This window comes from Alistipes sp. HGB5 (genome assembly GCF_000183485.2).
Lineage (GTDB): Bacteria > Bacteroidota > Bacteroidia > Bacteroidales > Rikenellaceae > Alistipes > Alistipes finegoldii.
The window spans coordinates 1-115,343 of the sequence record NZ_AENZ01000021.1 but is presented as its reverse complement, the minus strand read 5'-3'; the positions used below and the strand labels follow the sequence as shown (position 1 = coordinate 115,343).

Annotated in this window: 103 protein-coding genes and 1 pseudogene; 52 read left to right on the top strand and 52 right to left on the bottom strand. The window is 56.9% G+C overall.

From position 1 onward, the window contains the following. Positions 1–284 precede the first annotated feature (284 nt). Positions 285–2,276, bottom strand: a complete 1,992-nt coding sequence (locus HMPREF9720_RS03785) for a sensor histidine kinase (protein WP_009596911.1) — start codon at positions 2,274–2,276, stop codon at positions 285–287. Between the two features lie 11 nt (positions 2,277–2,287). Then, positions 2,288–2,680 (bottom strand): response regulator, encoded by a 393-nt coding sequence (locus HMPREF9720_RS03780; protein WP_009596922.1) that lies wholly within the window; start codon positions 2,678–2,680, stop codon positions 2,288–2,290. A 352-nt stretch (positions 2,681–3,032) separates the two neighbouring features. On the opposite strand from HMPREF9720_RS03780, the gene HMPREF9720_RS03775 reads away from it, so the two are divergent. Genes HMPREF9720_RS03775 through HMPREF9720_RS03740 form a run of 8 tightly spaced genes read left to right on the top strand, consistent with a single transcriptional unit; the run spans position 3,033 to position 12,334 of the window. Further along, positions 3,033–3,401, top strand: coding sequence for a response regulator (locus tag HMPREF9720_RS03775; protein ID WP_009596804.1), 369 nt, complete (start codon positions 3,033–3,035; stop codon positions 3,399–3,401). Further along, the gene (locus HMPREF9720_RS03770; RefSeq protein ID WP_009596870.1) at positions 3,398–4,564 is read left to right on the top strand and encodes a sugar transferase; all 1,167 of its coding nucleotides are present in this window, start codon (positions 3,398–3,400) and stop codon (positions 4,562–4,564) included. Before HMPREF9720_RS03775 ends, HMPREF9720_RS03770 begins: the two co-directional genes overlap by 4 nt. A gap of 11 nt (positions 4,565–4,575) precedes the next feature. Continuing rightward, a complete protein-coding gene (locus tag HMPREF9720_RS03765) occupies positions 4,576–5,376 on the top strand; it encodes a TolC family protein (protein WP_009596895.1) in 801 nt (266 codons plus the stop codon). A gap of 3 nt (positions 5,377–5,379) precedes the next feature. Next, positions 5,380–7,587 carry a GumC family protein gene (locus HMPREF9720_RS03760; RefSeq protein WP_009596915.1) on the top strand — a complete coding sequence of 736 codons (2,208 nt, stop codon included), beginning with the start codon at positions 5,380–5,382 and terminating at the stop codon, positions 7,585–7,587. 37 nt (positions 7,588–7,624) lie between these two features. After that, positions 7,625–9,130: an O-antigen ligase family protein gene (locus HMPREF9720_RS03755; protein WP_009596791.1), complete on the top strand. Its 1,506-nt coding sequence runs from the start codon at positions 7,625–7,627 to the stop codon at positions 9,128–9,130. Next, a complete protein-coding gene (locus HMPREF9720_RS03750; protein WP_009596914.1) occupies positions 9,127–10,020 on the top strand; it encodes a glycosyltransferase family 2 protein in 894 nt (297 codons plus the stop codon). The genes HMPREF9720_RS03755 and HMPREF9720_RS03750 overlap by 4 nt, the downstream gene beginning before the upstream one ends. Further along, on the top strand, positions 10,017–11,219 hold the full coding sequence (locus tag HMPREF9720_RS03745; protein WP_009596888.1) for a glycosyltransferase: 1,203 nt from the start codon (positions 10,017–10,019) through the stop codon (positions 11,217–11,219). Before HMPREF9720_RS03750 ends, HMPREF9720_RS03745 begins: the two co-directional genes overlap by 4 nt. Continuing rightward, positions 11,216–12,334, top strand: coding sequence for a glycosyltransferase family 4 protein (locus HMPREF9720_RS03740; RefSeq protein WP_009596817.1), 1,119 nt, complete (start codon positions 11,216–11,218; stop codon positions 12,332–12,334). Before HMPREF9720_RS03745 ends, HMPREF9720_RS03740 begins: the two co-directional genes overlap by 4 nt. 116 nt (positions 12,335–12,450) lie before the next feature. Here the strand turns inward: HMPREF9720_RS03740 and HMPREF9720_RS03735 are convergent, their stop codons facing one another. After that, on the bottom strand, positions 12,451–13,707 hold the full coding sequence (locus HMPREF9720_RS03735; protein WP_009596824.1) for an LruC domain-containing protein: 1,257 nt from the start codon (positions 13,705–13,707) through the stop codon (positions 12,451–12,453). A 189-nt stretch (positions 13,708–13,896) separates the two neighbouring features. Here HMPREF9720_RS03735 and HMPREF9720_RS03730 point away from each other — a divergent pair, with 189 nt between their 5' ends. Genes HMPREF9720_RS03730 through HMPREF9720_RS03705 form a run of 6 tightly spaced genes read left to right on the top strand, consistent with a single transcriptional unit; the run spans position 13,897 to position 20,604 of the window. Next, entirely contained in the window at positions 13,897–14,505 is a 609-nt protein-coding gene (locus tag HMPREF9720_RS03730; RefSeq protein WP_009596901.1) for an acyltransferase, read from the top strand. Between the two features lie 7 nt (positions 14,506–14,512). Then, a complete protein-coding gene (locus tag HMPREF9720_RS03725; protein ID WP_009596793.1) occupies positions 14,513–15,604 on the top strand; it encodes a hypothetical protein in 1,092 nt (363 codons plus the stop codon). Then, entirely contained in the window at positions 15,585–17,066 is a 1,482-nt protein-coding gene (locus HMPREF9720_RS03720; RefSeq protein ID WP_009596856.1) for a lipopolysaccharide biosynthesis protein, read from the top strand. Before HMPREF9720_RS03725 ends, HMPREF9720_RS03720 begins: the two co-directional genes overlap by 20 nt. 4 nt (positions 17,067–17,070) lie before the next feature. Beyond that, the gene (locus HMPREF9720_RS03715; RefSeq protein WP_009596781.1) at positions 17,071–18,198 is read left to right on the top strand and encodes a glycosyltransferase family 4 protein; all 1,128 of its coding nucleotides are present in this window, start codon (positions 17,071–17,073) and stop codon (positions 18,196–18,198) included. Then, entirely contained in the window at positions 18,195–19,367 is a 1,173-nt protein-coding gene (locus HMPREF9720_RS03710; protein ID WP_009596854.1) for a glycosyltransferase family 2 protein, read from the top strand. The genes HMPREF9720_RS03715 and HMPREF9720_RS03710 overlap by 4 nt, the downstream gene beginning before the upstream one ends. A gap of 58 nt (positions 19,368–19,425) precedes the next feature. Beyond that, on the top strand, positions 19,426–20,604 hold the full coding sequence (locus HMPREF9720_RS03705; RefSeq protein ID WP_009596917.1) for a hybrid sensor histidine kinase/response regulator: 1,179 nt from the start codon (positions 19,426–19,428) through the stop codon (positions 20,602–20,604). 225 nt (positions 20,605–20,829) lie between these two features. Here HMPREF9720_RS03705 and HMPREF9720_RS03700 read toward each other — a convergent pair whose 3' ends face one another. Next, on the bottom strand, positions 20,830–21,876 hold the full coding sequence (locus HMPREF9720_RS03700; RefSeq protein WP_009596834.1) for an endonuclease/exonuclease/phosphatase family protein: 1,047 nt from the start codon (positions 21,874–21,876) through the stop codon (positions 20,830–20,832). 96 nt (positions 21,877–21,972) lie between these two features. Between HMPREF9720_RS03700 and HMPREF9720_RS03695 the strand changes: the two genes are divergently transcribed. Next, entirely contained in the window at positions 21,973–22,932 is a 960-nt protein-coding gene (locus HMPREF9720_RS03695; protein ID WP_009596861.1) for a UDP-glucuronic acid decarboxylase family protein, read from the top strand. Positions 22,933–23,124: 192 nt separating this feature from the next. Here HMPREF9720_RS03695 and HMPREF9720_RS03690 read toward each other — a convergent pair whose 3' ends face one another. Together HMPREF9720_RS03690 and HMPREF9720_RS03685 are read right to left on the bottom strand one after the other, a co-directional pair. Beyond that, positions 23,125–24,111 carry an alpha/beta hydrolase gene (locus HMPREF9720_RS03690; RefSeq protein WP_009596783.1) on the bottom strand — a complete coding sequence of 329 codons (987 nt, stop codon included), beginning with the start codon at positions 24,109–24,111 and terminating at the stop codon, positions 23,125–23,127. A 108-nt stretch (positions 24,112–24,219) separates the two neighbouring features. Then, entirely contained in the window at positions 24,220–25,617 is a 1,398-nt protein-coding gene (locus HMPREF9720_RS03685; RefSeq protein ID WP_009596889.1) for a Gfo/Idh/MocA family protein, read from the bottom strand. A gap of 94 nt (positions 25,618–25,711) precedes the next feature. Between HMPREF9720_RS03685 and lnt the strand changes: the two genes are divergently transcribed. The 12 genes from lnt to HMPREF9720_RS03630 all read left to right on the top strand — a co-directional run bounded on the left by lnt (position 25,712) and on the right by HMPREF9720_RS03630 (position 43,496). Continuing rightward, positions 25,712–27,298, top strand: a complete 1,587-nt coding sequence (gene lnt, locus HMPREF9720_RS03680; protein ID WP_009596891.1) for an apolipoprotein N-acyltransferase — start codon at positions 25,712–25,714, stop codon at positions 27,296–27,298. Positions 27,299–27,313: 15 nt separating this feature from the next. After that, positions 27,314–28,603 (top strand): bifunctional folylpolyglutamate synthase/dihydrofolate synthase, encoded by a 1,290-nt coding sequence (locus tag HMPREF9720_RS03675; protein ID WP_009596799.1) that lies wholly within the window; start codon positions 27,314–27,316, stop codon positions 28,601–28,603. A 248-nt stretch (positions 28,604–28,851) separates the two neighbouring features. Continuing rightward, entirely contained in the window at positions 28,852–29,442 is a 591-nt protein-coding gene (locus HMPREF9720_RS03670) for an RNA polymerase sigma-70 factor (RefSeq protein WP_009596910.1), read from the top strand. A gap of 92 nt (positions 29,443–29,534) precedes the next feature. Beyond that, positions 29,535–30,479 carry a FecR family protein gene (locus HMPREF9720_RS03665; RefSeq protein WP_009596880.1) on the top strand — a complete coding sequence of 315 codons (945 nt, stop codon included), beginning with the start codon at positions 29,535–29,537 and terminating at the stop codon, positions 30,477–30,479. Between the two features lie 288 nt (positions 30,480–30,767). Continuing rightward, complete coding sequence (locus HMPREF9720_RS15800) at positions 30,768–31,826, top strand: SusC/RagA family TonB-linked outer membrane protein (protein ID WP_254654355.1); 1,059 nt, start codon at positions 30,768–30,770, stop codon at positions 31,824–31,826. 91 nt (positions 31,827–31,917) lie between these two features. After that, on the top strand, positions 31,918–33,948 hold the full coding sequence (locus tag HMPREF9720_RS15795; protein ID WP_009596828.1) for a TonB-dependent receptor: 2,031 nt from the start codon (positions 31,918–31,920) through the stop codon (positions 33,946–33,948). 30 nt (positions 33,949–33,978) lie between these two features. Then, positions 33,979–35,565: a SusD/RagB family nutrient-binding outer membrane lipoprotein gene (locus tag HMPREF9720_RS03655; protein ID WP_022044247.1), complete on the top strand. Its 1,587-nt coding sequence runs from the start codon at positions 33,979–33,981 to the stop codon at positions 35,563–35,565. A gap of 54 nt (positions 35,566–35,619) precedes the next feature. Next, complete coding sequence (locus HMPREF9720_RS03650; RefSeq protein WP_009596918.1) at positions 35,620–36,750, top strand: glycoside hydrolase family 18; 1,131 nt, start codon at positions 35,620–35,622, stop codon at positions 36,748–36,750. Between the two features lie 18 nt (positions 36,751–36,768). After that, positions 36,769–38,082: a BT_3987 domain-containing protein gene (locus tag HMPREF9720_RS03645; RefSeq protein ID WP_009596916.1), complete on the top strand. Its 1,314-nt coding sequence runs from the start codon at positions 36,769–36,771 to the stop codon at positions 38,080–38,082. An 84-nt stretch (positions 38,083–38,166) separates the two neighbouring features. Next, on the top strand, positions 38,167–40,473 hold the full coding sequence (locus HMPREF9720_RS03640; RefSeq protein ID WP_009596835.1) for a glycoside hydrolase family 20 protein: 2,307 nt from the start codon (positions 38,167–38,169) through the stop codon (positions 40,471–40,473). A 4-nt stretch (positions 40,474–40,477) separates the two neighbouring features. Next, positions 40,478–42,064: a sulfatase family protein gene (locus HMPREF9720_RS03635; protein WP_009596858.1), complete on the top strand. Its 1,587-nt coding sequence runs from the start codon at positions 40,478–40,480 to the stop codon at positions 42,062–42,064. A gap of 28 nt (positions 42,065–42,092) precedes the next feature. Further along, a complete protein-coding gene (locus HMPREF9720_RS03630; protein ID WP_009596795.1) occupies positions 42,093–43,496 on the top strand; it encodes a sulfatase family protein in 1,404 nt (467 codons plus the stop codon). A 259-nt stretch (positions 43,497–43,755) separates the two neighbouring features. Here HMPREF9720_RS03630 and HMPREF9720_RS03625 read toward each other — a convergent pair whose 3' ends face one another. Further along, positions 43,756–44,061 (bottom strand): DUF3467 domain-containing protein, encoded by a 306-nt coding sequence (locus tag HMPREF9720_RS03625; RefSeq protein WP_009596931.1) that lies wholly within the window; start codon positions 44,059–44,061, stop codon positions 43,756–43,758. A gap of 193 nt (positions 44,062–44,254) precedes the next feature. Between HMPREF9720_RS03625 and HMPREF9720_RS03620 the strand changes: the two genes are divergently transcribed. The 10 genes from HMPREF9720_RS03620 (at position 44,255) to yidD (ending at position 52,601) form a co-directional block, all read left to right on the top strand. Continuing rightward, positions 44,255–44,932: a LysE family translocator gene (locus tag HMPREF9720_RS03620; RefSeq protein WP_039939759.1), complete on the top strand. Its 678-nt coding sequence runs from the start codon at positions 44,255–44,257 to the stop codon at positions 44,930–44,932. Further along, complete coding sequence (cmk, locus tag HMPREF9720_RS03615; protein ID WP_009596886.1) at positions 44,919–45,617, top strand: (d)CMP kinase; 699 nt, start codon at positions 44,919–44,921, stop codon at positions 45,615–45,617. Before HMPREF9720_RS03620 ends, cmk begins: the two co-directional genes overlap by 14 nt. Before the next feature lie 30 nt (positions 45,618–45,647). Further along, positions 45,648–46,517 (top strand): 4-hydroxy-3-methylbut-2-enyl diphosphate reductase, encoded by an 870-nt coding sequence (locus HMPREF9720_RS03610; RefSeq protein ID WP_175282388.1) that lies wholly within the window; start codon positions 45,648–45,650, stop codon positions 46,515–46,517. Positions 46,518–46,647: 130 nt separating this feature from the next. Then, positions 46,648–47,118 (top strand): hypothetical protein, encoded by a 471-nt coding sequence (locus HMPREF9720_RS03605; protein ID WP_009596827.1) that lies wholly within the window; start codon positions 46,648–46,650, stop codon positions 47,116–47,118. Beyond that, positions 47,111–48,775, top strand: coding sequence for a S41 family peptidase (locus tag HMPREF9720_RS03600; RefSeq protein ID WP_009596920.1), 1,665 nt, complete (start codon positions 47,111–47,113; stop codon positions 48,773–48,775). The genes HMPREF9720_RS03605 and HMPREF9720_RS03600 overlap by 8 nt, the downstream gene beginning before the upstream one ends. A gap of 9 nt (positions 48,776–48,784) precedes the next feature. Further along, complete coding sequence (locus tag HMPREF9720_RS03595) at positions 48,785–49,963, top strand: sensor histidine kinase (protein ID WP_009596805.1); 1,179 nt, start codon at positions 48,785–48,787, stop codon at positions 49,961–49,963. Then, the gene (locus tag HMPREF9720_RS03590; RefSeq protein WP_009596884.1) at positions 49,960–51,111 is read left to right on the top strand and encodes a DUF4271 domain-containing protein; all 1,152 of its coding nucleotides are present in this window, start codon (positions 49,960–49,962) and stop codon (positions 51,109–51,111) included. Before HMPREF9720_RS03595 ends, HMPREF9720_RS03590 begins: the two co-directional genes overlap by 4 nt. A gap of 36 nt (positions 51,112–51,147) precedes the next feature. After that, positions 51,148–52,008: a uroporphyrinogen-III synthase gene (locus HMPREF9720_RS03585; RefSeq protein ID WP_009596924.1), complete on the top strand. Its 861-nt coding sequence runs from the start codon at positions 51,148–51,150 to the stop codon at positions 52,006–52,008. 7 nt (positions 52,009–52,015) lie between these two features. Further along, positions 52,016–52,384 carry a ribonuclease P protein component gene (locus tag HMPREF9720_RS03580; protein ID WP_009596868.1) on the top strand — a complete coding sequence of 123 codons (369 nt, stop codon included), beginning with the start codon at positions 52,016–52,018 and terminating at the stop codon, positions 52,382–52,384. Next, positions 52,341–52,601, top strand: a complete 261-nt coding sequence (gene yidD, locus HMPREF9720_RS03575; protein WP_009596801.1) for a membrane protein insertion efficiency factor YidD — start codon at positions 52,341–52,343, stop codon at positions 52,599–52,601. Before HMPREF9720_RS03580 ends, yidD begins: the two co-directional genes overlap by 44 nt. Before the next feature lie 204 nt (positions 52,602–52,805). Here yidD and HMPREF9720_RS03570 read toward each other — a convergent pair whose 3' ends face one another. From HMPREF9720_RS03570 to HMPREF9720_RS03540, 7 genes are all read right to left on the bottom strand, one after another. Next, positions 52,806–53,696, bottom strand: a complete 891-nt coding sequence (locus tag HMPREF9720_RS03570) for a cation diffusion facilitator family transporter (protein ID WP_009596811.1) — start codon at positions 53,694–53,696, stop codon at positions 52,806–52,808. Positions 53,697–53,702: 6 nt separating this feature from the next. Then, complete coding sequence (locus HMPREF9720_RS03565) at positions 53,703–54,308, bottom strand: response regulator transcription factor (RefSeq protein ID WP_009596839.1); 606 nt, start codon at positions 54,306–54,308, stop codon at positions 53,703–53,705. After that, entirely contained in the window at positions 54,305–55,054 is a 750-nt protein-coding gene (locus HMPREF9720_RS03560; protein WP_009596806.1) for a hemerythrin domain-containing protein, read from the bottom strand. Before HMPREF9720_RS03560 ends, HMPREF9720_RS03565 begins: the two co-directional genes overlap by 4 nt. A 76-nt stretch (positions 55,055–55,130) precedes the next feature. Next, positions 55,131–56,969 (bottom strand): LTA synthase family protein, encoded by a 1,839-nt coding sequence (locus HMPREF9720_RS03555; RefSeq protein WP_009596929.1) that lies wholly within the window; start codon positions 56,967–56,969, stop codon positions 55,131–55,133. A gap of 323 nt (positions 56,970–57,292) precedes the next feature. Next, entirely contained in the window at positions 57,293–57,949 is a 657-nt protein-coding gene (gene upp, locus HMPREF9720_RS03550; RefSeq protein WP_009596818.1) for a uracil phosphoribosyltransferase, read from the bottom strand. A 20-nt stretch (positions 57,950–57,969) separates the two neighbouring features. Then, complete coding sequence (gene hflX, locus HMPREF9720_RS03545; protein ID WP_009596893.1) at positions 57,970–59,187, bottom strand: GTPase HflX; 1,218 nt, start codon at positions 59,185–59,187, stop codon at positions 57,970–57,972. A 168-nt stretch (positions 59,188–59,355) separates the two neighbouring features. After that, on the bottom strand, positions 59,356–60,039 hold the full coding sequence (locus tag HMPREF9720_RS03540) for an energy transducer TonB (RefSeq protein ID WP_009596838.1): 684 nt from the start codon (positions 60,037–60,039) through the stop codon (positions 59,356–59,358). Positions 60,040–60,199: 160 nt separating this feature from the next. Between HMPREF9720_RS03540 and rlmN the strand changes: the two genes are divergently transcribed. Continuing rightward, entirely contained in the window at positions 60,200–61,231 is a 1,032-nt protein-coding gene (gene rlmN / locus HMPREF9720_RS03535) for a 23S rRNA (adenine(2503)-C(2))-methyltransferase RlmN (RefSeq protein WP_039939757.1), read from the top strand. 38 nt (positions 61,232–61,269) lie between these two features. Continuing rightward, a complete protein-coding gene (locus HMPREF9720_RS03530) occupies positions 61,270–61,686 on the top strand; it encodes a thioredoxin fold domain-containing protein (RefSeq protein WP_009596873.1) in 417 nt (138 codons plus the stop codon). Here the strand turns inward: HMPREF9720_RS03530 and HMPREF9720_RS03525 are convergent. After that, a complete protein-coding gene (locus tag HMPREF9720_RS03525) occupies positions 61,661–62,530 on the bottom strand; it encodes a class I SAM-dependent methyltransferase (protein ID WP_009596785.1) in 870 nt (289 codons plus the stop codon). The two genes, HMPREF9720_RS03530 and HMPREF9720_RS03525, sit on opposite strands and share 26 nt — an antisense overlap. An 892-nt stretch (positions 62,531–63,422) precedes the next feature. Here HMPREF9720_RS03525 and HMPREF9720_RS15985 point away from each other — a divergent pair. The 3 genes from HMPREF9720_RS15985 (at position 63,423) to HMPREF9720_RS03510 (ending at position 64,251) form a co-directional block, all read left to right on the top strand. Continuing rightward, positions 63,423–63,653, top strand: a complete 231-nt coding sequence (locus HMPREF9720_RS15985) for a helix-turn-helix domain-containing protein (RefSeq protein WP_039939755.1) — start codon at positions 63,423–63,425, stop codon at positions 63,651–63,653. A 30-nt stretch (positions 63,654–63,683) separates the two neighbouring features. Then, positions 63,684–63,929, top strand: a complete 246-nt coding sequence (locus HMPREF9720_RS03515) for a helix-turn-helix domain-containing protein (protein ID WP_009596902.1) — start codon at positions 63,684–63,686, stop codon at positions 63,927–63,929. 82 nt (positions 63,930–64,011) lie between these two features. Continuing rightward, positions 64,012–64,251: a helix-turn-helix domain-containing protein gene (locus HMPREF9720_RS03510; RefSeq protein WP_009596879.1), complete on the top strand. Its 240-nt coding sequence runs from the start codon at positions 64,012–64,014 to the stop codon at positions 64,249–64,251. A 25-nt stretch (positions 64,252–64,276) separates the two neighbouring features. Here HMPREF9720_RS03510 and rsmG read toward each other — a convergent pair whose 3' ends face one another. Genes rsmG through HMPREF9720_RS03495 form a run of 3 tightly spaced genes read right to left on the bottom strand, consistent with a single transcriptional unit; the run spans position 64,277 to position 66,636 of the window. After that, positions 64,277–64,900: a 16S rRNA (guanine(527)-N(7))-methyltransferase RsmG gene (rsmG, locus tag HMPREF9720_RS03505; protein ID WP_009596906.1), complete on the bottom strand. Its 624-nt coding sequence runs from the start codon at positions 64,898–64,900 to the stop codon at positions 64,277–64,279. Positions 64,901–64,927: 27 nt separating this feature from the next. Continuing rightward, entirely contained in the window at positions 64,928–65,491 is a 564-nt protein-coding gene (locus tag HMPREF9720_RS03500; protein WP_009596822.1) for an RNA polymerase sigma factor, read from the bottom strand. Further along, on the bottom strand, positions 65,482–66,636 hold the full coding sequence (locus tag HMPREF9720_RS03495; RefSeq protein WP_014775251.1) for a glycosyltransferase: 1,155 nt from the start codon (positions 66,634–66,636) through the stop codon (positions 65,482–65,484). The genes HMPREF9720_RS03500 and HMPREF9720_RS03495 overlap by 10 nt, the downstream gene beginning before the upstream one ends. 91 nt (positions 66,637–66,727) lie before the next feature. Between HMPREF9720_RS03495 and tgt the strand changes: the two genes are divergently transcribed. From tgt to HMPREF9720_RS03465, 6 genes are all read left to right on the top strand, one after another. Continuing rightward, the gene (gene tgt / locus HMPREF9720_RS03490; protein ID WP_009596865.1) at positions 66,728–67,858 is read left to right on the top strand and encodes a tRNA guanosine(34) transglycosylase Tgt; all 1,131 of its coding nucleotides are present in this window, start codon (positions 66,728–66,730) and stop codon (positions 67,856–67,858) included. A gap of 6 nt (positions 67,859–67,864) precedes the next feature. Continuing rightward, positions 67,865–68,968 (top strand): LptF/LptG family permease, encoded by a 1,104-nt coding sequence (locus tag HMPREF9720_RS03485; RefSeq protein ID WP_009596782.1) that lies wholly within the window; start codon positions 67,865–67,867, stop codon positions 68,966–68,968. Position 68,969: 1 nt separating this feature from the next. Next, a complete protein-coding gene (gene mqnE, locus HMPREF9720_RS03480; protein WP_009596928.1) occupies positions 68,970–70,052 on the top strand; it encodes an aminofutalosine synthase MqnE in 1,083 nt (360 codons plus the stop codon). Positions 70,053–70,109: 57 nt separating this feature from the next. Then, positions 70,110–71,075: a PASTA domain-containing protein gene (locus HMPREF9720_RS03475; RefSeq protein ID WP_022043957.1), complete on the top strand. Its 966-nt coding sequence runs from the start codon at positions 70,110–70,112 to the stop codon at positions 71,073–71,075. Next, on the top strand, positions 71,075–72,163 hold the full coding sequence (locus tag HMPREF9720_RS03470; RefSeq protein ID WP_009596907.1) for an RluA family pseudouridine synthase: 1,089 nt from the start codon (positions 71,075–71,077) through the stop codon (positions 72,161–72,163). The genes HMPREF9720_RS03475 and HMPREF9720_RS03470 overlap by 1 nt, the downstream gene beginning before the upstream one ends. 265 nt (positions 72,164–72,428) lie before the next feature. Next, positions 72,429–74,285 (top strand): YgiQ family radical SAM protein, encoded by a 1,857-nt coding sequence (locus HMPREF9720_RS03465; RefSeq protein WP_009596882.1) that lies wholly within the window; start codon positions 72,429–72,431, stop codon positions 74,283–74,285. A gap of 140 nt (positions 74,286–74,425) precedes the next feature. On the opposite strand, the gene HMPREF9720_RS15590 is transcribed toward HMPREF9720_RS03465, so the two are convergent. From HMPREF9720_RS15590 to prmA, 29 genes are all read right to left on the bottom strand, one after another. After that, positions 74,426–74,584: a hypothetical protein gene (locus HMPREF9720_RS15590; RefSeq protein ID WP_014775258.1), complete on the bottom strand. Its 159-nt coding sequence runs from the start codon at positions 74,582–74,584 to the stop codon at positions 74,426–74,428. A 38-nt stretch (positions 74,585–74,622) separates the two neighbouring features. After that, positions 74,623–75,699 carry a nucleotidyltransferase domain-containing protein gene (locus HMPREF9720_RS03460; RefSeq protein WP_009596869.1) on the bottom strand — a complete coding sequence of 359 codons (1,077 nt, stop codon included), beginning with the start codon at positions 75,697–75,699 and terminating at the stop codon, positions 74,623–74,625. A 33-nt stretch (positions 75,700–75,732) separates the two neighbouring features. Continuing rightward, complete coding sequence (locus HMPREF9720_RS03455; protein ID WP_009596788.1) at positions 75,733–76,806, bottom strand: DUF1972 domain-containing protein; 1,074 nt, start codon at positions 76,804–76,806, stop codon at positions 75,733–75,735. A gap of 1 nt (position 76,807) precedes the next feature. After that, positions 76,808–77,908, bottom strand: coding sequence for a glycosyltransferase (locus HMPREF9720_RS03450; protein ID WP_009596876.1), 1,101 nt, complete (start codon positions 77,906–77,908; stop codon positions 76,808–76,810). A 9-nt stretch (positions 77,909–77,917) separates the two neighbouring features. Further along, a complete protein-coding gene (locus HMPREF9720_RS03445; protein WP_262708612.1) occupies positions 77,918–78,904 on the bottom strand; it encodes an acyltransferase family protein in 987 nt (328 codons plus the stop codon). A 104-nt stretch (positions 78,905–79,008) separates the two neighbouring features. Further along, entirely contained in the window at positions 79,009–79,521 is a 513-nt protein-coding gene (locus tag HMPREF9720_RS03440; RefSeq protein WP_009596904.1) for an acyltransferase, read from the bottom strand. Positions 79,522–79,528: 7 nt separating this feature from the next. Continuing rightward, positions 79,529–80,422: a glycosyltransferase family 2 protein gene (locus HMPREF9720_RS03435; RefSeq protein ID WP_009596832.1), complete on the bottom strand. Its 894-nt coding sequence runs from the start codon at positions 80,420–80,422 to the stop codon at positions 79,529–79,531. Continuing rightward, a complete protein-coding gene (locus HMPREF9720_RS03430) occupies positions 80,423–81,640 on the bottom strand; it encodes a hypothetical protein (RefSeq protein ID WP_009596863.1) in 1,218 nt (405 codons plus the stop codon). Positions 81,641–81,789: 149 nt separating this feature from the next. Continuing rightward, positions 81,790–82,755: a nitroreductase family protein gene (locus HMPREF9720_RS14960; protein WP_009596796.1), complete on the bottom strand. Its 966-nt coding sequence runs from the start codon at positions 82,753–82,755 to the stop codon at positions 81,790–81,792. Continuing rightward, positions 82,752–83,960: a polysaccharide pyruvyl transferase family protein gene (locus tag HMPREF9720_RS03425; RefSeq protein ID WP_009596787.1), complete on the bottom strand. Its 1,209-nt coding sequence runs from the start codon at positions 83,958–83,960 to the stop codon at positions 82,752–82,754. The genes HMPREF9720_RS14960 and HMPREF9720_RS03425 overlap by 4 nt, the downstream gene beginning before the upstream one ends. After that, positions 83,957–84,916: a glycosyltransferase gene (locus HMPREF9720_RS03420; RefSeq protein ID WP_009596877.1), complete on the bottom strand. Its 960-nt coding sequence runs from the start codon at positions 84,914–84,916 to the stop codon at positions 83,957–83,959. Before HMPREF9720_RS03420 ends, HMPREF9720_RS03425 begins: the two co-directional genes overlap by 4 nt. Further along, the gene (locus HMPREF9720_RS03415; RefSeq protein ID WP_050805073.1) at positions 84,913–86,439 is read right to left on the bottom strand and encodes a lipopolysaccharide biosynthesis protein; all 1,527 of its coding nucleotides are present in this window, start codon (positions 86,437–86,439) and stop codon (positions 84,913–84,915) included. Before HMPREF9720_RS03415 ends, HMPREF9720_RS03420 begins: the two co-directional genes overlap by 4 nt. Before the next feature lie 144 nt (positions 86,440–86,583). Next, positions 86,584–87,690 carry a dTDP-glucose 4,6-dehydratase gene (rfbB, locus tag HMPREF9720_RS03410; protein WP_009596842.1) on the bottom strand — a complete coding sequence of 369 codons (1,107 nt, stop codon included), beginning with the start codon at positions 87,688–87,690 and terminating at the stop codon, positions 86,584–86,586. Positions 87,691–87,708: 18 nt separating this feature from the next. After that, positions 87,709–88,467, bottom strand: a complete 759-nt coding sequence (locus tag HMPREF9720_RS03405) for a glycosyltransferase family 32 protein (RefSeq protein WP_009596846.1) — start codon at positions 88,465–88,467, stop codon at positions 87,709–87,711. 6 nt (positions 88,468–88,473) lie between these two features. Further along, the gene (gene rfbD / locus HMPREF9720_RS03400) at positions 88,474–89,334 is read right to left on the bottom strand and encodes a dTDP-4-dehydrorhamnose reductase (RefSeq protein WP_009596786.1); all 861 of its coding nucleotides are present in this window, start codon (positions 89,332–89,334) and stop codon (positions 88,474–88,476) included. Positions 89,335–89,338: 4 nt separating this feature from the next. Then, positions 89,339–90,058, bottom strand: coding sequence for an acyltransferase (locus tag HMPREF9720_RS03395; protein WP_014775269.1), 720 nt, complete (start codon positions 90,056–90,058; stop codon positions 89,339–89,341). Continuing rightward, positions 90,055–90,630, bottom strand: a complete 576-nt coding sequence (gene rfbC / locus HMPREF9720_RS03390; protein ID WP_009596823.1) for a dTDP-4-dehydrorhamnose 3,5-epimerase — start codon at positions 90,628–90,630, stop codon at positions 90,055–90,057. Before rfbC ends, HMPREF9720_RS03395 begins: the two co-directional genes overlap by 4 nt. Continuing rightward, positions 90,627–91,091, bottom strand: coding sequence for a hypothetical protein (locus HMPREF9720_RS03385; protein ID WP_139022449.1), 465 nt, complete (start codon positions 91,089–91,091; stop codon positions 90,627–90,629). Before HMPREF9720_RS03385 ends, rfbC begins: the two co-directional genes overlap by 4 nt. A 112-nt stretch (positions 91,092–91,203) precedes the next feature. Then, positions 91,204–91,731 carry an acyltransferase family protein gene (locus tag HMPREF9720_RS03380; RefSeq protein ID WP_039939749.1) on the bottom strand — a complete coding sequence of 176 codons (528 nt, stop codon included), beginning with the start codon at positions 91,729–91,731 and terminating at the stop codon, positions 91,204–91,206. A gap of 3 nt (positions 91,732–91,734) precedes the next feature. Next, a complete protein-coding gene (gene rfbA / locus HMPREF9720_RS03375; protein WP_009596821.1) occupies positions 91,735–92,619 on the bottom strand; it encodes a glucose-1-phosphate thymidylyltransferase RfbA in 885 nt (294 codons plus the stop codon). 88 nt (positions 92,620–92,707) lie between these two features. After that, entirely contained in the window at positions 92,708–93,880 is a 1,173-nt protein-coding gene (locus HMPREF9720_RS03370) for a glycosyltransferase family 4 protein (protein WP_009596912.1), read from the bottom strand. 84 nt (positions 93,881–93,964) lie between these two features. Beyond that, complete coding sequence (locus tag HMPREF9720_RS03365; protein WP_009596816.1) at positions 93,965–94,885, bottom strand: hypothetical protein; 921 nt, start codon at positions 94,883–94,885, stop codon at positions 93,965–93,967. Positions 94,886–94,934: 49 nt separating this feature from the next. Beyond that, a complete protein-coding gene (locus tag HMPREF9720_RS03360; RefSeq protein WP_039939772.1) occupies positions 94,935–95,480 on the bottom strand; it encodes a UpxY family transcription antiterminator in 546 nt (181 codons plus the stop codon). Positions 95,481–95,945: 465 nt separating this feature from the next. Next, on the bottom strand, positions 95,946–97,157 hold the full coding sequence (locus HMPREF9720_RS03355; RefSeq protein ID WP_009596859.1) for a tyrosine-type recombinase/integrase: 1,212 nt from the start codon (positions 97,155–97,157) through the stop codon (positions 95,946–95,948). A 233-nt stretch (positions 97,158–97,390) separates the two neighbouring features. After that, on the bottom strand, positions 97,391–98,677 hold the full coding sequence (locus tag HMPREF9720_RS03350) for a YeiH family protein (protein ID WP_009596885.1): 1,287 nt from the start codon (positions 98,675–98,677) through the stop codon (positions 97,391–97,393). Between the two features lie 21 nt (positions 98,678–98,698). Then, positions 98,699–99,745, bottom strand: a complete 1,047-nt coding sequence (locus HMPREF9720_RS03345; protein ID WP_014775276.1) for a porin — start codon at positions 99,743–99,745, stop codon at positions 98,699–98,701. A 734-nt stretch (positions 99,746–100,479) separates the two neighbouring features. After that, on the bottom strand, positions 100,480–100,890 hold the full coding sequence (locus HMPREF9720_RS03340; RefSeq protein ID WP_237958576.1) for a hypothetical protein: 411 nt from the start codon (positions 100,888–100,890) through the stop codon (positions 100,480–100,482). A 31-nt stretch (positions 100,891–100,921) separates the two neighbouring features. After that, positions 100,922–101,650 carry a DNA repair protein RecO gene (gene recO / locus HMPREF9720_RS03335; RefSeq protein WP_009596800.1) on the bottom strand — a complete coding sequence of 243 codons (729 nt, stop codon included), beginning with the start codon at positions 101,648–101,650 and terminating at the stop codon, positions 100,922–100,924. A 1-nt stretch (position 101,651) separates the two neighbouring features. Next, positions 101,652–102,479, bottom strand: a complete 828-nt coding sequence (prmA, locus tag HMPREF9720_RS03330) for a 50S ribosomal protein L11 methyltransferase (protein ID WP_009596826.1) — start codon at positions 102,477–102,479, stop codon at positions 101,652–101,654. Between the two features lie 69 nt (positions 102,480–102,548). Between prmA and xerD the strand changes: the two genes are divergently transcribed. Further along, the gene (gene xerD / locus HMPREF9720_RS03325; protein WP_009596903.1) at positions 102,549–103,445 is read left to right on the top strand and encodes a site-specific tyrosine recombinase XerD; all 897 of its coding nucleotides are present in this window, start codon (positions 102,549–102,551) and stop codon (positions 103,443–103,445) included. A gap of 169 nt (positions 103,446–103,614) precedes the next feature. On the opposite strand, the gene HMPREF9720_RS03320 is transcribed toward xerD, so the two are convergent. Further along, complete coding sequence (locus tag HMPREF9720_RS03320; RefSeq protein WP_009596819.1) at positions 103,615–104,541, bottom strand: hypothetical protein; 927 nt, start codon at positions 104,539–104,541, stop codon at positions 103,615–103,617. A 285-nt stretch (positions 104,542–104,826) separates the two neighbouring features. Here HMPREF9720_RS03320 and HMPREF9720_RS03315 point away from each other — a divergent pair, with 285 nt between their 5' ends. Both HMPREF9720_RS03315 and HMPREF9720_RS15585 read left to right on the top strand, forming a co-directional pair. Continuing rightward, positions 104,827–106,098, top strand: coding sequence for a site-specific integrase (locus tag HMPREF9720_RS03315; RefSeq protein ID WP_009596809.1), 1,272 nt, complete (start codon positions 104,827–104,829; stop codon positions 106,096–106,098). 56 nt (positions 106,099–106,154) lie between these two features. Then, positions 106,155–106,307, top strand: a complete 153-nt coding sequence (locus HMPREF9720_RS15585; RefSeq protein WP_009596878.1) for a hypothetical protein — start codon at positions 106,155–106,157, stop codon at positions 106,305–106,307. Positions 106,308–106,327: 20 nt separating this feature from the next. Here the strand turns inward: HMPREF9720_RS15585 and HMPREF9720_RS03310 are convergent. From HMPREF9720_RS03310 to HMPREF9720_RS03295, 4 genes and pseudogenes are all read right to left on the bottom strand, one after another. Beyond that, positions 106,328–106,845 (bottom strand): annotated as a pseudogene (locus tag HMPREF9720_RS03310) (DUF3408 domain-containing protein). 537 nt (positions 106,846–107,382) lie between these two features. Next, the gene (locus HMPREF9720_RS03305; protein WP_039939746.1) at positions 107,383–109,104 is read right to left on the bottom strand and encodes a DUF4091 domain-containing protein; all 1,722 of its coding nucleotides are present in this window, start codon (positions 109,102–109,104) and stop codon (positions 107,383–107,385) included. Between the two features lie 20 nt (positions 109,105–109,124). Beyond that, positions 109,125–111,062, bottom strand: a complete 1,938-nt coding sequence (locus HMPREF9720_RS03300; RefSeq protein ID WP_009596812.1) for a beta-L-arabinofuranosidase domain-containing protein — start codon at positions 111,060–111,062, stop codon at positions 109,125–109,127. A 12-nt stretch (positions 111,063–111,074) separates the two neighbouring features. Continuing rightward, positions 111,075–113,309, bottom strand: coding sequence for a glycoside hydrolase family 3 protein (locus HMPREF9720_RS03295; protein ID WP_039939745.1), 2,235 nt, complete (start codon positions 113,307–113,309; stop codon positions 111,075–111,077). A gap of 443 nt (positions 113,310–113,752) precedes the next feature. Here HMPREF9720_RS03295 and HMPREF9720_RS03290 point away from each other — a divergent pair. Then, positions 113,753–115,343 (top strand): ligand-binding sensor domain-containing protein (locus HMPREF9720_RS03290; protein ID WP_302621230.1); only part of this gene is annotated, 1,591 nt, incomplete at its 3' end.

The following is a 115,343-nucleotide window of genomic DNA, read 5'->3' as shown; positions in this document are numbered from 1 at the left end:
AATACCGTCCAAATGCGGCTCAAAGATATGCAAAATTGTGTAGAATTATTCCACACGGCTGTGGAATAATTCCACAACGCCCGACCCGGAGAGCGGCCCGAAAATCCCTGCGCAGAGGCCCTGCCGGGCACATTCCGGCCGCGGCGGAACTTCGGCCGCACCTCCGGCGACAAAAAAAAGGACCCGCCGGGGGTCCTTTCAGATTACATTTCGGGAGGAAGAGACTGCCGCAGCAGCCCTTTTCACGGCTTACCGACGGGTTCGAACCAGACTGCCGTCATCGGCTACACGGAGGGTCTTTGACGTCTCCCGAAGGCTCCCCCCCCCTCACGGTGCTCCCGATCCTCTGGGAGCCGGAGTCCGATGGGATGGGCGAAGATAAAGCGGGCGCCGCCCGTATAGGTCGGATCGACCCAGATGCGGCCGCCGAAGATCATGGCGATCTGACGGCAGATGGCCAGTCCCAGTCCGGTACCCTTCTTCTTGTTGCCGTCGAGTTTCTCGAAGCGGTTGAAGATCATCTCCTGCTTGTCGAGCGGAATGCCGGGACCGGTGTCGGTCACCGAGAAGAGCACCTCGTTTTGTTCGGGACAGATCTCCACCCCGAGTACGATGCTGCCTTCGGAGGTGAACTTGGCCGCATTGGTCAGCAGGTTGATAAGTATCTGCGACAGGCGGTGGACGTCGGTAGTGAGCATGTACGAATCGACGGCGCATTCGAGACGCCCCTCGACCCCCGGCTGACAGGTATGGGCCGTGGTCATGAGGATATGCTGACAAATCTGCACGATCTCCTCCGCAGAGTAGTTGAACCTGATCTTGCCGCATTCGAGCGACGAGATATCGAGGATGTCGTTCAGCAGCGTCAACAGCATTTCGGAATTGTTGACCACGATGGCGCAGTATTCGGCGCGCTCCTCCTGCGAGAGTTCCTCGCCCTGCATGAGCGACGAGAAGCCGACGATGGCGTTCAGCGGAGTACGTATCTCATGGCTCATATTGGCCAGAAAGGCCGATTTGAGCATATCGGACTCCTCGGCTTTCTCGCGGGCGATCACCAGCTGGCCTTCGCGCTCTTCGAGCGTGCGCTTCAGACGCCGCGTACGCAGGAACAGGAAGGCCACGAAGATCAGCAGCAGCACCAACAGTACGATTCCGACCACGAGCAGCTCGATATAGTGCGAATATTTCGAGAGTTTGGCAGCCACCGTATCCTCGATAACGCTGCCTTTCGGCAAAGCGTACTCGGCGATCTTCAGCTCCTTGAGCTTGCGCGAGTCGAAGACGTACCCGCCGTCCGAAAGATGGAAATGCGCACCCTCCATGCTGCCGGTCTTATAATACTCCTTGATCTGGGCCGCGATGACGTTGGCGCCGTTCTCGTAGTTGGGGACGAAACCGCCCACGGCCACGTCGCCGATGCCCGTCTGGGTGATCGAGAAGACCGGGAGACGGGGATTGAGCTGCACCAGATCGTTGAGCGAACGCTGCATGAGGTATTCGCCGTCGCTGCCCACGCGCCACGTGCCGAGCATCACGGCCGACCGGGGCGGAAGCGACGCATAGGCCGCATGCGAAGCCTCGTCGCCGTCACGGCTGTCCACCAGCACCAGATTCAGGTCGGGATAATTCTCCATCTCCTCACGCACGAGCGCCTGCAGCGAGATGCCGCCGTAGGTGTTGTCCGAAATAAAGGCGATGTTCTCGACTTCGGGATAGAGCGTACGGATCAGCTCGATGTTGCGGCGCACGTCGTATTTGTTGAGCAGGCCGCCCACGTTGTGCAGGCTGTCCACCATATTCATATAGTTGATCGACGGGGGCATCCAGACGCCGGTGCTGTCGGCCGGCGGCGGCAGCACGATGCCGTTCGAGCTGACAAAGCAGCTGAAGCACATCACCTCCTTGGGAATGCGTCCCAGCGAGACGAACGACGCCCACGCCTCCTGCCCCAGCAGCACGATGGCCCGCAGGCCCCCTTTGGATTCGTAACGGGTTATCAGGTTGTCGGTCTGCGAAATCCAGAGGGGCGCGTCGTTGATGCTCTTGCATTCGAGCGTCTCGACGTAAATATCGCACGGCACGCCCGACGCCACGACCTGACGCTCGAATTCCGTGATGAAACTCGACATGCGGCGCGTGTCGGGATTGTAGGACGAAATGATCAGAATGCTCTCCCGTCCGCGGGCCTCCTCGGCCCGAAGCAGCGAGGGCAGCAGAATGCAGCAACTCAGGAGCAGCAGCGTCCAGTGTTTTATCGCTCGATTACCGGTCATAGTTTTTTCTTTTACCGCGAAAGCAGCGAAGCGATACGGCTGCGAAGCTCGTCCGCACGCAGCGGCTTGGCAAGGCATTCGTTGAATCCGGCCTGAAACATACGCTGACGATCGGTTTCGAAAGCATAGGCCGTAAGTGCGATGACGGGAATGTCGGGAGCACGCTCGCGGATAAGCCGCAGCGCGTCGTAACCGTCCATAACGGGCATGTTGATATCCATCAATACCAGATCGGGGTGTACTTCGGCGAACATATCGACGGCCTGCCGGCCGTCCCATGCATGCACCAGTTCGTAATCACGACGCAGCAGCACTTCTACCAGTTTGAAATTACTCGGATTATCCTCAGCAACGAGTAACCGGGGACGGCCGTCGTCGGAATTTACGCATTCGTTACACTCCATCGCTTCATCGGTTTAACAAAACCGTCCGGATGCGGAAAGTCCGGACAATTGCACAAAACTACCATTTTTTTTGATTAACACCATAGTATTTCCGGAAAAAATTAATATCATCGCAGTCCGGGAGCATGGAAATCCGGGCGTTTTTGCGTTATAAATTACCTCAAAAGTTCATAATGACAAATATTTTTCCGATATTTGCAACGGGAAAAAAGTGACTCATAGCGAATATTTACTACATTTACTGTCGAAACTCAGGCCAGACCCTCCGCAGGCGGCCCGCATGCCCCCTGCGGCACGCACCGGAAGCGGAGAGACATAGCTGCGACACACCCACGGCAACGAACGAACCGACATGAACAAGAAACAAATACTGATCGTAGACGACAAGGAGCAGATCGCCAAAATTCTTTACGCATACCTCCAAGCGGATTACGACTGCCATTACGTGCAGAATCCGCTGCACGCCATCAAACGGCTGCTCGCCGGCCACATGCCGGACCTGATCATCTCGGACATCCGCATGCCCGAAATGCGCGGCGACGAATTTCTGGAATACCTCAAACACAACGAATTGTTCAAGCAGATCCCGGTCGTGATGCTTTCGAGCGAGGACAGCACCTCGGAACGCATCCGCCTGCTGGAAGAGGGCGCGGAGGACTACATCGTCAAACCGTTCAACCCGCAGGAGCTCAAAATACGCATTAAAAAGATTCTCGATTGAAATACCCCGTCATCTACATCAAAGGCAAAGGCAGCCACACGGCCCGCTTCTCGGAAATGGTCGAAGGCAGGATGTACGTCGTGGGGGACATCGGCTCGGCGATGCGCACGCTGACGTCGCTCAGGACGGATCATGCGTTCATCCTCTACGAACAGCGCGACCCGGCCGCCGACCTCTCCGATATCCGGCTCCTCAATTCGTGGCCGGGCGGGGGCATCGTGCTCATCACCTCGCGGGAACTGACCGAAAGGGAACGCCGCGAATACCTGCGCGCAGGGGTGAACAGCGCCATTGCGGGAGACATGCCGCGGAAGGATTTCCTGCGCATGCTGCAATTCATGGGCGACTACGCCTTCACGCACAAGCCCGTCGCGCAGAACAGCCCCGAAGTGCAGATTTTCCGCATGCCGCTCTGGAAACGGACCTTCGACATCGCGGCATCGCTCTCGGCGATCCTCCTGCTCTCGCCGCTGCTGATCGTCGTGGCGGCAGCCATCATACTCGATAGCCCCGGACCGGTGGTCTACAAATCGAAGCGCGTCGGCAGCAACTACCGGATTTTCGACTTCCTGAAATTCCGCTCGATGCGCACCGACGCCGACCGGCGGCTCAAAGAGCTGGGCGAACTGAACCAGTACGCCGCCCAGCCGCAGGAGGCCGATTCGGGGAAAATGGTCCTCGGCGAAGAAGAGATGCGCAGACTGCTGGAAGACACCCAAAACGGGATGCTGTATGCGGACGACTTCGTGATCGCCGAAGAGACCCACCACCACAAGGTCGAGACCGAGCAGGAAAACGCCTTCGTGAAGATCGAGAACGATCCCCGCATCACCCGTCTGGGCCGCTTCCTGCGCAAATACAGCATCGACGAGCTGCCGCAGCTCTTCAACATCCTGCGGGGCGACATGTCGGTGGTGGGCAACCGCCCGCTGCCGCTCTACGAAGCCGAACGCCTCACGAGCGACGAATATATCGAACGTTTCATGTGCCCCTCTGGCCTCACGGGCCTGTGGCAGGTCGAGAAACGCGGACAGGCGGGCAAGCTCTCGCCCGAACAGCGCAAGCAGCTCGACATCGAGTACGCCCGCAAAATGTCGCCGTGGTTCGACCTGAAGATAATTCTGCGCACACTCACGGCGTTCATACAGAAAGAAAACGTATAAAAACAGCAACTATGAAAAGAGCGGTCTTCACACTATGGCTGCTGCTGGCTGCCGTCGCCGCGACGGCACAGGGCAACTCCCCCGACTTCGAATTCGAATACAGCGACCTGCAGCTTTCGCCTGACGACTACATCGGCCTGCAACTGCCGCCGCTGCACCAGCTGCTCGAAAACGCACGCAATACGCCGCAGGTGGAGTATTACAACAAAGCCGTCGAGATACAAGAGCGCGAACTGAAGAACGTGCGCCGCAACTGGCAGCACTACTTCAAGATCAACGCCAACTACAATTACGGCTCGTCGGACATCTACAACCAGAACTATCAGGACAACAGCAACCAGATCTGGACCACGACCACCACGGGCCGCGAGCAGAGCTGGTGGAACGTCGGAGCGTCGTTCTCGCTGCCGATCGACGAGATATTCAACCGCCGCAACAAGATCAAGCAGCAGAAACGGCGCATCGAACAGGTCGAGCTGGACACGGAACGCTGGCTCGAAGAGCAGCGCATCAAGGTCATCCAGCAATACACGCTGGCCGTCCAGCAGCTTTCGGTCCTGCGGAGCGCCGTCGAAGCCATGGTCACGGCGCAGGCGCAGTACCGCCTGAGCGAAGCCGACTTCATCAACGGCAAACTCGACGCCCAGACGCTGAGCCGCCAGAAAAACATCGAAAACGTGGCCATCCGCGAGTATGAAGAGGTCCGCCGGAGCCTGAACAACGCCCTGCTGACGCTCGAAGTGCTCACCCGAACGCCGATCATCAGCAAACCGGCGCCCGCAACCGCCCCCCAAGCCCCTAAAACCGAATAGTCCATGAATTACATCGCTTATACCGCCCGGTTTCTCTACCGCATCAAGTGGTGGCTGATCCTCGCTCCGACAGTCGTAGCGCTGGCCGTCTTCTTCAAAATGGGCGCCCAGCCCCGCAACTACAAATCCATGACGACCGTCTACACGGGCATCGTTTCGGGCTACGACATCACCACCACCGAAGGCACGCGTCAGGACTGGAACATCATCAACAACGCGATGGACAACCTGATCAACATCATCCTGTCGCAGAGCACGCTCAAGAACGTCTCGATGCGCCTTTACGCGCAGGGACTCACGCACCTCGATCCGGACAACGACAACCAGTACCTGACGGCCCGCACCTCCCGGTACCTGCTGAACCGGACCCCCAAGGAGGTCATGGACCTCGTGGACCGCACCTCCGAGGAGAAGACGCTCGAAAACCTGCGCAGATTTGAGGAGGCCGACCACGACAACCACGTATACGGCATGTTCCACTGGAACCCGCCCTACTACAGCTATCAGGCGCTGAGCCAGATCAAGGTCAAGCGCGTCACCAGCAGCGACATGCTCGAAATCAGCTACGAGAACGACGACCCGTACATCGTCTACAACACGCTGGTGATCCTCAACGACGAATTCGTCAAGCAGTACCGGGACCTGCGCTTCGGCGAGACGAACAACGTGATCGCCTACTTCGAGTCCGAACTGGCCCGCGTGGGCAAGAACCTGCGAGAGCTGGAGGATTCGCTGCGCGACTACAACGTCGAGCACAAGGTGATCAACTACGACGAGCAGACCAAGCATATCGCCGCCCTGTCGCGCGACTACGAACTGCGCTACGAGGAGATCCTGCTCAACTTCGAGAGCGCCGAGAAACTGCGCAAGTCGATCGAAGAGCAACTCGAAGGGTTGCAGACCTTCCACAACAATGCGCAGTTCATCGAGAAGCTCCATACGATCGGCAGTCTCTACTCGCGCATTTCGGCGGCCGAAGCTTTCCAGCCGGCGCCCACCGAGAGCGGCGAGACGCTCTCCGACCGTCCGAGCATAGCGGCCAGTCGCAGCAATACGGGCGACCTGCGCAGGAAACTGGCCGAGGAGACCCGCAACCTGCAGGAGATAACGACCAACATCGCCAGCCAGCAGTACACCAAAGAGGGGCTTTCGACCAACTCGATCGTGGCGGAGTGGCTCGCCGCCGTACTGCTCGCCGAGAAATCGCGGGCCGAGCTGGCGGTCATGAAACTGCGCAAGACCGAACTCGACGACAAGTACACCCACTTCTCGCCCGTGGGTTCGACGCTTAAGCGCAAAGGCCGCGAGATCAACTTCTCGGAGCAGTCTTACCTCTCGATCCTCACGGCCCTCAACACGGCCCGCCTGCGCCAGAAAAACCTGCAGATGACCTCGGCGACGCTCAAGATCATCAACCCGCCGGTGCTCCCGATCAACGCCGAGCCGAACAAGCGCAGGCTTGTCGTGGCCGCGGCGTTCCTCGCCACGTTCCTCTTCGTGCTGGGATTCTTCATCCTGCTGGAACTGCTCGACCGCACGCTGCGCGACAAGGTCCGCGCCGAGCGCATCACCGGCGGCAGGGTCATCGGAGCTTTCCCCGGCAAAGGACGCTTCGGACAGCGGCGCTACGCCAAGCAGTACCGCGAAATCGCGGCGCGCTATATCGGCAACGCGGCGATCAACTATTTCGAGCCGTCGCGCCGGCCCAACATACTCAACATACTGAGCACCGAGGCCGGCGACGGCAAGAGCACGATTTCGGAACAGGTGGCCGCCTATCTGCGCGAAGCCGACATGAAAGTCCGCGTGATCTCATGGAACAAGGACTTCGACGTCGAGCAGAAATCCTACCTGCTCGCCGGAAAACTCGAAGATTTCGTGCAGGACAGACCGGGTGACCTTCCGCTCTGCGAAGCCGACGTCGTACTGGTGGAATACCCGCCCTTCTCCGACAAATCGGTACCCAAGGAGCTGCTGCGGAACGCCGCGCTGAACATCGTCATTGCCCCAGCCAACCGCACGTGGAAGGATACGGACCAGCTGCTTTTCGAGAAAACCGAGAAACTCGCGGGCCGCACGCCCGTGACCCTCTGTCTCAACTGCGCGCGCCGCGACGTGGTGCAGTCCTTCACGGGGCTGATGCCGCCCTACACCCGCATGCGCAGACTGGGTTACCAGATCAGCCAGTTCGGATTCACGGCCGTCAAATAAAAGCGCAGCCCGTTATCCGTCTCAAAAAAAGCCCGCTATGGAACGCTACGGCAGCATAACCACACCCGTCAGCATCCCCCGGTTCATCATCGGGGGCATGCTCGTCGGCGGCGTGGCCGTGGTCGCCATGGCTTTCCTCAACTACGGACTGCTCGCCGGGACCGTCGTCGCCGCCATTCCCGCCGCACTCTGCATCCTGTGGGTCACGCTGCGCAATCCTGCGCTGGCGATGCTCGGACTGTTCGTGATCAATTACTTCATCATGGGGCTGACCCGTTACGCCCACGACCTGCCGTTCGGCATGATCCTCGATGCGCTGATATTCTACAACATCCTGATAATAAGCCTGCAGGCCATGATGCACCGCATCGAATGGAAACGCGCCAGCTCCGGGCTGACCGTCGTCGCGGCGATCTGGGTGGCGTACTGCGTGCTCGAAGTGGTCAACCCCGAATCGGTTTCGGTTTCGGGATGGTTCTCGTCCGTGAGGTCCGTGGCGTTCTACTTCTTCTTTATCGTGGTGCTCACCCAGCTCACGATGAACGAATACAAGTACCTGAAATACATGCTCGTCATCTGGTCCGTCCTGACGCTGATCGCCGTGGGCAAAGCCTGCATCCAGAAGTTCTTCGGCTTCAACGCCGCCGAAAACTACTGGCTGTTCGTTCTCGGCGGACGCTCGACGCACATCATCCACAGCGGGGTCCGGTATTTCTCGTTCTTCAGCGACGCCGCCAACTTCGGCGGCTCGATGGGACTTTCGATGGTCGTCTTTTCGATCTCGGCGCTCTATTACCGCAATCCGTGGATGAAGATATACCTGCTGCTGGTCGCCGCCGCGGCCTGCTACGGCATGCTGATTTCGGGCACGCGCAGCGCGCTGGCCGTGCCGTTCGTCGGCTACACGGCCTTCATCATGATGTCGCGCAACATCAAAGTCATCGTCATGGGCGTCCTGCTGGTCATCGCGGCGTTCGTCTTCCTGAAGTTCACCTCGATCGGGCAGGGCAACGCCTTGGTCCGGCGTGCGCGCAGCGCCTTCAACTCGGAAGATCCGTCTTTCAAGGTCCGTCTTGAAAATCAGGCCAAACTGCGCGAAATAATGGCGGACAAACCCTTCGGCGCAGGCTTGGGGCACGGCGGCGGCAAAGCCAAGACTTTCACCCCGACCGCGCCGCTGTCACAGATTCCGACCGACTCGTGGTTCGTGATGATCTGGGTCGAAACGGGCGTCGTGGGCATCCTGCTGCACATCGGCATCCTGCTCTACATACTGGCGCGGGGCGCCTATCTGGTGGTCTTCAAGCTGCGGAACACGCAGCTCAGGGGATTCACGGCGGCGCTCACGGCCGGAATTTCCGGCATCGTCGTCATGGCCTACGCCAACGAGATTCTGGGACAGATACCCACGGGCGCCATCCTCTACATGAGCATGGGCTTCATCTTCCTCGCGCCGCGCTTCGACCGCGAGCTATCGCGCAAGGAGATTCTCGACAAGGCGACCGCGGCACAACAGCCCCCTCTGCGGGAAAATTACGAATGATGGAGAGGCGGATATCGGTCATATCGGTCAATTACAACGGCTACGACCTCACCTGCGCGATGATCGACTCGCTGCGGCGGCATGTCACGACTCCGCTGGAGATCGTGATCGTGGACAACGGCTCAACGCGCGACGAAGCGGCCCCGCTGCGGGAACGCTACCCCGACGTCAAGGTGCTGCGCAGCGAACGCAACTTAGGGTTCGCCGGCGGCAACAACCTCGGATTCGCGGCGGCGACGGGCGATTATCTGCTGCTGCTGAACAACGACACCGAAGTCACCGAGGACACCCTGCACTACCTCCGCGAAACCCTCGACAACGACCGCTCGATCGGCGCGGTCTGTCCGAAAATCCGGTTTTTCGCTCCTCCGCAGCATATTCAGTTCGCGGGCTACACGCCCCTGACGCGCATCACGCTGCGCAACGCCCTGATCGGCTTCGGGGAACCCGACGACGGGCGGTACGACACCCCGCACGACACGCCCTATGCGCACGGCGCGGCGATGATGGTCCGGCGCGAAACGCTCGAAAAAGCCGGACCGATGCCGGAGATCTACTTCCTCTATTACGAGGAGCTGGACTGGTCGGTACGCATCCGCGAACAGGGCCGGCGCATCGTCTACGATCCCCGCTGCACGGTATTCCACAAGGAGAGCGCGACCACGGGCCAACAAAGCCCCCTGCGGAGCTACTGCCTGACCCGCAACCGGCTGCTCTTCGCATGGCGCAACCTCCGGGGCGGCGCGCGGCTGCTTTCGGTCGCCTACCAGCTCTGCATAGCGGCGCCCAAAAACGCCGTCTCGGCGCTCGCGCACCGGCGCGGCGACCTCGCGAAAGCCGTATGCCGGGGCGTACGCGACTTCTTCACCCTGAAAAACAAGCAGGCATGACGACTCTTCTGAACATAGCCGACTGGATTTTCATCTTCGTACTGGGACTTCCGGTGCTCTATCTTTTCGTCTTCGCGCTCTTCTCGACGCGCAAAAGCATGGACGACTATCCGCAGGCCAAACGCCGGCGGAAGTTCGTGACGCTGATTCCCGCCTACAAAAGCGATGCGGTGATCGTCCGCACGGCGCAGGCGGCCCTGCGGCAGGAGTATCCCGCACAGCTGCACGAGGTGGTCGTGATCGCCGACCGGCTGAAACCCCAAACGCTGGCCGAACTGCGCACGCTGCCGATCCGCGTGCTGGAGGTCTCCTTCGAAAACAGCTCCAAGGCCAAGGCGCTGAATTTCGCGGTCGAAGAGCTGGGACCCGAAGCCGCCGAAGCCGTCACGATCCTCGACGCCGACAATCTGGCCGGCGAAGATTTCATCGCCCGGCTCAACGACGTCTTCGACAGCGGCGTGCAAGCCGTACAGGCCCACCGCACGGCCAAGAACCGCGACACCGACACCGCCGTGCTGGATGCGGCGAGCGAAGAGATCAACAACGCCATATTCCGCCGCGGACACGTGGCGCTGGGACTCTCCTCGGCGCTCATCGGTTCGGGCATGGCCTTCGAATACAAGTGGTTCCGCGACAACATCGCCCGCTGCACCACGTCGGGCGAAGACAAGGAACTCGAAGCGCTGCTGCTCAGGCAGGGCATCTACATCGACTACATCGACGGCCTGCGCGTGCTGGACGAGAAGGTGCAGGGCGAAGGCGCCTACTACAACCAGCGGCGCAGATGGATCGCCGCGCAGTTCTACGCGCTGGGGTCGGCCGTCCGGCAGCTGCCGGGCGCAATCGCCGCGGGCAACCTCGACTACTGCGACAAACTCCTGCAATGGTGCCTGCCGCCGCGCATCCTGCTGATGGGGCTGGTGCCGCTTTGGACGGCCGCGATGACCGTATTCGATCCCCTCGGCTCGATAAAATGGTGGATCGTACTGCTCCTGCTGCTCTTCGCGCTGGCGCTGGCGCTCCCCGACGAGCAGACCGACCGGCAGCTGGGCCGCGCCTTGCGCCGCATGCCCGTACTGTTCCTGCTGACCGCAGCCAACCTTTTCCGCCTGCGGGGCACCAAAGACAAATTCATCCACACCGAACACACCGGGGCCGGCGGCAACGCTCCCGGTGCCAACACCCCGACCGAACCATGAAAATAGCAATCGAGGCACAGCGCATCTTCCGCCCCAACAAACACGGCATGGACTTCGTGGCGCTCGAAACCATCCGCTGCCTGCAGAAGATCGACACGAAAAACGAATACTTCATCTTCACGGGCGAAGGCGGGGACCGCTGTCTGGAGGAGACGCCCAACATGCATATCGAGACGCTCCGCTGCCCGACCTATCCGCTCTGGGAGCAGTGGGCGCTGCCGCGCGCCGTGGCGCGGGTCAAACCCGACCTGCTGCACTGCACGAGCAACACGGCGCCCGTATGGGGCCGCACTCCGCTGGTGCTGACGCTGCACGACATCATCTTCCTCGAAAAGCAGGCTTCGCGCAACAAGTCGTCCTACCAGTCGCTGGGACGCATCTACCGCCGGCTGGTCGTGCCGCGCATCCTGCCCAAGTGCCGGAAGATCATCACCGTCTCGCAATTCGAATGCGACCGCATCCGCACGGCCCTCGGTCTCGATCCCGAACGGATCACGGCCATCTACAACGGCTACAACGAACGGTTCCGGCCGCTGGACGATGTGGCGCGGACCGTCGGCAAATACCTCTCCGATCCCGGCTACATCTTCTTTCTGGGCAACACCGACCCCAAGAAGAACACGTCCGGCACGTTGCGCGCCTACGCCGAGTACGTGCGCCGCTCGGAGAAACCCCTGCCGCTGCTGGTCGCCGACCTGAGGGAGCAGGCCGCGGAGGAGATTCTGCGCGAGATCGGCGCGCCTGAACTGCGCGGGATGCTCCGTCTGCCGGGGTATATCCCCAACGGCGACCTCCCGGCCGTCTACAACGGCGCATCGGCGTTCCTCTACACCTCGCTGCGCGAGAGTTTCGGAATTCCGCAGCTCGAAGCGATGGCCTGCGGCACGCCCGTGGTGACGTCGAACACCTCGGCGATCCCCGAAGTGGCCGGTCCGGGAGCAATTCTCGTCGATCCGACTTCGCCGACGGCGATCGCCGACGCCCTGCTGCGCCTCGAAACCGATCCGGCGTTCCGCGCCGAACAGGTCGCCTACGGACTCGAACGGGTCAAACTCTTCTCTTGGGAAGAGACGGCCCGGCAGCTGCTGGCGCTTTACGAATCGCTCGGCAGATAGAGCGCAAACCCGCCCGCCGCCCCGAATCGGCGGAGCGGCGGGCGGAACAGGCCGAAGCGGCCGATAAAAAAAGGAAGGGCGTTGCCCTTCCTTTTCCGTTTCCGGTATTTGCGGTCTTATTTTCTCTTCACGAGGTGCTTCTCCACGCCGTGCAGATACCACTCCTGCGCCACCGCGCCGCCCGACTGCGCCCATTCGAGCATTTGGGGATAAGCCTTCAGGAAATCGGTCTTCTCGTAGGCATGCTGAATGTCGAAGGGAATATTGATCGCCCAGACCAGCCCGTCGTTCGAATAGTAGAAGCGGCCGGCTCTGTCGGTATAGGCGCTCTGTCCGGCCAGCGCATTGTAGTCGGCCGTCGCGGCGGGCGTAGGCTCGAAACCGCCCCGGTGGATCTCTATGCGGCGGCCGTCCGATTCCCGGTCGCGGGTCAGGAAGAAATCGAACGTATCGAAAGCCACATCCTCGATGGCGATCGAATTGCGGAAATAGACCATGAACGAAGCCTCGGCAAGCCGGTCTTCGGGCATCTCATAGCCTTCCTCCGTATTTACATAGGCGGCACCCGCAGGGCGGTTGGCGTTTTCACGGATGTTCAGGAACTTCAGCACCGCCGGCTCCTTGACGTAATTCGGAGAGTTGAGCGCGACCAACTCCGCTTCGGGAGCGTTTTTGCTGTTGTAGGGTTCGATCTGGTCGATCTCGCCGCCCTTGACGCCCTTCATCGCAAGACACAAATCGTAGGGAATGGAACCGCCGACCGCCTTCACACGGACGCCGATCAGCATCGCATCGACCTTGTTCTTGTTCTGCATGTAGAGCTGGATCTTGTAGTTGACGACGAAATCGTTGAAATCAAAGTCGCCGTAAGCGGGCCAGAGGTCCTCGAACATCAGCGTGCCCCATCCGTTCCAGCGGGCGGGGATGTAGATCAGCCCCTCATCGACGCTGGCTTCGTCGTCATTACCGATTCCGGCGCGGGTGCCGCTCGCCGCTTTCGGATCGAGAGAGCAGAAAGCGCCGTCGGAAGTCACGGGAACGGCCACCTGCGGCGAAACGCCGCTTTCGGTCCGGCAGCTCACACAGAGCGTCCGCGTCGCGGCCGGCACGTTGAGCTTCACCGGATCGGCGTCGCCGCCGACCATAAACGAAGCGAAAGGCTCGGCCCCCTGCTCGGCAGCCACATATACGCGGGTGGGTTGCGGAGCGGTGAAATTACAGGCGACCGAAGCCGTCGTTTTCCAACCGAACGAGGAAGGGACGCTCATCTCCGCGAATTTTCCGGCATCGTCTGCCGGTCCGGGAGTCGGCGCATCTTCGGCACACCCTGCAAAGCTCAGTGCAGCGGCGGCGAAAAGGAGAATTTTTTTCATAATTCAAAAAGTCGGATCATCCGATAAAAGTGTCGCTGGAACAAAAGTAGCGTATATATTCAATTCCGCCAAATTTTCAAACAAAAAAGCCCGGAATTTTATGGAAATATGCCAAAAACTGCGCCATAACACACCGGATTTCGCACAACGGAGTTACGTATATCGCAGAAGTTTGCTATCTTTGTGGTTATGATTGACAAAATCAAAGACAATCCCCGGCTGAAAAAGTTCGTCATCGGGTTGATTTCGCCTCACAAACACCCGCGTCCGCGGCTTTGGGTGCGCTGGTTCGTAAACCCTTTTGTTCACAAAAAGGGCCGGGGTGCGCTGATCCGCCGTCATGCGCGGCTCGACGTTTTTCCGTGGCGGCGGTTCGAAGTGGGACGCGACGCCCTGATCGAAGATTATGCGGTCGTCAACAACGGCGCCGGAGACGTCCTGATCGGCGACGCGGCCCGCATCGGCATCGGGTCGGTGGTCATCGGCCCCGTGCGCATGGGCGACCGCGCCGGACTGGGACAGCACGTCTTCATATCGGGCTTCAACCACGGCTACGCCGACGGCACGCGCGACTCGAACGAGCAGAAGCTCGTCCGCAAGGAGGTGGTGATCGGCCGCGAATCGCACATCGGAGCCAATTCGGTGGTCGTGGCGGGGGTCACGATCGGCGAACGCTGCCAGATCGGTGCCGGGAGCGTCGTGACGAAGGACATTCCCGCCTACAGCGTCGCCGTGGGCAACCCGGCGCGCGTCATCAAATGCTACGACCCCGAAAAACAGACATGGGTGAAAATCTAACCGGCGCATGAAGATTCTGATCGTCTATACGGCTTCCGGCACTTCGGACAACCCTTTCGTGCGGCTGCTCGCCGACGGCATCCGCGCTTGCGGATACGAGGTCGTGTGCTCGGTCGAAGAGTTCCGCAGCAACGCCGCGGACTACGACATCGTACACCTCCAATGGCCCGAAGAGCTGTTCCGCTGGAAGGCTCCGGCTCCGGCCGACGTCGATACTCTCGAACAGCAGCTCCAGACGCTGAAAAACAACGGAATACCGCTGATATACACCCGTCACAACACCCTGCCGCACCACGGCAATCCGCTCGTGGCAGAGGCTTACGGACTAGTGGAAAGATATGCCGACGCCATCGTACATCTGGGCGACTGCAGCCTCCGGGAATTCACGGCGGCGCATCCGGATTCGGAGCAGCTGCAGGTCATGATCCCGCACCACATCTACGAAGGGCTGTACGACATGGACATTACGCGCGACGCAGGCCGCCGCGCGCTCGGCATCCCGGCCGACCGGCTGGTGGTGCTGGCCTTCGGGGCGTTCCGCCACGCGGAGGAGCGCAGGCTGGTATGGGGCGCGTTCCGCCGACTGCACTACCCGGCCAAATTCCTGCTCGCGCCGCGCCTGTGGCCCTACACCCGGCGCGGATCGCGGTTCAAAGGGCTGAAACGGCTCGCCGGACGCCTGCTTTACGCCGCGGCGCATAGCGCCGAAGGCTTCTTCGACAGCCGCATCACCTCGCCCGAACCGCTGATTCCCGACGAACAGCTGCCCTGCTACCTCGCCGCCGCCGACGTGGTTTTCATCCAGCGGACGGACATCCTCAATTCGGGCAACGTCCCGCTGGCGCTGAGCTTCGGACGCGTGGTGACGGGTCCCGCCAGCGGCAACATCGGCGGCCTGCTCGCCGAGACGGGCAACCCGGCATTCGATCCCGCCGACCCGCGGTCGGTGGATATCGCGCTGGAACGGGCCGCGCGCCTCTCGGCGACGGACCAAGGCGCCCGCAACCGCGCCTATGCGCAGGAACACTTCGGCATCGGACGCATCGCCGCAATGTACGGCGGGCTTTACGAACGACTTTATGACGGAAAACGACAATAAACAACCCCATACGGTAGGGCGTCAGCTGGCTTCGGGCGTCTTCTACACCTCGATCGCGAAATACGCCGGCATCGTGGTGACGCTCGTGGTGTCGGGCGTGCTGGCGCGCCTGTTCACCCCCGAAGAGTTCGGCGTGGTGAATATCGCCACCGTGGTCATCGCCTTCTTCGCCATCTTCAGCGATCTGGGCATCGGCCCGGCGGTCATCCAGCACAAGAATCTCGACAAACGCGATCTGGGCGGCATCTTCTCGCTCACGTTGTGGTCCGGAGCCGTCATGGCGCTGCTCTTCTTCGCCGCATCGGGGCTGATCGCCTCGTTTTACGACGATTCGGCCGAACTGCGCAACATCCTGCGCATACTCTCCGCAAACCTCTTTTTCGCCGCGGCGAATATCGTCCCCAACGGACTCATACTCAAAGAGAAGCGATTCAGATTCGCTGCCGTGCGATCGCTCTCGGTGCAGGTCGTCGGCGGCGCGGCGGCCATCGCCGCCGCCTATGCCGGCGCGGGGATTTACGCGCTGACGATCAACCCGGTATTTTCGAGCCTGATGCTCTTCGTGATAAACTACCGCCAGAATCCGCTTTCGGTGCACCTCAAACCCGGAAAGGCGGCCATCGGCAAGGTGTTCTCGTTCTCGGCCTACCAGTTTTCGTTCCAGCTGCTCAACTACTTCAGCCGCAACCTCGACAAGCTGCTGATGGGCCGTTACATGAGCCTTTCGCAGCTGGGGTACTACGACAAATCGTACCGGCTGATGATGCTGCCGCTGCAAAATATCGCCTACGTCGTATCGCCCGTCATGCACCCGATCTTCTCGGAGATGCAGAACGACCTGCGCAAACTGGCGGACTCGTACCGCAAAGTCGTCCGCCTGCTGGCGCTGATCGGCCTGCCCCTCTCGGTGGTGCTGTGGTTCACGGCGCAGGAGCTGGTCCTCATCATCTTCGGCGACCAGTGGCAGCCTTCGGTCCCGGTATTCCGGATTCTGGCGCTCTCGGTGGGCATCCAGATCGTCATGTCCACCTCAGGCTCGATTTTCCAAGCGGCCAACGCCACACGGATGCTCTTCTTCTGCGGCCTCTTCTCGGCGGCGCTCAACACGGCGGCCATATGCACCGGCATCTTCGCCTTCGGCACGACCCAAGCCGTGGCGTGGTGCATCTGCATCTCGTTCGCAATCAACTTCATCCAGTGCTACCACGCGCTGTTCTGCCTGACGCTGCGCACGGGCTGGGGCGCCTTCTGGCGCAGTTTCCTCTCGCCCCTGCTGCTCTCGGCGCTCGTCTGCCTGCCGCTGGCGGCCGTCGAATGGCTGCTGCCGCCGATGCCTATGCTCGTGTCGCTTGCGGCGAAAGGCGCCGCGGCGCTGGCCGTATGGCTGCTCTACATCCAGCTCAGCGGCGAATACGACCTGAAAGGAACCGCCCTCCGTCTCCTCTCCCGCAAAAACCGATAACTCAATGAAAGGATTATTCGTCGTTTTCCACGGCTTCTCGGCCCATAGCGGCATCAGCAAGAAGATCTTCTCCCAATGCGACGCCCTGCGCCGGAACGGCGCCGACGTCGAGCTGTGCCACCTCGAAATCGCGGCCGACGGCACGCAGCGCCGTATGGTCGGCGGGCGTGCGATCCGCACGTTCGGGCAGGGTCTGCGGGCCAAGGTCGCCAAACGGGTGTCGCTGGGCGACATCACGCGCCACATCCGCGACGAGGGCGTGGAGTTCCTCTACATCCGCCACGACCACAACGCCAGCCCGGTGCTGATCCATTGGCTGCGCAAAGTCAAAAAACTCGGCGTGCGCATCGCGCTCGAAATACCGACCTACCCCTACGACGCAGAATTCGCGCAATCCCCCTTCGTGCGCAGGCTGAAACTGCGCATCGACCGCACCTTCCGCCGCCGGATGGCCCGCTGGGTGGACCGCATCGTGACCTTCTCCGACGACCCCGAAATCTTCGGCCGGCCGACAATCCGCATCTCCAACGGCATCGACTTCCGGAGCATCCCGCTCAAGACGCAGCGGCACGGCAGCCCCCACGAAATCAGGCTGCTGGCCGTGGCGAACATTCACTTCTGGCACGGTCTGGACCGCGTGATCGAGGGCCTGAAAGTCTATTACGCCGGCCCCCACCAGTGCATCGTCCGCCTGCGCATCGCGGGCGACGGCATCGAGTCGCTCATCGACGGCTACCGCCGCACGATCGAGGAGTACGGGCTGAGCGAATACGCCGAAGTGATCGGACCCCGTTCGGGTGCGGCACTCGACGCCGAATTCGAGTGGTGCGACATGGGCATAGCCAGTCTGGGCCGCCACCGCAACGGCATCACCCGCATCAAGACCCTCAAAAACCGCGAATACGCCGCACGCGGCATCCCGTTCGTCTACTCCGAGAACGACAGCGACTTCGACGGCATGCCCTACGTGATGAAGGCCCCGGCCGACGACACGCCGCTCGACATCGCGGCCCTCGTCTGCTTCTGCGACGGCGTGAACCTCACTCCGGAACAGATCCGCGCGTCGGTCGAAGGCACCCTCTCGTGGGACAGGCAGATGAAACAGGTATTAACCGAACTTTTCGAAGCATGACGACCATAGCCATACTCTTCTGGGCGGGGGTTTTCCTCGTCTTCTACACCTACCTCGGCTACGGCATCCTGCTGTGGACGCTGGTGAAAATCCGCGAAGCCCTGCGCCCTGCGCGCCGGTACAAAGTTCCGACCGAGGCGCCCGAAGTGACGCTGCTGATCGCCGCCTACAACGAACAGGAGATCGTGGCCGAAAAGATGGCCAACTGCCGCGCGCTGGAGTATCCCGCCAGCAAACTCCGCATAACGTGGATCACCGACGGCTCGACCGACCGGACGGTCGAACTGCTGGCGGCCTACCCCGACGCGACCGTTCTGCACGACGCACGGCGCGGCGGCAAGACCGCGGCGCTGAACCGCGCGCTGGAACACATCCGCACGCCGCTCGTGGTCTTCACCGACGCCAACACGATGCTCAATCTCGAAGCCGTGACGGAGATCGTCCGCTGTTTCGAGGACCCGCAGGTCGGGTGCGTGGCGGGCGAGAAGCGCGTGGCCGACGCAGGCGGAGCGGGAGCCGCCGCCACCGAAGGCGTCTACTGGAAATACGAATCGAAACTCAAGGAGCTGGACTACCGGCTCTATTCTGCGGTCGGAGCCGCGGGCGAACTGTTCGCCGTGCGACGCGGACTGTGGCAGACACTGCCCGAAGACACGCTGCTCGACGATTTCGTCTGCTCGATGCTGATCGCGTCGCAGGGTTACAAAATCGCCTACTGCAAGGAGGCGTACGCGCTGGAGACGCCCTCGGCCGACATGGGCGAGGAGGGCAAGCGCAAGAAACGCATCGCGGCCGGCGGCCTGCAATCGGTCTGGCGGCTGCGCAAACTGCTCAATCCGTTCCGCTACGGCGTGCTCTGGTTCCAGTACGTCTCGCACCGGGTGCTGCGCTGGACGCTGACGCCCGTGGTGCTGGTCGCCCTGCTGCCGCTCAACGTCGCCCTGCTGTGGTCGGGGCATCCGACGCTTTACGTCGTGACGCTGGCCCTGCAGTGCGCCTTCTACCTCGCTGCGCTCGCGGGCCGGGCGCTCGAACGCAGCGGACGCCGCAGCCGCCTGCTGTTCATCCCCTACTACTTTCTCTTCATGAACCTCAACGTGTTCCGCGGCACGGCCTACCTCGCGACCCATCGGGGACGGGGCGCTTGGGAAAAAGCCAAAAGGGCCTGAAGTTTTTGATAACGAGCGAAAAATAATACTATATTTGCATTGTAAAAAGTCGTTCCCCATGAAAAACATCGCCATAAAACCGGAGGATTACACGATCCTCGCCGTCGATGACATCGCGACCAACATCATGCTGCTGAAAGCCGTGCTGAGCCGCGCCAAGTACAAGATCGTCACGGCGTCGGGCGGTTACGAAGCGATAGAGAAAGCGTCGAAAGAGGCTCCGGACCTGATCCTGCTCGACATCATGATGCCCGATCTGGACGGTTACGAAGTGATCAAGCACCTCAAGGCCGACCCCGCCACGCAGGACATTCCGGTGATCTTCCTCACGGCGCTCCACAACCCCGAAGACATCGTCAAAGGCTTCAAGCTGGGGGCCAGCGACTACGTCTCCAAGCCGTTCAACCACGAAGAGCTGATCACCCGCGTAACCCACCATATCTATCTGGCCGCGGCGCAGCGGACCATTATGCAGCAGCGCGACGAACTGCAGGCCACGGTCGATGCGCGCGACAAGATGTATTCGGTCATCGCCCACGACCTGCGCTCGCCCATCGGGACGCTCAAGATGGTCTTCAACATGCTCCTGATGAACCTCACCCCGGAGCAGATCGGCGAGGAAAACCTCGAAATGGTGACCATGGGCAACAACATCACCGAAAGCACCTTCATGCTGCTGGACAACCTGCTGAAATGGACCAAGAGCCAGACAGGACGCATGAATTCGGTCTTTCAGGAGGTGGACATCTCCGAAGTGGTGGTCTTCGCCAGCAAAATGTCGGACCTCGTGGCGCAGGTCAAGAGCATCTCCGTCGAATACGACATTCCCGGTCCGATTTCGGTGAACTGCGACGTGGACATGGTCAAGACGATCATGCGCAACCTGATGTCCAACGCCATCAAGTACAGCAACGAGGGCGGACGCATCATCATCTCGGTGCGCGAGACGCCGACGCACGCACGCATCAGCGTCCGCGACTTCGGCACGGGCATCAGGGAGGAGGACATCCCCAAACTGCTCAACCCCGAAATCCACTACATGACCTACGGCACCAAGAACGAAGAGGGATCGGGTCTGGGTCTCCAACTGGTGCAGGACCTCACGCGGCGCAACGGCAGCGAGCTGACCATCGAATCGGCGGAGGGAGAGGGTTCGACCTTCACCTTCACGATCGCCAAGGAGCAGCCCCGGTCCGAAACCGTGGAGGACACCAGCGGCGGCATCGCCCGACCGTAACGCGCCGAGGTGCACTCCGCGCACGAAACCGATATGCAACAGCAGACGCGAAGCCCGGCCCGAACCGCGCTCCGCGTCTGTTTTTTGCACCCCGGCCGAAAAGCGGCGGCGCAAACGTACCGCCACCCCGGCCATCGCCAGCAATAAGACCAGCCGCACAAACGCCCGCCACTCCGCGCCGATACAGACCAATGCAGAGACGGGGAAAGCCGCGAAAGCCGAAATCTATTTGAACCGGAGTTCTGCGATCACGACCTTATGGTCGCTGACCACTTCGGAGGGCATGTAATAGCGAACGCACTCGAAGGTGTCGTCATAGAAGACATAGTCGATACGCAGCAATCCGCCCAGATAGCGGAAAGTGCCGCCGTACCCGTTTCCGCACCGGCGGAAACCGTCGGTCAGAGCACCCTTCATCTCGCGGTAGGTATATGACGAGGGAGTATCGTTGAAGTCGCCCGCCAGAATTACCGGATAGGGCGACGCATCCGTCTCGGCGCGGATTTCACGCACCTGCGCGGCACGAATCCGGCTGTTGCGGTCCACGGCGCCGAGCATCGAATCGACCGGGGCTTCCCGGTTGTAGTCCTTCTGGAAGCGGCGGCGCAGCTGGGCGATGCCCGAAGTCTGGAGATGCACCGAAAAAATGCGCAGCGTATCTCCCTCCACGAGCAGGTCGGCGCGCAGGTAGTCGTTGCTGGTATCGGGAAACCGGACGTATTTGCAGTCGAGGATCGGATAGCGGCTGGCGACGGCTCCGTTGCCCTCGGAAACGAAATAGGGCATCCGGCGCGAAAAGAGTGCGCCGATGCTGTCGGCCGGGAACTCGCCGTCGTCGAGAAACTCCTGCAAACATAACACATCGACCTGCTCGTGGCGCATCATCTCGGCCACGGCGGCCGCGGTGATGGACTTAGGGCCTAGCTGGCGGAATCCGTTTACGTTGAGCGTGGCGATGCGGATGTCGTGCGACCCGGCGGGCGCGTTGAAGTCGGGCAGCTGGATCATGGACGAGACGTAGCCCATATTCAGAAGCAAAGCCGCCAGCGGCATCAGCGCGACGATCCACCTGCGGCGGATCAGCCACCAGACCAATGCGGCCAGATTGGCCAGCAGGACGACCGGCAGCAGCAGGGCGATCGTAGCCCAGAACCCGCCCTGTTCCGGCGAAACGAACGACGCGCGCCAGCTCAGCACAGCGGCGGCAAGCAGCAGTCCGGTAAAGACGACAGCCAGAAAATAGAGCAGACAAAAGACGCCTTTTCGACCCATTTTGTGTTATCTTGTAACGATTTGTGCGTGCAAATATAACTTATTCAAAATAAAAATCGTACATTTACACGCCTTAATCAAAACTATTTCGTGCCAATGAAGCGAATACTCATCTCCGGTGGTGCCGGATTCATCGGTTCCCACCTGTGTGAACGCCTGCTTAAAGAGGGCAACGACGTCATCTGCATCGACAACTACTTCACGGGACACAAGAGCAACATCCGCCATTTGCTGAAACACCCCAACTTCGAAGTCATCCGCCACGACATCGTCTACCCCTATATGGCCGAAGTCGAGGAGATTTACAACCTCGCCTGCCCGGCATCGCCGATCTACTACCAGCACGACCCGATCAAGACGACGCAGACCTCGGTCATAGGCGCCATGAACATGCTCGCCATCGCCAACCGCAACCACGCAAAAATCCTGCAGGCTTCGACCTCCGAAGTATACGGCGACCCGCTGATCCATCCCCAGCCGGAGGATTACTGGGGACACGTAAACCCGCTGGGACTGCGCTCGTGCTACGACGAAGGCAAACGCTGCGCCGAGTCGCTCTTCATGAGCTACTACCGCGAACACGGCGTTCCGGTGAAAATCGTCCGCATATTCAACACCTACGGCCCGAAAATGGACATCAACGACGGCCGCGTGGTTTCGAATTTCATCGTGCAGGCGCTGCGCGGCGAGCAGATCACCATCTACGGCAACGGCGAGCAGACCCGCAGTTTCCAATATATCGACGACCTGATCGAGGGAATGCTGCGCATGATGACCGCAACGCCCGACGACTTCACGGGGCCGGTCAATATCGGCAACCCGAACGAATTCACGATCTCCGAGCTGGCGCACATCGTCCTCGAACTCACCGGCTCCAAATCGAAAATCATCCGCATGCCCCTGCCGTCGGACGACCCGCAGCAGCGCAAACCCGACATCACCCTCGCCCACAAGATGCTCGGCGACTGGGAACCGACGATCCAGCTGCGCGACGGACTGCTGAAGACGATCGCCTACTTCGAAGAGGTCTTGTCGCGGGGAGGAGTCCGGCGCTGACGACCGTCCGCCGTTTCCGCCCCACCGCCTCAGCCGTTCCGCCGGCAGCGCCTCTCCCGCCGGCATTCCGCTCCTGCCGATCCCTCGATTCAGCCGATCCTTCGATCCAGCCGCGCCAGCCGTTTCCAGCCGTCCCGCCGATTCTCCGTTCAGGCCGTTTCCGCCGGTCCCTCCTCCGCTCCCGGCGGACCGCTATTCCCTCAGATAATCGCGGAGCACCGCTCCTGCCAGCCGCACCAGCGTACGCGTAGGATGCAGTCCGGCAAATCCGTTGAGCATGCCCCAATCGTGTATCACGCCGTTGAAGCGCACGGTCGTAACCTCGACGCCCGCCGCGTCCAGCAGGCGTCCCATCTTCTCGCCCTCGTCGCGCAGGATATCATTCTCGGCGACGGCGATCAGCGTAGGCGGCAGCCCCCGCAGACGTTCGGCCGAAGCCCGCACGGGCGACATCAGGTCGCTGCCGCGCTGCGCCGGGTCCGAGACATACTGTTCGAACATCCACTTCATCAGAGGTGCGGTCAGAAACCGCTGACGCCCATACTCCGCATAGGAATCCCAATCATATCCGGCGTCGGTCACCGGCCACATCAGCACCAGCGTGCGGATCTGCGGTCCGCCGTGATCCTTGGCCAGAAGAGCCGCCGCCAGCGACATATTGCCGCCGACGCTGTTGCCGGCCAGAGCCAGCCGGCTGCCGTCCACACCTATCTCACGGCCGTTTTCGGCCACCCATTTCACGGCAATGTAAATCTCCTCGACGGCCTGCGGAAACCGCGCTTCGGGCGAAGGCGTATAGTTGACGAAAACCGCCGCGCAACCCGACTCCGCGACCAGATCGTGCACCAGCCTGCGGTGGGTCGGATAATCGCCCAGCACCCAGCCGCCGCCGTGGACGAAGACGAAAACAGGCAGCCGTTCCCGGCCGGTTCCCTCCGGCCGCACAAGATTCAGGCGCAGGGTGCGCCCCTCGCTCTCGATGGTCCGCTCGGACTCTTCGACGCCCGACAGATCGACCGGCACGGCCGCCTGCAGATCGGCCAGCACGCGTCGCGCGTCGGGCACGGGCAGCGACTCGACGGCGGGTCCGCCGCCGTTCAACACGTTCAGATAGGTCTTGGTTCCCTGAGACAGGTGTTCGTCGTGCAGGTAATCGGGAGCTTCCTTTACAGCATTCATAACAGATCGTTTTTAAAGTTTCCCGATCCGCTGCAAAGGTATTGCCACAACCGAAAAAGCGGCCCGGAAAAAAATCCGGACCGCTTCTTCAATTTCAGCCGCCAGCCGTTACTGCGCCATGGCGTGGCGGTAGCCGTCGATTTTGGCCCAGTCGCCGCGGGTGAAATCCGGAACGGCGACGGGCGCGTTGTTATGTTCGAGCGAAGCCGCCGTCAGCGCGCCGATGCAGGACCATTCGGCCGCGTCGTAAACGTCCTGATCGAGCGGAAGACCGTGCTGCAGGCAGTAAACCAGCCGGTAGTCCATGATGAAGTCCATGCCTCCGTGGCCGCCCACCTGACGGGCCTTGTCCTCGATGTCGCGGACGATCGGGTGCTTGTAACGCTCCATAAGCGTCTTCCGGGCCTCGGCGGGAATGAACGAATGTCCGCTCAGGTTCTCGTGGTCGGGAAGCTCGCCCGCAAGCTGTTCGGGACGGAACGCATAGCCCTGAACCGGATATTTGTTGGCGAATCCTTCGGTACCGGTAAGCTGATACATGCGGCTGTAGGGACGGGGCGTATAGACGTTGTGTTCCAAAAGGATCGTACGGCCCTTCTCGGTCTTGATGAGCGTCAGCGTCTGATCGCCGTTGGCGAAGGTTTCGGCGCCCATCTTCTCCTTGGCGGTTTTGAGTCCGTTGATCGACTCGGTGTCCATCGACACCAGACGGGTCATCCTGTCGCCGCGGTGGATGTCCAGCAGCTGGCAGGCCGGACCGAGTCCGTGCGTGGCGTAAACGTCACCGCGGTGCGACTGGTTGAAGTCGAGACGCCAGTTGCCCTGATAATGCTCCCAGAACGGATCGAGGTCGTGGATGTACGAACCTTCGGTGTGGATGATCTCGCCGAACAGCCCGTGCTGGGCCATATTGAGCGTCGTCAGCTCGAAAAAGTCGTAAACGCAGTTTTCGAGCATCATGCAGTGGCGCTGGGTCTTTTCGGCGGTATCGACCAGCTGCCAGCACTCTTCGAGCGACATGGCGGCGGGAACCTCCACGGCCACATGCTTGCCGTGCTCCATGGCGTAAACCGCCATCGGCACATGCAGCTGCCACGGGGTGCAGATATAGACAAGGTCGATGTCGTCGCGCCGGCAAAGCTCTTTCCAACCCTCTTCACCGCTGTAGGCCGCGGCTGCGGGGAGATTCCGGCCGGCAAGGATCTCCTGCGACTTCTCGACCCGGTCGGGATAGAGGTCGCAGAGCGCCTTGATCTCGACGCCGTCGAGGTAGGTGAAACGCTCCACGGCGCCCGGACCGCGCATGCCCAGCCCGATGAATCCGACCCGCACGACGGGTATCGGATCGGTCGTCAGCCGCAGCACCGAATGCTGGCCCTCGACACGGGCCGGGGCATCGAAAACAATCACGCCGTCCACGACGCTGTAACCCTTCGGCGAAGATCCGCAGGCCGTAAAAAAGAGCGCAGCGACGACCGCCCACGACAAAAAGGCAAATTTCTTCATTTATCAGTAGTTTTTAGATGTTCATGCAAAAATATGAAATATTTTGAAATATGCGGCCATTTGACTACTTTTGCCCACGTAAAAATCACACACCATGTTTCGTAAACTGACGGCGGCAATCCTATCGGTCATTCTGCTCTCTCCGGGATGGCTCGGCGCAACGGGTCTCACGCTGCCGTTCGCACTCGTTCCGCTGCTATGGATCAGCTCGTCGTACGACGCTTCGCGCCGTTCGTGGCGGTGCATGTTCGGCTGGGCGGCGCTGACCTTCGCGCTGTGGAACGTCGCGACGGTGTGGTGGATATGGAACGCGACTCCCGTGGGTCCCGTCGCGGCGACGCTGGCTTCGACATTCTTCAACATGATCGCCTTCATGTTGTTTCACACGGTTTCGAAAAAAGGACCCAAGGCCTTGGCCTACACGCTGCTCGTCGCAGGGTGGATCGCCACGGAATACTGGTACACGGTCGGCGAGTTTTCGTGGCCGTGGCTGATTCTGGGCAACGGATTCTCGCACGAGGCATGGCTCGTGCAGTGGTACGAATATACGGGCGTCTTCGGCGGTTCGCTGTGGGTGCTGCTCTGCAATATCCTCTTCTTCGAGGCGATCCGCGCACGGCGCAATGCGGCCCGCTGGGCCGCGGCGGCCGGCATGCTGCTCGTCCCGGCCGCCGTATCGCTGGGCATCTGGTGGAGCTGGCAGCAGCCCGCCGAAGGGACGGCCGAAGTGAGCGTCGTCCAGCCCAACGTGGACTGTTACGACAAATTCAACGGCCGCGCGGAGTGGCAGGAGCGCAACATCGTCGACCTGCTGACGGAAGTCCCCGCCGGAGCGCAGTTCATCCTGCTCCCCGAAACGGCCGTGCCGAGACATTACTGGGAACCGGGACTCACCGAGACCCGGTTCGACAACGAGCCGGGACCGTTCTGGCAGGAGCTGGCCGACACGCTCCGCAGCAGCCATCCGCAGGCGCTGCTCGTCACCGGGGCCTTCACCAACCGCTATTACGCGGCGGGGCTGCAGCCCCGCACGGCCGAGGGCAACCCTTACGGCGAAGGCTACTACGACGACTTCAACACGGCCGTGGGACTCGACTCCGCAGGCCACACGCAGCTGCACCACAAAGGCAAGCTGGTGATCGGCGTGGAAAACACCCCGACGGTCATCTTCGACCTCATGCAGTTTCTGGTCATCGACTTGGGCGGCGTCGTGGGGCAGATCGGCATGGGCCAGCACGGTACGGCCTTCGGGCACGCCGGCATGCGCATGGGCCCGGCCATCTGCTACGAAGGACTTTACGGCGACTTCTACGGCGATTTCGTGCGCCGGGGAGCGCAGTTCATGGCCATCATCTCGAACGACGGCTGGTGGGGCGACACGCCGGGTTACAAGCACCTGTTCACCATCTCGCGGCTGCGGGCCATCGAACACCGCCGCGCCATCGCCCGATCGGCCAATACGGGCATGTCGGGCTTCATATCGGCCCGCGGCGACATCGGGGAGACCCTCGGCTGGGAAAAGCGGGGCGTGATCTCCGCCGCCGTGCCCCTCAACTCCGAACTCACCTTCTACACCCGATACGGCGACTATCTGGGCCGCATTTCCGAGTACCTGACACTGCTCTGCGTGCTTTACTACATCGCCTACCGGGTCAAAAGGAAAAATTACCTCGTAAAATAAAACCCGAAACCCGATATGAATTACACCCAGACCCTCGAATTCCTCTTCTCGTCGCTGCCGGTCTTCGAAGCCAAAGGCGCGACGGCCTACAAGCCGGGATTGGAGCGTATCACCGCGTTCTGCCGCCACATAGGCAATCCCCAGCGTAACTTTTTCACGATCCACGTGGCGGGAACCAACGGCAAAGGTTCCGTGTCGCATATCATCGCATCGGTGCTCCAGCAGGCGGGCTACCGCACGGGGCTTTTCACCTCGCCCCACCTGCAGGATTTCCGCGAACGCATCCGGGTGGACGGAGAGATGATTCCCAAACAGAAAGTGGTGAACTTCGTGGACAAGCACCACGGCAAGATGGTCGAGCTGGAGCTGTCGTTCTTCGAGATGACCGCCGCGCTGGCTTTCGACTACTTCGCGCAGAGCGACGTCGAGGTGGCCGTGATCGAAACGGGACTCGGAGGACGTCTCGACGCCACGAACATCATCGTGCCGCTGGTGAGCGTCATCACCAACGTGGGGCTGGACCACACGGCGCTGCTGGGCGACACGCTGCCGAAAATCGCCGCCGAGAAGGCCGGCATCATCAAAAAGAGCATTCCGGTAGTCATCGGCGAGAGCGATCCCCGCTACAACGAGGTCATCGAGCAGACCGCCGCCGCCAACAAGTCGAAGGTCATCTACGCCGAGCAGGAGTTCTCGTGCGAGCCCTGCCCCTGCGGAACCGACCGCCAGCACTTCTGCATGCACCGCACCCGCGACAACCGCAACTTCGAGGTCGATCTCGATCTGGGGGGCAACTACCAGCGCCGCAACATGGTCACGGCAGCCGCAACGGTCGATTTCCTGCACGAGGAGACGCCGCTGACCATCTCCCGCCGCGCCTTCCTCGAAGGTGCGCGCGACACGGCAGCCAACACCTCGCTCATGGGCCGCTGGCAAAAGCTGGGCGAACAGCCGCTTACGGTCTGCGACACAGGCCACAACCCTCACGGCATCGCCTACGTCGCCCGGCAGCTCAAAGCCACGCCCCACAAACAACTCTACTGCGTGATCGGCTTCGTCCGCGACAAGGACCTCGCCCATATCCTCCCCCTGCTGCCGCACGACGCCCACTATATCTTCACGCAGGCGAAGACCGAACGGGCCTTCTCTGCCGCCGAGCTTACCGCCAAAGCCGCGATCTACGGGCTGCACGGCGAGACCGTCACCGAAGTTCCCGCCGCAGTCGCCCGCGCCAAGGAGCTGGCCGGCGCCGACGACATGATCTTCATCGGCGGCAGCACCTATGTGGTCGCCGAAGCCTTGTAAAACCGTCTGACAGATCGCGACGCATCCGCAGACAACTTATATTATAATCCGGACCGGGAAAAGATACGCCCTATCTTTCCGGTCCGTTTTTTTCGATTTCCGCGCGGCGGGACAAAAATCTTTCCGGCCGGAAAAACAGATTTCGCGGCCCCGCAACAACGATTTGAGGCAGAGCGTTTTCGATTTGGGGGATTTTGATTTTGCAAATAATACTAAAAGTCTTAATTTTGGCATATTAATTACCCCCGATGCACCAGAAACCGACCAAAACCTGCATTACCTCCGCGGAGTTCGGGAGATTGTATTCCGACTACAATCCCCGGTTTACCGAGGTCACCTACCGTTACGTGCGCGACCGGGGAATTGCGGAGGATCTGGTGTCGGACAGTTTCATGGCGTTCTGGGAGGAGCGGGACCGGCTGCCGGAAGATGTGAACGCCCCGGCTTACGTGCTGACCATCGTCAAAAATAAGTGCCTGAACCACCTGAAGGTCAGGTTGCTGCACCTGCAGATCGAGAAAAAGCTGCATTCGACCCAGCAGCGGCTGATCCAGTCCGACATTCAGTCATTGGCGGCCTGCGTTCCCGACACGCTGTTCGTGGAGGAGATGCAGACGATGCTCGACCGCGCCGTCAGCCGGATGCCGGAACTTACGCGGCGCATTTTCGAAGGCAGCCGCTACGAGAACAAAAGCTACAAAGAGCTTGCTCAGGAGCTGAACATCGCCTTCACCCACGTCAATTTCGAGATGCGGCGGGCGCTGAAAATACTTAGGGAAGAATTCAAGGACTATATTTTCGCGCTGATCATACTGCTGGCTGTCAGCAACTTGATTTAATAAAATAAATTATTAAACAAATAAATGCACCGTTTCACTACTAACACGGTGCATTTGTTTGTTATTACTACTAACAGAGAGAAAAAGAGAAGATGGACGATTTATTACTGTACAAGTTTTTGCAGAACGAAGCGTCGGAAGACGAAATCAGGACGGTATTGGACTGGCTCGACGCCGATCCGGCCAACCGGAAATATTTCGACGGGCTGGACAATATGCTCAATGCAGCCCGCGTAAACCGCCCCGCCGGCCGGAAACCCCAGCGCCGTCCGCTCCCGACGCTGCGCAGTATCGGCGCATGGAGCATGCGCATCGCGGCAGTCCTGTGCTTATGTCTCGGAGTGAGTTATTTCGCAGCTACGAAGATGTTCGACCGCAAGGCTTCCAACAATTCGCTGAGCGTGTTCGTACCCAACGGCGAGCGCATCAGCATGACGCTCACCGACGGCACGACCGTATGGCTCAATTCGGGCACGACGCTGGAATATCCGGCGGTTTTTGCACGCGGAGAGCGCCGGGTGAAGGTCACGGGCGAAGCGATGTTCGACGTCAAGAGCGACCCGCAGCATCCGTTCGTCGTCGAGACGTTCGCCTGCGACGTAAGGGTGCTGGGCACCAAATTCAACGTAGAGGCGAACGAAGAGAAGGGGATTTTCAGCGCCGACCTGCTCCGCGGCAAGGTTCAGGTCTGCAACCGGACGGACCGCAGCGACCGGATTACGATGGAGCCGAACCAGACGGTCCATCTGGAAAACGGAAAGTTGCAGCTTCACGCGCAGGAGAACGCCGACAAACTGCTCTGGACGGACGGCATCCTCTGCATAACGGGAATGACGTTCGAGGAGGTCATGGCCAAGTTCGAACGCTGCTACGACATCAACGTGGAAATTCTGCGCGACGACCTGCCCCAGATCGAGTTCCAGCGATGCAAGCTCCGCATCAGCGAAGGGATAGACCACGCCCTCGCGGTGCTGCAGCACGCGGCCGATTTCAGGTACGAACGAGATATTACGACCAATACGCTCTATATCAGATAACGAATGAAGTACGAACCCAACAGCCCGATGCCTATGAGAAAGTAACCGAGAACCCTTTTCTTCCGTATCAAGTCCTGATAAAAAAAGAAAACCTATGAATGTTGGCGCATCCATAGGTACATTCTTCAGGCGTAAAACCTACTTAAACCCTAGAATTTATACAAAAGTATGAACAAAAAATTGATTCTGCAAATCAGGAGTTTATATTCGCTGCTATTTGCTGTATCTCTATCTTTGTCATCCGTCGCGGCTTTTGCCCAGCCGGCACCGCCCCGGATCACGATCACGATGGCGGACGTTCCGATGGAACGGGTGATTGACGCCATCGAAAAACAATCCAGTTATCTCTTCGCCATCGACACGAACGTGAACATTTCCCAGAAGGTCAGCGTCTCTTGCACGGATGCCTCCGTCGAGACCGCACTGACGCAGATGGTCAAAGGAACCGACGTGGCTTACCGCATCGACGCCTCGAACGTCGTGCTCTCGGCGGTCCGCAAAGAGGTGAGCGCACAACCCCGATTCGTTTCCGGCAAGGTTCTCGACGCACAGGGAAACCCCGTTGTCGGAGCGGCCGTCATCGTCAAAGGGACGACCGTCGGCATGAGCACCGGAGCCGACGGAGACTACTTGCTGCAGATATCCCCCTCGGCTGGAAACGCCGTACTGGTCGTCAATTATCTGGGCTTCCGCCCCGTAGAGGTCACCGTCGGAAATCGCACGCAGATCGATTTCACGCTGCACGAAGAGTCGCAGGCCGTAGACGCCGTGGTCGTAACGGCCCTCGGCATCAAGCGCTCGGAAAAGGCGCTCAGCTACAACGCCCAGCAGGTGAGTTCGGAGGATATCAGCATCGTGAAGGACGTCAATCTGATGAATTCGCTGAACGGTAAAATCGCAGGCGCGGTCATCAATTCGTCGGCATCGGGCATCGGCGGCGCCACCCGCGTAGTGCTTCGCGGTCTGAAATCCATCATCAGCAGCAACAACGCCCTCTACGTGGTGGACGGAATTCCCCTCTTCAACAATAACAACGGCGAGATAAAGAGCGAATTCGAGTCGCAGCCCCGCGGCGAGGGTCTCACGGACCTCAACCCGGACGACATCGAATCCATGACCGTGCTCACCGGCCCCTCGGCGGCGGCGCTTTACGGATCGAGCGCGGCGAACGGCGTGATCGTGATCACCACCAAGAAGGGAAAGGCCGGCCGGCCCCAGATTTCGTTCTCCAACCAGACGACCTTCTCCTCGCCGCTCAAAATGCCTGAGTTCCAGACCAAATACGGCAACCAGCCGAGAACCTATTCCAGCTGGGGGGGGGGTACTGGCGACCCCTTCGTCCTATAACCCGCAAGATTTCTTCAACACGGCGGCCAACACGCAGACCAACGCCAGCATCTCCGTAGGTAACGAGAAGAATCAGACCTACGCCTCGCTGATGCACGTCTATGCCAACGGCATCCTGCCCAACAACTCATACGACAAACACTCCGTCACGGTTCGCAACACGACCTCGTTCCTGCAGGATCGGATGACGCTGGATGCAGGCTTCAGCTACGTGGAGACCGAAGACCAGAACATGCTCTCGGCAGGACGCTATTTCAACCCGCTGACCTCGCTCTACACCTACCCGCGCGGCGAAAGCGTCGAGGATCTGATGATGTTCGAGATCTATGATTCGAACAAAAAACGCTACGTGCAGAACTGGGCGTGGAGCCGCGGCGCGCTCGACATGCAGAACCCCTTGTGGATGATGCACCGCAACATCCAGAACAACAAGCGGCGGCGCTCCATGATGAACGCGAGCCTCACCTACAAGGTGACCGACTGGCTCACCCTCGCCGGCCGCGCCAAAGCCGACCTGAGCGTCGGCGAATCGTCGCGCAAGCTCTACGCATCGACCGACCCGCTGTTCGCCGGCGGCGACAACGGATTCTTCGAATTCACCAAAGAGGAGGACACCCACCGCTACGGCGACTTCATCGCCACCGTAAACAAGCACTGGGAGCAGTTCTCGCTCTTCGCCAATGTCGGCGCCAGCATCTCCGACCAGCTCTCCAGCATCGCCGGAGCGCGCGGTCCGCTCGAACTGCCCAACTTCTTCTCGCTGACCAACACCAACCCCTACGGCGCATCGGGCCAACGGCTTCAGGAGCGCAAACGCGAGCAGGAGCAGGCCGTATTCGCCAGCGTGGAGGCCGGATGGAGGGGCATGCTCTACCTCACGGCCACGGTCCGCAACGAATGGCATTCGAATCCGGCCTACACGAACAACCTGTCGTACTGCTTCCCCTCGGTCGGCCTTTCGGGACTGATTCACGAAATGGTGAAGCTCCCCTCGTTCATCGACTATCTCAAGGTGCGGGCTTCGTGGGCCGAAGTGGGCAGCCCGATTCTTTGGGGCATCTCCTACCTGACCTACAAATGGAAGCAGGGTTCGTGGTCCACGAGCGCCACCAGACCGATCCAGAATCTCCGCCCGAAGAACACGACCTCGTGGGAGGTGGGTCTGAACGCCCGACTGTTCGCCAATTCGCTCTCGCTGGACTTCACCTACTACAAGTCCAACACCAAACACCAGACCTTCCTCGTGCCCCTGTCTGGTTCGGCCGGCTACGAAAACATGTACGCGCAGACGGGCAACGTCGAAAACAAGGGTTTCGAGCTTTCGATCGGATACGACAAGACATGGAGGGACTTCGCGTGGAGCTCCAGCCTCACGCTCAGCCACAACAAGAACAAGGTCGTCGAGCTGATGAACAACTACTACGACCCGCAGACGGACAAATACTATACGCTCAAGGAGTATGAGGTCGCCAGCATGGGCGGCGCCAACTTCATCATGACCGAAGGCGGCACCATGGGCGACCTGTACGCCTACGGAGACCTGTGGCTCGACGAGAACGGCTACATCTACATCAACCCCAACGACCCGAAGCTGATGGTCACCGACGAGCGCATCAAGCTCGGCTCGGTGCTGCCCGACTACAACGCCGGTTTCCGCAACGATTTCTCCTACAAGGGCATCAACCTCTCGCTGCTCTTCTCCGCACGCTTCGGCGGCATCGTGGTATCGCCCACCCAAGGTTTTCTCGACGGACTCGGAGTATCGAAGGCGAGCGCCGATGCGCGCGACGCCGGCGGCGTGCCCATCAACAACGGCAGGATCGACGCGCAGCACTACTACGAGACCGTCGGTCTGGGACAGCTGCTCTCCCACTACACCTACAGCGCCACGAACGTCCGCCTTCAGGAGACGAGCATCGGATATACCTTCCCGAAGAAATGGATGGGCGACCGGGTCAAGCTGACCGCATCGCTCGTAGGGCGCAACCTCTGGATGATCTACTGCAAGGCCCCGTTCGACCCCGAACTCACGGCCTCCACCGGTTCCTACCTCCAAGGTATCGACTACTTCATGCAGCCGAGCCTGCGAAGCCTCGGTTTCAATGTCCAACTTAAGTTCTAACCAAGCCTTAAGACCGTTATGAGAAAATACATGAACATCATAAACAGACTGTTGTTCGGCGCCGTCGCCTTGGCGGCATTGTCCTGCACGGGCAATTTCGAAACCTACAACCGGAACCCCGACCAGCCGAGCACGATAGACCGCGACGTCTGGAACTACATCAAAAGCATGCAGTACAACGTGATTCCCACCGTCAAGAACCAATATCAGATCGTGGAAAACGTGTCGGGAGGCGCCTACGGCCGCTACTTCGCCTACGCCAAATCGACCGATGCGGGATGGAACACCGGCATGTTCGCCTTTTACCGAATCGCCAACGACTGGGCCAATCCTCCCTACGAGGTGCCCATGACCAACATTTACAGCAACTGGCGGGCCATCAAGGCCGAACTCGAAGAGCCGGAAGACGACTACCGCATGGCGCTCGCCCAGATCATCCGCGTGGCGGCCATGCAGCGCGTCACCGACATTCAGGGGCCCATTCCCTACCGCACGATGGAGAACAACGACGACCTGACCGCTCCCTACCAGTCGCAGGAGGCCGTCTACGGCTTCATGCTCGAAGACCTCGACCATGCGGTGAACGTGCTGGAGACCTACATCACCCTCGCCGGAACGGACGTGGTCGCAGAAGCCGCATCGGCGGATTACGTCTACAACGGCAACCTCGCCAAATGGATCCGGTTCGCCAATTCGCTCAAGCTCCGTCTGGCCATGCGCATCTCGAACGTGTCGCCCGATGCCGAACGCTATGCCGAAGAGGCCGTCGCGCACCCCTACGGCGTGATCGAATCGAACGCGGACAACGCCTCGCTCGACGTCTCCCAGACCAACGACCAGAATCCGCTCCGCTGGCTGGTCGAGGATTACAGCGACGTGCATGCGGCGGCCGAGATCGTCACCTACATGAAGAGCTTCGACGACCCGCGCCTCTCCAAATATTTCAACCCTGCGGTCCGGGACAGCGAGTACCACGGCTCGCGCGTAGGCGCCTACTCCTCCAGCCAGTGGAAGGACTACTATTCGCTTCCGAAAACCAACGCCCTCGACCGGCTCATGTGGATGAACGCCGCCGAAGTGGCCTTCCTGAAGGCCGAAATGGCCGTCAACGGATGGGACGTGACGGGCGACGCCAAGACGCTCTACGAAGAGGGCATCCGCCTTTCGTTCGAGCAGTATCAGGCCGAAAACTACACGTCCTACATCGCCGGCACGGCCGCGCCGACCGCCTATTCCGATCCGCGCAGGGCCAACAACTATACGCCGGGCACGGCCTACAGCGTCACCGTCGCATGGGACGGCGCCCTTTCGGCGGAAAAGCAGCGCGAGAAGATCATCACCCAGAAATGGATCGCCCTCTATCCGCTCGGAACGGAGGCGTGGGCCGAGCAGCGCCGCACGGGATATCCGCGGTTCTACCCCACGCCCACCAGCACCAACGCCTCGAACGAGCCTAACCTGCCGACCGAAGGCGCTTCGCGAATCCCCTTCGCTCCGAACGAACAGACGCGCAACGCCGACAACTACGATGCGGCGGTGGCCCTGCTGGGCGCCGGCGGCGACAAGTTCGGAACCCGGCTGTGGTGGGATGTAAAAACGGACAAACCCGCTTGGTAGAACGCTTCTGCCGACCGGCAATTTCTCAATGTAACCCGAAAAAAAACGACAAGTATGAAAAAGATATTATTGATGTGTCTGTCCCTGCTGCTGTTCGCGTCCGCTCTGGTCTCCTGCGAGGATTGGACGGAGCCCGAAAGCAAGGTGTTCCTCAAGGGCGACGGGCACGACGACGCCTATTACGCCGCCCTGCGCAAATGGAAGGCGGAGACCGATTACGACATGGCATGGGGATGGTTCGGCGGTTGGGGCGCCAACGCCACCAACCTCAAGAACTCGCTCCGGGGCCTTCCCGACAGCCTCTATCTGGCGGCCATCTGGGGCCGGTGGCGTCCCAGCGTCCTGACCGACGCCATGAAGGCCGACATGGAGTATGTCCAGCGGGTAAAAGGCACCAAAGTGGTGTGCACCACCATTACCGGCTGGGTGGGAGTCGACGTGATCGGAGGCGATTACCAGAACAACCCCCAGAAAGAGGAGTATTTCGGCTGGAAGCCCGAATGGGACACTCCGTCGGGCTGGCGGGCCGCCGACGGCACCGACGAACGGGCCGCTCAGGAAGCCTCCATCCGCAAATACGCCCGCATGCTCGCCGACAGCGTTTATACGGGCGGCTACAGCGGCATCGACTTGGACTACGAGCCGAACGTCGGCGGAGCCGGCTGCAAACGCGAGCTATCCAACCGCGACAACTTCTACATCTTCGTGGACGAGCTGGGCAAATACCTCGGACCGAAATCGGGCACGGACAAACTGCTGGTCATCGACGGAGAGATCAACGCCGTCGAAGGCCGCTGCATGCCCTATTTCGACTACTTCATCTGGCAGGCGTACAGCACCTCCTCCGATTCGGGACTCAACACCTACATCAGCACGGTGATCCGGAACGGTTCGGGATACATGGAGCCGGAAGAGCTGATCCGCAAGCTCTACACCACGGTCAACTTCGAACAATACGCCGCCGAGGGCGGCGGCTCCTACACGGGCGGCATCAACCGGCTTCTGGGGCAGGCTCTCTGGAAACCCACATGGGAGGGCAAGACCTACCGCAAGGGCGGATTAGGCTCCTACCACATCGAATACGAATATTATCTGTCCGGCAAATCGGGCTTCTATCCGTGGACCCGGCAAGCCATCAACGCCGTACATCGGTCCGAGAACGAAGAAGAGGTTCCGAACGAATAACCGAATAAAACCACTGCAATGAAAATCAAGGCATTTTATTTATCGGCCGTCGCAGCGATCGTGACGGGACTCGTGTCCTGCGACAACGCCGAACTCAAATACGACGACGTAACGGGCCCCGGCAGACTCTTCCTGAACGAAGCGGTCGGAACGGCCAAATCGGTCTCGTTCGTCATTCCCGACGACGGCAGCGTCTACACGGTCACGCCCCGCATCTCGAAACCGCTGGGCAGGGACCTGAAACTCACCGTATACGTGGACGAGAAGGCCCTCGACGAGTACAACAAACAGAACAACACCTCCTACACACTGCTTCCCAACACCAACTACGAATTCGAAAGCAGCGCGGTGATCCCCGCAGGCAAGGTCGTCTCCAATCCGGTGACAATCACCCTGCATCCGCTCACCACGGAGCAGAACAAGACGGGATTCGTCCATGCGCTGCCCATCGCCGTAAAGGCCGAAGGGGAAGCCATGCAGGTGCTCGAAGGCGCCGACGCATTCGTCTTGGCCGCAACGCCGGTTCCCTATTCGAACGTAGTCGAGATCACGGGCAACAGCTATCTGCAAACACGTTTCGCCGAAGATTACAAACTCTCGTCGTGGACCTTCGAAACGCTGTTCAACCCCAGTCAGATCTACACCGGCAACACGACGACATGGCTCGCGTCGGCCATCGGCTACTACGAGCAGGGCGGCACGAAGATCATTCAGGACGGCTTCATGCTCCGTCTGGGCGACAGCGGCGGCGGCACGAAGAACAGCCTGATCAACGGCATGGTCAGCCGCTCCGGCAAACAGATCTCCTCCATCCCGCTCCAGTCGAACATCTGGCACCATATCGCCATCGTGTGCGACGAAGGTGACATCACGCTCTACGTGAACGGCAACGTCGGCTACACGGCCAAATCGGGCTATGCCGCGACGCAGTTCTACGCCCTGAACGGCATCCGCTTCGGCAACGAATCCGCTTCCGGCAACCTCGGAAGCCTGCGTTACCGCTACTGTCAGGTCCGGTTCTGGTCCGTAGCGCGCAGCGTCGAGGAGCTGAACAACAACCGCTATGCGGTTCCGGCCGACACGCCGGGTCTGCTGGGCTACTGGAAACTCAACGAGTACACCGAAGGCAAGGCGATGGTTCCGGGCTCCAGCGTAAAATGTATCGAAGAGGACACTCCGATGACGGAAACGGAGACCTACCTCTTCAAAGACGCCACGGGCAAACAGCCCGACGCCCTCATCCACCGGGCGTCCGCAAACACCCCCTACATCTTCACCCCGGACAAACGCATCGAGGTGGGGTATACATGGGACGGCGTTCTCGCCCAATAACCGTCCGAACGAAACGAGCCTCCCCGTAAAACCGAATTTACGGGGAGGCGGTTTCTAATGACCACTTTCCTGAAAAACCGTGACATGAAATTTTCATTCCACCTGCTGCTGACCTGCATCGCGCTCACGGCCTGCGGCGAGAGCGGCAAAACGACCGCCGATTACCGGATCGTGCCGCGCCCCGGCGAAATCGCGCCCGGCGACGGCGGCGATTTCGAACTGGACGCCCGCACCCGGATCGTATGCACCGGCGACGGCGACGGCATGCGCGCCAATGCGGAGTTTCTCGCCGGATATGTCGAATCGGTCGTCGGCTCGGCCCCCGAAATCACCGGTCCGGACGGCCTTTGCGACGACGGCAGGGCAGTCATCCTGCGGGCCGACGCGCCGGGCAAAGGCGGCGAAGCGTACGAAATAGAGGTTTCCGAGAACCGCATCACCGTCAGCGGGGAGTCCGACGCCGGCGTGTTCTACGGCATCCAGACGCTCCGCAAGGCGATGGGCGCCGCAAAAGCAGCCAAAGTGCTTTTCCCGGCGGTCCGCATCGCCGACGAACCGTATCTGGGCTACCGGGGCGTGATGCTCGACGTGGGGCGCACGTTCTATCCCGTCGAAGAGGTGAAGCGGATCATCGATCTGGCAGCGCTGCACAACCTCAACGTCTTCCACTGGCACCTGACCGACGATCAGGGGTGGCGGATCGAGATCGACGCCTATCCCCGCCTGACGGAAACCGGGGCTTTCCGCCGCGACACGACGCTCGCGGGCGAGCCGGGCACCTTCGGCGGCTACTACACCAAACGGCAGATCCGCGACATCGTCGAGTATGCCGCACGCCGGTATATCGAAGTCGTTCCGGAGATCGACATGCCGGGCCACATGACGGCGGCGCTCGCCTCCTACCCCGAACTCGGATGCACGGGCGGGCCGTACGTCATCACCTCGCAGCCGGGCGTGCGCCGCGACATCCTCTGCGCGGGCAATCCCGCGGTCTTCGATTTCGTGGAAAAGGTCCTCGAAGAGGTGATCGGACTCTTCCCCTCGAAGTACATCCACATCGGGGGCGACGAATCGCCGCGCACGCGGTGGCGGGAGTGTCCCGAATGCCAGTCGCTGATCCGCAGGGCGGGGCTGAAAGCCGACGCCCGCCACAGCGCCGAAGACAAGCTTCAGGGCTACTTCAACACCCGGATCGAGGAGTTCCTCGCACGCCACGGGCGACGGCTGATCGGCTGGGACGAAATCGTGGACGGCGGCATGTCGCCCGACGCTACGGTCATGTCGTGGCGCGGAACGGCAGGCGGCATCCGGGCCGCCGACGAGGGTTTCGACGTCATCATGTCGCCCAACTCGTCGCTTTACTTCGACTATTACCAGTCGGCGAACATCGACACCGAACCGCCGACCATCGGCGGTTATATTCCACTGAAAAAGGTCTACGACACCGAACCCGTTCCCGAAGAGCTGACGCCGGAGCAGGCCCGTCACATTATCGGCGTGCAGGCCAACGTGTGGACGACCTACATGCGGACCGATACGATTCTGGAACACATGCTGCTGCCCCGGCTGGCGGCGCTCGCGGAAAGGGCGTGGTCGGACAGGGAGAAGGATTTCACGGACTTCATGATGCGGCTCGACCGGCTCGTCGGGTTCTACGACCGCGACGGTTACAGCCACTTCCCCCATTTCTACGACATAACCGGCGCCTTCACCGCGGATTACGCCCGCAAGGCGGTGGGGATGACCCTTTCGTCGCTGCCCGGAGCGGACATCCGCTACACGCTGGACGGCAGCGAGCCGACGGAAGAGTCGCCCCTCTGCACCGACACGGTGTGGATCGGATCGCCGGCGGCGGTCCGGGCGGTCGCCGTCCTGCCCGACGGACGGCGCAGCGAACCCTTCCGCGAGGAGGTGACCTTCAACAAGGCCACCATGAAGCCGATCCGGCTGCTGACCGCTCCGCACCCCAAATACGCGGCCGCCGCGCTCAACGACGGCCTGCGGGGCAAGCGGGTCTTCACCTACGGCAACTGGGCGGGCTGGCAGGACGACGACATGGAGGCCGTGATCGACCTCGGACGGCAGGAGGAGATCGCGCAGGTGGCGTTCAACGCCCTGCTGGACTACGGGTCGCACATCATGGACGCCGCAGGAGCGAAGGTATGGGTTTCGGACGACGGCGAAACATTCCGCGAGGTATACGGCGAGCACTATCCGGAAATTCCTTACGGCGCCGTCAAACGCATTTTGCGCCACGAAGCGAACTTCTCCCCGGCGCTCCGGGCCCGCTACGTGAAACTGCGGGTCATACGCTCCGAACAGCTTCCCGAAGCTTATTTCGACCGGAATCTGCGTCCGTTTCTGTTTATCGACGAAATTTACGTATATTAGCAGTATGGATACACGCGGATTCAAATTATGCGCGGCCGCCGTCGGAATTCTCCCCGTGACCGCAGGATGCACGGACCGAGCGCCGCAGGAGCATCCCAATATTCTCTTCATTCTCTCGGACGACCACACCTCGCAGAGCTGGGGCATTTACGGCGGCATTCTGGCGCCGTACGCCGCCAACGACAACATCGCCCGCCTTGCCGCCGAAGGGTGCGTGCTGGACAACGCGTTCTGCACCAACTCGATCTCGGTGCCGAGCCGGGCCGCGATCCTCACCGGGCAGTACAGCCACCTGAACGGCGTCTACACGCTCGACGACGCACTGCGTCCCGAACAGGACAACATCGCCAAGCGGCTGCAGCAGGCCGGCTACCGGACGGCGCTGATCGGCAAATGGCATCTGAAAAAGGAACTGGCGGGATTCGACTATTACAGCGTTTTCCACGATCAGGGCACCTACCGCGACCCGGTATTCAAGACGGCCGAAAACTGGATGGACGACGACAAGGGCGTAGGCGGCGCGGTGGAAAAGGGATTCTCGACCGATCTGGTGACCGACAAGGCGATCCGCTGGATCAAAGAGCGGGACCGGACGAAGCCCTTTTCTATGTTCTGCCACTTCAAGGCTACGCACGAACCGTGCGATTTCCCGGAGCGGTTCGCGCACCTTTACGACGGTGTGAGGTTCCCCGAACCGGAAAACCTGCTCGAATTCGGCCCCGCGAAGTCGGGCCGCACGTTCGCGGGCCAGCCGCTCGAAACGATGGCATGGCGCTGGAACAAGGCCTACACCGATCCGGAGAACTGGTGGACCTACTACCCCGAACTGCCTTTCTGCGGCGTCGAGGGGGATTCGGTCGCCAACCGCCGGGCCATCTACCAGAAACTCGTACGCGACTACCTGCGCTGCGCCGCGGCGATCGACGACAACATCGGCCGTCTGCTCCGCACGCTCGACGAAGAGGGGCTGGCGGAGAATACGGTCGTGATCTACGTCTCGGATCAGGGTTACTTCCTCGGAGAGCACGGATTCTTCGACAAGCGGATCATGTACGAGGAACCGCTGCGCATGCCCTTCGTGATCCGCTACCCGAAGGAGATTCCGGCCGGAACCCGCAACGGGGACATCGTCACCAACGTCGATTTCGCATCGCTGCTGGCCGACTATGCCGGAGCCGAACCGCCGCAGCAGGCGCAGGGCCGCAGTTTCCGGAGCAACCTCGCGGGCGACACGCCGCAGGAGTGGCCCCGCAGCATGTATTACCGTTACTGGACCCAGCACGAAATACGCCCGGCGCACATGGGCATCCGCAACGACCGTTACAAGCTGATCTTCTTCTACGGCGACCGGCTCGGCATGACCGGCTCGGACGACTGCGTCTCGACGCCCTCGTGGGAGTTCTACGACCTCCGGACCGATCCGCACGAGAACCGGAACCAGTACGGCAACCCGGCCTATGCGGAGGTGATCGGAGCGATGAAGCGCGAGATGCTCGAACTGCGCCGACAATACAAGGACACCGACGAAGGGTCGGCGCGCATGCGGGAGATCATGGAGACCCATTACGCCCCCGAAAGCGCAAAACACTAACCGTCAGGATTAAAAAACAAAACCGAACATGAAATACCTACCCATTCTGCCGGCGGCCGCGGCCGCCGCAGGGATCGTCTCGTGCGACACGGAGCCGAAACGACCCGATCACGTCAATTTCATCCTCATCAACCTCGACGACGCCGGAAACGGAGACTTCTCCTTCTCCGGAGCCTTGGGCTACAAAACCCCGAACATCGACCGGCTGGCCCTCGAAGGGATGCGGTACACCAACTTCTACGCCGCGCAGCCCATCAGCGGCGCATCCCGCGCAGGACTGCTCACGGGGTGCTACCCCAACCGCATCGGCTTCGCCCATGCGCCCAATCCGGGCTGCCCCTACGGCATCAGCGACGAGGAGGAGACCATCGCCGAAGTGCTCAAAAAACGCGACTACGCCACGGCGATCTTCGGCAAATGGCACCTCGGCGACGCCAAGAAGTTCCTGCCTCTGCAGCACGGGTTCGACGAGTGGTACGGACTGCCCTACTCGAACGACATGTGGCCCTACCACCCCAAATGGAAGTTCCCCGACCTGCCGACCTACGAAGGCAACGAGATACTGGGCTACAACCTCGACCAGACCACGCTCACCACGGACTACACCGAGCGGAGCGTGAAGTTCATCCGCGAGAACAGGGAGCGCCCCTTCTTCCTCTATCTGGCCCACTCGATGCCGCACGTGCCGCTGGCCGTCTCGGACAAATTCAAGGGCAAAAGCGAACAGGGGCTTTACGGCGACGTGATGATGGAGCTGGACTGGAGCGTCGGCGAGGTGCTCCGGACGCTCGAAGAGCTGGGGCTGGAGCGCAATACGCTGGTGATCTTCACCTCGGACAACGGTCCGTGGATCGCCTACGGCAACCATGCCGGATCGACCGGAGGCCTGCGCGAAGCCAAGGCCACGACCTTCAACGGAGGACTCCGCGTGCCGCTTATCGCCCGCTGGAAAGGGACGATACCCGCGGGTACGGTCTGCGAACGGCTGGCCTCGAACATCGACCTGCTGCCGACCTTCGCCCAGATCGCCCAAGCGCCGCTGCCCGCACACAAGATCGACGGCGTGAGCATGCTGCCGCTGCTCGAAGACCCCGACGCGGCGCCGGTCCGCGACGCGCTCTGTCTCTATTATCAGGACAACAGTCTCGAAGCCGTGACCGACGGCACCTATAAATTGATTTTCCCGCACGACTACCTCGCCTACGGGACGCCCGGCGACGACGGCATGCCCGGCGAGATGATCCCACGCCGTGTCGAGGAAAAGGAGCTGTACGACATGCGGCGCGATCCGGGCGAACGCTGCAACGTGCTGTCGCAGCACCCCGAAATCGCTGAAAAACTGGAAGCGGTCGCCGAACGGTACCGTGCGGAGCTGGGCGACGACCTGACGGGCTGCGAAGGCACCGGACGGCGCAAGCCGGGATACAGATAATCCCGGCAACGACGGCCGGCAGAAACCGTCCCGGAGAGAGGCCGGGCAACGCGAATCCCGCGAAACAGCCCGACTTGCCGGCAACGCCCGGACGGTTTTTACCGGACCGGAGCGCCCTCCGCACCATCATCCATCCCGAACCGCCCCGGACTGAACGGCAATCCGGACCGCACGGACAACCGGATTGCACCCCGGCCGGACCGGAACACGCCTTCGAACAAAACAAAGGGCGCTGCATGTCAGCGCCCTCATTTATCTTTTAAGCCTCGCCCATCTTCGGCCCCGCCTCGGAGGCCGGCGAAGGGGTCGGAATCTCGATCTTGCCCACGTTGCTCTCGTAGCGGACGATGTTCTCCTGCAGCGAACGCAACAGCCGTTTGGCATGTTCTGGCGTAAGGATGATGCGGCTTTTGACGCGCGCCTTCTGCACGCCGGGCAGCACCGCGGCGAAGTCGATGATGAACTCCGAGGTGGAGTGGGAAATGATCGCCAGATTCGAATAGTTGCCCTGAGCGATCGTATCGTCGAGTTCGAGGTCGATCCCGAATTGTTTCATTTCTGCCATAGGCCCGATTGTTGTTTATGCAAAAATACTGACTAACAAGTACCGATATACAACTATGCGGCCAAAGTTTTCGATATTTTATCAACATATCGGCCATTTCAGACAACCCGTCGCGCCCTTTTTTTGCCTCCCTTTGGCGGATATCGGAGGTTTTTAGTATCTTTGCTCACTGAAAACTCCGCAACAAGCGAAAATGGGATTTGAATTTCTGGACGTTATGTTCCGCGGCATCTGCGTGGGTGTCGCCGCATCGATCACCGTCGGCCCCGTGGCCGTGCTCTGCATCCAGCGCACGCTGTCGAAAAGCCGCCGTTCGGGGATCGTATCGGGCTTGGGCGTCGCCTGCGCCGACACCTTCATGGCCATGGCGGCGCTGTTCTTCTATTCGATGCTCCAAACCCAGATCGAGCAGTACAACACGCTGCTACGCGTAATCGGCGGCATCTTCGTGGTGATCGTCGGCGTCTACATCTTCGCCCAGAATCCCGTTCCCCAGATCCGCCGCAACCGCGCGGGCAAAACCTCGCTGTGGCAGGACTTCGCCTCGATTTTCGGACTTACGATCGCCAACTTCATCATGGTAATTCCCTACATTCTCGCCTTCTTCGCCGTCTTCAAGATTTCGGGCGGCGACATCACGCACGAAGGAGTGGGAGGATTCATCCGCGCGGTGTTCATCATCGCGGGATTCTTCGGCGGCGCCGCGGCATGGTGGACGATGCTGGCTTTCGTCATCAACCTCTTCCGCCGCCGTTTCCGCCCCCGCCACATGCTGACGATCAACCACGTCGCGGGTCTCATCATCGGCATACTGGGTATTTACACGATACTTTCAACATTCCTTGATATATTCCCCAATGTCGGATACTAAACACAAAATCATAATCGCCGTAGACGGATTTTCGTCGTGCGGGAAAAGCACGTTCGCCAAAGCCATCGCCCGGCGTCTGGGCTACATTTTCATCGACACGGGCGCCATGTACCGCGCCGTGACGCTCTATGCGCTCGAACACGGAGCGATCCGTTCGGGCATCGTCGATGAAGACGCGGTCGTCAGGCTGCTCGATCAGATTACGATCACGTTCCGGTTCAATCCCGAACGCGGCGCCAGCGACATCTACGTGAACGGCGATCTGGCGGAGGGCAAAATCCGGACGATCGAGGTCAGTAACTGCGTGAGCCGCGTGAGCGCCATTCCGGCCGTGCGCCGCAAGCTGGTGGCCATGCAGCAGGAGATGGGACGCCGCCGCGGCGTGGTGATGGACGGCCGCGACATCGGCACGGTGGTATTCCCCGACGCCGAACTGAAGATTTTCATGACGGCCGACCCCAAGGTGCGGGCCTGCCGCCGCTACGACGAACTGCGCGCCAAGGGAGACAATGTGTCGCTGGAGGAGATCGAGCGCAATGTCCGCGAGCGCGACAAGGCCGACATGAGCCGTGCCATATCGCCCCTGCGGCAGGCCGACGACGCCGTCGTGCTGGACAACAGCTGCATGACGGTCGAGCAGCAGATGGCGTGGTTTATGACGGAATTGGAACGTATAAACAAATAAACGAGCCGGGCGAACGGCACAGTGAAGGATTTGCGAATAGAAATCGACGATAAATCGGGCTTCTGCTTCGGCGTGGTCCGGGCCATTTCGGAGGCCGAGAAGGCCCTCGCAGGGGGAGAAACGGTCTATTCGCTGGGCGACATCGTCCACAACCGGATCGAAGTGCAGCGGCTCGAAAAGCTGGGGCTGAGCACCGTGACCCATGCCGACATGCCCCGCCTGACGGGCCGCCGGCTCTTCATCAGGGCGCACGGGGAGCCACCGACGACCTATGCACGGGCTGCGGAACTGGGCATCGAAGTGATCGACGCCACCTGCCCGGTGGTCGCCCGCCTGCAGGCCCGCGTCGTCAAGGCCCACGAACGGATGCGCCCGGCCGGAGGGCAGGTCGTGATTCTCGGAAAACGGGGCCACGCCGAAGTGGTCGGACTCACGGGGCAGGTCCCCGACCGGACGATCGTGGTCGAAGGGGAGGAGGACCTCAGTCAGATCGACTTCACGCGACCGGTGTACTTCCTCTCGCAGACAACCCAGAGTATCGCCCTGTTCGAAGCGCTGGGGGCCGAAATGCGCCGCCGGGCGGCGAATCCCGCCGACGTGCATATCGACGACACGATCTGCCGGCAGGTCTCCAGCCGCGAACAGCATCTGCAGGAGTTCGCACGGCGGTTCGACGCGGTGGTGTTCGTCTGTGGACGCAAATCGTCGAACGGCAGGGTGCTCTTCGAAGTGTGCCGCACGGCCAATCCCCGGACCTGCAACATCGAGGAAGCCGCGGAGATCGACCCCGCATGGTTCGAAGGCGCGGAATCGGTCGGCATATGCGGCGCCACCTCCACGCCCAAATGGCTCATGCAGGAGGTCGCCGACCGCATCGGGAAGATCGGAAAGGGGAAATAGATGACAGGAACAGCCGCCTGCGGCAAGGCCCTCCCCAAAGAGGGGAAGGGAGAAATTACAAACGGCGTCAACGGCGGCGGCGACCGACCAAAGGCATTGCAACGATACGAATCCAACAAAAACTACTGTTATGAAATACTTCATCCGCTCGTTAAAATATTTCGTCGCCTTGTGCGTTCTATGTGCAGCGATCATGGCGCTGAACCGGCTGTCGGGCTTCGCGACGCTGACGCTCGAAGAGACCTTCTACGTGATGTTCCACACCACGCGCGGCATGATGCTGCCCGCGGTGATCGTCCTGCTCGCAGCCTTCTACCCCAAATTCGGCTTCGTACAGCGCAAGGTCGAGGGCGACGTCGGGGAGAACCGCGAACAGATCGTAAACGCCTTCAAATCGGCAGGCTTTTCGCTTCGCACCGACGAGGACGGCGTAATGACGTTCCGCGCCGACGGCCTGCTGCTCAAGCTGACGCTGCTGGGAGAAGACGAGATAAAAGTTTCACAGTACGGACAGTGGATCCTGATCGACGGCATACGCCGCGGCGTGGCCAGAGCCGGATACAAGCTGGATTCGTACATACAAATGACAAAACATGATTAGAAAAGGATACCGTTATCTGCTCACGGCCGCCGCTGCCGCTTCGGCGGCAGCCCTGCTGACCTTCGCCGCCCGCAACGACTTCGGACTGGGGCGCAACATGGAGATCATGGTCAACATGATGCGCGAACTGTCGCTGAGCTATGTAGACCCGGTGGACCCCGACAAACTCATGGAAGGGGCCGCCGAAGGCATGGTCCGCGACCTCGATCCGTACACCGAATTCATCCCTGAGGAGCAGATGTCCGACTTCGAGCTGCTCACCACGGGCAAATACGGCGGCGTGGGATCGCTCATCCGCCAAAAGGGCGACTGGGTGAAGATCGCCCAGCCCTACAAGGGTTCGCCCGCCGACCGGGCCGGGCTGAAGATCGGCGACAAGATCCTCGCCATCGACGGCAAGGATGCCAAGGGCTTTACGACCGAGCAGGTCAGCTCCCGGCTCAAGGGGGAACCGGGCAGCAAGGTCAAGGTGACCGTCGAGCACCTCGACGGCAGCACCGAGACCGTCACCCTGCAGCGCGAGCGCATCTCCATTCCGGGCGTGCCTTACACGGGCTGGGTGGCCGACGGCATCGGTTACATCCGTCACAGCGACTTCACCGAAGGGTGTTACGAAGACATGCGCGCAGCCGTCGAAAAGCTGCGCACCGAGGGAGAGCTGAAGGGTCTGATCCTCGATTACCGCAGCAACGGAGGCGGCATCATGCAGGAGGCGATCAAGATTCTGGGCATGTTCGTTCCCAAAGGCACCGAAGTGGTAAGCACCAAAGGCCGCACGGAAGATTCGCGGCAGGTTTACCGCACCTCGTCGGAGCCGATCCTCCCCGACCTGCCGCTGGCGGTGCTCATCAACGGCAATTCGGCATCGGCGTCGGAGATCGTGACCGGCGCCTTGCAGGACCTCGACCGCGCGGTGGTCATCGGCCAGCGCAGCTACGGCAAGGGACTCGTGCAATCGCCGCGGCCGCTGGGCTACAACGCCATGCTGAAGCTCACCACGGCCAAATACTACATCCCTTCGGGCCGCTGCATTCAGGCCATCGACTACTCCCACTCGCAGGAGGGTTCGGTAAAGGCCATACCCGACTCGCTCATCACCGAGTACCGGACCCGCGCCGGGCGCAAGGTCTACGACGGCGGCGGCATCACGCCCGACATCCGCACCGAACCCGAATACATCAGCCGCTTCGCGATGACGCTCTATGCACTGGGATTCATCGAGGACTTCGGCGACGACTACATGCGGCGTCATCCGGATCAGCGGATCGACATCCGCAACTTCTCGATCACGGACCGGGATTACGCCGAATTCGCCGAATTCATGAAGGACAAGAAGGTGCCCTACGAATCGGACACCCGCCGCGCCCTCAAAGCACTGAAAAAGGCCGCCGAGGAGGACCGGTTCGCAGACCTCAAGGAGAAGTTCGACCGTGTCGAGGCCGAGCTAAAGGACGATACGCAGACCAATCTGGAGACCTACCGCAAGGAGATCGTCGAGACGATCAACAACGACATCGTCATGCGCCACGGGTACTCCGAAGGGGTCATCGAACACTCGCTCAAAGACGATCCGGAGGTACTGCGCGCCACGGAGATACTCGGCGACGGCGCGGAATACACCCGCATCGTCACCGAGCAGGACACGCCGCGCAAATAACCGACAGCCATGAAGATCCGCCGCGACATATTCTCGTTCCGCAACCGCGTGGTGGTCATCATCGTGGGCATAGTCCTCGGCATGGTCTCGCTGCTCTACACCAACAACATGGCCAAGCGGCTCAAGGAGAAGGAGCAGCATGACGTGGCGTTGTGGGCGCACGCCATGGAGCGGGTCAACCGCGACGTGATGGGCGGTTCGATGGAGGACCCGCTCATTCAGGACATCGTCTCCAACGGCAACAACATCCCGTTCATCATCACCAACGAGAACCTCGAAGTGTTCCGGTCGCACCTGATTCCGGACAAGATCATCGACCACCCCGACCGTCTGCGCAGGATGATCGACAAACTGACGGAGGAGAATCCGCCGCGCACGGTGCGGTTCTGGTGGTCGAACGACCATTACCACATCATCTTTTACGGCCGCTCGGCGCTGCTCAAATCGCTCTACTATTTCCCGTACGTGCAGATTCTGGTCATCACGGCCTTCATCATGCTGGGATTCATCGCCTTCCGCTCATCGAAACACGACGAGCAGAACCGCGTATGGATCGGTCTGGCCAAAGAGACGGCCCACCAGCTGGGCACGCCGACCTCGTCGCTTCTGGGCTGGATCGAATACCTGCGTTCGCAGAACGTGGATCAGGGAGCCGTCGAGGAGATGAACAAGGACCTCACGCACCTGATGAAGATCGTGGACCGGTTCTCGAAAATCGGCTCCGAGACGCCCCTCACGCCGGCCAATATCAACGAGATCGTGGGCGAATCGGTCATGTATTTCCGCAAGCGCATCCCGCGCAACGTTACGCTCGACTACAACGGACTGGCCATCGCTCCCGTGCAAGCCAACATCAACGCCGCACTGTTCGAATGGGTCGTCGAAAACCTGATGAAAAACTCGCTCGACGCCCTGCAGGGCCACGGCTCGATCAACGTGCATATCTCGTCGGACGACAAAAACGTGATGATCGACGTCAAAGACACGGGCAAAGGCATTCCCAAGGGCAACTGGAAACGCATCTTCGAACCGGGATTCACCACCAAGACCCGCGGCTGGGGTCTGGGACTCTCGCTCTCGCGCCGCATCGTCGAGGACTACCATCAGGGTAAAATCGCCGTCATCGAATCGGAAATCGGCAAAGGCACCACGATCCGCATCACGCTCAAACGCATCTTCGAAGGATGACCGCTCCGCTGACACATACCGCGCCGGTCCCGCTCCCCGCCATGCAGGAACCCGGCCTCGCGTCCGTACGCGAAGCCGCCACTCCCGCTGCGCAGCAGGCTCCGGCCGACACTTCGGCATCGGCACAAGGCCGCGGCACGGACCGTTCTGCGGCCTATCCGTCCACAGAAACCGCGGCGAACACCTCCGATACGGCCCAAGAGACGACGCGCGCCCTGTCCGGCACGGGCGATTCAGCCCGGAACATCACACCCCGAACCGCACTGCCGGCCGCCCCCGCCCCGGCGCAAGGCGCGGACTCGCTGGCGGCGGATACGCTGCATTCCGGGCCGCAGGCAGCGGACTCGCTGCCGTTCTTTTCGCTGGAAGGCCCGCTGCGGGGCGCGGCCGACACGCTTTGGCGCGACGCGCCGGCAGATAAGGTCTTCGGTCCGGCATCGACCCTCGTTCCGGCCCGTATCCTGCCGGCGGCTCCGGCTCCGTCCCTCACCGAAAACCCCGTCTTTCAGGGCTTCGTCCTGCTGCTCGCAGCGACCTACGCCATACTGCTCTACCGCAATCTGGGCGACATACGGCTGCTGCTGACGCGCGTATCGCACGACACCGCTACGGGCAAACGCCTTATGGAGGATCCGGGCGGCAGCGGTTTTTCGCACTTCCTGAACGTCGCGACCGCCATCGGCATCCTCTTCGTGGGCGTCATGACTGTCAAGTACGGCGATTCGCTGATTCCGGACAGCCTGATCGAAACACTCCCGCAGGGCGCCGTGCTGGCCCTCAGCCTGCTGGCGACGTTCGCCTGTCTGTGCGTGGGGATTTTCCAGCGGGGAGTCGTCCGGCTGGCCGGAGCCGTAACGCTCTCGCAGCCCTTCGTCTCGCAGCTGATGCTGCTCAAACGCACCTATTTCACGCTGGGCGTCATCGTCACGGTTCCCGCCCTGCTGCTCTTCGCATTGTGCCCAAGGGGCACGGGCGACGTGTGGTTCTGCATCATTGTCATCGAGTTGCTCGCAACGGTCTTCTTATATCTCAGAGAGACACTGAATCTGTTTCTTTCCAAAAAAATTTCGATTTTGCATTGGATTTTGTACCTTTGCACCGTGGAGATATTCCCAATCAGTCTCATAGGGCTGCTTGCGGCAAGATGATTCAGTGATTGAAGAACAACATAAATTAGGTTAGAATTGAAAGTAAAAAAAGTATTGGTTTCGCAGCCGAGGCCTGCAATTATCGAGAAGTCCCCGTTCTACGAATTATCCGAGAAATACAAAGTAGAGATCGCCTATAAACCGTTTATCCGCGTAGTAGGCGTTTCGCTGAAAGAGTTCCGCGCACAACGGGTCGAAATACTGACGCACACGGCCGTAATTTTCACTTCGCGCACGACGGTAGACAGTTTCTTCCACATCTGCGAAGAGGCCCGCATCACGGTGCCCGAAACCATGAAATACATTTGCCAGACGGAAGCCGTCGCGCTCTATCTGCAAAAATACATCGTCTACCGCAAACGCAAGATTTCGTTTGCCGACGGCTCGTTCACCTCGTTCATCGAGCTGATCATCAAGCACAAGGACGAGAAGTTCCTGCTGGCGCTGAGCGAACCTCACAAACCTGAGCTTCCCGAAACGCTCGCCAAGCTCAAAATGTCGTTCGATCCGGCTATTCTGGCCCGTACGGTCGCTGCGGACATGGACGACATCGCGCTGACCGATTACGGCCTGCTGGCGCTCTACTCCCCGTCGGACGTCAAGACGCTGGTCGAGAAATTCGGCACGGAGAACCTGCCCGCCGTGGCTGTCTTCGGCGAAGGCACGCTGCGCGCCGCACTCGACGCCGGAATCACCGTACTGGCCAACGCCCCCACGCCCGAAGCCCCGTCGATGGTCAAGGCGATCGACATCTACCTCAACAAGGTGCAGAAAGGCGAGGAGATAGCCCCCGTCGAGCTGATTACCGACACGCAGAAAGAGGAGTTCATCCGCAGCCAACAGCACAAGCTGGCCAAGAAGAGCCGCGCACGCCGTCCTGCCGAACCCCGCAAATAATACGCTTATGCCCGACTGCTCGCTCCCCCGTACGGAACGGCTCCGCTCGCTCGGCGCCGTACGTCGGATGTTCGAGAGCGGCGAGAGCGGTTTTATCTTCCCGTTCCGGTACGTATGGTTCGCCGAAGCCGACGAAATACCTTCGGCCGAGGTGTTGTTCTCCGTACCCAAGAAGTTCCATAAAAGGGCCAATAAACGCAACCTGCTGCGCCGCCGCACCAAGGAGGCCTACCGGCTGCAAAAGCTGCTGCTGCACAACGGCCGGCCGGTCAATCTCGATCTGGCGCTGATCTACTCTTCGAAGGAGGAGTTGTCCTATAAAACGATCTCAAATGCAGTCCGGCGAATTCTGGAAACGGTCGCGGAGCATCTTTAAGCGTATCTGCGCCCTGCCGCTGATCGCACTGGTGAAGTTCTACCAGCTCTGCATCTCGCCTTTCACACCCCCGTCGTGCCGGTTTACGCCGACCTGCTCGCAGTACGCGCTGGAAGCCCTGCGCAAACACGGTCCGCTGAAAGGCTCGTGGCTCACCCTGCGACGGCTGTCGCGCTGTCACCCGTGGGGCGGCAGCGGATACGATCCGGTGCCCTGAAATGGTCCGGCACCCAAAAATGATCCGGCAACCAGAAACGGACCGTTACTCTGAAATGGCCCTGCACCCTGAAGCATAACCTTTCGGCGGATGACGTTCCGGCACATCGAAGCTCACATGAAAAATCCGGCCCTTTTCGGGCCGGATTTTATTTTGAGAATGCGAAGCCGGGTGATTTGAAAGGCAGAGCCGTCTGCGAATCCGTCAGTCGCTGAAATCGCAGCAGTTCTCGGCGACCGATTCGAATTCGAGCGTCGCATGGTGCACGCCGGCCCCGTCGAGCCGGGTTTTAAGCTCCCGTTTCACCGCTTCCAGCCGGGACAGGTCCGTGAGCACGACATGCGCCGTAAGGGCGTTTTCGGTCGTGCTGATGGCCCAGACATGGATATGATGCACGGCTTCGACGCCCGGCACGGCGGTCATCATCCGTTCGAGTTCGTCCACCCGGATTCCGTCGGGCACGCCGTCGAGCGAAAGCCGCAGGCTGGCGCGCGTAAGCGACCAGACCGAAGCCACGATCACCGCGGCAACGACCAGCCCCACAATCGGGTCCACGATCGTCCAGCCCGTCCACGAGATCACGAGTCCCGACACCAGCACTCCGACCGACACCAGCGCATCGGCGGCCATATGGAGATACGCGCCCTTGACGTTCAGGTCTTTGTCCTTGTCCTTCATGAAGAGCCACGCCGTGAATCCGTTTATCGCCACGCCGACGCCCGCCGTCCATGCGATCGCGCCGCCCTCGATGGGCGCCGGGTGCATCATCCGGCCGATACTCTCGGCGACGATCACCCCCACGGCGATCAGCAGGATCACCGAATTGAGCAGCGAGATAAGCACCGTACTCTTCTTGTAGCCATAGGTATAGCGCGGCGTGGCATGCGCCTGCGCGAGACGGAAAGCGAGCATCGCCAGCAGCAGGCTCGCCACATCCGAAAGGTTGTGCCCGGCGTCGGACAGCAGTCCCATCGACCCGTAATAGAGTCCGACGGCGAATTCGACGACGACGAACGCCACGTTGAGCGTGATGCCGAGGATAAAAGCCTTGTTGAGCGACGAGACCGTATGGTCGTGATGGTGGTCGTGTCCCATGATCGTTTATATTTCGGTGATCGTATCCCGGATTTCCGAGAGATCGACCAGTTTGTTGACAATGGCGTAGATCGTCAGGCCCGCCGGGGAGTGGATCTGCAGTTTGGCCACGATATTGCGGCGGTGCGTGATGACCGTATGGGTCGAAATGCAGAGCGTATCGGCGATCTGCTTGTTGCTCATGCCCTTGACGATGCAGACGACGATTTCGCGCTCGCGGACGCTCAGCGGCTCCTGACGCTCCTCGCGGGGCGACTCATCGGCCGGCTGTACGATTTTGCGGCGCACGCAGTCCTCCGAATCGTAGATCGAAAGGACTTCGTCGTAGGCGCCGAGCGTCGCGGCGTCGGTCATCGCCAGCTGCAGGGCGACGCACCGCATGCCCTCGCATCCGGTCTGCGCCCGCAGCTGCGGCGGCGTACAGAGTCCCAGCGATGCGGGATTGACGATCAGCACGTCGGGCCGGTGGCGCGAAAGCTGCGCGGCAAGCTGCGAGATATCCCCGATTTCGAGAATATCGACGTTCGCCGCAGGCATCCGGTGCAGCAGGGCGATAATGCCGCAGCGCAGTATAGCCGAAGATTCGGCGACGGCGAGTTTCAGCGCCTTCATCGGACGCCTCCTTTCGCACCGGACGACCGTTTCCGCGCCCCGTCCCCGGACCGGACGTCGGCCGGAGTCTCCCCGGCCTCCTCCAGCCGTTTGATGGCCGGAATAAACAGACGGTCTTCGATGTCGTTGTGCGAAGCCAGATCGCGCTCGCAGGTGAAGATGTCAAAAAGCACGCCGTTCAGCTCGTTGGTGCTTCCCGAAGGATAATAACGGATGATGATGCGCTTCAGTTCGGCGAGCTTGGCCTCGACCTGATCGTGATGACGGCGGAAAACGTCGATCGAATACCCTTCGGGACGCTCTCCGGCAAGCAGGGCTTCGACATAGGGGAAAACCTTGTGCTCCTCGTAATCCATATGCTTGTGCACCTCGGCGACATACTCGTCGAAGAAGCGCAGGATGGCGAAGGCCACGTCGTTGCGGCTGCAGTCGATGGCCTCGATCAGCTTGCGACGAATGCCCGGCAGCCGGAAATCGAGGAAATAGTCGTGGGAATTGCGCAGATAGCCCACCAGCGCTCCGACCGAAACAGCGCCGGGATCGGGAGCTTCTCCGTCGATATGCGTATTGACCACGGTCAGGAACGTCCCGGTATCGACCCCGCTGTCGCGGCAGACTTCGCCGATCGTCTTGTCGCCGAAGCCCAGCGCGATGCCGAAACGGCTCATGACAAGCAGTACGGGGTAGCTGTCGCAGACCAGATCGCACATGCGGTCGTCAGCATCGTATCGTCCAATTCTATACATAAGATTCTCAATATCTGCAAAATTAACGATTCATGTCAGGTCCCGCAATACCTAATTTCAGGTATTTTACCGGCCGTCAGCGGTTTCCGATGTCGGTATAGGTAGTCTGCAGCATCGTACGGCCCACGTCCATCAGGGCGGGAGAGGTCTCTGAAACCGCTTTCCCGCTCGTGGCGTCCCAGACGGCTTCGCCCGAAGCATCGACCACGCCGAAGCCGTCGTTGAAGGTGTAGTACGCGAACTTGCGGGGGGGGGTCGGGGCGAAAATATCCTTGCTGTAGTCGAAATCGTCGTGCGCGACCTCCAGCTGACCGAGGATCGTGGCGCAGATGTCGATCTGCGAAGCGTACTCCTCGACCACACGCGGTCCGGCGACGGCGCCGCCCGTCCAGATCATCGGGATGCGGTGGCGCAGCGGCTCGTTGTAGGACAGACTGCGCGGCCACGGGTAGCCGTGGTCGGCGACCAGCACGACGAGCAGGTCGTCCCATGCGGGCGAAGCCTTGAGTTTGTCGATCATGCGGCCGACGCAGTCGTCGGCGAAGGCGAAGGCGTTCAGCTCCCTGTCGTCGAACCTACTGAACGGCACGTCGAACGGCCGGTGGCTGCTCAGAGTCAGCAGTCCCGCCAGAAACGGCTCTCCCGTCCCGCTCTGCGCGATCACGCGGTCGGCGAACCAGTCGCACATCACCGCATCGTCGTACCCCCAGTCGGAGGGCGGCGTATCGAACCGAAGGTCCCTCTGCCAGACGAGCTGCTGCCAGCCCGTGGCATACATGTAGGAGGCCTGATTGGTGAAATTGAGATCGCCGCCGTAGACGAAACTCGTGGCGTAGCCCTCGCGGGCCAGCGACCGGGCCAGCGACGGCAGGCTGCGGCTCTTGGCCGGAAGCTTCATGATCGACATGCGCGTCTGGGCCGGAAATCCGCTCAGCACCGCCACTTCGCCGCGGTCGGTGCGGAACGAATTGGCGAAAAAGTTCTCGAACCAGATGCCTTCGTCCCGCAACCGCCGCATATTGGGCATGACGGGCCGGCCGTCGACGTCGGCATCCATGATCGTGCGGGCGAAACTCTCCAGAATAACGACCACGACATTGGGACGGGTCTTCGTGAGCACGCGTTCCGAAGGTCCGGACGCAGGGGCGTTGCCGCGCAGGGCGTCGAACTTCGCCGTGCGCGTTGTCTCATCGAAGAAAGGGTATTCCGAAGCATAGTCGGTATGGTCGCCGAGCGTCGTCAGAAACGAAAAGACGGGATTCGTCGCCGCATGGTTCAGGAACATGTTCGAGCTGAAATAGACTTTCGAGACATTGGCGACCGATGCCCCCGTACCGCCACGGATCGCCAGAAAATCGCAGCCCGCAAGCAGCAGCAGGCCGAAGCTCCACGGCAGTGCGGCGCGCCGGCGCAGGGGTTCGCCGTCGAAAAGCCCCACCACGCGGCGGTAGGTCCAGATCATCAGCGCGGCATAGGCGGCGGCCAGAAGCGTCTGCCGCACGCCGAGCCAGAAATCGATGCTCGCCATGGCCTCCTTCGGATCGGCAAGGTAGATCAGGACCGTCGAATCGAGCCGGAATCCCCAATGCCGGTACAGTTCGACGTCCACGGCGAAGATCGCGGCCGTCAGGACAGCGATCAGCACGAAGTAAACGTTCAGCACGCGCCGCCATATCCGTTCGGGAAGCCGCACCCAGAGCGACGCGAGCGTCAGCAGCAGCGGCAGGGCGGTAACATATCCCGCGACGGTGCTGTCGAGCGTCAGGCCGTGCCACACCACGCCGAGCCACTCCCCCGCGGAAGCCTGCGCCGCATCCGCGGCATAGTAGGCCAGAAAAACGGGTTTCTGCACCGCCATCAGCAGGACGGTCGCGCAGAACACCCCGAAAACAAAAGCCAGTTTCTTCTTTACCATACGAGCAAAATAATGCACATATACGCCGGGAGCGATACCGCTCCGCAGCCGGGCAGGACGTCGCGGCGCATCCTGCAACCGCAATCCCCCGTCCTAAGGAGATTCCGCCGCCGTGAAATCCGGTCCGGAACCGTTCGATCCGGGAAATCGTCCTGCGGAAAAGTCCTCCGCCCGAAAAATCCGGTCCGGAAAGCCGTCCTGCCAGAAAGGGAACCCATCCGCCGGAATCGTCCAGACCGGAAACCGTTCATCGGAAAGAGCGTTCCAGCCGCAAATCACCCTCAAAAAACGCCCGGCCCGGAAAACCGCATACCGGGCACTCCCTAAATCTTCTCGCCGTAGGCCAGATCGCCGGCGTCTCCGATGCCCGGAACGATGTAGGAACGCGAAGTCAGCTCCTCATCGACGGCCGCGGCCCAAATCGTCGTGGCCTGACGCGGCATGTTCTTACTCACGTAGTCGATGCCCTGCTCGCTGGCGATGACGGCCGCGACATGCGTATATTTGGGCGTGCCGCCCTTTTCGCACAACGCATTGTAGGCCAGCACGAGCGAGGAGCCGGTCGCCAGCATCGGATCGACCAGCAGCAGGACCTTGTCTTCGAGGTCGCCGCACGAAATATACTCCACCTTAACGGTGAACTTACCGTCTTTCGTACTTTTACGGTAGGCCGAAACAAACGCGTTCTCCGCATCGTCGAAGTAATTCAGAAAACCCTGATGGTAGGGAAGACCGGCCCGCAGAATCGTCGCCACGACGATCCGGTCGTCGATCGTCTCGACGGTCGCTTCGCCCAGCGGAGTCTCGACCACGCGGGGCGTATAGGACAGCTCTTTCGAAATCTCGTACGCCGTGATTTCGCCGATACGCTCGAGATTGCGGCGGAAACGCATCGAGTCGGTCTGGATCGACTTGTCGCGGATCTGCGCGATGAATTTGTTGAGAACGGTGTTCTGACTGTTCAGAGTATGCAAGGTCATATGGGTATGAGGTTTGGTGGTCAATAGAGGAAATTATTGAACGGATAGCGTCCGGCATGGATCTCGCGCACCATGCCGTAGAGATCCGTGCGGAACTTCTCGACATTGGTCTTCATCCGGGCCGAAAGGAAAATGCAGGGCGTATTGGCACGCGCGATCCAGCTCTTCTTCAGGTCGTCGAGCGAAAGATTCTCACGCGTGGCGGGCGTGAGGTCGTCCTCGTCTTTCTTGACATAGGTGTAGGCATCGACCTTGTTGAAGACCAGATAGACGGGCTTGTCGCCGGCACCGATGTCCTGAAGCGTCTGCTTCACCACGTCGATCTGCTCTTCGAACTGCGGATGCGAAATATCGACCACATGCACCAGCAGATCGGCCTCGCGCACCTCGTCGAGCGTCGATTTGAACGACTCGATCAGCTCGGTCGGCAGTTTGCGGATGAAACCGACCGTATCCGAAAGCAGGAACGGCAGGTTGTCGAAGACCACCTTGCGGACCGTGGTGTCGAGCGTGGCGAAGAGCTTGTTCTCGGCAAAAACCTCGCTCTTCGAAATCAGGTTCATCAGCGTCGATTTGCCGACGTTGGTATAGCCCACCAGCGCAACGCGGACCATCGAACCGCGGTTGGAACGCTGGACCGCCATCTGACGGTCGATTTTCCGCAGGTCCTCCTTGAGTTTGGCGATCCGGTTGCGGATGATACGGCGGTCGGTCTCGATTTCGCGTTCGCCCGCGCCGCCGCGGGTTCCCGTGCCGCCCCGCTGCCGTTCGAGGTGGGTCCACATACCCGAAAGCCGGGGCAGCATGTACTCGTAATTGGCCAGCTGCACCTGCGTCTTGGCATAGGCGGTCTGCGCCCGCGACATGAAAATATCGAGAATCAGGCGCGTACGGTCGAGGATGCGGCACGGCATCGCCTTTTCGATATTGCGCGTCTGCGACGGTGAGAGTTCGTCGTCGAAAATCACCACGTCGATCTCCTGCTCCTTGCAGTAGCCGGCGATCTCCTCCAGTTTGCCGGGACCGACGTAAATACGGGACGAAGGCTGCGGAAGCCGCTGCGTGAAGCGCTTCACGCTCTCGATATCGGCCGTCTCGGCCAGAAACTCCAGTTCGTCGAGGAATTCGGCAGCCTGCCGGGGGTCCTGATCGTCACGCACGACGGCGACCAGTACGGCACGTTCCCGGCCGTCGGAAGCCGTCCCGGCATTCGGAGTCTTGTTCTTATTTTCTTCCAATTCGTTTTTCAAATTTTAACGTTACACATGCACCGCGCTCCGGAATCCGGCGCCGCACACCCCGGAGAGGAGCAAACACTATGCTACAAATAAGGGTATCCGCCGGAAGCAGGATACCCTATTTATTGTCACGGAGCACTCCGGTCACGCCGAAGCCCTTTCATCCGGTTAGTTCTGCACGCGGAAATCAACGGGCAGGGTATACTTCACACGTACAACCTGATTACGCTGTTTTCCAGGGCTCCACTTCGGCGACTTGTTCAGCACGCGGATCGCCTCTTCCGAAAGCGAACGGTCGGGGGTCTGGAGCACCTGAATATTGGTCAGACGGCCGTCCTTCTCGATCACGAACGAAAGCACCACACGGCCCTGAATACCGTTCTCAAGGGCGATCTGCGGGAACTTGACGTTCTGCTGAACCCAGTTGCGGAAGGTATTGAGGTCGCCGCCCTGAAACGAGGGCATGGTCTCGGCGATCAGGAACGGCTGGTCGTCCTCGATAGTCTCCTCGACAACCTCCACCTGCTGAATCACCTCGGTATTCTCGTCGAACTCGGCGAAGTCCACTTCGGTCGTGATCTTCGTGTCGTTGGTCACCACCTGCAGCAGGTCGGCGATCACCTTCACCTCGACCTTCTTAGGAGGTTCGGGCGGCTTCTGGTCCTGACGGGTAATCTCGGTAATCTCCTCTTCGACCGGACCGTAGTTCAGGTCGACTTTCTCGATACGGTGTTCCTTCGGCGTGTAGGCAAAAGCGGCGATAACCAGCGCGAGAGCCACTACAAGGCCGATTTCAAGCAAAAGACCCCGCTTGTTCTGAAGGTCTGCTTTGGGTGATTTCTTAATTTCCATTTATTTGAATTTTAATTGTTCGGCAAAGTCAAAAATCACGCACAGGCATGCTATGCACCACAAATATATGGATAAAAATTCAAAAATGCGCCATCCCGCACAAAAATCTTTATTTTTTACCTACTTTTGTGCCGGAAAACAGCTCGCAGGAGACGGAAAAATGGCCCTTTCGGAAACGTTATACGGGAAGACCCCGGAGCAGCTCGCCGCCGTGTGCGCCGAGTTGGGAATGCCGCGCTTCGCCGCGAAACAGCTGGCCCGCTGGCTCTACGCGAAACACGTCGAGGACCCGATGCGGATGAGCGACATCGCCGCGGCGCACCGCGCGAAGCTGGCCGAACGCTTCCGCCCCGCATTCACCCCGCCCGCGCGGATCACCGAATCGGCCGACGGAACGAAAAAGTACCTCTACCGCACGCAGCAGGGCGCATGGATCGAATCGGCCTACATTCCCGACGGCGAGCGGGCCACGTTGTGCGTCTCGTCGCAGGCCGGATGCCGCATGGGATGCAAATTCTGCGCGACGGGACGGCAGGGGCTGCAACACTCGCTGACGACGGCCGAAATCCTCAACCAGATCGTCTCGCTGCCCGAACGCGACAGTCTGACGAACGTCGTCTTCATGGGCATGGGCGAGCCGCTCGACAACACGGACAACGTACTGCGGGCGCTCGAAATCATGACTTCGGAGTGGGGCTTCGGCTGGTCGCCGACGCGCATCACCCTCTCCACGGCGGGCGTAGCGCCCGAACTGCAGCGGTTTCTCGACGCGACGAAAGTGCATCTGGCCGTAAGTCTGCACAACCCGTTTCACGAGGAGCGGGCCGCAATCATGCCGGTCGAACGGGCATGGCCGATCGCCGAAGTCGCGGCCATCCTGCGCCGGTACGACTTCACCCACCAGCGGCGCGTGTCGTTCGAATATATCGTGATGAGCGGCCTGAACGACTCGCCGCGGCATATCCGCGAGCTGTGCCGCCTGCTGGACGGCATCAAGTGCCGCATAAACCTGATCCGGTTCCACAAAATCCCCGGATCGCCCTTCTTCTCGCCCGACGACGAGGCGATGATCCGCTTCCGCGACACGCTGACGGCGAAGGGAATACAGACCACCATCCGCGCTTCGAGGGGCGAGGACATTCAGGCCGCCTGCGGACTGCTGAGCACCGCGGCGGCGGAGAACGGGCAATAGAGCACGGTTCTTGCACGTTAGCCGTAAAACAAGATGCCATGAAAAAACTGATCTTCGTCCTGTTGCTAGCACTCGGAGCGGGTGCGGCGCAGGGACAGGTAAAATTCGAAACCAAATCGACGGACGCCGTGCGCGAAATGGCGATCAAGAGCGGCAAGCTGGTCTTCATCGACCTCTACGCCTCGTGGTGCCCGCCCTGCCGGATGATGGAACGCGAAGTCTTCTCGCGCAAGGATGTCGGCGACTTCATGCAGCAGCGTTTCGTCGCGGCCAAATACGACACCGACAAACCCACGGGCAAGGAGCTGATGAAGCGTTACGGCAGCGGAGCCATTCCGCTCTATCTGGTCTTCGACACGCAGGGCGAGCTGCTGGGACGCATACAAGGCGCATCGGCTCCGAAGGAGTTCATGGAGAGCGTCCAGAAGATCATCGACGGCTCGAAGCGCAGGTAACCGCCGCCGGACCGGAACACGACGTCGAACCGGGATTCGACATAGGACCGGGACACAGCGTCCGGCGCGGATTCGGCTTTCTCGCAATGAAAAAGACGTACCCGTAGAACTCATTGTACTTGCGGTACAGCTCTTCCTCATAACGCTGGAACGCCATCAGCCCTTCGGCGGTGCTGTCCCCCGGATATTTCGCCGCGAACAGCTCCCGCGCCTTGGCCAGCGGCGCGAAATAGTGTTCCATCCAGCAGGTCTCCGGCAGGACGAAGGCCGCGACCGGAAGATACCCCGCCCGATGGATCTGGGCCACCTTGTTGGGTATCGTATCTATCTCAGGATAGGCGTCTACCCAGAAATCATGGATTTCCGTCGGACGTTCGTCGGTAAACCACACGCTTTCGGAGACCGCGAGATAGCCGCCCGGCTTCAGGTATTCGCGCCACTCGTTCAGGCCCCGCTCGAAGCCGATGTTGTAAATCGCCCCCTCGGACCAGATCAGATCCAGCTCCCCGGCGCGGAAAGGCAGGGCGTCCATCGAACCGACGACGCCCTTCACCCGGTCGGCGAGGTGCAGTCTCCGGGCGTCGGCGTTGAAACGGTCGATGAATCCCGGAAAGAAATCGAGACCCGTAATACGTCCCGGCGCATGCCGGGCCAGCGTCATCGTCTGACCGCCCGTCCCGCAGCCGAGGTCGGCGATCAGGGATTCGTCGGTCAGGTTGTCGATGAAACTCAGCGCCTTGAGGGTCACTTCGGGATTTCCCGGCCCCTGCCGTTCGGTATTCAGGAAAAAATCGCAGATCAGATTGACGTCGAATCCGTGAATGGCGTTATTTTCGTTACTCATTGTCTTGAAGTATTGCGGCGTACACGCAAAGGCATGGCAATGCCTTTATCGTCGTACGCAGATTAAAAAAACTGAACCAATTACATGAAAATTACCCCCGGAGAGAGTCCGGGAGCGAACGAAAGGACGATCCGTACGGCGGGTACGAATCGTTTACAACACCGAATCCGATTTATGGAGGGTCTTAATCATGGCACAAAGATAGTCAATATTCCGAATAACCGCCCTCTTTGCCGAATAAAAAGCCGGATGCAGGACCGAAACAATTCCGTGACGCAACTTTCACAGATTTATGAAGAATTCATTTCGGCAGCCCGCACCCGGCTGTAACAAAAAAAGGACGAAGCGATGCGGGATTTCATCGTGCCGCTCACCAGATCGCAGGGCCGCGCCGCCCGTCCTTATGGAATCAACCCCGGCAAACGGCACGGCAACGCCCGGCGACCGCAGGCCGCCGGATAATACATTCGCCTCAAAATAGATTGTTCGTGACATTATGACAGGGTTGATAGTTTGAAATCACGCCCCTCATAGACATAAAAAAGGGGCGCATTTGCAGCTCTTTCAGTAGGTCATAGGAAACCATGATCAGAAGCTGTCCTGCGCCCTTGTCGCCCTGCTTGCCTTCTGCAAGCAGGACATAACAAGGACTGACAACTATTATACCCTGATCTCGTAAATTTCCTATGTTTACTGAAAGGCATAAAGAGTTGTTTACCCTTTATAGTATGTCCATCGGCTATGCCGAATTATTCAAATGCAAAATTAGCATAATTTTTGTCAAAAAATTAAATAAAATCTAAGGACAAAGATAGAAAAACATTTTAATTCCTACGAATTCATAGGAGCAAAAATAATACATACCGTCTGTTATTTGCATAAAATAACTTAAGTGAAGCATACAAACGATACATTATTGCGTTCAGTCGCAAGTCGATTGAAACAAATCCGGATCGAGCGCGGGCTAACCCAAGAGGTAGTAACCGATCGAACCAAAGTGAATGTAGGTTTGTATGAAGTTGGTACTACGAATATTACAATCGTCCTGCTGACAGTACTCTGTAATTTCTATAACGTTACTTTAGAAGAATTTTTCAAGGGTATTGAATATGAAAAGGCGTGAAGATTCATTTTTTTGTGAAAATGAGTTAAAATGGCCAAAAGAAAGCAACGCCGCGACGAAGAATTATTCAAAATGGTTATTCAACGTATAAAAAATTTACGTGAAACTCACCATTATACGCAAGAATACGTAAATGAATACACCGGCTTGGATATTCCGCATCTTGAAACAGGCCGGGATTTTCCGTCGCTGACGACAATAGCTATCCTTTGCAAGTTCTACAATATAACTATCGTCGAATTCTTTTCACCAATAGATTATCCGGCAAAGGAATAAATCAATCATACGAAATTCACAGCCAGCGCACCATATCCTACTTCTGTCAAATGTGAATCATTTTTTCTAAAATACAGATGATTTGAAACCCACAAACCCCATATTGGTAGATTTGATTGCCCGGCGACTAACGGAAATCCGGGAACAGCACAATCATACGAAAGAGTATGTTCTGCACAATACGGGTTTGGGTATTTCCGGCTATGAAAACAAAGTAAGATTCCCCTCTTTGGAGTCTATCGCCAAATTCTGCAAATTTTACAATATCTCGCTTGAGAAATTTTTCGCGGGGATAACCTATCCGGAGGAGCCGCAGGAATAGCGGCGTCCGCAAATTGCCGCAATCGTTATTTCTTGGGCGTATAGACCACTTTCTTGGTCTCGAAGAACTCCTCTTCGAAGAAGCGCGCAATGTCGTAGACATCCCACCGTTTGCCGGTCAGCGCCAGCTCTTCGGCCAGATCGCCCCCCTTGAGGTAGAGAATGCCGTTGGGCAGGGTGCCGCGCTGTCCGCGTTCGAGGCGGTTCCAGACCCAGTTCACGAATTCGGACATGGCCGTCACGGCGCGCGAAACGACGTAATCGTAGCGTTCCGGAAGCGTTTCGGCACGCGCGCAGCGGGGTTCCAGATTCCGCAGACCCAGTCCCGCGGTCACGCCTTCGACGACGGCGATCTTCTTGCGGATGGAATCGACGGCCGTGAAACGCGCTTCGGGGAAGAGGATCGCCAGCGGAACCGACGGAAAGCCGCCGCCGCAGCCGACGTCGAGAATGCGCGCCCCGGCGTCGAACGCGCAGACCTTGGCAATAGCCAGCGAGTGGAGCACGTGACGCAGGTACAGCTGGTCGAAATCCTTGCGCGAGACGACGTTGATCTTCGCGTTCCAGTCGGCGTAAAGGTCGTACAGCGCCGCAAACCGCTGCCGCTGGCAGTCGGTGAGTTCGGGGAAATATTTGAGAATCAGTTCCAAATCTTGACTTTTAATCCTTAAATCGTATCATCGCTCGTCGCCCTGCGCGATCAGTTTGCACATCTGCTCGCGGGCGCGGTGGATCTGCGTCTTGACGGTGCCCAGCGGCAGGGTGAGCTTGGCGGCGATCTCCTCGTAGGAGTATTCGTCGAAGAAGCGCATGACGATCAGCGTCCGGTAACGCGGCGTCAGCCGTTCGAGGTAATGCTCGATCTGGGTCCGCTGCTGGAGGCTGATGACGCTCTCCTCAGGGGTCGGGGCCGTCGAGGGGGGCGACGAGAAACGCTCGTCGATCGACAGGTCGTCCTGACGGCGGCGCACGAAGTCGATGAACGTATTGCGGGCGATGGTATAGACCCACTGTCCGAAGGTATAGTCGGTGCTGTAGCGGTGCAGGTTGATGTAGACCTTGATGAAGGTCTCCTGCAGCAGGTCGTCGGCGTCGTTCACGCCGCCCAGCCGCTGCACGAACAGCCGGTGGATAGCGTCGCGGTAGCGGTTGAAGAGGTATTCGAAGGCCGTATCGTCGCCTTCGAGCACCAGTTCCACCAGCCGCCGGTCCTCGGCGACGATATAGTCGGCTATCTCCATACGCGGTCGTCTTTGCGCATCAGCATCACGCTCAGCGCCAAGGCCCAGAGCGGACTCAGCAGGTCGTAGACGAAATAGCGGCCCATCATGCCCGATTCGCCCAGACGGCGCGCGATGCGCCGCACCTCGATCGCCACGATCAGGAAGCGGATCACCAGCAGGGCCAATGCCGCGATCTTGAATTCGAACGGCATCACCGCAGCCGCGCAGACGACCGTCAGGAAGAAGAGCGAGCGCGATCCCAGCTCCCACTGGATGTAGTTGCGGACCGTCTGCGGATAGAAACGGAACGCCGAGCCGTAATAGCGCAGCTGGCTCATCCACCAGCCCATGCCGCCCCACGTCTTTTCGCGCAGCGAAGCCCGTGGCGAGAGGATGACGCTCACGTTGTCGCGCGTCATGACCTTCTGCATGAAGAGGTCGTCCTCGCCGATGTTCATATTGAGGTGGCTGAAGCCGTTGGCCCCGAAGTAGATGCGCTTGGTGAACCCGAAGTTGTGGAGCGTGCCCCGGTAGGCGCGGCGCCGCACGGCACGGGCGAGCCAGTCGGCCGAGTGCATCATGCGCCAAGCGCGCATCATGTAGTTCGAAAAGCCCTTTTTGCGCTCCACGCCGCAGTAGCCCACGACGATCTCGCCCCGCGTGAAGCCCTTGGCCATGAGCGACAGCCAGCGGTCGGTCTGCGGGCAGGCGTCGGTCGAAGTGAAGACCATGTGCTCGTGGTGCGCCGACTTGATGCCGACGTTGAGCGCCATCTTGCGCGAAATCGGGAAGCGCGGGTCGAGGTGGATCTTGGTCGTCACGATCTGCGGGAACGACTGTTTGAGCCGCACGAGGTCCTCGTAGAAATCGGAGTCGTGGCCCACGTAGACGATCACCACCTCGAAGTCGGGGTAGCTCTGGGCCAGCATCAGCGGCAGACGCTCCTCGACGAACGAATAATCCTCCGAGAAGAGCGGCACGACCACCGACACCGGAGGTTCGGCGTCGAGCACCGCGCTGCGGCGGTTGTTCTTGTAGCCGGGAATCCGGCCGTAAACGAAAATATAGTAGTACAGCTGCACGCCGAACATGGCCAGCACGGCCCCCGCGAGGGCGATGCCTTCCCAGCCGTAACATGTCAGAAGCGTATCGAAAAATTGCATACAGGCGAAATATGCGCAAAGGTACAAAACAATTTAGAATTCAGAATTCCCAAATCAGATTATTTTATGTATTTTTGCCGAATATATGAGCATGAAGTTTACATTACAGCATAAGGATCCGGCGACCAAAGCCCGCGCAGGCGAGCTGACGACCGACCACGGCGTCATCCGCACCCCGATTTTCATGCCCGTGGGCACGGCGGCGACGGTCAAGGGCATTTTCCACCGCGACGTGCGCGACGAAGCCCGTGCGCAGATCATTCTGGCCAACACCTACCACCTCTACATGCGGCCCGGCATGGAGATCATCGAAAAGGCCGGCGGCGTGCACCGTTTCTCGACGTGGGAAGGCCCGATGCTGACCGACAGCGGCGGATTTCAGGTCTTCTCGCTTGCGGCATGCCGCAAGCTCAAGGAGGAGGGGTGTCACTTCCGTTCGCACATCGACGGATCGAAACACCTCTTCACCCCCGAAAGCGTGATGGACACCGAGCGCACGATCGGCGCCGACATCATGATGGCCTTCGACGAGTGCCCTCCGGGCGACGCACCGCGCGAATACGCCGCCAAGTCGCTGGCGCTCACCGAGCGGTGGCTGGAGCGCTGTTTCAACCGCTACCATCAGACCGAACCCAAATACGGGCATTATCAGGCGCTGTTCCCGATCGTGCAGGGGTGCACCTATCCCGACCTGAGGGCGCACGCGGCCGAGAACGTGAAGCAGTACGACGCCGACGGATACGCCATCGGCGGTCTTGCGGTCGGAGAGCCGACCGACGTGATGTACGAAATGATCGAAGTGGTGAACGCCATACTGCCGGAGGAGCGGCCGCGTTATCTGATGGGCGTCGGCACGCCGGTCAATATCCTCGAAGCGATCGAGCGCGGCGTGGACATGTTCGACTGCGTGATGCCCACGCGCAACGGCCGCAACGGGCAGCTGTTCACGGCCGAAGGGGTCATCAACATCCGCAACAAGAAGTGGAAGGACGACTTTTCGCCGATCGACCCCGAAGGCACGGCGTTCGTCGATACGCTCTACACGAAGGCCTACCTGCACCATTTGGTGACGTGCGGCGAAATGCTGGCGGCGCAGATCGCCTCGCTGCACAACATCGCCTTTTACCTGCGGCTGGTGGGGATGGCGCGCGAACATATCGCCGCCGGGGATTTCAAGCCGTGGAAGGATGCGATGGTCGCAAAACTGACACGAAGACTATAAAAGCGTATGAAACTGCGATTTCCGGGGTTTAAGATCTTAGACCGCTACATACTCGGCAAGTTCCTTGCGACCTACTTCTTCGCCATCGCGATGATCATCATCGTCGTGGTGCTGTTCGACTATGTGGAGAAGATCGACGACTTCACGGAGCTGCACGCCCCGCTGCGGGACGTCATCTTCGACTACTACCTGAACTTCATCCCCTTCTTCATCAACCAGTTCAGCGGTCTGTTCACCTTCATCGCCTGCATCTTCTTCACTTCGAAGATGGCCTACCAGACCGAAATCGTGGCGATGCTTTCGGGCGGCATGTCGTTCCGCCGCCTGATGTGGCCCTACTTCCTCGGCGCGCTGATCATCGGCAGCCTGTCGCTGACGCTCAACCTCTGGCTGATCCCCATTTCGCAGCGACACATCGTCAATTTCGAATCGCAGTACATCAAGCGCAAGCAGAACAACAAGTTCAACCGCCATATCTACCGGCAGATCGAGCCGGGCACGTTCGCCTACATCCGCGGCTACAATGACGCATCGCAGCAGGCGTCGTTCCTCGCGCTGGAACACTACTACAGCGGCACGATGACCCGCTCGCTCGAAGCGTCCGACGTGAAGTTCAACCCCGAAACCAAATGCTGGACCGCGCCGCGCTACACCAAACGCGAATTCGACTCGCTGGGCGTCGAAAAATTCGAGCAGTTCCGCAACCTCGACACGCTCATCAACCTCGAAGTGACCGAGCTGGGCGAGATCAACGACCTGATACAGACGATGAACATCACGGAGCTGAACGAATTCCTCGACCAGCAGCGGGCCAAAGGTTCCGACGCCATCAACATCATCGAGGTCGAGAAACACGCCCGCTTCGCCTATCCGCTCTCGACCTTCATCCTGACGCTGATCGGCGTGTCGCTCTCGTCGCGCAAGGTGCGCGGCGGAACGGGACTCCACATCGGAATCGGCACCGGCCTCTGCTTCTCGTACATCCTGTTCAACCGTTTCTTCGAGGAGTTCGCCAAGAGCGGCACGCTGCCGCCCGGACTGGCCGTCTGGCTGCCGAACATCATCTACCTATTCATCGCCGTCTACCTCTACCGGAAAGCCCCCAAATAAGATGCAGCAGATCGACGACATAGCCGCCGAAGTACGCCGCGGAGCGCGTATCGGCGACGCCGAAGCCGCACGGCTCTGGCGCGAAGCCCCCCTGTGGCTGCTGGGCGAGCTGGCGACGGAGTGCAAGCGGCGCGTGAGCGGCGACAAGGTCTACTTCAACCGCAATTTCCACATCGAGCCGACGAACCGCTGCGTCTTCAACTGCCGTTTCTGCTCCTACCGCCGTCCGGCCGGAAGCCCCGAAGCGTGGGACTACACGATGGAGGAGATCGAGCAGATCGCCCGCGGCCGGCAGGGCAAAGGCATCACCGAGGTCCATATCGTGGGCGGCGTACACCCCGACCACGGACTGGAATACTATATCGACATGATCCGCCGCGTCAAGGCGATACTGCCCGAAGCGGCAGTCAAGGCTTTCACGGCGATCGAGCTGTCGTACATGATCCGCAAGGCGGGACTCTCGGTCGAGGAGGGTCTGCGGCGGCTCAAAGAGGCCGGAATGGAGGCCATTCCGGGCGGCGGCGCGGAGATTTTCGACCAAGAGATCCGCAGCCGCATCTGCCCCGACAAGGGATCGACGGACGAATGGCTCGAAGTGCACGAAACGGCCCACCGGCTCGGCATCCCGACCAATGCGACGATCCTCTACGGCCACGTCGAGGGGCTGGCACACCGCATCGACCATCTGCGCAGGCTGCGGGAGCTGCAGGACCGCACGGGCGGCTTCAACGCCTTCATCCCGCTCAAATACCGCAATTTCGGCAACCCGATGTCGGAGATCGGCGAGGTATCGGTGATCGAAGACCTGCGGATGCTGGCCATGAGCCGCATCTATCTGGACAACGTGCCCCATATCAAGGCTTACTGGGTGATGTACGGCAAGGCGACGACCGAATTGGCACTGGCCTTCGGCGCAGACGACATAGACGGCACGATCGACGACACGACGAAAATCTATTCGATGGCCGGGGCCGACGACCGGCGGCCTTCGATGAGCGTCGAGGAGATGCACCGCATCGTACGGGCGGCAGGCTGCCGCGCCGTGGAGCGCGACACGTTTTACAACGAACTTCCGGACCGATAGGAACAGTCCGCCCCGCCCGGAGAAAACAGACGGACACAAAACACAACTCCCGCGAAAATGGAGAAACTGACATATTACTGGAAGAAACTGCGGCAGAACAAGCTGGCATACAACCTCGTGCTGATAGCGGCGATCATTTTGGCGATGGCCGTCACGGCGCATTTCGTCATGCAGGTCGGCACGCGCCACGGCGCCCGCCGCATCGTGCCCGACTTTTCGGGCGTGAAGCTCGACGACGCGCAGCGCACGGCCCGCAAATACGATCTCGAACTGCATATCAACGACTCGCTGTTCGTGCCGGCCTACGAAGGCGGCATCGTCCTCGACCAGCTGCCCGAAGGCGGCGTGGAGGTCAAACCCGGACGTACGGTCTATATCACGATCAACTCGTTCCGGCAGAAGATGGTGCCCGTGCCCTACGTGGCGGGACGTTCGCTGCGGCAGGCCAAGAACATGCTGGAGATCGCAGGACTCGAAATCGGCGAACTGATCTACCGCGCCGACATGGCGACCAACTATGTGCTGGAAGAGTACTGCGAAGGGCGCCCCGTCACCCAGAACAGCAGGATTCAGGCCGAAATGGGATCGGGCGTAACGCTCTACGTGGGCGTCGAGGGCGGTTTCGGCTCGACGGTCGTGCCGCGGCTGGTGGGATTCCCGCTCAAGGAGGCCAAGGGCCGTTTGTGGGAGCTGGGGCTCAATGTCGGCAAGATCGACTTCGACGAAGGCATCAACCTGCTGAACCAGAAAGACGCCCGCGTCTACGTGCAGGTTCCGACGGCCGAGCGGAGCGCCGCGCTGGGTTCGCGCGTCGATCTCAAACTGACGCTCGACGAGAAAAAACTCGCCCAGCACCGCGCCACCGCCGAGAAGCAGGCCCGCGAAGCCGCCGAAGAGCGGCTGCGGCTCGAACGCGAGCGCGCCGACTCGCTGGCGCAGGCCGAATTCGAACAGGCGGCCGCCGCCGGGGAAGAACAGCCCGAAATCCTGCCCGCAACCGATAACGACGGATTTTTCGACTGATGGCCGACGAACGCTACATAACCGAGGACCCGGAACTCGACGACGGGCAGACGGCGGACGAGGACGGCGAGGGCGCCGGACTCTACGAGCATTTCGCCGTGGTGGCCGACAAAGGGCAGGCTCCGCTGCGGCTGGACAAGTTCCTGACCGTACGCATGGAGAAGTGCTCGCGCAACCGCATTCAGGCGGCGGCCGACAGCGGCAGCATACTCGTGAACGGCAAGGCCGCCAAGTCGAGCTACAAGGTCAAACCGCTCGACCGCATCCAGATCGTGATGCCCTATCCGCGGCGCGAGGTGGAGATCATCCCCGAAAACATTCCGCTCGAAATACCCTACGAGGACGACGACCTGCTGATCGTCAACAAACCGGCGGGGCTGGTCGTGCATCCCGGTCACGGCAACTACAGCGGCACGCTCGTCAACGCGCTAACCTACCATCTGCGCAACCTGCCCCTGTTTCAGGAGGGCGACATGCGCGCGGGACTGGTCCACCGCATCGACAAGAACACCTCAGGGCTGCTCGTGGTCGCCAAAAACGAACAGTCGCACGCGCGGCTTGCCAAACAGTTCTTCGACCACACCATCGGGCGGCGTTACGTGGCGCTGGTATGGGGCAATTTCGAAGAGGACGAAGGGACCATCACGGGCAACATAGGGCGCAGCCCCCGCGACCGGCAGAAAATGTTCGTCTTCGAGGACGGCTCGGACGGCAAGCACGCCGTGACCCACTGGCGGGTGCTGAAGCGTTACGGCTACGTGACGCTGGTCGAGTGCCGGCTCGAAACGGGCCGCACGCACCAGATCCGCGTCCATATGTCGTGGCAGGGGCATCCGCTCTTCAACGACGAACGCTACGGCGGCGACCGCATCCTCAAGGGAACGACCTTCTCGAAATACAAGCAGTTCATCGAAAACTGCTTCGCCGTAATGCCCCGCCATGCGCTGCATGCGCAGTCGCTGGGCTTCGTACACCCCATGACGCACGAGGCAGTCTATTTCGAGAGCGAACTGCCCGACGATTTCCGCGCGCTGCTCGAAAAATGGGACATCTACGCCGCGGCGTCGAAGGAGAGCAATAACGGATAAGCGGTCCGGCAGCGGTCTTTCGGCACAAATCCGCGGTCCTGTCCCCGAAAACACGGCAACCGCATACGCGCGGACATCGCATACAGAGAAGCCCGAAGACACCCGCCGCACCGGAAAGTACAGCGGCATGCTTTCACCTGCTGCCGCAGGGCGGCAAAAAGCCCTTCCAGAGGGAAGGGTTTGGGAATAGGAACGGATTTGCAAATGCCGCCTGCGGCGGCCGGAAAGCCATACGAAATAGACAGTTACGAAAATAGACCACGCTTTGTTTCTACCGACCACGATAAAAGAGGTCCGCGCACGCGGATGGGAGCAGTTGGACGTCATCCTCTTTTCGGGCGACGCCTACATCGACCATCCGGCATTCGGCGCGGCGGTAATCGGCCGTCTGCTCGAAGCCGAAGGCTACCGCGTGGCAATCGTGCCGCAGCCCAACTGGCGGGACGACCTGCGCGACTTCACCAAACTCGGCGCGCCGCGGCTCTTCTTCGGCGTCTCGGCAGGATCGATGGATTCGATGGTCAACCACTACACGGCCAACCTGCGCCTCCGGAGCAACGACGCCTACACGCCCGGCGGCAAGGCGGGGTTCCGGCCCGATTACGCCGTCAAGGTCTATACGCAAATCCTCAAACGGCTGTATCCGCACGTTCCGGTGGTCGTCGGAGGCATCGAAGCTTCCCTGCGGCGGCTGACCCATTACGACTACTGGAACGACACGCTCAAACCCTCGGTGCTGGCCGAAAGCGGCGCCGACCTGCTGATCTACGGCATGGGCGAACGGGTCGTGCAGCAGGTCGCCAAAGCCATGCGCAACGGCTACAACGCCAAACTGCTGCGCAAACTGCGGCAGGTGGCCTTCTTGGCCGACGACGGTTACGTGCAGCGGCTCGACCCGGCGGAGACGATCCGGCTGCACGCCAACGAGGAGTGCGTGCGGGACAAACGGGCCTTCGGCGAGAATTTCACCATCATCGAGACCCAGAGCAACCTGATGGAGCCGACGGCGACGCTCATCGAGGCCGTGGGCGACCGTTATGTGGTCGTCACGCCGCCCAACACGACACTCTCGACCGACGAGCTGGACCACTCGTTCGACCTTCCCTACGAGCGCGCACCGCATCCACGCTACAACGGCAAAGGGGATATTCCGGCGTGGGAGATGATCAAACACTCGGTCAATATCCACAGGGGATGCTTCGGCGGCTGTTCGTTCTGTACCATATCGGCCCATCAGGGCAAGTTCATCAACTCGCGCAGCGAACGTTCCATCCTCGCAGAGGTGGAGCGCGTGACCCGGATGCCGGACTTCAAAGGTTATCTGTCGGACGTGGGCGCCCCGTCGGCCAACATGTACCGCATGGGCGGACGCGACCGGGAGTTGTGCCGCAAATGCCGCCGCCCGTCGTGCCTGCATCCGAAGATGTGCCCCAATCTGGACAACGACCACCGCCCGCTGCTGGCGCTTTACGAAAAGATCCGGGCGGTGAAAGGCGTCAAAAAGGCCTTTGTCGGCAGCGGCATCCGTTACGACCTGTTCGACGAGAGTCCCTATCTCGATACAGTCGTGAAATACCACACGTCGGGACGACTGAAAGTCGCGCCCGAACACACCGAGGATGCCGTGCTGAAACTGATGCGCAAACCGCCGTTCGCGCTCTTCGAGCGGCTGACCGCCGATTTCCAGCGCATCTGCCGCCGCGAAGGACTGCCCTACCAGCTGATTCCCTACTTCATCTCGTCGCACCCCGGCTGCACCGAACGCGACATGCGTTCGCTGTCGGAGAAGGTCCTCGGCAAGCTCCATTTCAACCTCGAACAGGTGCAGGACCTCACCCCCACGCCGATGACACTTTCGTCGGTGATGTTCTACACCGGAGAGAATCCCTATACGCACGAAAAGGTCTACGTCGCCCGCTCGCAGGAGGAGAAACGGCGGCAGAAATCCTATTTCTTCAATGAAAAGCCGACCGGAAACCCGACAGCTCCCGGACGGCGCACAAGCGCCGGACAAGAACGCGCCCCGAAGAATCATCGCCCGAACGGAGATCGGACGTCGGCCCCCCGGCCACGAAAAGGGGAAAATCCCCGTGCAATACCGGGGATAAAGCGCAAAAGGTAAGTAATCCGCACGCCGCACGGCCCGCAGTCGGGCACCGACGTACTCCTATTCATGCGGATTTTCAGCGCATTTCAGCGACGAAGAAAGCCGGAGCAACGCTCCGGCTTTCTTCATACTATTCGGTGTTATTTTACGCGGTGTTATTTTACGCCCCACTTATCGCCAACGCGTTTCAGCAGGCGGGAGATACGGCTCACCTCTTTGTCATCGTCCCCCGTCACCGGAGTCCGGCGTATCAGCCACCACAAAAGCATATAAAACAGGACGAGGAAGACCGACCAGACAACTACATATATCATATCTCTCTATTTTCAGGACAATCCGGATAAACAGCGGCTCATTTCAATTCCGGCGAAGCATCGAACAAGAGACCGAACACCGATCGCACCATCACCCCAAAAAGACTGCGCCCGTAAAGCTGTCTGTATTTCCAGCGTGACGACAGCATGTTGCAAACCAGCTTCGCCCGTCTCTTGTAAACGGGCAATCCGCTGACATGCCGTTTGTTCGCCAGCACATCGGCCAGCACTCTATCCATGCAGCGGCGGTCAAACGACACCCCCGGATTCGTCAGAGGGACGCCCCACACATCCACGGCTATGGCATTCATGGTATCCGCAAACCGGGAGAAACCCAAATCGTCGCAGATCCTGTAAAAATAATTCCAGTCTATCGCATTCTGCTCCTTCCCGACGAACAAAGCCCAGTCGAGCAGATGCCGCAGGGTGATCCCCTCGATCAGGAAGTGAAAAAAGCCATGATAGGTAATATACAGTGCATTGACCGTCGGAAACAATGTATGAAATCTGTCCTCTCCGAACGGCACGAAGTCTCCGCCTTTTACGGCGTCCTGAAAGATTCGCTCCAACCGCCTGATATCGCTCTTCCCTTTGAAAGAGGTCAGATAACGATGGTTTTCGAACATGACGCCGTTCGAGCAGATATGGTTGTGCTTATAATCCAGCCCCGAAACCTTCATCCCCCGGCATCGGGCGATCTCGTTCCCCTTCTCGAACCCTTCGGGCAGAAGGATGTCGATATCCCCGCATTCGCGCTGCAATGGGAAAGGATAATAACGGGCCAATCCGATCCCTTTGAGCAGGATCAGCCGGCAGCCCGCATCGGTACAAAGAGCCGCAAAACGGGCTGCTTCCAGCATTTGTCTCTTCGACCGCGAGACGATCCGTTCCGCCCCGTACGCCCACTGCAACCTCAATCCCCGGCCCGGCTGCAAATCCGGAGACAACCGCCGGACGCTCTCCCACGCCACGGCCAGCACCCCCTGCTGCGCCGCCTGCCCATATACCCGGCTCCATTCCGGATCGGACAACGCCTTATCGAGAGCCGGTTCCTGCATATTTATCGCCGCGGCAAGCAACCGCAGCAACACCCGGTCGGCAGGATTTAGCGTCATAGGAAATCATGGATTGCTCCCGGCAACGGGAATTCAGTAAATCGCTTCATACTGACCGACAACTTTACGCCACGTGTAACATTCATTAGCCAGCCGTTCCATACTGCCGGAAGTATCCTCCCGGCTTTCGGCAGCAAGAGCGGCCAGTTCCTCCGGAGTGCTCCAATAACAGGCTTTATGACCGGTCGTCTCCCGATTGTAACCCACATCGAACGCCAGAATCGGAGCGCCGCAGGACATGGCCTCCACAAGCGACGGGTTGGTTCCGCCGGCGCTATGTCCGTGAATATAAAACAGGCACTGTTTCCGGAGCACGAAGAGTTGTTCCCTGTCATAGACCGGATCGACAATATGGATATTGCAGAACTTGCCATATACGGCTTTCAACTCCCGGCCGTAGGCACTCAGATTCCAATTACCGATAAATACGAGCGGGATATTCGTTTTAGAGAACGCCTCCAGAATCAGATGACAATTGTTTTCCGGCTCGATCCGGCAGATAGTACAGGCGTATGCTTTCGCCCCGACTCCGAAGGAGGCGAGGATTTCGCGCTGCCGGGAAAGATCGACCGGGATCACGGCATGATCCCCGCCATAGGCGATCAGAACCGACGGCTTACGGTAAGTCTCCGTGACATAGTCGCGGATCACCTTATTGTCCGCAATTACGACATCGGCAAACTTGACAGCGATCCGCTCCGACAAACGGAGAAACTTGCGGGCCCATTTGCCCCACTTGTCCCGCCTGTGCTCCAAGCCGTCGATATTGACGACGATCCTCTTGCGGAACAGCAACCGATACAACGGCAAAAACAGACAACCGGAAACGCCCAAAATGAGCACGACGTCGTACCCCCGGCCGACAGTCCGGATCAACGACCAGATATCATACGGAATACTTTGCATACCGTTTGCATGCAACGGCACGTATTCAAGCCGGGCGTTTTTATAAGCTTTCAATCTGGTCGGATAAGCCTTGCCGCTGCAAAAAACAGTATAATCCACATCTTCGGAACAACACTCTCCGATGAGGTTTTCCACAAGGGTTTCAAAACCTCCGTATTTCGCCGGAACGCCGACGGTTCCGATAATTGCGACCTTCTTCATATTACCGTTTTATCCAAATAGCGAATTGCTTTTTAAAAGCTTCTATTTCACTTCGGTTGGTATACCGAAAATAATCCTCGTCTGTAAAATAATCCGCAGAGGAATGCAGCCCGATAACCGAAGCGAGCGTTTCGGCATATGCCGGGACATCCTTGCCGGACAGGATGCCGAAGCTGGGAAATTCGGTCAGCATTCTCCTGAAATAAGGCACGTCGCTCGCAAGGATCGGTTTACGAAAATAGAACGCCATTTCGAGAATTCCGCTCTGTGATGTTTTGCGATACGGCAGCGCCACATAATCGGTATGTTCATAAAGATATACCAATTCATCGTCCTCAATATGTCTGAGGACAATCTTAAAAGCGGCCTTGTCCGACGGCTGCACCCGATGCACCGTCCCATCGAAATCCTTCCCTGCAATAATTACGTTCGCTTTGCAGCGAAGTTCCGGCTCCAAACTATTCACTGCCGATATAAGGATATCGATTCCCTTGTCATAGGTTATATTCCCGAAAAACAAGATATTCACTTTGTCTTCCGCAATTGCAGAAACAATATCTGGTCCGAGACGGCGGATGTCGTAATTCTTCGAAAAACAATATTTGAAATGAGGTACGAACAGCCGGTTACCCCGATAGCCGTATTCCTCCAGCAGATCGTTCGTCCGTTGGGAATGAACGATGACCGTCGCAAATCGTTCGGAGTATACCTTTCGGAAGCATCGTTTCAACCCGGCATTGTCATCCGCATTTTGCGCAATCGCTTCATGGATATCGATTATGCTTTTCTTTGCGAGGGAAACGATATACATGAACGGCAAGTCGATGGAGTTACCGTAAGCCAGATAAACGAAGCAGGCTTTTTTGTTTCGCAGGACAAAGCAGAACAACATCAGGTAGTTCCGCAACAGACAACATATTTTGCGCAGCCTGTTTCCCTTGTACTGGTGTAAAAAAAAGGGCCTGCCATCGTTTTCACCGGCATAATTCGACAGTACGGAAACATCCAGTCCCGGAACTGCAGACAAAACCCGGCAAAAAGCGTCGTTGTAATAATGCATTCCGCAATGCATTCCGATGTAATCGACAAGATATACCTTCATGATACATTTTTATAATCCGATGAGCATATTCAAATACTTATTGTCAATGCGTTGGATTACCTTCGAGACAAGAACTGGGATATAAATCCCGGACAGGACGCACAATACATAAAAATACGGATACGTTCCCTGCATCCCCAGTTTATTATATATCATTTTTATTCCGATCTGAATAAAAATTCCGAGTAAAAAAATCTGGTACGTATAATTGCGGAACGACACGAATACGTTATTCGACAAATTCCGGTCGAATTTACCGGCCAATCCCCAACATAACAGGCAACCGGACAATGACATAACCAGCGTTACGACATCCTCTTCAACCCCGCCTACCCAAAACATCGCAACATACAGGATCAGGCAGATTGCGATGCAGCACGGCCGTTTTATCGCCGTCTCAAAACAGTTATTGGCAGCAATCAATAGCCCTAGAAAAAAGAATATGAAAAAATGGACGGCACGGTTGAATGCAAATACTCCGCTCATATCGCCCACGGGAATAAAGAACAAACCGGCAGCGCAGCACAAACAAAGCAAGGACAACCAATTGTTTTTCAATATTCTCCTATACACTTCCAACAAGGAAAAGTAAAGCAGGACAACTGCCACGAACCACATCTCTTGCAACGGGCCCTCGAATGGCCGAACAAAGGCACTGACAAAGGATTTCAACGATAAGGTGACCGGCCTCTCGACTCCCCCGACATATACTTTGAGAAAAAATGCGAATACCGTAAAAAATAGATACGGAATGCCGAGCCTCTTGAATTTATCGGTCAATGTCTTTCTATACGACGCCCCTTTGTCGATGCGGGTAATGTAAAACAGATAGCCGGATATCATAATGAACAACGGCATATGAAAAGAATAGGCTACCTTCTTGAGAAACAACGCACATTCATGACAATCAGCATCGAAAGAAGAGGCGAAAGCCGTAACAGAGAGCGGGGAATGACCGATAACTACCCATAACATGGCCCAGCCTTGCAATAACAGCAGCCATGTAATCTTTTTCCGAGGGGGGGGGAGATCATAAAATCAGAAATTTCTATATTCAATTAAACAGGGATTGTATCCACAAACTTTTTACAACACAAAAATCACTTCGGTTTGAAAGCATTCGTATCGACAGGTATTTCCGACTCGTCTTGATATCTATTACAGATAAACCGGACCGGAACGCCAGCCCAAACCTGATAGGGAGGAATGTCCTTGTTCACCACAGAACCCGCCCCGATAACAGCACCGTCACCGATTGTCACCGGTTTTGTGAATATGGCATTGCTTCCGATATATACATTCCGCCCAATATGAATTTCACCCCGGTAATAGGCATGCTCTTTCAAATTCCGGACATCATAATAATGAGAAAGCAGAATACATCCATCCGTAATTGTCGTCCCCTTACCGATAAAAATATCTTCTGGATGAATCGTATCAATAGAAACCCGACCGATCCGAACTACACCTTTTTCAATAGAAACGCCTAAAAGCTTATATATCTTCGCACGAAAAAAGCCGGTCATGGGAAAAATCCCGCAAAATCTAAAACAGAATATTTTTATATACCGACTGAGTCTGGAATTATAATCCGCCCTTTTATAGTTTTCCATACCGACACTACCTATTAGTAAACAATAAAACTCTCAATAATCTCTTCTGCTGATCCGGGGTATCTTTTCGCATTAACAGGATCGGAAGCCATAACACGGCATTGCATAATCTATAAGACCAGAAAACGAAATAATTATAATGCTTCCGGATGTATAGCAACTTACTGCGGAAAATATTCTCAATGCGATTGAAAGACCACAACTTTGTATTCGACGGATCACTTCCGCCTTCGAGATGTATTATCTCTGGCCCGTTTATGAGAAGCCTTTCATATCCGGCTTTCGACATCCGAAATTGCCAGTCTACCTCCTCGCAATACATGAAGAATACAGGATCAAAAGTCCCCAATTCGTCACAAACCATTCGGGGAACGAACAAATCCGCTCCGGTGATATAATCAACGGGGGTAGGCTGTTGTACCGATGCCGGACAGAGATGGTTGCGTTTTTTCAGAAACCGTAAATACTTACCCAACACTTCTGCGATCTCACCCCTCGGCGTTATAAACCGACCATATGAATGTATGTTTTTTTGATTTTGGTCTTTCAAAACAGCTCCTACAGCGCCGATTTTCCGATCCGGATTCTTTTCGCAGAAATCGAAGAACAGCTTCACTGCGTTATTAAGCAAAATAGTATCCGAATTCAAGAAAAACAAATATCGCCCTTTAGCTTCCCGGATTCCGAGGTTATTCGCCCTGCCGAACCCCAGATTTCGGTCGCTGTAAATATACTTTATGCGCTTATCCTGCGCAAAAACCTCTTTGCTGCCATCCGTCGATGCATTGTCCACCAATATGATCTCGTATTCGACAGTCGAGGTTTGCGCAATAATGCTTTCAATGCAGTCCGAAGTCAATCCCAGCGTATTGTAGTTAACTATGATAACGGATACGTCCATTTACAGAAACTTGTTCTTAATAAACACATTGGGATCAGATCGCCCGAATAATGGATAAAAAACTAATGCAACTCGCAGGCAACCTTCTGCATACAAAGTATCATTATTCAAGAATACCAACAAAATCAGAAAAGACAGGAGCATATATCTCATATAACTTCGAATGTCATTATCCTGAACAAGAGAAGTCTTCTTATATAAATTGTAATATAGTCCCAAATATATCAGGACAAGGACAAGTCCCCCACGCGCTAAAGTTCCCCATATTCCTATATCTGCCAGATAGAATGCCCCGCCAAAAAACGTATGAAATCCCTCATCTCGAAAATGCACAGACAAATTACCAAAGCCAAGAATCAGATTTTGCTGAATATACGGCATAACGGACTCAACAGAATTCACTCGTGCAAGAGTAGAGGAATCGCTACTTTTTTCCCACTTAGTAGCTTCAATCAAAGAATCGACAAGTTTATCATTAAACGAAAGGAGAACAAGAGCTCCAATCAAAGGTAAAACGCCAAGCGCCAAGCGTTTTAACGAGATTCCTTTCATCCTAACGTAATAAATCGCATATATAATAGCCAACAATGCAACAGGTTGCCGTCCTTTATTTACAAACAACAAGTAAACCATTAAAACAAAGAATGGAAGATAATTCTCCTTTTGAGCAGGCTTTTTTACAAAACGGATCAAATAGAAAACATATGAAATAATCATCAAACTGGAACACACGGTAAGTTTAAGACCTTTTACCAGATCTTCCAATGCCACTGTCTCCACAATATTGGTAGTCACCAAATACTCCTGAACAGTTAAATGGTTCACTCCGAAAACAAAAAAAGCAATAATAGAAACAACTGCAATAATTAAATTGACTTTATTAATTTGCCGAAGTAATAAACTATAGTCATATTTTATATTATACAAAAAGAAACCCAACAAAATGAACCATAGATAACGCAACGAGGCAAACCCCATAAAAAATGACTGCCCGAATATCTCTTGGCTTTGAAATGCTGCATATATAGGAAAAACGAAACAATACAATCCGGCAAATATCGCAACAGTAGAAATTCGTTTAAAGACAAGATAATAGATAAATGCCCCTAATCCTAATATCAGAAACAAATAATGACATCCCTGTAGAAGAGGTATACTACCTAAGAATTCCAAAGCTCCTATAAAATCTAGAAGCAATATATAAATGAGATATTTCATACGATTCTACAATATTCACCACATGGATTTTGGATGATGTTTTTATCATCTCTTAGACAAAAGAGTCTGTCAACAAGAGTATTATTCCTGCACTTCTTACCCCAAAAGAATTTGGGAAATATCCACAAATACCTACGAAGAATAACTTTTTAGCAATTATCAACACAAGCCAATTCATCAAATGTAAATCGCTCCGATTTTGGAGAAGTAACTATTCCCGATTTATAATGTCCGCCTAATATCAAAACAACAGGCATCTCACATTGGGGAATCTTAGCAATCTTTTTAAATTCCTTCTCTCTGCGAGGGGTCCGGATAAACATTTTAAAACAAGACGCAATATGATTCAAATGCAACCCCATAACAAAATTCATCGCATATAAACCGCCGTCAATCAACGCCTGATACCTCTCATAATTTCCTCCAAAATAATTGCAATTAACCGTTACACAAATGAGAACCGATGCATTATCACACCATCCTTGTGACCCTAACTGATTATCCAACAATTTTCTTATCACATTTTTATCTCTAAAAACATGAATACGAGAAGCCTGCCTGTTACAGGCAGATGGAGTATAAGAAGCTATACGGCAAGCCGCCCTGATTTCATCATCGGTTACAGGATCATCAGAATATTCCCGGACACTAACGCGACTTGCATAGAACTCTTCTATTATCTTTTTATCGAAACAAGAAGGTTCAGATACCTTTTTAGTACCACCTATTCGGGAAGAAGACATCGATTTCTTATTTTTTTCTAAAAAATCACAAATACGATTACGGCTCTCTTCATCACGAGTGGCATATGGACTCTTAAGATACTCAGCAAGAATATTAATTGCTACAATACAAACTTTATTAAGACCGTATTGTTCAATATGTTTATCAAGTAGCCTTATTAATCTAACAGCCTTCTCCCCACCAAAAATTCTTGCCGAAGGGAAAGACATTCCCTTCTCTAACGCATGCATAACAAGCATAATCTGCGCATTCGACTTATCTTGCGTAATGACCGGATTAATTAGAGAATGCTTTATATAAAAATGAAAGTCAGCAAAAAAACAATATAAAAGTTTTGCAGAATCAACAAATTGAATGATTATTTTTTTCATATCTTAAAAAACGTCATCAGATTTTCCATTAACAAATTGTACCGTTCAGCAACGACCGTCGCCATTCTATTCCTTATTATATTTTTCAATTCTGCCCGTTGAAAATAGGCTTTTTTTATATCTAGCAATATATCCCGTTCATCTTTCACTTTCATATCTCCCATAATAGGATAATCTAATGTTTCCAAAAACAGGCCATTGAATTTACGACTATATGCCATTGGATATACCGCCACTTCTGATGAAAAAGCAGCAATAGCAGAATGCATGCGAGCCCCCATAAAAAAGTCCATTCCTGCGATATAATTCTTAGCAACAATAGGATCAAAAAAGAGTGGGGCTAAAATCAAATTTTCATTACAATATTCCTCGTAAATATCATAGGCAACAGCGTAATCATTTTCAAGTCCACGCTCTCCACCCACTACATGAGGAATCAAATGCAGTTTTACATCCTTCTTTGACAGAAAATATTCAACAATTCCTCTTATCAAACATTGATAATTCGATTTCAAACCGAACTGATTGTCCATCGTATAACCACCATTCCAAAGCAACGCAGAGATATTCAAACCGACATGGATATACTCTTTATTAAATTCTTTTTTTTCATATGGCATGAAAAAAGCAACATCAATTATCTCGGTAACATCCAGATTCGGCAATAAACTTTTGACATAATCAGCACTCTGTTTATCACGCACCATCACACATTTTGCACTTCGAACGGCGCCCATTGCCTTTTTACGAAGACCCGCATCGTTAAATGGGCCAATCGTTTGTGGTAAAATACAAAGCGGGATATTAAACTTTTTTGCCAGTTTGTATTCTGAATAAATCCACTTAAACCGCTTTTCTCCATAAATATCCGCAAAACTATCCCCCTGTCCTATATCCAAAATAAAATCAGCGTCCTTATATATTTTACGGCTGGAAAAATATTGACGAGGACGGATCATGTTTTCCAAAGCATTTCTTTTATTATAAAAAGAAATATTTTGACAACTTTTATACTTAAGTTCGACACCACCACAATGAAAGGTATGATTTTCAGTCAACCTAAATCCACTATCCGGAAGATAGAATACATGTGGGATATTACTCTTATTTAATAATTTATCTATAAGGTACATAATAGACAAACTCAGTGCAACACACCCTCGATTGCCATTATTCACTGAGCTGTTAGATAATATTATATTCATACCTTAGATTTCAAAGTTTTATATCCCGACTTAAAAATATGCAATCCATCAAGGATATACGTACGCATCCCGATATATTTTACATACCCAGCCGTTTTAAACCAGTCCTTAATTTTATTGTTCTTCAAATATTCATAGCGTAATTTCCCTGCACTATAGTAGCGTTTCAGATCAAAAATTATGTCTCTCTTTTCTGGATAATATTCGGAACAAAATTCCAAGAATCCTTTGAGATTCAAAAATCTTCGATATGCATAATAGATATATAAATCTCCTCCAAACTCCTGTTTACTCCACTCTTCTGCAATCCTAACTGTCGCACTTTGATGCTCTCTTCTTTTCACCAACACTTCGTCAAGAAAAAATAGTCCATTCTGCATTGTTGCAATCAAACTAATCGCAATATCATATGGTATAAATCGACAACATTCTTCATAATGTCCATAAATTAACTCCTTCTTAAAGGCTATAGTCATTCCCATATAATAATGAAACTGACAGAACTCCGGGATGGTAATTAATTTAAGAGAATTTATCTTCCTATTGGGAACCTTCGCATGTTCGTAAATTACTCCATTATTGTTAAATGATAAATATGCCGTAGAAAGCAATTTTATTTGAGGGTTGCTTTGATAAATAGCAATAATTCTTTCCACCTTATTATCATACCATATATCATCCTGATCAGCAATCAAAATAAGATCGCCACTAGCTTGTTTGAATCCATTTTGGAAATTTACTATAAACCCTTGATTTTCCTCATTTCCCAGCAACAACCAATTAGCAAGTGAATGTCTGTTGATAAAATCTTGACAAATAGCTCTTGTATTATCTGTAGAGCAGTCATCTATAATAATAACTTCATCAACAGGAACTGTTTGAACTCTTATTGATTCTAATTGATCATATATAAATTTCTCCCCATTATAAGATGAAATCACAACAGAGGTTTTCATTTTTTTATAAATTTACGTACCGCATTTACAACATACTGCCGTTCCCCAATATCCAATCCCATGATATAGATTGTCAAACCAGTACATATGATCGACAATATCAAATATGACAGTATTAAAAAAAAGTTATCGGAATCTAAATAATTTGCAATAACACAAGATAATCCCCAAGCTACAACTCCAGTGATCAACGATCTAAAAACAACAGATCTTACGAAATAACTGACATCCAGATTTACCAGATTTTTAAGTACCACCAATCTAACATACAGGGTTATTACTATGATTATAAGCGATATAAAATAGACTACGATCGGCTGAAATCCAATTCTTAAGAAGAAATATGATAAAGGGATATTCATTATCTCAAAAATCCCCGTATAAAGTTGAAACTTTTTTATATTTCCATTTGCATTTGCTGCCGTCGCCAAAGGAAGAGAAAAAGTATTGATTGTTGAAGCCAATAATGCAATCCGACAAAAATCAGCAGTATATTCAGGAACAGTTTTTAGCCAAATTACAAGTAAACTTTCAATTCTTATACATACTGGCAACATAATGATTAGCAGCAAAAAGAACGAAAACTTTGCACTTTTGAAAATCAAGGAGAAAAAATTACTTATATCTCCTGAAGCATAGGACTGTATTATTCGAGGATTCACCGCAACTTGGAAATTACTTACAAATCCGCGAACCGTTCCGCTGACTTGTTCCGTCAACCCTCGCGCGGCATTTAAAACAGGCCCGAAAAATATATTAAGGATAATGCCAACTATTTGACCATTTAATGTCATTGAGATGCTACTAAACAAATTCCAGCCGGAAAAAGACAGCATTTGGCGATACCAATATTTCTCAGTGCAAAACTTGAACCTTGTTTCTTTAAACTTTCTATTACAATATATCTTATAAAGCAAACTGGTAATCAACACCATTAAAAACACCATCAATCCATATAATATCAATTTATCTGTTTTAAAGAAAAATAACAAACAGACCGCTATAAAATGTAGAATGGTACTAATGATTCCAATTGTTGCATACTGCTTCATATGCTCATGTGCAATAATACTAGCAGTATATGGAATTTGATTCAAAGAAAGTATAGTCGAAAATATAGTAAACTGATATACATAGTTGGCCGCTGTCATTCTGTCCTGAGGTATATTCATATGCGTATTCAAAAACCACAACCCCAATGTTTCTGCAACGATAAAGATGAGAATTGCGAATATCACATATATTACAACAGAAGCCGAAAATACTTTATTTAGATTCTCATGATTTCCCCGTCCTAATTCAAAATTAATGAATCTTTGGGTGCCAATCAACAACGTAGAGTTCAAGAAAGTAAAGATAACAATAATACTTCCTACAACATTATATACTCCAAAATCGATAATCCCCAATTGATTTAGTAAAATACGAGAAGTAAAAAACCCCACAATCATGGAGAACAACATTCTCACATACAATGTTGCGGTATTTTTAACTAAACTCTTTCGTTCAGTCGAGGTTGCCAAATTGTTTTTCAATTTTCACAAACACTATATAGCCAGTACCAGTTATTTACTGAACGATTAGACATTTTCGTATTCTCATCTCTTGCCCACTTGCACCTAATAAATCAAGCAGATGTATTCAGTTCTGCACCGAATAATTACTGTCTAATTTTTGTACATGCTTTGGTAGTATTTTTCATACTCTCCTGAAGTAATGTCGTCCATCCATTTTTGGTTCTGGAGGTACCAGCGGACCGTCTTTTCGATCCCCTCCTCGAACTGCAGGCTGGGCTGCCAGCCCAGCTCGTCTTTGAGTTTGCGCGAGTCGATGGCGTATCTCAGGTCGTGGCCCGCGCGGTCGGCGACATACGTGATCAGCTTTTCCGAAGCGCCTTCGGGATTGCCCAGCAGCCGGTCCACGGTTTTGACGATCACCCGTATCAGGTCGATGTTCTTCCATTCGTTGAAACCACCGATGTTGTACGTGTCGGCGACCTTGCCCTTGTGGAAGATCACGTCGATGGCCCGCGCGTGGTCCTCGACGTAGAGCCAGTCGCGGACGTTCTCCCCGCGGCCGTACACGGGCAGCGGCCTTCGGTGGCGGATGTTGTTGATGAACAGCGGAATCAGCTTCTCCGGGAACTGGTAGGGCCCGTAGTTGTTCGAGCAGTTCGTAACCAGCGTCGGCATGCCGTACGTGTCGTGGTAGGCCCGCACGAAGTGGTCCGACGAAGCCTTCGACGCCGAGTAGGGGCTATGCGGGTCGTACTTCGTCTCCTCGGTGAAGAACTCCTCCCCGAAAGGACCGCCGCCGCTCTCGCAGCCCGCAGGGTCCCCCGCGGGGCGGGTCAGCTCCAGCGCACCGTACACTTCGTCGGTCGAGATGTGGTAGAACAGCTTGCCCGCCCAATTGCCGTTCCAATGCTCCCGCGCAGCTTCGAGCAGCGACAGCGTACCCATGACGTTCGTACGCGCGAAGGTAAACGGATCCCTGATCGAGCGGTCCACGTGGCTCTCGGCTGCGAGGTGGATCACCCCGTCGATGCCGTACTGCCGGAACAGTTCACGCATCGCCTCGAAGTCGCAGATGTCGCCCCTGACGAAAGTGTAGTTCGGCCGCTCCTCGATGTCCCGCAGGTTGGCAAGGTTGCCCGCATAGGTCAGCTTGTCGAGGTTGACGATCCGGTAATCGGGGTATTTGGTCACGAAAAGACGGACCACATGCGAGCCGATGAAGCCCGCGCCGCCCGTGATGAGGATGGTGCGTTGCATATATTCAATATTAATGAATTATTTTCTTTTCTTATATAAAATTCCCTTTATATAATCTTTCATTCGGGTTTTCAGAGTTTTTTCCCGCCAAGACCCGTCACAATAATGCATGGAATAGGACTCCTTGCTTCTCGTCGCAGGATCGCCTGCGAATATGCTTGAGCTATACACCATCATATTTCCGTCAAGGAGCTGATTCTCGTCTTTATAGCGGAATCCATACTTCGTTGCCAACATCGCCATAATGCCCGGATTTATGACATCTACATATAGAGATCCGTCCTCTTGAATAAAATGCCGGGAGCCATAATAATCCAAACATTCCTTAATAAAGGGATTAGCTTCCTTGGAGGCTATCAAAGCTGCCAACAATCCCAGTCCTGCGACAATATCCCCATCCCGTCGGACGACTCCGGCATCGTCTATTTGATGAATACCTTGTGATAAAAAATAGGTCGGATGATATTCAACAGAAGAAAAAAAGTCCCAAGATAAAAACTCATCAAAAGGTCTGAATACTTTGACATCAGTATCCATATAAATACCACCTTCCGTATAAAGGGCAAAATGTCTGATATAATCTGAGGCTAAAGACCATTTCCTCATTTGAATAGCCTCCTTTACCCACGGAACAGAATCTATATCGAAATTCGTTTCATCCCAACGCTTTATGGTATAATCCGGCAAGATCCTCTTCCAAGAGTCTATGCAATCCTGAACCGGGGGGGGGTATTTCCCTCCTCCCAACCATACGAAATGGATGATTTTAGGTATCATAATGATTTATTTTTCAATTTGTTTCAGACAGTAGATCATGGACTCCCTCCAGTGGGGGATGTCCATCTGGAAGGTGGTCTTGATTTTGGTTTTGTCCAGCACCGAGTAGGCCGGGCGTGCGGCCTTGGTCGGGAATTCCGACGTGTGGCAGGGGATGATGTGGCATGAGTCGTGACCCGCGGCCGCGGCGATCTCCGTCGCGAAGTCGTACCACGAGCAGACGCCCTCGTCGGTGAAGTGGTACACGCCCTCGTTGCCCGCGTAGCGTTCCGACTCGATGATCGAGAAGATCGCAAGCGCCAAGTCCCCGGCGTAGGTCGGAGTGCCGATCTGGTCGAAGACCACCTGCAGCGTATCCCGCTCCGAGGTCAGACGCAGCATCGTCTTCAGGAAGTTGTTGCCGTATTCCGAGTAGAGCCACGCCGTGCGGAAGATCAGATACCGGCACCCGGACGCCATGACGGCGCGTTCGCCCGCAAGTTTCGTGCGCCCGTACGCCCCCAGCGGCGAGGGCGTACCATCCTCCGTATAGGGCGTATGGGCCGTGCCGTCGAAGACGTAGTCCGTCGAGACGTGGAACAGCGTCGCGCCCGTCGCCTTGGCCGCAGCTGCCAGATTGCCCGCGGCCTTGTGGTTCAGCAGCTCCGCCGTCGGTTCGTCCTCCTCGGCCCGCTCCACGTCGGTGTAGGCCGCGCAGTTCACGATAACGTCGATGCGCCGCTCCTCGACCGTTCGCAGGACGGCAGCCGCATCGGTGATGTCTAGTTCCGCGACGTCCGTAAAAAGGTAGTTGTGGGGCGAAACGCCGCCCAGACGCCGCAGGGAGCGCCCAAGTTGTCCGTTCGCTCCCGTAATCAGGATATTCATAAGTTTAATAAAAAGGAATATAATCTCCGGAAAATTCGTATCGTAGATCGTGTGTACGTTCGCCTATCTTTTTTGCGGGAACCCCACCGACGATCGTGTAGGGAGCAACATCTTTTGTCACTACGGCGCCGGCTGCGACGACGGCGCCTTCACCAATTGTAACCCCGTGCAATATCGTCGTTCTCGGACCGAGCCATGCCCGATCCTCTATGACGACGCGAAAACTGTCATCTGAATTGCATTTGAAATCCGGATCTCTATGGTCATGCTGCTCTGTCCAAATATGTACTTCTGTAGAGAGATTGACATTCGCACCTATCGATATTCCATTTCGCGCATCTAAAACCGCCCGATCCCCAATAATGCTCCCCTCTCCGATTTTCAGTTTATAAGGCTCTCTTATCTCCGCTCCAAAATAAATAACAGCTTTAGGACCGATTTCGACCAGACAAACTTTCTTATAAAGAAAATCCCGGATTATATGTGACGGAATATAAGCGATTTGGAACAAGTTATAACGGAAATATCCACTGCATAGAAGTTTGATTCGACCTGTAATGCCTCCTTTTTGTTGCCTAACGAGGGGGGGGGAGACGGATTCTGACGACTGAAATTGTCGGTTCCTTTTGAACCTGTAATAAAAAGCCATCGGAAATATCGAGGAGACTAGTATTATTTGTTTGAATAACACTAGGAACAGAAATACAAAAAATAAAGTCGTCATAAACTATAATAGTTCGTATTATAGTCGAACAGCTCCCCGGCCTCCGACAGCAGCGGATGGGCGCTGTCCTTGGGCGAGAGGATTACATCTTCGGGGGCCAGACGCCAGTCGATGCCCAGCGAAGGGTCGTTCCATGCAATGGCGCCCTCCGATTCGGGGGAGTAGGGGTTGTCGCACTTGTATTGGAACGTCGCTTCGTCGCTCAGAACGGCGAAGCCGTGCGCGAAGCCCCGCGGAATGAAGAACTGACGCTTGTTGTCTTCCGTCAGCTCCACCGCCACGTGGCGGCCGAACGTGGGGGAGCCGCGGCGGATATCCACCGCGACGTCGAGCACGCGGCCCCGGACCACGCGGACGAGTTTCGACTGGGAGTACCGCCCCTTCTGGAAATGGAGGCCCCGCAGCACGCCGTAGCGTGAGTGCGATTCGTTGTCCTGCACGAACCGCACGGGACGGACCTCTGCGTCGAAGCGGCGCTGCGAGTAGCTCTCGAAGAAGTAGCCCCGCGCGTCGCCGAAAACCTCCGGCTCTAGGATAACAACGCCCTCTATGGCGGTAGGAACGACTTTCATAGTTTAAATTTTAAGATCAGTTGACCGTATAATCGACCGGATTGAAGAACAAGTATTTGTTTAACACTTGTATATAACAGCGGCAAAGCGACACCACAAACTACGTATGGAACCCACCAGATATTTATCCGGTCCGGGATAACAGGGAATGCGGACAAATAATCAATGCCATAACCATATATCAGAATCTGGAGCAGGCTGACAACTTTGAATGCAAGAAAATGCAGAGCCATGATAGCTAAAGACGCATTTCCGGCATAGATCATAATACGCGACAGAGTCGGTAGATTATGTATGTATACAGCCAAAGTATAAGTAAACAGACAACCGACGGCCGATGCAAAATAGAAAACAGGGAGCGGCGGGAAAATTGAACTGGCGATTGCCACCGTTACATTTTTATATTGCAAGAAGAGCAGTAACATCAGTAAAACCCCGATGCTCCATATATTAACAGGCATATATCGCTGGTATTTCCGAAACATTCGCCCCATATATAAAATAGCGGTCAAATAACACTCGTTAGATAAAATCCGTCGTATAATCAGAATATCAATCTGCTGTATCTCAGCATCAAAAACAGAACAAAGGACCACTGCGAACAAAATCCCCCCCTAAAATTATATCGGAATATCGGTCTGACAGCCGTTTGGAAATCCAGACTCCGATCATGAACAAGAAGGAAACGATGAAAAGACTTCTCAGAAACCACAATGCCCCTAACAATTGTTCCGGAGTAACGCAAGAACAAAAATATTTAAGACAATCGAAATAGTCCTGTCGCGTATACAAATGACTGGTCAGAGGATTATAAAAATGAGCTCTGAAAAAGAGATTGTGCAACAGCATGAAAACGATTCCGTATCCGACCAGCGGAAACCACAAACTTTTAATTTTTTTCCAAACGAATAAAAGTTTATCGTCTATATATTTATCCTTGAAGAAATATCCGGCTACGAAATAGAAAACAGCCAAATGAAACAGGTATACAAAGTTATGAACCGGAGAATACGCTGTATGCCCTGCAACAACAAAAATAATCCCCAATCCTTTCATGATCGAGAATACATGGCTATTTTCTCTCTGATCAATCGTTGTCATCGTTTATGCTTCCGGTTCGTCGAGGAGTTTCAAAAGGTATTGTCCGTACTGGTTCCTGAGCATCGGCTCGGCAAGTGCGCGCAGTTTGTCCGCCGTGATCCACCCGTTGCGGTAGGCGATGCCTTCCAGACAGGCGATCTTAAGTCCCTGACGCTTCTCGATGACCTCCACGAAGATCGAGGCTTCGGCCAAGGAGTCGTGCGTGCCCGTATCCAGCCATGCGAAGCCGCGCTGGAGCGTCTGCACCTTCAGCTCGCCGCTTTGCAGGAAACACTGGTTCACGCTCGTGATCTCAAGTTCCCCGCGGGCCGAGGGCTTGATGCTCTTGGCCACATCCACGACCTTGTTCGGGTAGAAGTACAGGCCCACGACTGCGTAGTTAGACTTCGGATGGGCGGGTTTCTCCTCGATCGAAAGGCAGTTGCCCTCACCGTCGAACTCCGCGACCCCGTAGCGCTGGGGATCGTCGACACGGTAGCCGAAGACCGTGGCCTTGCCATCCTCCTCCGCCGTGCGGACGGCCTCGCGAAGAAGACCCGTGAAGCCGGAACCGTAGAAGATGTTGTCGCCAAGAACGAGGCACGCGGAGTCGTCGCCGAGGAAATCCTCGCCGATAAAGAATGCCTGTGCAAGACCGTCCGGAGATGGCTGTGCCGCGTAGTCGATACGCACGCCGTAGTCGGAGCCGTCGCCCAGCAGACGCCGGAAACCCGGAAGGTCCTCCGGAGTCGAGATCACGAGGATTTCGCGGATGCCCGCAAGAAGAAGCGCCGAGAGCGGGTAGTAGACCATCGGCTTGTCGTAGACCGGAAGCAGCTGCTTGCTGACCCCCTTTGTGATCGGATACAGCCGACTGCCGCTGCCGCCCGCCAAAATGATGCCTTTCATATTATACCGTATTGCTTTATTTCCGAATTATCCTTTAAAGAATATTATGCAAACAACCGCCCGGCCGGAAGATTCCGCCGTGCGAAATTCAGACCTTGTCCATTACCTGCTGCAACCAGAAGAAAATCCCGGTACGGCTGATGTGGGTTTTGTAGCCCAGCCGCCGCATTGCCCTCATGAATCGCGTATCGCGGCAGATATGCCACTGCATGAAATGGTAGAGACCGGAAGTGACCAGCAGGCTTACGGCAATGACCGCATACAACTGGACGGCGATCGAAAAGCCCGAAGCTTCCAGCGACCACCAGCACAACACGACAAACATATTCACCCCCAGAATAGCCAGTGTCGTCGCCACATGGGAGCATCCGAGGTCGATAAACATATGATGCAGGTGTGTCTTATCGGGACGAAACGGAGAGGTCCCTTTCAATATGCGCGTCGACATCACCCGCAGCGTATCGAATACGGGGACCGATAATACCGCCAGCGTAAAAGGCACCAGTCCCACGTTCGGATCCACATACGCAGCGGCCCGCGACCCGTTCTGCAGGATCTCGATTACAAAAACCGACATGACAACGCCCATGACAAGCGTTCCGCCGTCACCGATGAACATTTTCGACGTTTTGCCGAAAACGTTATGCAGAAAAAAGGGAATAAGAGCGCCGACCGAGACCACGGCCAAGATGGTCATCGACTCTTCGCCGGAAAGAAAGAAGAGCGTGCCGAAGATCAGACAAGCCATAATGCAATAGCCGGACGAGAGACCGTTGACGCCATCTACCAAATTGATGGCATTGATAATACCTACCGCCGCAACGACCGTCAAAGGCACTGCATACCAATAAGAAAACCGGCCGATGTTCCACAATCCATGAAAATCGTCTATACAGTAACCGCCAACGAAAATCAGCAATAAAACGACGACGATCTCGATCACGAATCGCAAACCCGGTGAAAGACTCAGAATGTCGTCCATCGTCCCCGTATAGAGCATCGCCATCATGGCCATAATTACGACCGGCAGACCGGAGCAATCAACGACGGAGCTCATACATCCGATCGCAATCACGACTCCGAAAAAGACGGCGACTCCGCCGAGGACAGGAACCGGCGTACGCTGCAATTTGCGGGCATCCGGATTATCGACGATATTTTTCAGCAGAGCGATCTTCACCAGACGGGGATGTATCCAGCCGACCAACAGAAGAGCTATGAAGAAGGGAATAATGATTGTGTAGCAAAGAGACGTTGCCATACCAATTATTTATTTTCCGAGACAGCAGGTAGAATATGTGGAATATGCAGAGAGTATAAACAAGATAAAGATTCAAGACTGTCATTATGCAATATATCGCTCCGTAGGAGCAGATTGCCAGATATCGATTCGTTCGGCGACATGACAAACCACACAGCAGACGCAGCAGAAGCGATCGTCGTCTGAACAGAACGGAGTCCGGCCGTAATCGTACATGAAGCGGGCGATTCGCCATGCAAGGTGAGGGTCCGGATCATACGCATTGCCCAGAACCGCCGCATCGTACAGCCGGACCAAAGTATAGAGGTAATTTTCGTCGAAGTTGCCGGCGTCTTCGGGAACCGGCAAAGAGTTCCGGAAGTATTCGAACGACCGATTTACCGCACGGTCATTCGTTTTGTCGAGGAACGCATACGAATAGCGGTTCATCACGCCGATACGCTCCAGCGCAACATCCGGCGACACGCCGCTCCAGCTGCCGTCCCGGTTCATTTCGGCGATCCAGCCGGCAATCTGCCGTTTCAGAAGCAGCAGATATTCGTCGCCGGCGTCCGGACCGGGGTAAAGCAAGTCGATCAGACAATGACAAACACCTGTCCGGATCAACAATTCCGATTCGTCCGGTCGGAGAGAAGAGCGCTTTTCGTTGCCGCCGAGACAATCCCGGACGAGTTCGTCGGCCATTGCGAAACAGACCTCTTTCTTTTTCGAGACGTCGCCGGACATGGTCCCGCAAACGAGCGTATACATGGCATGGACCATCCGGCAGCGCAGCGCAGCATCCGACTCGCGGCGGCAGCGTTCCCGCAGCACACCGAACAGCGTATCGATCCTTTGCAGCCAGATTCTCCGGGTTCCGAACTCACCGGCCGGCGAATCGAACGTCACCAGACCGCACAATGCGGCGTACGCCCGCGCCAACCAAAGCAGGCGGACATTCGTCGCCCCCGCAAAATCGGCATTCAGCAGGGACGGCAGCGCTTCTTTCAAATATTCCGGCGTCATAACTTCCAAAAAATCAATCTCTGCAATTCAGGAAAACCGAATCCGGCCATCAAATCTTTTCGACCAGCGCCGAGGGAATGGAGGCGGTAGCCACCGCCGTGATGCCGTCGATCTTGACCACGACCCGTTTCCCGCGGGAATTCTTCACCCGCATGAGCAGGCCCTCGACCCCTTCGAATACGCCGCCCGTGATCCGCACCTTGTCCCCTTTCGACAAGGCGACCTCTTCGGGCGACATGAAAAGCACCTGTTCGTCTTCATTGCCCGCAACGGCAATAAAATTCCGCATCTGCTCTTCGGGCACGATCATAATCTGATTCTCACCGTTTTGCGGGTGCATCACATAACGAAGCATAGGTAGCTTATAGGTTTTCAATTCGTCGATGACCTCACGTGTCGAACGGATGAAAATATAGTTGTGCACGGCGACTTCGCAAGCCCGGAAAAACTGTCCCTTGGAGTTCCGGCGGCGCACAACCCGTACCGGCACAAAATTCTCGATGTTCAGTTTGTCAAGATACTCCTTCGTCGAAAGTTCCCGCTGATAGGTCACTCGCAGAACATACCATTCGGCAGCTGTATCCGGACTGTTCATCATGCTTTTCTTAGACTAAAAAAGGTCGGAAAGAGAGGTATGGTTGTAAAAAAAGCATTCCACGGGGACATCGAAAACCATTTATTGCAATGATTTTCAATCACTTACGCGCCTCCCATAAGAACACTTTCACATTTCACAGTACAGTCTCTTGGTAAGAGACCTTAATGTTGAGGGCAAAAGTATTAAAAATAAAATATATGCACAAATCTTTTGTTCTTTATTTTCGTATGCAGTGAGTTTTTCTGCGTTAAAAAAGGATTGATTATCAACGCCTTTTTTATTTTTAGTCCAAATACTGATACAATTAGGCCTTCGTATGCCGGTATTGTACGATCGGCCGTGAATCGCTGAAGATTTCCAACGCAGATCTTTTGCCGATTTATAAAAACAAGATATGAACCGCAAGCCATTCTTCTTAATATCAATTCATTACTGACCACACACATCTCTTACCAAGAGATATTACACATACAATGAAGCTATTATGCTCCGGTTCGCCTGATCGACGACGGAGCTTTCGAGCGAAGCCAGATAGATCTGGGTCGTTTTCTCCGAAGCATGTCCCATTCCCGCACTGATGATCGACAACGGAACGTTGTGATTCCGGGCCGTGGTCGCCCATGTATGCCGCGAAGTATAGGACGACAGCGGCATCTCCAGTCCGAGCAGTTCGGCCAGCCGTTTGAGCCGGCGGTTGTAGTATCCCAGAGCAGTCTGGTACTGGGAGAATCCCCGGACCGGGTCCTCCGCATTCAGCAAAGGAAAAACATAGTCCGACGTGCGGGTAACCGGCGCATAGCGTTCGATGATATCGCCCATGCAGGGTTCGATACGGATCGTAAGGCGCTGTCCCGTTTTGCGGCGGACATAGCATATCGCCCCTCCGGCGATGTCCTGCTTGCGCAGGAAGGCGATATCGACGAACGCCATACCCCGCGCGCAATAGCTGAAAATAAAAATATCCCGCGCCAGCGCCAAGGAGGGGGAGTGTTCCAGATTCAACCGCCGGAGCCGTATGACGGTCTCTTCGCCGACGGCGCGCTTGCGGGTACGGTCCACGCCGGTATATACATTCCGGAAAGGAGAACTTTGCGACACGATGCCCTCCCGGACCGCCTTGTTGAAAACGGCACGCAGCACCCGCATATAAAAAGAGACGGTATTGCGTACAATCCGTCTCCGCCGCAGCCAGTCGTCGTACCGGCTTACCAGTTGTTCGTCCAGCAGTGAGAACGGAATGTCCGCTCCGTTCAAAAATCCGGCGAAGCTGTTCAGCGTCCGCCGGTAATTCCGCGCCGTCCCCAATCTTCCGCCCGCCCGAAGGCAGGCGATCTGCTTTTCGATAAAGGCGAAAACGGTAACCCGCCCGAACGACCGGAACCGTCCGACAACATCCGGAAGGCCGTACTCCACCCGCCGGGCTTCGAAATCCCCGATAATCGCACGAAACAGGCACAAATCGCCGTCGATCTGCCGCTGGACGACAGCTATCTCGCCGTCGAGCCCAGCAAAGGGAACGACCGCCCGCTCCCGCAGGGCGTCCCATTGTTCGGGGAAAAGACGAATTCCGGTAGTTATCTGCCGGGATTGGCATTTATGGCAGAGTTGGTAATAGATTACCCCCGCCTTACCCTCTACCGTCGAATTCCGGAATTTTACTTTTACTTTTGCCATACATACAGTTTTTTAGTTGTTCATATTTTGGCCCCCGGAACCTTCTCCGGCGCCGGGCGGCTTCAGCAGTCATCTCTTTCGCAGGATCGTCCGACAAAACTAATTATCAGATCGGATAAAAAGGCTGAAAAATATGCCGTACGGGCCACAAAAGACGTTTCGCCCGAATGTATGGAGACAAAAACGCCCCGGCAACAGGAAGCCGGGGCGTTGACGGTATTATGAAGACTGCGCTATGCCAGCATCGGTTTCAGGACGCCGAACAGCACGAGCGCGATGACCAGCGTAACGACGATATTGAAGGTCTGCGCCACAAGGAACGCCCATAGAGCGTTGCGGTTTTCCTTCGAAACGATCTCTTTCAGGCGGGTGTCAAGCCCCACACAGACGAAGGCCAGCGAGAAAAAGACCGTCGAGAACATCTTGGCGACGCCCGGTTCGGCGAGTTTGCCCTTCGCATCGGCCGTAAACAGGCCGTTGCTCTGCAGGATGCTGAAAACCAGCGAGGCCGCGACGAAGCCGATGATGAATTTCGGGAACTTCTCCCACACGATGCCCAGCGACGGAGCCTGAGCGCCCTTTTCGCCGCGGCGGGTCGAGAGGTAGAGGGCGATGAAGAAAGCCACGACGCCGATCAGCACGTTCTGCGCCGCCTTGATGATGACGGCATGCTGGTTGGCGACCTCGCCGACGATCGTACTCGACGCCGCCACGCCCGACGTAGTGTCGATCGTACCGCCGATCCATGCGCCGGCGACCTCCTGCACGACATGGGGATCGTCGAAAATCAGGGGCAGAATCGTATTTGCGAGCCACGGCATCAGGTAGATCATCGGCACCACGACGATCAGCACCAGCGAAACGATGTAGGAGAGTTTCCGGTCGTCGCCGCCCGCCACGCGGGCCGCCGTGATACACGCCGAGACGCCGCAGATCGAGACGCCGCTCGAAAGGATCATCGCCGTACGCTCGTCAACCTTCATGCGGCGCGACACCCAATAGGCGAAGAACCACACGACGGCGACCACCAGACAGGCCTGCGCCAGACCGAAGACGCCCGACTTCATCACGTCGCTGAAAAGGATCGTGGCACCGAGACATACGACGCCGATCTTGATGTAGAATTCGCCCTGAATCGCGGGTTTCATCCACTCCGGGACCCGCCACACGTTGCGGATCACCAGACCGAAGAGCACCGAGAAGAAAACCGACTCGAAGCCGTAATAGGAGACGGCGGGAATCTTGGCCACGATCTGCGCCAGCAGGGAGACGGCGAAAACCACCGCGAGCGACGGCAGCAGGCCCCTGAGCGGGCGGCGCAACAGAAGACACCCGACGTAAAGCACCGCCAGCACGACGGCGAAGAGGTAGGCGATATTGCTCCATGCGGCGCCGCCGAGCAGCGTCGCGGGAACCTTGGGAAGTCCGGCGGGCACGATCGCCGCAAGCGCCAGCAGGGGTATGCTCACCCAGACTACCACCCAGTCCTCGACCCGGAATTGTTCCATCCATTTTTTCATAAGGCGTTCGGTTTTTCAGTATTAGAATATGCCGGAAAGCATCAGCGCAACCACATTGCGGCCGGAGACGTCGCGGGCAGCGTAATCTTCGTAGGTATAGTTCAGCTGGCAGCGCAGGTACTTCACCGGCTGCCACGTAAGGGCCGCCGTGTAGTTGGTCTGGCGGCTCGAACTGCGGGCGGTGTTTTCGAGGAAGGTATCGTAGCGCACGGCAGGCAGCAGCGTCTTCGTCACGCGCCACCCGGCCACGGCGTACCAGCCTTCGCTGTCGAGGTCGCCCGTCGTGCCGCAGATATATTCGCCGCGCACGACGACCGGACCGCGGTCGTAGCAGGCTCCGGCCCCGTAACGGACGCGCTTGAGGTAATCCGCGCCGTATTCGCCCCAATAGTACGACCCGGCCAGCTGCAATCCGGCGGCGGGTTTCAGCGTCAGGCGTGCCACGATGTCCTTGCTCTTGTTCTTGTCCCTGACGTTCAGCCCCTCGCCGTTGAAGACGCCGATGTTGTAATTCAGGATGCTGTATCCGTCGCGGCGGAAAAATCCGCCGAAAAGCTGCGCTCCCATGTCGCGCCCCGTGGCCGAAAGTCCGCAGAGATCGTTGAAGCCCATCAGCTTGCACAACGACAACGGGTACTCGATAAACTCGTACCTGAGCGGCACGTATTCGGTATTCTCGATCGAAAAGGGCAGTTTGTATTCGCCCAGCTGGAGATTCAGCTCGTCGAACGGCCGGTAACACAAATATGCGTCCACGATCTTCGGCGACGCGAATTCGATCTGAACGCGGTAGTCGAGTTTGGGAGCGATGTTGCCCGACAGGCTCAGGCGCACGCGCTTGATAAAGAAGGAGGACGAGTTATCGCTCCATTCGTAGCCGGTCTGGAGGTATCCCGAAATCGCAGGCAGGGCGGCCAGCACCTTGTCCCATGCGGACGTTTTGGCCTTGAGCGCCGCGACCTCTGCGGAAAGCTCCCCGACCGTAGCCGTGCAGAGCGTATCGGGCTGTTGGGCATAGGAGGCGCAAAACAGCCCGAACGACAGCAAAACTGGTAAAATCAATCTCATAAACAGAATCGTTTGGGTCTGCAAAAGTCGCAAATTCGGCGCAACCGATCAATACGCGAAAATACCTAAAAAGAACAAAACCGGGTCCGAAAGGCATCCGAACGCGGCAGCGACCGGACTGAAAACGAACAAGAAGGGCCGTTTGCGACGCAAATACCTCACGCACCGGCCCGGAGGGGGGGGGCAGGCGAACACCCGAAAAAAGAGGAGCGGACGCTTGTGGGGCAGACGGTCGTGAACCTGCACGAAAATGCGCGCGAGGCGGTGGCGCCAGAGACGGCGCGGACATCGAGGTCGTTTCGCGCATCGAGACCAGTGCGGGCATCGAGACCAGTGCGGGCATCGAGACCAGCGCGGGCATCGAGACCAGCGCGGGCATCGAGACCAGCGCGGGCATCGCGGGTATCGAGGTCGGTGCGAGCATCGAAATTGTCTAGCGCATCGCCGAAGAGAACGCCGCGACCGCAACAAACGACAACGGCGGGGCAATCCCCCGCCGAAGTATGAAATATCTTTAGGCTGTTCTTCACGACACGCCGTCCTTCACCCCCAAGCCCGACGGTTCGGGCATAGGTCCGAACGTTGTGCATCCACATCATGCGCCCCTACGACGGATCGCAGCGTCCGACGACAACACCGGCAGCCGCGTTACGCCCGTATTCGGACAGATACCCCGACCAAATCACTGCAAAACCGCGCTGGATAGGCATCCGAAGCGCATCTGCATACCCCACTTATCGGGGCATCGGGAAGGAGAGCGTCCGTGCGTCGAGGAACGCATCGGGGAACGGACTCCAGTTCCACGCCTGACCGTTCGAAAGGTTGAAGTGCGACCCAAGGCGCAGCGAGTTGTTGTCGATCACGGTCACGCGCGAAGGCAGGTTCTCCTTCTGAATCACCACCACCGAAGTCATCGAGACGGCCGGCTTGACCTTCATCGGCGCAGCGGTCCGGAAGTCGGTTTTCCACGGCGACATGTGGGCCAGCGAGTCGGGAACGGACATCTCGACCCGAAGCGAATCGGGAAGCCTGAAACTGCCGGTACGGGTCGAATCGGGCCGCACGAGCCGGAACCGACCCGGCTCCTGCGCCGAAAGCGAAAACGCCGCGAACAAGGCGACGGCGATCATAAACATCCTTTTCATAACTTTCCTTCTATTTTCTGTTGCACTTTTCCTAAAAAACCTCCCGCAGAATCCGGACCGACTGCACGGCGCTGATGGCGTCGAGGTGGTACCCGAAATAGACCAGCACGGCGTTGAGAAACTCGACCCGCTGGCCGCGGTTGAGACCGATCTCCGAGAGACAGCGCACGTCGCACTCCAGAAAATCGCGCAACATGCAGGCGCACTCCCTGTTCATATAGCTAACGTGCGCGGGCCGGGTTTTCGTATAAAGCCCCTCACGGATATCGAACCAGTCGCCGGAGGCGTATTCGTTGCCGGGACAAAACCCCAGAAACCGGCTCAGGTTGGCGAGAAACCACAAATGGAAATTGGCCACGCCCTCGTCCATCGAGTCGAGCGCCCCGACGCAGTTCCACACGAAGTCGAAAAGCGCTTCGTTGGGTTCGTCGTACTCCCTGACGAGGCGGTACAAAACCTCTGCCATGAAGAGCGCCATGGTCGATTTGCGCACGTCGAAAGGCAGACTCTGCAAGACGAATCCGCCCCGCACCTCCTTGAAGCGGTGCATCTGCTGCCGCGGCGATTCCAGCCCCTCGAATTCGACGGGAAACATCGGCTGGAACAGCGCCAGCTTCGAACCGCGTCCATTGCGGCTGCGCACGCCCTGCACCATGTAACTGCGGCGGCCGCCGGCGTCGGTCAGGAGGTAGACGACCATCGATGAATCGCCGTATTTGAGCGTATGGAGAACTACCCCGCGCCCCTTGTACGTCTTCAACCTACTCCTTGCGTACGTGTACCGTCACCCAGCCCTCCTTCACCGCCGTAGCAACGGGCCTGAGTCCCAGTTTTTCGGCGCAGGCCGTGATCGCCGGAACGTCGGGTTCCAGAAATCCGCTCATCACCAGATCGCCTCCGGCGTCGAGCGCGGCGGCATAGACCGGCATGTCGGCCAAGAGGATGTTGCGGTTGATGTTGGCCAGAATGAAACCGTAATGCCGTCCGGCGATGCGGCGCACGTCGCCCAGCATCGGCGTAATGCGATCCGCGACACCGTTGGCGGCGATGTTCTCGCGGCAGTTGGCGTCTGCCCAGTCGTCGATATCGACCGCATCGACGTGCTCCGCGCCGCATTTGGCGGCGACGATCGACAGCACGCCCGTGCCGCTGCCCATGTCGAGTCCCCGGCGACCCGCGACGCCCAGATCGAGCACGGCGCGCGAAACGAGCCACGTAGTGGCGTGGTGTCCGGTCCCGAACGACATCTTGGGCATGACGACCACCTCCATGACCCCTTCGGGGGCGGGATCGTGGAACGGCGCACGGATCAGCAGGCGGCCTTCGACATCGACGGCCGGGAAATTGCTCTCCCATACGGCGTTCCAGTTCTGGGTCTCGATGGCGATATAGCGTCCCTGCACGCCGTAGCGGGCGAGCAGGGCATCGACCCCGGCTTTGCAGTCGGCCAGCCGCTCCTGCGGAATGTAGGCTTTGAGCGTCCCGTCTTCGGTTTCGAAGCTCTCGAAGGGATAGTCGGCCAGCTCGGCGGTGAGTATTTCGGCCTGCTCATCCTCCGAAAAGGCAATATTCAACGCTATATAGTTCATATTATGTAAAATTTATATATCTTAGCCCGGACAAAGTTAGCGATAATCTCGGAATATAGCAGGCAAAGGATGGCAGAAAATACGAAAAAGTGGGAAGAGACGGGACGTCGTTACCGGACCTATATCAAACTCGAAAAACGTCTCTCGCAAAACACCGTGGAATCGTACATGCGCGACCTGCGCCAGTTCGCGCACTTCATCCTCCGCCAGTACGACGTCGCTCCCCGCAAGGTCGAGGGAACGATGATCGAGCGCTACATGGCATGGCTCTACGACCGCGGACGCGAAAAGACCTCGCAGGCCCGCTGCCTGTGCGGCATCCGCAGTTTCTTCAACTTCCTGCTGGTAAACGATCAGATCGAGACTTCGCCCGCCGAGTTCGTCGATACGCCCAAATTCGGACGCCCGCTGCCCGACATCCTCACCACCGACGAGATCGACAGCATCATCGCCACGGTCGACATGCGCTCGACCAAAGGGCTGCGCGACAGCGCCATGCTCGAAGTGCTCTACTCGTGCGGCCTGCGCGTCTCCGAGCTGACCTCGCTGCGGCTTTCGGACCTCTTTTTCGGCGAAGGATACATCCGCGTCATCGGCAAAGGCAACAAACAGCGGCTGGTGCCGATCAGCAACACGGCGCGGGACAAGATACAGCGGTATCTCGAAGAGCGGCGCAGCGCACGTTCGGGCGAGGAGACGGTGTTTCTCAACAACCGCGGCGGACAGCTCACGCGCGTGATGGTCTTCACGATCCTCAAGCGGGCCGTCGAGCGCGCGGGCATCGACAAGCACATCAGCCCCCATACTTTCCGCCACTCGTTCGCCACGCACCTGCTCGAAGGGGGCGCAAGCATACGTCAGGTGCAGGAGATGCTGGGACACGAGAGCATCCTCACCACCGAAATCTACACCCACCTCGACAGCGACCACCTGCGCCGCACGCTCGAAGAGCACCTGCCGATATAAGCCGTCGGGAGTCAGGAGGAAAAGGCGGGTGCAGCCCTCCCGGACAGGATAAACCGCATACGCAGGCGCAAACTGAACCGCCGTTCGCACGGAAAAAACCACACTCGCCCATAGAAAACAGCGAAGCCGGGGATCGAACCCCGGCTTCGTCGTTTTACGGCGCAGAGCGTCATTCGCCCTGCACGCAGTCGTAGACAAGAATATTGGCCCGGCGGTTGCCCGACGATCCGTCGCGGCACGCCACGCCCAGATAGAGTTTGCCGTCACGCACCTTCAGGCTCTCGCCCTCGGCATAGCCCGTGGTCGTAAGTCCCGCGGCGGCAAGTCCCGCCTTGTCGGCGACGGCCGCCACTTCGGTACGCGGCACGACGATCTTGCCGCTGTAGTTGAAGACCGTGACATAGGCTTTCGATTCGAACGAATCGGCGCCCGTCTCGACGGCGTTGCCTTCGTAGAAGTAGACGTAGTTGCCCGCCACTTCGTGTCCCTGATGCGAATAGGAGTAGACGTCGTTCTCCTTGTCCGAACCGGCAGGCACCGAGAAACCGCCCAGCACGCGGCAGTCGTTCAGGTCGCGGGCCTCGATCTCGCGGGTCACGGGTTCGCTGCCCGCCGAACCGACCGTCACCGTCGCCGTCATCTTCTTGAGCGGCAGGGCCAACGCTTCGTCGAGGTCGAAAATCCAGAAGTAGCGCACGCCCGACCTGCGCGAACCGATGAGCAGGCGGCGCGCCCCGAAGTCGATCGAGACCTGCTGGTCGTACTGTCCGTCCTTGTTGAGGAAAAAGGTCTCTCCCGCATAGCCGGCGTCGGAGGTCGCGCCCGGAACGAATTCGACCCGCGACACGGACCAGTTGTCGCCGTATTCGCCGCTTTTGTCCACCGAGGCGTTGCTGTTGAGCCAGATGTAGGTCTTGCCGTCGGAAGCCTCCTCGGCGACGATCTGCGTGCCGTGGCCGAAGTATTTGAGGATCATGTAGTCGGTCTGCGCGTTCAGCCCCGGACCCGCGGCGCGGCAGATGTTGAGCGTCGCGCCGTCGGAGCCGACCTGCGAATAATAGATGCTGCCGCTTTCGGTCAGGTCGAAGCCCTGCATGATGCGCCGAGGAGCGTACCTGAGTACTACCCATTCGTTTTTCGAGAGGAGAAAATGGGTGTAAATATTAAATATTCAGCGATTTAATCTTTGCACAGGGTTTCTTCTTCGAGGGATTCCAAGCATAATAAGGTAATTCCAGACGAGGTTACGGTTTCCAGATCGTTACCTCGTCTGTTTTGCTGTATTTTGCATAAAATATTCGTTTGCAATTTCTTGCATCGCGCTTCATCTTGACAGACAACTCTGAGGAAATTAGTTTTAACCCCCAAATTTCATCGGAGTATGCGCAGCACATTCAAGGTTCTGTTCTACCTCAAAAAGGACAAACACAAAGTTCAGCCGGTTGTTCCCGTCATGGGCCGTATTACCGTCAACGGTACGATCGCCCAGTTCAGCGCCAAACTTAGCGTTCCTCCCCATCTGTGGGAGGTGAAGGGCGGTCGAGCCAAAGGCAAAAGCCTCGAAGCCGACCGTATCAACCGCTATCTGGATAATATCCGTATCCAGATCGGAAAGCATTACCAGTCTATCTGCGACCATGACGGATATGTTTCCGCCGATAAGGTGAAGAACGCCTATCTGGGTTTCAGTAAAAGGTATAAACTGTTACTGGAGTTATGCGATGAATTCTGCAAAGAGTACAAGAACCGTATAGATGTGGACCGTACTATCCATTCCTTATTCCGTTATCAAACGCTACGACGCGATTTGAGTCTTTTCATCTGTCAGGACTATAAAGTCAAGGATATACCCCTTGTGGAACTGGATCAGTCTTTTGCAGAGAAGTTTGCCGCCTATCTGAAACATGTCAAGGGCCTTGCCGACACGACGATCAGCGTTGAGATCAAATCACTGAAGCATATCGTCAAGAAAGCGTTTAACGACGGGCAAATGGAGAAGAATCCGTTTGCCTATTACTACTACTTTGCCGACCAGCCGGAAATTGAATATCTCACCGAAGAAGAAATCAATAAACTAATTATCGGCAAAGTCAAGCAGCAGCGTCAGGATCGGACACGGGATATGTTTCTGTTCTGTTGTTTTACGGGCCTGTCCTATGCCGATCTGGCCAAACTAAGTTATGAGGAGTTGAAACAAACTCCGAACGGAGCATGGTGGATTAGCAGTATCCGTCAGAAAACGAAAGTACCGTTTACGGTAAAACTACTTCCGGTTGCGAAAGCTATTCTTGAAAAGTATCGTATTCCTGCCAACCGATTCAACCGGCTCTTTCCCGAGAATCCGGGAAAGGTCTTCCCGGTCGCTTCCTTGAAATCCTCGGACGCCAGTTTGAAACATATCGCCCGACAATGCGGGATTGCGAAGAATCTGAAATTCCACACGGCAAGGCATACCTTCGCCACGACGGTCTCCTTGATGAACGGTATTCCACTGGAAACAGTCAGTAAGATGTTAGGGCATAAATATACGACCACGACTCAGATTTATGCCAAGGTGACAAACCAAATGATAGGCAATGCGATAAGCCGAATAGAGGATAAAATAGGCGATAGATTCCAGTTCCCGACTCTGAAAGAAGAGAGCGACGGCTAATCCGAAAGACAACGGCGATTACAAGTTTCCCGCCGAGAGGCAATTAAACGCCGGAGATGGAAATACGCAAGGCCATGCGAATCGCCCGAGGGCGAGCCTTGCGTATTTCCATCCCCGGCATTTTGCTGGTCGCTATCGTCGGAAAAGGCGACATTCTGCGGTTCGGACGCCAGTCGCTTCGCTACGTCCATATCAGAAACCCAAAGTAATCGCTTATCGCATTGTCTGTTTAAAATAGTCGTCTGTTGTTCTTCTTCTCGTGGAGATAATTCAACTCGTCGCTGTAAATTCCGATTACAAAGCGCAGCATATTGTCGACCAAAGCTGTAAGCCTTGTATTCTCATTCCCAATAAGTGGAGGATTGTCGATACTTTGTACTTGGTTGCCGCACTGATATAGATCGCCGAACGGTTACGGCAGTCCGCCGGGGCAAAGAACGTGCGTTCGAAATCCGGCAGCGGAATCTTTTTGCGACGGAATCCGGCCAGCTCCTTTACGTCACTCGTTTGGGTATTGACGTCTGTCCTTTCAGCAGTCGGAGCCGATGCTCCGGATACCGTTTCCGATGTCTTTCCCTCGGGAGCGTCCGTATTTTCCGCTTCCGGTTCGGGAATCCGGCGGATGACTTTCGAATCCAAAGGGGCCTGTCCGGCGATCATCTGACGCATCAATTCTTCGTCGACTTCGATACGGGGACGCTTCGATGGTTTTGTTGCGAGGTTGTCGGTTTCTTTTAATGAATCCATGGTACAATGTTTTTAAGATTGAACGTTCGCTTTATGCTTGTAAAGCGTGTGTGTCTGGTTTTATGGTTTAAACCATTCAAAATACCATTTTCTGCTTCACGCAGTTTATATCGGAATAATGAACGGAACAAGAAAACCTACCTTTCATGATGCAGGATACCACCGACTGAAATACCTCGGTTTTGATGTCCGGCCACGACCGCTCCAGTCCGCACCGAGAGCTTGTTTTGGTGCCCGGACGGTTGTAATATTGCAACCGGGAAAGACCCGTCCTCGAAAGCCGTAGCGGAGGTTTTTCAAAGTTTTCACAAAAAATTTCCGCCGCGGATTTTTGTTATCGCCAGATAACAGCGAGCTGTACCTTTGTCGGACAAATTGGCATTTGTCCGACAAAGGTACAGCTCGCCCTGCGAGGCCGGTGTCGCTCCCCTGTCGCGCCCCTTTTTTAAGCCATATATGGATACCGACCGAAAACTGACAAACGGGATTATTTTATCTGCTGAACTGAATCAGAGATTGACTGCTTGAATATTCCGATTAATGCATGTCTTCCAAAAAATCCAATATTTCCCGGCGAATCTGCCGGAATCTGGACACTGACGTGTCGTACCGGTCGAAATCGAATATGATCGCATTGACGAAAGCCTGTGCACGGATCGAATCCCGGGCCTCAACCATTTTCAGCAGGTCGTAGTCACGGATGCCGTCACGCATGGCTGCCAGCCGAATCGACGGGTAGAGCTTACGGTAACCGGGGTAGACGATATGCGAGTCGCCGCCGGGCCAGTCATTGGCGGGGGCGGAAACGTCTCCGAAAGGATCGCCGTTCGCTCCCCATGCGTTGAAGCCCCAGTGAAGGTATCCCGGAGAGTCGTATTTGTAGTTTATCCAATGCAGCAGGCGTGTCTTGATGAGCGGCAGTGTTACGTAACGGTTTGCGAAATTCCCCCGGGGATACATGCAGGTGTAGAACCAGCAACTATGTCCGGCTGGCATTGTTCGATAGATTTCCCATACGAATTCGTCGAGTTGTGGCACGAGGATGTCGATCAGCGCCGGGTCGTAGGACGAAGAACGGTAAGCTTCGATGATTCGGATGTCGGGGGCAGCCTGTTTTACCTGGCGGGCCAATCCTTCCCAGGAGGTCTTATTTTCGTTGAGCGGTTCGTCGGCAATGTGTTGTGTGTAGATGTCGAGCCAACTGCGGCCGCTTCCGTCATCGATCATTCTGGAACGCAAATGCTCCTGCAGAGCCGGAAAATACGCTGCGATGTATCGTTGCACGCGCGGGTCGTCATGGGGCAGACGTTGATAAACATAGGAGCCCTTGCCGTCGGGGACCGGTACGTTGGCCCAGAAAGGATCGGTCCACCCGTTGCGGGACCGCTTGGCGAAATGGTTGGCCTCGATCAGCCGTACGTCGGCGTGTCGGAGCAGGAATTCGATCGTTTTGTCCATCCGTGAGAAATCGAACGTCAGCCCTTTGCCGTCGGCTGTCGGAACCGGCGTTCCCGTTTCGTAGAGCAACCAGACGTTCTGACCATAGGCCGAGGCGGTTTCGACGAGCCGCCGCATACATTCCCAATAGGCCGGTGAATCGTCCTCCACGGATTCGTTGTCGTTCATGAAAGAGAATTTATCGGGGAAATACCAGTTGGTAACCAATAACGACTGTTCGGGAAGCGTGACCGGATAAACTTGTATGGTGAATTGTCGGTCGGCAACGATCCGCTTTCCGTTCTTTAGCCCGGAAATGCGTACCGATCCTTCGTAAAGCCCCGCTTCGGCATCGGCCGGAATCGGAATGTCCAACCAGAGCAAAGCTGTCCCGCCTACGGCGATAGATACGGTGGTGTCGGTCAGAATGGGATCGGGATATTCTCCGGACGGTGATTGCAGGGCATCGGGGGCCGCCGGCACGTAGGCGTGGGAAGCCTGTACGTTCCGGACCCAGCCCAGAACGGCTTTGTCGAGCGAAGTTCCCTGCTCTGTTTTAAGACTCCGAAGGACAGGAGTCATTGCCGCTACGGAGTCGTCAGCGGAGATAACGAATTGCAGAACGGCGTTCTCGCCGCGGGCCACGCGAACGGTATCGTCCCCGGCAGGAGGGTAAACGATTCCGGGAAGAACATTGGTCAAAGGATCGATGACGCGGATCGTGAGTCCGCTTTCACTACAGGCTACCGGTAGCATCAGGAGTGCAGGGCAAAGAGTCCGGATCGTCCGGTTGACGAGAAGTCGGAGCGGGGAAATGTTCATTTCGGGTTCGGTTTGAATTCTTAATTGCATTGCGGGAAAACAGTAAGCCGGAGTTCCGTGCATCCGTAGGGAATCAGTTCGAGATATTCGATACGGTCGGATACGGCGCGGGCTATCCCTTCGGCCGGAAGGCGCGGCGTGTAGCGTCCTTTTTCCAATTCCCAGTCGATCGGTTTGACGGGAACCGAGATTTTCACGGGCGTATGTTCCGGATCGAACGGATAGCTTCCTGCGGCTGCGGGTTTTGTCCGAATGACCTTCAGGGGTATGACCGGATCGGAGCAAAGGGCATAGTTCCAAGGTCCGGCAGGCTCGATGCTCCAGCATTCGAATTCGGGGTTGCCGGGAACTTTGCCGTTCATATTCGCATAGACCGTCCGGTCGGCTGTTTTCCGCTGGGGAACAGGATAGGAGAAGAGCAGAGGTCCGCGCTGCACGTAGATTCCCTGTCCGGGAACGGTGTTCATGACGGGTTGCATGCTGAGACACAACCGAATCCGGTCGCCGTTCCTGAATTTGCGCCGGAGGGTCACGAACGTGCCGGCGGGACATGCGTCTCGCCACAGTTTGCCGTTGACATATATTTTGGCATCCCTGCACCATGCGGGAATGCGCAGCAGAAACGGGATATCCGTCCTCTCTTTCAGGCCGAAGGAGAACTCGATCTCCCCGTCGAACGGATAGGAGGTCCGCTGTGCGATGTGGCACTGTCGGCCGTTCGGCAGGTCGAACGTTGCAGCCGAAGGTCCGTAGAGCGCAGCGGCAATAGAGCCGTCTTTCCCGCGTAGCCACATATGTGCGACGTAATTGGGCATGAAACGGTGAACGTTTCCGGCGCAGCACTCCGTTTCATGCGTCGGCCGGAAAGCCATCCAGGTCGAACCGTGGAAGAATTCGTTGTGATTTGAACGCCCCGTTGCGATTACCTGATTGACGGACGAGAAATACTGCAACGATCGGAAATCCTTGGTAACGGCTCCTAGTCCGGCATTGAAGACCGCTTTTTCTATTTTGTCAGCCCACCGGACTTCGCCCGTGGTCAGGAGAAATTGCTCCAGCGTCCAGGTGTAGTCGGAAATGTCGCAGGTTTCGTGACTGTTGATGACGTTCCCGTTTCCGACGAGCGCTTCCGCACTGGCCGGAACGCCGTCGGGGAGCATGTGGTCGCGGGTGAGCTTGCGTTCGGCGTTGAGTGCAAGGTCCAGGTAATATCGTTTGCCCGTATAGGCATAGAGCAGCATCGGGAGTTTCAGTTCTTCCATGCAGGTGACGCCATGCATGACGAACCGTTCGTCGCCGGCCGCGACTGCGGGCGTCAGGTCCCCGAATTTTCCGCCATTGTAGGCTCTCTCGCAAATATCCAGCAACTTCGCATTGCCGGTTTTGCCGTAAGTCCACAACATTCCCTCGATGCTGACGATGTTGCGCCATTTCTCGACCTGCTCCTGCGTAAAGTTCATGTAGTGCCTTTCCAAGGCTGCGGGGATCGCCGGATCGCCCGTGCGCTCGTAATAGGCTTGCAGCACCCGGAAGTAGACACACATGGGCCACATCGACTCAATCGCTTTGTTGCCCAAAACACCTGTGGACGATGCGTTGGCCAGCGTGTAGCGAATCCCCTCCTCGGCTTTGGCGATCATCTCCCGATCACCGAGCAGGTAACCCAGGCGGAGCAGACCGTCGGTGTAATAGGCTGTCTGCTCGTAGCGCCACCAGTCGCTTCCGTAGGTTTCGGTGTTACGTCCGATCTCACCCGCCCAAAGGCAGGAGTCGTACGGATAGGACATCGCCTCGGGATGTCCCGTAAGTCCCGTTTGTTGGCGGTGGAGGAATTCCTCGATCCAGCCCTGCGGCTCTATGCAGCCGATCATGCCGCCCTGAAACTGGGCATAAGGGGCCTGGGCGTTCGTCGCGGTACCGACGAGGCAAAGTGCAATAATTGAAAACAGCTTCTTCATGCGATTTCTTGACTATTTGTATTTTTCGACTCTTGCATCCCGGATGACACCTTTCCAGTCGAGCCCGAAAGCGAAATCATATGTATTTCCTTCCGAGTCCGTATAACAAACCATATCTCTCGGAACGTCTTCATGCTGCTGTTCCACGGTTTTCATGTCTGCGGGCAATTGCATCGGCAGAAGTGCCGACGGTTCCCGCCGGCCGGAGATAATATCCAGCACGGCCTGACGCTGTACCCCGAAAGCAAGCAGTATGGCATCGGCCGAAGGTTCGAATTCGGCCGGAACGAACGGTCTGGTCGTGGAAACGACAGCCACGACGGGCTTGTCTCCCATCTGCCGTTTCGTTCCGAGTACCCGTTTCAACTCTTCCCGGTTGGAACTCCGGACGGTTTTCCCGCGGTAACTCCGGTCGATGGACGGTTCTTTCGGGTCCCCGCCGGCAATACTCTCGGGGCGTGCGTGGCGGGCCGTGTAGTCGCCGTATTGCAGGCTGATCGGGACATAACCGTTGCCGCCCTTTTCCCGATCGGCCGCATCGTATCCGCAGCCTCCGTCGGGTTCGTCGATAAAAACGATCGCGAAGTCGGCATTTTCGGGGCTTTCTGCCAATTCGTAATATTGTTTGACCAAAGAGGTGTCTACAGGTAGGCGGGATTGTCCGCATTCGGGCAGATATACGCTCCGGCGGGTCGATGCGGGCAGGGTTTCCGCTCGGTTTTTCAGCAGGACGACCGACCGGAGCTGCGCTTCGTAACCGGCTTGCATAAATTCCGGATTCCCGACCGTCGCTTCCGTCCGGTCCGGGTCTACATAGGGATTTTCGAACAGACCGGTCCGAAAAATATTGAGCAGCAACCTTATGGCGGAACGTTCGAACCGCTCCCGGGCAGATTTTTCGCCGAATTCGGCGGTCCACATTTGGTAGGCTTCCAGCACGGGACCTTTGTCGTTGTTGCCGCCGAACTGGTCTACTCCGGCTTTGAGCGCTTCGTAATGCCGCTGCGGGATGCTCAATGCCTCCACTCCCCAGCATTTGCCGTCAGCCTCCTCGATGCTGGAATAGTCGTGCGTGATGCCCCAATCCGTGCAGACGACGCCGTTGTATCCGTATCTGTTCCGCAGCAGATCGGTGACGATATATTTGCTAAAACCGTTGCCGACCTTTTTTCCCGAGGGGTCCACCCCGTGGGAAACCGTATAATAGGGCATGACGGCTGCGGCCTTTCGTGTCTTGCCGTTGAGGCGGAAAGCTCCTTCCACAAAGGGCCGGATGTGTTGCTCGAAATTTCCGCCGGGGTAAACAGTGTATTTCCCGAAGCTGAAATGGGCATCCCGTCCGCCTTCTTCCGGGCCGCCGCCCGGCCAATGTTTGACCATGGCATTGACGCTTTCATACCCCCAGCCGTCCGCAATCTCGGCAGCTCCGACGGAGGTCTGGAATCCGTCGATATAGGCCCGCGCCATATCGGTGTCCAGATCGGGGTCTTCGCCGAAGGTACCGTAGAACCGGTTCCACCGGGGTTCGGTCGCCAGATCGATCTGCGGCGACAGCGCTGTGGCGATACCCAAGGCGCGGTATTCGGCGGATGCGATCCGTCCGAACTTTTCGACCAGTTCGGGGTCGAACGTAGCGGCCAGCCCGAGCGGACTGGGCCACAACGAAATCTTTCCTCCTGACCCTGCGTTGTATTCGGCCCAGGCTCGGGTTTCATTCCGGGGATCGGAACTGATATTGACCGGAATGCCTTGTCCGAGGCCTTCGACGAAGGCCTGCATGTTGTTGTTCCATTCGGCTGCAATGCGGGGACTTTCAACCCGGACGACGAGCACGGCCCGGAGATTGTCGTCCCGGAGGAACTTCCGCTGTTTGTCCGAAACAGCCGAGTGGGGAAGTCCGCTTTCCCGGAGCGAGGTCCCGTTGTAGGTCGAGGACCAGTAACCTACCGAATCCGTCGGGACGGCCTGATGGGAACTGTATAACATCAATCCGGCAATCTCTTCGACGGAGAGTCGCTTTGCAAGGTCTTCCGCCCGTTCTTCCGGGGTGTACCGCCAATCTTCGTAGCAGTCGAGAATCCCGTTTCGGTTCAGGTCTTTGAAAGCGTATCCGTCGGAATATAAGATACGGACGCCGGATCCGGGGAAATAGCCCAGAGTCTGTCCTCCGTCTTGCCGAATCAGACAGTAGGTGTCATGCGGCTCGACCGTCCATTTTCGGCCGCAGGCACAGAGTATCGGCAACATAAACGCCAAAGATACTATTCGACGTACAAGATCTGTTTTTGTTGTCATATCGTTATCAGGGTCGGTTCGTTCTTTAGGGGACTTGGGAAAGCAGTTACAAAAGAATGAATTTTTATCGGCCGCGGGGTTGAATATTTTCCGGAAAGATTCTTTCCCGTATACGGATACCTTATTGAAATAAAGGCGAAATTGCAGTTGTCCGGACGTTTTGAGCCGTATTGCGCCGTTCTCTTTCGGCCAAATGATCGTACAATTCGGCGGGATGCAGTTGTGTTTCCCGAAAAAAATGTATACTTTAGTTTCCGAAAATACCCGTTATGCATCGTCGCTTTCTTATATCCCGTTTTTTCATAGTCTGCATCGGATTTGTCCTTTCCGAGATACAGATCGTTGCTGCCGAGTCTTTTCCTCAGGTGCGTTTCACCCCGTTACCTTCCGACATTTTGCCGTCGAACGAAGTGCGCAAACTTTATCAGGATTCCGATGGATATATCTGGATTCCAACTTATAACGGATTGGCCCGCTACGATGGATACGGAGCCATCACCTACGGTATGCGTGATGTTTCGAACGGGTTGTTCAACACGTTCGTCAATGTCGTTGCCGAGGACCACGACAAGAACCTGTGGATCGGAACCGAGCACGGCCTTTTTCGGCTCGACAAGGTTTCGGGAAACATCGTGGCCGACGAATATCCAGAGTTGGCGGATTGCAACATCGCAGTCATTCTGTGCGATACGGGCAACGGCATCTGGATCGGCGGCGACAAGGGCCTTTTCCGCAAAAATGCGCTCGACCGTAATTTTCATCCCGTCCCGATCTCCAATTCGGCGGGTCGTCCCGTCAAGGCGGTCACCTCCATCATCAAGGATGACAAACTGAACCTGTGGATCGCCGCTTTCGATCAGGGTTTGTTGCGTTATGATATCCGTGAGGATCGCGCCTATGCTTGCGACGATGCCGTGCTGCGTAAAGCACATGTTTTGGCACGTGATGTCGCGGGTAATATCTGGGTGGGTACGTGGGGCGCCGGAGTGGTGCGGCTGGTTAATCCTCTGGCCCCGGGACCGACCCGTTACGTGCATTATAAACACGTGCCGGGCAGAACGCACTCGCTGCTCGACGATATTATTTACGATATTGAGGAAAATCCCGAGCAGAATACCATCTGGATCGGTGGTCGCAGCGGGTTGAGCATCCTCCACGACATCGACAATCCCGATTCGTTCCAGAATTTCTTTCCCGGCGACAACGTGGGAGACCTGCCCTATAACGAGGTGAATTCGATCCTTCGAACCCGTGACGGACTGATGTGGATCGGTTTGTTGGGTGGCGGCGTCTGCAAGGTCCAGACCAGCGGAACCAAATTCGAGTCCGATCGGCTGGAACCGATCAGAACCCGTTACAACACGAGTTCTGTTCGAAGTATGTATTACGCCGGAAACGGCGACTTCTGGTTCGGGCTGCTTGATTTCGGCCTTATAAAATACAACATTCGAAGCGGTAAAATCGTCGATTACCACGAGCATCCCGATTTGAAGTCGCTTCCTTACACTTCGACCGTCAATACGATCATCCGCCGCTCGACTACCGGGGAACTGTATTTCGGAACGCAAAACGCCGGTATTTGGGTGTATAACGAAACGCAGCACAAGGTTCGGCAGATCAATCATTTCAACCAGCCGAACTTTCTGGACGACTGCGTGATTGCTCTGTGTGAGGATACGCACGGCAATCTGTGGATAGGCTCCCGGTTAGGTATTTACGTCGAATCGACAGACGGGCGTTTCCACACCGCTGCTGAATGGCTCGGATACGCTACGCCATTCGATCAGACTTATGTGTTCGACATCTGTTGCGACAAAGCAGGCGATGTCTGGATCGCTTCCAACGGTCAGGGCATTCTGCATATCCGTACGGCAGACGGAACCTGGAGGCAGTATACACGCGACAACGGCATGATTTCCGATCATGTCTATTGCCTGCAGGCCGACGATACGGGGTGTATCTGGGCCGGAACTTTTGCGGACGGAC

Bases quoted from the DNA above. Each gene is read 5' to 3' on its own strand.
- HMPREF9720_RS03710 (WP_009596854.1), top strand. From the start codon at position 18,195: ATGACGACCATAGCCATACTCTTCTGGGCGGGGGTTTTCCTCGTCTTC.
- rfbB (WP_009596842.1), bottom strand. From the start codon at position 87,690: ATGCAACGCACCATCCTCATCACGGGCGGCGCGGGCTTCATCGGCTCG.
- HMPREF9720_RS03665 (WP_009596880.1), top strand. From the start codon at position 29,535: ATGGACGATTTATTACTGTACAAGTTTTTGCAGAACGAAGCGTCGGAA.
- rfbD (WP_009596786.1), bottom strand. From the start codon at position 89,334: ATGAATATCCTGATTACGGGAGCGAACGGACAACTTGGGCGCTCCCTG.
- HMPREF9720_RS03370 (WP_009596912.1), bottom strand. From the start codon at position 93,880: ATGGCAACGTCTCTTTGCTACACAATCATTATTCCCTTCTTCATAGCT.
- HMPREF9720_RS03455 (WP_009596788.1), bottom strand. From the start codon at position 76,806: ATGAAGAAGGTCGCAATTATCGGAACCGTCGGCGTTCCGGCGAAATAC.
- HMPREF9720_RS03565 (WP_009596839.1), bottom strand. From the start codon at position 54,308: ATGAAGGCGCTGAAACTCGCCGTCGCCGAATCTTCGGCTATACTGCGC.
- HMPREF9720_RS03425 (WP_009596787.1), bottom strand. From the start codon at position 83,960: ATGAATATAATATTATCTAACAGCTCAGTGAATAATGGCAATCGAGGG.
- HMPREF9720_RS03555 (WP_009596929.1), bottom strand. From the start codon at position 56,969: ATGGTAAAGAAGAAACTGGCTTTTGTTTTCGGGGTGTTCTGCGCGACC.
- HMPREF9720_RS03450 (WP_009596876.1), bottom strand. From the start codon at position 77,908: ATGAAGGTATATCTTGTCGATTACATCGGAATGCATTGCGGAATGCAT.
- HMPREF9720_RS03540 (WP_009596838.1), bottom strand. From the start codon at position 60,039: ATGGAAATTAAGAAATCACCCAAAGCAGACCTTCAGAACAAGCGGGGT.
- HMPREF9720_RS03485 (WP_009596782.1), top strand. From the start codon at position 67,865: ATGAAACTGCGATTTCCGGGGTTTAAGATCTTAGACCGCTACATACTC.
- HMPREF9720_RS15585 (WP_009596878.1), top strand. From the start codon at position 106,155: ATGGAAATACGCAAGGCCATGCGAATCGCCCGAGGGCGAGCCTTGCGT.
- HMPREF9720_RS03580 (WP_009596868.1), top strand. From the start codon at position 52,016: ATGCCCGACTGCTCGCTCCCCCGTACGGAACGGCTCCGCTCGCTCGGC.
- HMPREF9720_RS03595 (WP_009596805.1), top strand. From the start codon at position 48,785: ATGAAGATCCGCCGCGACATATTCTCGTTCCGCAACCGCGTGGTGGTC.
- HMPREF9720_RS03315 (WP_009596809.1), top strand. From the start codon at position 104,827: ATGCGCAGCACATTCAAGGTTCTGTTCTACCTCAAAAAGGACAAACAC.
- HMPREF9720_RS03460 (WP_009596869.1), bottom strand. From the start codon at position 75,699: ATGACGCTAAATCCTGCCGACCGGGTGTTGCTGCGGTTGCTTGCCGCG.
- HMPREF9720_RS03440 (WP_009596904.1), bottom strand. From the start codon at position 79,521: ATGGAAAACTATAAAAGGGCGGATTATAATTCCAGACTCAGTCGGTAT.
- HMPREF9720_RS03730 (WP_009596901.1), top strand. From the start codon at position 13,897: ATGATTGACAAAATCAAAGACAATCCCCGGCTGAAAAAGTTCGTCATC.
- HMPREF9720_RS03405 (WP_009596846.1), bottom strand. From the start codon at position 88,467: ATGATACCTAAAATCATCCATTTCGTATGGTTGGGAGGAGGGAAATAC.
- HMPREF9720_RS03785 (WP_009596911.1), bottom strand. From the start codon at position 2,276: ATGACCGGTAATCGAGCGATAAAACACTGGACGCTGCTGCTCCTGAGT.
- mqnE (WP_009596928.1), top strand. From the start codon at position 68,970: ATGCAGCAGATCGACGACATAGCCGCCGAAGTACGCCGCGGAGCGCGT.
- HMPREF9720_RS03530 (WP_009596873.1), top strand. From the start codon at position 61,270: ATGAAAAAACTGATCTTCGTCCTGTTGCTAGCACTCGGAGCGGGTGCG.
- rlmN (WP_039939757.1), top strand. From the start codon at position 60,200: ATGGCCCTTTCGGAAACGTTATACGGGAAGACCCCGGAGCAGCTCGCC.
- HMPREF9720_RS03365 (WP_009596816.1), bottom strand. From the start codon at position 94,885: ATGACGCCGGAATATTTGAAAGAAGCGCTGCCGTCCCTGCTGAATGCC.
- cmk (WP_009596886.1), top strand. From the start codon at position 44,919: ATGTCGGATACTAAACACAAAATCATAATCGCCGTAGACGGATTTTCG.
- HMPREF9720_RS03700 (WP_009596834.1), bottom strand. From the start codon at position 21,876: ATGGGTCGAAAAGGCGTCTTTTGTCTGCTCTATTTTCTGGCTGTCGTC.
- HMPREF9720_RS03755 (WP_009596791.1), top strand. From the start codon at position 7,625: ATGGAACGCTACGGCAGCATAACCACACCCGTCAGCATCCCCCGGTTC.
- HMPREF9720_RS03650 (WP_009596918.1), top strand. From the start codon at position 35,620: ATGAAAAAGATATTATTGATGTGTCTGTCCCTGCTGCTGTTCGCGTCC.
- HMPREF9720_RS03475 (WP_022043957.1), top strand. From the start codon at position 70,110: ATGGAGAAACTGACATATTACTGGAAGAAACTGCGGCAGAACAAGCTG.
- HMPREF9720_RS03640 (WP_009596835.1), top strand. From the start codon at position 38,167: ATGAAATTTTCATTCCACCTGCTGCTGACCTGCATCGCGCTCACGGCC.
- HMPREF9720_RS03705 (WP_009596917.1), top strand. From the start codon at position 19,426: ATGAAAAACATCGCCATAAAACCGGAGGATTACACGATCCTCGCCGTC.
- HMPREF9720_RS03750 (WP_009596914.1), top strand. From the start codon at position 9,127: ATGATGGAGAGGCGGATATCGGTCATATCGGTCAATTACAACGGCTAC.
- HMPREF9720_RS03735 (WP_009596824.1), bottom strand. From the start codon at position 13,707: ATGAAAAAAATTCTCCTTTTCGCCGCCGCTGCACTGAGCTTTGCAGGG.
- prmA (WP_009596826.1), bottom strand. From the start codon at position 102,479: ATGAACTATATAGCGTTGAATATTGCCTTTTCGGAGGATGAGCAGGCC.
- HMPREF9720_RS03570 (WP_009596811.1), bottom strand. From the start codon at position 53,696: ATGGGACACGACCACCATCACGACCATACGGTCTCGTCGCTCAACAAG.
- HMPREF9720_RS03340 (WP_237958576.1), bottom strand. From the start codon at position 100,890: ATGAAAAGGATGTTTATGATCGCCGTCGCCTTGTTCGCGGCGTTTTCG.
- HMPREF9720_RS03605 (WP_009596827.1), top strand. From the start codon at position 46,648: ATGAAATACTTCATCCGCTCGTTAAAATATTTCGTCGCCTTGTGCGTT.
- HMPREF9720_RS03515 (WP_009596902.1), top strand. From the start codon at position 63,684: ATGGCCAAAAGAAAGCAACGCCGCGACGAAGAATTATTCAAAATGGTT.
- HMPREF9720_RS03500 (WP_009596822.1), bottom strand. From the start codon at position 65,491: ATGGAGATAGCCGACTATATCGTCGCCGAGGACCGGCGGCTGGTGGAA.
- HMPREF9720_RS03495 (WP_014775251.1), bottom strand. From the start codon at position 66,636: ATGCAATTTTTCGATACGCTTCTGACATGTTACGGCTGGGAAGGCATC.
- HMPREF9720_RS03300 (WP_009596812.1), bottom strand. From the start codon at position 111,062: ATGAAGAAGCTGTTTTCAATTATTGCACTTTGCCTCGTCGGTACCGCG.
- HMPREF9720_RS03470 (WP_009596907.1), top strand. From the start codon at position 71,075: ATGGCCGACGAACGCTACATAACCGAGGACCCGGAACTCGACGACGGG.
- HMPREF9720_RS03320 (WP_009596819.1), bottom strand. From the start codon at position 104,541: ATGCAGGGCTTCGACCTGACCGAAAGCGGCAGCATCTATTATTCGCAG.
- HMPREF9720_RS03630 (WP_009596795.1), top strand. From the start codon at position 42,093: ATGAAATACCTACCCATTCTGCCGGCGGCCGCGGCCGCCGCAGGGATC.
- HMPREF9720_RS15795 (WP_009596828.1), top strand. From the start codon at position 31,918: ATGCACGTCTATGCCAACGGCATCCTGCCCAACAACTCATACGACAAA.
- HMPREF9720_RS03380 (WP_039939749.1), bottom strand. From the start codon at position 91,731: ATGACAACGATTGATCAGAGAGAAAATAGCCATGTATTCTCGATCATG.
- HMPREF9720_RS03620 (WP_039939759.1), top strand. From the start codon at position 44,255: ATGGGATTTGAATTTCTGGACGTTATGTTCCGCGGCATCTGCGTGGGT.
- HMPREF9720_RS14960 (WP_009596796.1), bottom strand. From the start codon at position 82,755: ATGAAAAAAATAATCATTCAATTTGTTGATTCTGCAAAACTTTTATAT.
- HMPREF9720_RS03295 (WP_039939745.1), bottom strand. From the start codon at position 113,309: ATGTTGCCGATACTCTGTGCCTGCGGCCGAAAATGGACGGTCGAGCCG.
- upp (WP_009596818.1), bottom strand. From the start codon at position 57,949: ATGACCTTGCATACTCTGAACAGTCAGAACACCGTTCTCAACAAATTC.
- HMPREF9720_RS15590 (WP_014775258.1), bottom strand. From the start codon at position 74,584: ATGATATATGTAGTTGTCTGGTCGGTCTTCCTCGTCCTGTTTTATATG.
- HMPREF9720_RS03775 (WP_009596804.1), top strand. From the start codon at position 3,033: ATGAACAAGAAACAAATACTGATCGTAGACGACAAGGAGCAGATCGCC.
- lnt (WP_009596891.1), top strand. From the start codon at position 25,712: ATGTTTCGTAAACTGACGGCGGCAATCCTATCGGTCATTCTGCTCTCT.
- HMPREF9720_RS03625 (WP_009596931.1), bottom strand. From the start codon at position 44,061: ATGGCAGAAATGAAACAATTCGGGATCGACCTCGAACTCGACGATACG.
- HMPREF9720_RS03740 (WP_009596817.1), top strand. From the start codon at position 11,216: ATGAAAATAGCAATCGAGGCACAGCGCATCTTCCGCCCCAACAAACAC.
- HMPREF9720_RS03725 (WP_009596793.1), top strand. From the start codon at position 14,513: ATGAAGATTCTGATCGTCTATACGGCTTCCGGCACTTCGGACAACCCT.
- HMPREF9720_RS03745 (WP_009596888.1), top strand. From the start codon at position 10,017: ATGACGACTCTTCTGAACATAGCCGACTGGATTTTCATCTTCGTACTG.
- HMPREF9720_RS03765 (WP_009596895.1), top strand. From the start codon at position 4,576: ATGAAAAGAGCGGTCTTCACACTATGGCTGCTGCTGGCTGCCGTCGCC.
- HMPREF9720_RS03395 (WP_014775269.1), bottom strand. From the start codon at position 90,058: ATGACGACTTTATTTTTTGTATTTCTGTTCCTAGTGTTATTCAAACAA.
- HMPREF9720_RS03690 (WP_009596783.1), bottom strand. From the start codon at position 24,111: ATGAATGCTGTAAAGGAAGCTCCCGATTACCTGCACGACGAACACCTG.
- HMPREF9720_RS03430 (WP_009596863.1), bottom strand. From the start codon at position 81,640: ATGAAATATCTCATTTATATATTGCTTCTAGATTTTATAGGAGCTTTG.
- HMPREF9720_RS03435 (WP_009596832.1), bottom strand. From the start codon at position 80,422: ATGGACGTATCCGTTATCATAGTTAACTACAATACGCTGGGATTGACT.
- HMPREF9720_RS03350 (WP_009596885.1), bottom strand. From the start codon at position 98,677: ATGAAAAAATGGATGGAACAATTCCGGGTCGAGGACTGGGTGGTAGTC.
- HMPREF9720_RS03420 (WP_009596877.1), bottom strand. From the start codon at position 84,916: ATGAAAACCTCTGTTGTGATTTCATCTTATAATGGGGAGAAATTTATA.
- HMPREF9720_RS15800 (WP_254654355.1), top strand. From the start codon at position 30,768: ATGGCGGACGTTCCGATGGAACGGGTGATTGACGCCATCGAAAAACAA.
- xerD (WP_009596903.1), top strand. From the start codon at position 102,549: ATGGCAGAAAATACGAAAAAGTGGGAAGAGACGGGACGTCGTTACCGG.
- HMPREF9720_RS03345 (WP_014775276.1), bottom strand. From the start codon at position 99,745: ATGAGATTGATTTTACCAGTTTTGCTGTCGTTCGGGCTGTTTTGCGCC.
- rfbC (WP_009596823.1), bottom strand. From the start codon at position 90,630: ATGAAAGTCGTTCCTACCGCCATAGAGGGCGTTGTTATCCTAGAGCCG.
- HMPREF9720_RS03360 (WP_039939772.1), bottom strand. From the start codon at position 95,480: ATGAACAGTCCGGATACAGCTGCCGAATGGTATGTTCTGCGAGTGACC.
- HMPREF9720_RS03670 (WP_009596910.1), top strand. From the start codon at position 28,852: ATGCACCAGAAACCGACCAAAACCTGCATTACCTCCGCGGAGTTCGGG.
- HMPREF9720_RS03695 (WP_009596861.1), top strand. From the start codon at position 21,973: ATGAAGCGAATACTCATCTCCGGTGGTGCCGGATTCATCGGTTCCCAC.
- HMPREF9720_RS03780 (WP_009596922.1), bottom strand. From the start codon at position 2,680: ATGGAGTGTAACGAATGCGTAAATTCCGACGACGGCCGTCCCCGGTTA.
- yidD (WP_009596801.1), top strand. From the start codon at position 52,341: ATGCAGTCCGGCGAATTCTGGAAACGGTCGCGGAGCATCTTTAAGCGT.
- HMPREF9720_RS03675 (WP_009596799.1), top strand. From the start codon at position 27,314: ATGAATTACACCCAGACCCTCGAATTCCTCTTCTCGTCGCTGCCGGTC.
- HMPREF9720_RS03635 (WP_009596858.1), top strand. From the start codon at position 40,478: ATGGATACACGCGGATTCAAATTATGCGCGGCCGCCGTCGGAATTCTC.
- HMPREF9720_RS03305 (WP_039939746.1), bottom strand. From the start codon at position 109,104: ATGAACATTTCCCCGCTCCGACTTCTCGTCAACCGGACGATCCGGACT.
- HMPREF9720_RS03600 (WP_009596920.1), top strand. From the start codon at position 47,111: ATGATTAGAAAAGGATACCGTTATCTGCTCACGGCCGCCGCTGCCGCT.
- HMPREF9720_RS03560 (WP_009596806.1), bottom strand. From the start codon at position 55,054: ATGTATAGAATTGGACGATACGATGCTGACGACCGCATGTGCGATCTG.
- HMPREF9720_RS03645 (WP_009596916.1), top strand. From the start codon at position 36,769: ATGAAAATCAAGGCATTTTATTTATCGGCCGTCGCAGCGATCGTGACG.
- tgt (WP_009596865.1), top strand. From the start codon at position 66,728: ATGAAGTTTACATTACAGCATAAGGATCCGGCGACCAAAGCCCGCGCA.
- HMPREF9720_RS03525 (WP_009596785.1), bottom strand. From the start codon at position 62,530: ATGAGTAACGAAAATAACGCCATTCACGGATTCGACGTCAATCTGATC.
- HMPREF9720_RS03760 (WP_009596915.1), top strand. From the start codon at position 5,380: ATGAATTACATCGCTTATACCGCCCGGTTTCTCTACCGCATCAAGTGG.
- HMPREF9720_RS03355 (WP_009596859.1), bottom strand. From the start codon at position 97,157: ATGGCAAAAGTAAAAGTAAAATTCCGGAATTCGACGGTAGAGGGTAAG.
- HMPREF9720_RS03385 (WP_139022449.1), bottom strand. From the start codon at position 91,091: ATGCCTGTTAATATATGGAGCATCGGGGTTTTACTGATGTTACTGCTC.
- HMPREF9720_RS03655 (WP_022044247.1), top strand. From the start codon at position 33,979: ATGAACATCATAAACAGACTGTTGTTCGGCGCCGTCGCCTTGGCGGCA.
- HMPREF9720_RS03590 (WP_009596884.1), top strand. From the start codon at position 49,960: ATGACCGCTCCGCTGACACATACCGCGCCGGTCCCGCTCCCCGCCATG.
- HMPREF9720_RS03715 (WP_009596781.1), top strand. From the start codon at position 17,071: ATGAAAGGATTATTCGTCGTTTTCCACGGCTTCTCGGCCCATAGCGGC.
- HMPREF9720_RS03720 (WP_009596856.1), top strand. From the start codon at position 15,585: ATGACGGAAAACGACAATAAACAACCCCATACGGTAGGGCGTCAGCTG.
- HMPREF9720_RS03685 (WP_009596889.1), bottom strand. From the start codon at position 25,617: ATGAAGAAATTTGCCTTTTTGTCGTGGGCGGTCGTCGCTGCGCTCTTT.
- rfbA (WP_009596821.1), bottom strand. From the start codon at position 92,619: ATGAAAGGCATCATTTTGGCGGGCGGCAGCGGCAGTCGGCTGTATCCG.